109 protein-coding genes and 3 tRNA genes (2 of these 112 only partly in view) are annotated in these 113,190 nt (G+C 62.5%); 41 read left to right on the forward strand and 71 right to left on the reverse strand.

Annotated elements, in window-relative coordinates:
• Positions 1-445: the 5' portion of a glycosyltransferase family 2 protein gene (locus D8M36_RS03810; protein ID WP_161970198.1), read on the reverse strand. The gene continues 590 nt to the left of window position 1, outside the view; the window shows 445 of its 1,035 coding nt (coding positions 1-445); the start codon lies at positions 443-445; its stop codon lies beyond the left edge, outside the window.
• Between the two features lie 91 nt (positions 446-536).
• Here D8M36_RS03810 and D8M36_RS03815 point away from each other — a divergent pair, with 91 nt between their 5' ends.
• Entirely contained in the window at positions 537-1,721 is a 1,185-nt protein-coding gene (locus tag D8M36_RS03815) for a MalY/PatB family protein (protein WP_126846873.1), read from the forward strand.
• A gap of 84 nt (positions 1,722-1,805) precedes the next feature.
• Here the strand turns inward: D8M36_RS03815 and D8M36_RS03820 are convergent, their stop codons facing one another.
• Genes D8M36_RS03820 through D8M36_RS03830 form a run of 3 tightly spaced genes read right to left on the reverse strand, consistent with a single transcriptional unit; the run spans position 1,806 to position 4,045 of the window.
• Complete coding sequence (locus tag D8M36_RS03820; protein ID WP_126846875.1) at positions 1,806-3,422, reverse strand: 5-methyltetrahydropteroyltriglutamate--homocysteine methyltransferase; 1,617 nt, start codon at positions 3,420-3,422, stop codon at positions 1,806-1,808.
• A 22-nt stretch (positions 3,423-3,444) separates the two neighbouring features.
• Positions 3,445-3,804, reverse strand: coding sequence for a DsrE family protein (locus tag D8M36_RS03825; RefSeq protein WP_126846877.1), 360 nt, complete (start codon positions 3,802-3,804; stop codon positions 3,445-3,447).
• Between the two features lies 1 nt (position 3,805).
• Complete coding sequence (locus tag D8M36_RS03830) at positions 3,806-4,045, reverse strand: sulfurtransferase TusA family protein (RefSeq protein ID WP_126846879.1); 240 nt, start codon at positions 4,043-4,045, stop codon at positions 3,806-3,808.
• A 229-nt stretch (positions 4,046-4,274) separates the two neighbouring features.
• Here D8M36_RS03830 and D8M36_RS03835 point away from each other — a divergent pair, with 229 nt between their 5' ends.
• Entirely contained in the window at positions 4,275-5,216 is a 942-nt protein-coding gene (locus D8M36_RS03835) for an aldo/keto reductase (protein ID WP_126846880.1), read from the forward strand.
• Positions 5,217-5,303: 87 nt separating this feature from the next.
• Here the strand turns inward: D8M36_RS03835 and D8M36_RS03840 are convergent, their stop codons facing one another.
• Genes D8M36_RS03840 through D8M36_RS03850 form a run of 3 tightly spaced genes read right to left on the reverse strand, consistent with a single transcriptional unit; the run spans position 5,304 to position 7,952 of the window.
• Entirely contained in the window at positions 5,304-6,413 is a 1,110-nt protein-coding gene (locus tag D8M36_RS03840) for an SPFH domain-containing protein (protein WP_126846882.1), read from the reverse strand.
• A 22-nt stretch (positions 6,414-6,435) separates the two neighbouring features.
• Entirely contained in the window at positions 6,436-6,948 is a 513-nt protein-coding gene (locus tag D8M36_RS03845) for a glutathione peroxidase (RefSeq protein ID WP_126846884.1), read from the reverse strand.
• Between the two features lie 59 nt (positions 6,949-7,007).
• Complete coding sequence (locus tag D8M36_RS03850; protein WP_164497569.1) at positions 7,008-7,952, reverse strand: PfkB family carbohydrate kinase; 945 nt, start codon at positions 7,950-7,952, stop codon at positions 7,008-7,010.
• On the opposite strand from D8M36_RS03850, the gene D8M36_RS03855 reads away from it, so the two are divergent.
• Positions 7,951-8,826, forward strand: a complete 876-nt coding sequence (locus tag D8M36_RS03855) for an HAD family hydrolase (RefSeq protein WP_161970199.1) — start codon at positions 7,951-7,953, stop codon at positions 8,824-8,826. The two genes, D8M36_RS03850 and D8M36_RS03855, sit on opposite strands and share 2 nt — an antisense overlap.
• Positions 8,823-9,755: a sulfurtransferase gene (locus tag D8M36_RS03860; protein ID WP_126846887.1), complete on the forward strand. Its 933-nt coding sequence runs from the start codon at positions 8,823-8,825 to the stop codon at positions 9,753-9,755. The genes D8M36_RS03855 and D8M36_RS03860 overlap by 4 nt, the downstream gene beginning before the upstream one ends.
• Before the next feature lie 24 nt (positions 9,756-9,779).
• Here D8M36_RS03860 and D8M36_RS03865 read toward each other — a convergent pair whose 3' ends face one another.
• From D8M36_RS03865 to mtnN, 3 genes are all read right to left on the reverse strand, one after another.
• Complete coding sequence (locus D8M36_RS03865) at positions 9,780-9,968, reverse strand: CopG family transcriptional regulator (RefSeq protein WP_126846889.1); 189 nt, start codon at positions 9,966-9,968, stop codon at positions 9,780-9,782.
• 140 nt (positions 9,969-10,108) lie between these two features.
• The gene (locus tag D8M36_RS03870) at positions 10,109-11,905 is read right to left on the reverse strand and encodes a BCCT family transporter (RefSeq protein WP_126846891.1); all 1,797 of its coding nucleotides are present in this window, start codon (positions 11,903-11,905) and stop codon (positions 10,109-10,111) included.
• Between the two features lie 313 nt (positions 11,906-12,218).
• Entirely contained in the window at positions 12,219-13,004 is a 786-nt protein-coding gene (gene mtnN / locus D8M36_RS03875; RefSeq protein ID WP_126846893.1) for a 5'-methylthioadenosine/S-adenosylhomocysteine nucleosidase, read from the reverse strand.
• Positions 13,005-13,043: 39 nt separating this feature from the next.
• Here mtnN and D8M36_RS03880 point away from each other — a divergent pair, with 39 nt between their 5' ends.
• Positions 13,044-14,003 carry an alpha/beta hydrolase fold domain-containing protein gene (locus tag D8M36_RS03880; protein ID WP_238638374.1) on the forward strand — a complete coding sequence of 320 codons (960 nt, stop codon included), beginning with the start codon at positions 13,044-13,046 and terminating at the stop codon, positions 14,001-14,003.
• Between the two features lie 24 nt (positions 14,004-14,027).
• Here D8M36_RS03880 and argS read toward each other — a convergent pair whose 3' ends face one another.
• From argS to D8M36_RS03910, 6 genes are all read right to left on the reverse strand, one after another.
• Positions 14,028-15,785 carry an arginine--tRNA ligase gene (gene argS, locus D8M36_RS03885; RefSeq protein ID WP_126846897.1) on the reverse strand — a complete coding sequence of 586 codons (1,758 nt, stop codon included), beginning with the start codon at positions 15,783-15,785 and terminating at the stop codon, positions 14,028-14,030.
• Between the two features lie 192 nt (positions 15,786-15,977).
• Positions 15,978-18,242, reverse strand: a complete 2,265-nt coding sequence (locus D8M36_RS03890) for an exo-alpha-sialidase (protein ID WP_126846898.1) — start codon at positions 18,240-18,242, stop codon at positions 15,978-15,980.
• Positions 18,243-18,274: 32 nt separating this feature from the next.
• The gene (locus tag D8M36_RS03895; RefSeq protein ID WP_126846900.1) at positions 18,275-19,189 is read right to left on the reverse strand and encodes a DUF4862 family protein; all 915 of its coding nucleotides are present in this window, start codon (positions 19,187-19,189) and stop codon (positions 18,275-18,277) included.
• Entirely contained in the window at positions 19,186-19,881 is a 696-nt protein-coding gene (locus tag D8M36_RS03900; RefSeq protein WP_126846902.1) for an N-acetylmannosamine-6-phosphate 2-epimerase, read from the reverse strand. The genes D8M36_RS03895 and D8M36_RS03900 overlap by 4 nt, the downstream gene beginning before the upstream one ends.
• A 3-nt stretch (positions 19,882-19,884) precedes the next feature.
• The gene (locus tag D8M36_RS03905) at positions 19,885-20,859 is read right to left on the reverse strand and encodes an ROK family protein (RefSeq protein ID WP_126846904.1); all 975 of its coding nucleotides are present in this window, start codon (positions 20,857-20,859) and stop codon (positions 19,885-19,887) included.
• Between the two features lie 6 nt (positions 20,860-20,865).
• The gene (locus D8M36_RS03910) at positions 20,866-21,792 is read right to left on the reverse strand and encodes a dihydrodipicolinate synthase family protein (RefSeq protein ID WP_126846906.1); all 927 of its coding nucleotides are present in this window, start codon (positions 21,790-21,792) and stop codon (positions 20,866-20,868) included.
• A gap of 213 nt (positions 21,793-22,005) precedes the next feature.
• On the opposite strand from D8M36_RS03910, the gene D8M36_RS03915 reads away from it, so the two are divergent.
• Positions 22,006-24,243 carry a sialidase family protein gene (locus D8M36_RS03915; protein WP_126846908.1) on the forward strand — a complete coding sequence of 746 codons (2,238 nt, stop codon included), beginning with the start codon at positions 22,006-22,008 and terminating at the stop codon, positions 24,241-24,243.
• Between the two features lie 55 nt (positions 24,244-24,298).
• On the opposite strand, the gene D8M36_RS03920 is transcribed toward D8M36_RS03915, so the two are convergent.
• The 4 genes from D8M36_RS03920 to D8M36_RS03935 all read right to left on the reverse strand — a co-directional run bounded on the left by D8M36_RS03920 (position 24,299) and on the right by D8M36_RS03935 (position 29,870).
• Positions 24,299-25,138 carry an ABC transporter ATP-binding protein gene (locus D8M36_RS03920; protein ID WP_153246499.1) on the reverse strand — a complete coding sequence of 280 codons (840 nt, stop codon included), beginning with the start codon at positions 25,136-25,138 and terminating at the stop codon, positions 24,299-24,301.
• Positions 25,135-27,183, reverse strand: coding sequence for a dipeptide/oligopeptide/nickel ABC transporter permease/ATP-binding protein (locus D8M36_RS03925; protein ID WP_126846910.1), 2,049 nt, complete (start codon positions 27,181-27,183; stop codon positions 25,135-25,137). The genes D8M36_RS03920 and D8M36_RS03925 overlap by 4 nt, the downstream gene beginning before the upstream one ends.
• Entirely contained in the window at positions 27,183-28,148 is a 966-nt protein-coding gene (locus tag D8M36_RS03930; RefSeq protein WP_065248508.1) for an ABC transporter permease, read from the reverse strand. The genes D8M36_RS03925 and D8M36_RS03930 overlap by 1 nt, the downstream gene beginning before the upstream one ends.
• A gap of 102 nt (positions 28,149-28,250) precedes the next feature.
• The gene (locus D8M36_RS03935) at positions 28,251-29,870 is read right to left on the reverse strand and encodes an ABC transporter substrate-binding protein (protein WP_126846912.1); all 1,620 of its coding nucleotides are present in this window, start codon (positions 29,868-29,870) and stop codon (positions 28,251-28,253) included.
• 155 nt (positions 29,871-30,025) lie between these two features.
• On the opposite strand from D8M36_RS03935, the gene D8M36_RS03940 reads away from it, so the two are divergent.
• Positions 30,026-30,769 carry a FadR/GntR family transcriptional regulator gene (locus tag D8M36_RS03940; protein ID WP_238638376.1) on the forward strand — a complete coding sequence of 248 codons (744 nt, stop codon included), beginning with the start codon at positions 30,026-30,028 and terminating at the stop codon, positions 30,767-30,769.
• On the opposite strand, the gene D8M36_RS03945 is transcribed toward D8M36_RS03940, so the two are convergent.
• Positions 30,766-32,412 (reverse strand): ABC transporter substrate-binding protein, encoded by a 1,647-nt coding sequence (locus D8M36_RS03945; protein WP_126846914.1) that lies wholly within the window; start codon positions 32,410-32,412, stop codon positions 30,766-30,768. The genes D8M36_RS03940 and D8M36_RS03945 overlap by 4 nt on opposite strands.
• A 172-nt stretch (positions 32,413-32,584) precedes the next feature.
• Here D8M36_RS03945 and D8M36_RS03950 point away from each other — a divergent pair, with 172 nt between their 5' ends.
• From D8M36_RS03950 to D8M36_RS03975, 6 genes are all read left to right on the forward strand, one after another.
• Positions 32,585-33,073, forward strand: coding sequence for a flavin reductase family protein (locus D8M36_RS03950; protein WP_126846916.1), 489 nt, complete (start codon positions 32,585-32,587; stop codon positions 33,071-33,073).
• A gap of 161 nt (positions 33,074-33,234) precedes the next feature.
• Positions 33,235-34,980, forward strand: coding sequence for a DUF7937 domain-containing protein (locus tag D8M36_RS03955; protein WP_126846918.1), 1,746 nt, complete (start codon positions 33,235-33,237; stop codon positions 34,978-34,980).
• 27 nt (positions 34,981-35,007) lie between these two features.
• Complete coding sequence (locus tag D8M36_RS03960; protein ID WP_126846920.1) at positions 35,008-36,327, forward strand: uracil-xanthine permease family protein; 1,320 nt, start codon at positions 35,008-35,010, stop codon at positions 36,325-36,327.
• On the forward strand, positions 36,324-36,575 hold the full coding sequence (locus D8M36_RS03965; RefSeq protein WP_065248497.1) for a hypothetical protein: 252 nt from the start codon (positions 36,324-36,326) through the stop codon (positions 36,573-36,575). The genes D8M36_RS03960 and D8M36_RS03965 overlap by 4 nt, the downstream gene beginning before the upstream one ends.
• 9 nt (positions 36,576-36,584) lie before the next feature.
• Positions 36,585-37,409, forward strand: coding sequence for a DUF5926 family protein (locus tag D8M36_RS03970; RefSeq protein WP_065248496.1), 825 nt, complete (start codon positions 36,585-36,587; stop codon positions 37,407-37,409).
• Positions 37,406-38,374, forward strand: coding sequence for a glycosyltransferase (locus tag D8M36_RS03975; RefSeq protein ID WP_126846921.1), 969 nt, complete (start codon positions 37,406-37,408; stop codon positions 38,372-38,374). The genes D8M36_RS03970 and D8M36_RS03975 overlap by 4 nt, the downstream gene beginning before the upstream one ends.
• On the opposite strand, the gene D8M36_RS03980 is transcribed toward D8M36_RS03975, so the two are convergent.
• On the reverse strand, positions 38,313-40,355 hold the full coding sequence (locus tag D8M36_RS03980; RefSeq protein ID WP_126846923.1) for a hypothetical protein: 2,043 nt from the start codon (positions 40,353-40,355) through the stop codon (positions 38,313-38,315). The two genes, D8M36_RS03975 and D8M36_RS03980, sit on opposite strands and share 62 nt — an antisense overlap.
• Positions 40,356-40,373: 18 nt before the next feature.
• Here D8M36_RS03980 and pheA point away from each other — a divergent pair, with 18 nt between their 5' ends.
• Positions 40,374-41,342, forward strand: a complete 969-nt coding sequence (gene pheA / locus D8M36_RS03985) for a prephenate dehydratase (RefSeq protein WP_126846925.1) — start codon at positions 40,374-40,376, stop codon at positions 41,340-41,342.
• Between the two features lie 6 nt (positions 41,343-41,348).
• On the opposite strand, the gene D8M36_RS03990 is transcribed toward pheA, so the two are convergent.
• Entirely contained in the window at positions 41,349-42,290 is a 942-nt protein-coding gene (locus D8M36_RS03990; RefSeq protein WP_161970200.1) for a diacylglycerol/lipid kinase family protein, read from the reverse strand.
• Positions 42,291-42,334: 44 nt separating this feature from the next.
• Here D8M36_RS03990 and serS point away from each other — a divergent pair, with 44 nt between their 5' ends.
• The 12 genes from serS to ppc all read left to right on the forward strand — a co-directional run bounded on the left by serS (position 42,335) and on the right by ppc (position 53,579).
• Positions 42,335-43,594, forward strand: a complete 1,260-nt coding sequence (gene serS, locus D8M36_RS03995) for a serine--tRNA ligase (protein WP_126846929.1) — start codon at positions 42,335-42,337, stop codon at positions 43,592-43,594.
• Positions 43,591-44,484: an HAD family hydrolase gene (locus D8M36_RS04000; RefSeq protein ID WP_065248490.1), complete on the forward strand. Its 894-nt coding sequence runs from the start codon at positions 43,591-43,593 to the stop codon at positions 44,482-44,484. The genes serS and D8M36_RS04000 overlap by 4 nt, the downstream gene beginning before the upstream one ends.
• Positions 44,485-44,593: 109 nt before the next feature.
• Positions 44,594-44,681: transfer RNA gene (locus tag D8M36_RS04005), tRNA-Ser, on the forward strand.
• A 137-nt stretch (positions 44,682-44,818) separates the two neighbouring features.
• Positions 44,819-45,298, forward strand: a complete 480-nt coding sequence (locus D8M36_RS04010; RefSeq protein ID WP_126846930.1) for a peroxiredoxin — start codon at positions 44,819-44,821, stop codon at positions 45,296-45,298.
• A gap of 135 nt (positions 45,299-45,433) precedes the next feature.
• The gene (locus D8M36_RS04015; RefSeq protein WP_126846932.1) at positions 45,434-46,078 is read left to right on the forward strand and encodes a hypothetical protein; all 645 of its coding nucleotides are present in this window, start codon (positions 45,434-45,436) and stop codon (positions 46,076-46,078) included.
• A 266-nt stretch (positions 46,079-46,344) separates the two neighbouring features.
• Entirely contained in the window at positions 46,345-47,085 is a 741-nt protein-coding gene (locus tag D8M36_RS04020) for a hypothetical protein (protein WP_126846934.1), read from the forward strand.
• 28 nt (positions 47,086-47,113) lie between these two features.
• The gene (locus D8M36_RS04025) at positions 47,114-47,881 is read left to right on the forward strand and encodes a hypothetical protein (RefSeq protein WP_126846936.1); all 768 of its coding nucleotides are present in this window, start codon (positions 47,114-47,116) and stop codon (positions 47,879-47,881) included.
• 113 nt (positions 47,882-47,994) lie between these two features.
• Positions 47,995-48,726 (forward strand): hypothetical protein, encoded by a 732-nt coding sequence (locus tag D8M36_RS04030; protein ID WP_126846938.1) that lies wholly within the window; start codon positions 47,995-47,997, stop codon positions 48,724-48,726.
• Positions 48,727-48,826: 100 nt separating this feature from the next.
• Positions 48,827-49,567, forward strand: a complete 741-nt coding sequence (locus D8M36_RS04035) for a hypothetical protein (protein ID WP_126846940.1) — start codon at positions 48,827-48,829, stop codon at positions 49,565-49,567.
• A gap of 89 nt (positions 49,568-49,656) precedes the next feature.
• Positions 49,657-49,746, forward strand: a tRNA-Ser gene (locus tag D8M36_RS04040).
• A gap of 120 nt (positions 49,747-49,866) precedes the next feature.
• Complete coding sequence (locus D8M36_RS04045) at positions 49,867-50,583, forward strand: hypothetical protein (RefSeq protein ID WP_126846942.1); 717 nt, start codon at positions 49,867-49,869, stop codon at positions 50,581-50,583.
• A 194-nt stretch (positions 50,584-50,777) separates the two neighbouring features.
• Complete coding sequence (ppc, locus tag D8M36_RS04050) at positions 50,778-53,579, forward strand: phosphoenolpyruvate carboxylase (protein WP_164497570.1); 2,802 nt, start codon at positions 50,778-50,780, stop codon at positions 53,577-53,579.
• An 85-nt stretch (positions 53,580-53,664) separates the two neighbouring features.
• Here the strand turns inward: ppc and D8M36_RS04055 are convergent, their stop codons facing one another.
• Positions 53,665-54,570 carry a formate/nitrite transporter family protein gene (locus D8M36_RS04055; RefSeq protein WP_126846946.1) on the reverse strand — a complete coding sequence of 302 codons (906 nt, stop codon included), beginning with the start codon at positions 54,568-54,570 and terminating at the stop codon, positions 53,665-53,667.
• Positions 54,571-54,671: 101 nt separating this feature from the next.
• Positions 54,672-56,930, reverse strand: coding sequence for an HAD-IB family hydrolase (locus D8M36_RS04060; RefSeq protein ID WP_126846948.1), 2,259 nt, complete (start codon positions 56,928-56,930; stop codon positions 54,672-54,674).
• Between the two features lie 83 nt (positions 56,931-57,013).
• Here D8M36_RS04060 and D8M36_RS04065 point away from each other — a divergent pair, with 83 nt between their 5' ends.
• From D8M36_RS04065 to D8M36_RS04080, 4 genes are all read left to right on the forward strand, one after another.
• On the forward strand, positions 57,014-57,832 hold the full coding sequence (locus D8M36_RS04065) for an SDR family NAD(P)-dependent oxidoreductase (protein WP_065248482.1): 819 nt from the start codon (positions 57,014-57,016) through the stop codon (positions 57,830-57,832).
• Positions 57,829-58,539 carry a lysophospholipid acyltransferase family protein gene (locus D8M36_RS04070; protein ID WP_074298421.1) on the forward strand — a complete coding sequence of 237 codons (711 nt, stop codon included), beginning with the start codon at positions 57,829-57,831 and terminating at the stop codon, positions 58,537-58,539. The genes D8M36_RS04065 and D8M36_RS04070 overlap by 4 nt, the downstream gene beginning before the upstream one ends.
• Positions 58,536-60,239 carry an FAD-binding oxidoreductase gene (locus D8M36_RS04075; RefSeq protein ID WP_126846950.1) on the forward strand — a complete coding sequence of 568 codons (1,704 nt, stop codon included), beginning with the start codon at positions 58,536-58,538 and terminating at the stop codon, positions 60,237-60,239. The genes D8M36_RS04070 and D8M36_RS04075 overlap by 4 nt, the downstream gene beginning before the upstream one ends.
• Before the next feature lie 375 nt (positions 60,240-60,614).
• Positions 60,615-61,430 carry a tyrosine-type recombinase/integrase gene (locus D8M36_RS04080; RefSeq protein WP_193877125.1) on the forward strand — a complete coding sequence of 272 codons (816 nt, stop codon included), beginning with the start codon at positions 60,615-60,617 and terminating at the stop codon, positions 61,428-61,430.
• Here D8M36_RS04080 and D8M36_RS04085 read toward each other — a convergent pair.
• The 20 genes from D8M36_RS04085 to D8M36_RS10055 form a co-directional block, all read right to left on the reverse strand.
• Positions 61,427-61,684, reverse strand: a complete 258-nt coding sequence (locus D8M36_RS04085; protein WP_126846952.1) for a hypothetical protein — start codon at positions 61,682-61,684, stop codon at positions 61,427-61,429. The genes D8M36_RS04080 and D8M36_RS04085 overlap by 4 nt on opposite strands.
• Positions 61,681-62,058 carry a hypothetical protein gene (locus D8M36_RS04090; protein WP_126846954.1) on the reverse strand — a complete coding sequence of 126 codons (378 nt, stop codon included), beginning with the start codon at positions 62,056-62,058 and terminating at the stop codon, positions 61,681-61,683. The genes D8M36_RS04085 and D8M36_RS04090 overlap by 4 nt, the downstream gene beginning before the upstream one ends.
• Before the next feature lies 1 nt (position 62,059).
• Positions 62,060-62,863: a peptidoglycan recognition protein family protein gene (locus D8M36_RS10460; protein ID WP_202974867.1), complete on the reverse strand. Its 804-nt coding sequence runs from the start codon at positions 62,861-62,863 to the stop codon at positions 62,060-62,062.
• Between the two features lie 11 nt (positions 62,864-62,874).
• Positions 62,875-63,465 (reverse strand): hypothetical protein, encoded by a 591-nt coding sequence (locus D8M36_RS04100; protein WP_126846956.1) that lies wholly within the window; start codon positions 63,463-63,465, stop codon positions 62,875-62,877.
• On the reverse strand, positions 63,465-64,655 hold the full coding sequence (locus D8M36_RS04105; protein ID WP_126846958.1) for a hypothetical protein: 1,191 nt from the start codon (positions 64,653-64,655) through the stop codon (positions 63,465-63,467). The genes D8M36_RS04100 and D8M36_RS04105 overlap by 1 nt, the downstream gene beginning before the upstream one ends.
• 158 nt (positions 64,656-64,813) lie before the next feature.
• Positions 64,814-67,096: a phage tail protein gene (locus tag D8M36_RS04110; protein WP_153246500.1), complete on the reverse strand. Its 2,283-nt coding sequence runs from the start codon at positions 67,094-67,096 to the stop codon at positions 64,814-64,816.
• A gap of 148 nt (positions 67,097-67,244) precedes the next feature.
• A complete protein-coding gene (locus D8M36_RS04120) occupies positions 67,245-67,532 on the reverse strand; it encodes a hypothetical protein (protein ID WP_126846964.1) in 288 nt (95 codons plus the stop codon).
• 1 nt (position 67,533) lies between these two features.
• Positions 67,534-67,920, reverse strand: a complete 387-nt coding sequence (locus D8M36_RS04125; protein WP_126846966.1) for an HK97 gp10 family phage protein — start codon at positions 67,918-67,920, stop codon at positions 67,534-67,536.
• 2 nt (positions 67,921-67,922) lie between these two features.
• Positions 67,923-68,351, reverse strand: coding sequence for a hypothetical protein (locus D8M36_RS04130; RefSeq protein ID WP_126846968.1), 429 nt, complete (start codon positions 68,349-68,351; stop codon positions 67,923-67,925).
• Positions 68,352-68,370: 19 nt separating this feature from the next.
• Positions 68,371-68,745, reverse strand: a complete 375-nt coding sequence (locus tag D8M36_RS04135; protein WP_126846970.1) for a hypothetical protein — start codon at positions 68,743-68,745, stop codon at positions 68,371-68,373.
• Complete coding sequence (locus tag D8M36_RS04140; RefSeq protein WP_126846972.1) at positions 68,742-69,065, reverse strand: hypothetical protein; 324 nt, start codon at positions 69,063-69,065, stop codon at positions 68,742-68,744. The genes D8M36_RS04135 and D8M36_RS04140 overlap by 4 nt, the downstream gene beginning before the upstream one ends.
• Positions 69,065-70,645 (reverse strand): HK97 family phage prohead protease, encoded by a 1,581-nt coding sequence (locus tag D8M36_RS04145; RefSeq protein WP_126846974.1) that lies wholly within the window; start codon positions 70,643-70,645, stop codon positions 69,065-69,067. Before D8M36_RS04145 ends, D8M36_RS04140 begins: the two co-directional genes overlap by 1 nt.
• Positions 70,642-71,796, reverse strand: coding sequence for a phage portal protein (locus tag D8M36_RS04150; protein ID WP_161970201.1), 1,155 nt, complete (start codon positions 71,794-71,796; stop codon positions 70,642-70,644). The genes D8M36_RS04145 and D8M36_RS04150 overlap by 4 nt, the downstream gene beginning before the upstream one ends.
• Before the next feature lie 71 nt (positions 71,797-71,867).
• Entirely contained in the window at positions 71,868-73,340 is a 1,473-nt protein-coding gene (locus D8M36_RS04155; RefSeq protein ID WP_126846978.1) for a terminase large subunit, read from the reverse strand.
• The gene (locus D8M36_RS04160; protein WP_126846980.1) at positions 73,337-73,669 is read right to left on the reverse strand and encodes a hypothetical protein; all 333 of its coding nucleotides are present in this window, start codon (positions 73,667-73,669) and stop codon (positions 73,337-73,339) included. The genes D8M36_RS04155 and D8M36_RS04160 overlap by 4 nt, the downstream gene beginning before the upstream one ends.
• 164 nt (positions 73,670-73,833) lie before the next feature.
• A complete protein-coding gene (locus tag D8M36_RS04165) occupies positions 73,834-74,556 on the reverse strand; it encodes an AAA family ATPase (RefSeq protein ID WP_126846982.1) in 723 nt (240 codons plus the stop codon).
• On the reverse strand, positions 74,549-74,797 hold the full coding sequence (locus D8M36_RS04170; protein WP_126846984.1) for a helix-turn-helix domain-containing protein: 249 nt from the start codon (positions 74,795-74,797) through the stop codon (positions 74,549-74,551). The genes D8M36_RS04165 and D8M36_RS04170 overlap by 8 nt, the downstream gene beginning before the upstream one ends.
• Positions 74,794-75,036: a hypothetical protein gene (locus D8M36_RS04175; RefSeq protein ID WP_126846986.1), complete on the reverse strand. Its 243-nt coding sequence runs from the start codon at positions 75,034-75,036 to the stop codon at positions 74,794-74,796. The genes D8M36_RS04170 and D8M36_RS04175 overlap by 4 nt, the downstream gene beginning before the upstream one ends.
• Positions 75,037-75,754: 718 nt before the next feature.
• Positions 75,755-76,009: a hypothetical protein gene (locus D8M36_RS04180; RefSeq protein WP_126846988.1), complete on the reverse strand. Its 255-nt coding sequence runs from the start codon at positions 76,007-76,009 to the stop codon at positions 75,755-75,757.
• Between the two features lie 199 nt (positions 76,010-76,208).
• Positions 76,209-76,346 (reverse strand): hypothetical protein, encoded by a 138-nt coding sequence (locus D8M36_RS10055; protein WP_153246501.1) that lies wholly within the window; start codon positions 76,344-76,346, stop codon positions 76,209-76,211.
• Positions 76,347-76,404: 58 nt separating this feature from the next.
• Between D8M36_RS10055 and D8M36_RS04190 the strand changes: the two genes are divergently transcribed.
• Positions 76,405-76,815 carry a hypothetical protein gene (locus D8M36_RS04190; protein ID WP_148110240.1) on the forward strand — a complete coding sequence of 137 codons (411 nt, stop codon included), beginning with the start codon at positions 76,405-76,407 and terminating at the stop codon, positions 76,813-76,815.
• A gap of 5 nt (positions 76,816-76,820) precedes the next feature.
• On the opposite strand, the gene D8M36_RS04195 is transcribed toward D8M36_RS04190, so the two are convergent.
• Positions 76,821-77,009: a helix-turn-helix domain-containing protein gene (locus D8M36_RS04195; RefSeq protein WP_161970202.1), complete on the reverse strand. Its 189-nt coding sequence runs from the start codon at positions 77,007-77,009 to the stop codon at positions 76,821-76,823.
• Positions 77,010-77,122: 113 nt separating this feature from the next.
• Between D8M36_RS04195 and D8M36_RS10465 the strand changes: the two genes are divergently transcribed.
• Positions 77,123-77,419 carry a helix-turn-helix domain-containing protein gene (locus D8M36_RS10465; RefSeq protein ID WP_446717763.1) on the forward strand — a complete coding sequence of 99 codons (297 nt, stop codon included), beginning with the start codon at positions 77,123-77,125 and terminating at the stop codon, positions 77,417-77,419.
• Here D8M36_RS10465 and D8M36_RS04205 read toward each other — a convergent pair.
• The 5 genes from D8M36_RS04205 to D8M36_RS04225 all read right to left on the reverse strand — a co-directional run bounded on the left by D8M36_RS04205 (position 77,385) and on the right by D8M36_RS04225 (position 80,666).
• A tRNA-Arg gene (locus D8M36_RS04205) sits at positions 77,385-77,457 on the reverse strand. The genes D8M36_RS10465 and D8M36_RS04205 overlap by 35 nt on opposite strands.
• Before the next feature lie 123 nt (positions 77,458-77,580).
• Complete coding sequence (locus D8M36_RS04210; protein ID WP_126846997.1) at positions 77,581-78,531, reverse strand: hypothetical protein; 951 nt, start codon at positions 78,529-78,531, stop codon at positions 77,581-77,583.
• A gap of 56 nt (positions 78,532-78,587) precedes the next feature.
• Entirely contained in the window at positions 78,588-79,457 is an 870-nt protein-coding gene (locus D8M36_RS04215; protein ID WP_126846999.1) for a hypothetical protein, read from the reverse strand.
• 65 nt (positions 79,458-79,522) lie between these two features.
• Entirely contained in the window at positions 79,523-80,353 is an 831-nt protein-coding gene (locus D8M36_RS04220; protein WP_126847001.1) for an SGNH/GDSL hydrolase family protein, read from the reverse strand.
• Position 80,354: 1 nt separating this feature from the next.
• Positions 80,355-80,666, reverse strand: a complete 312-nt coding sequence (locus D8M36_RS04225) for a cell division protein CrgA (protein WP_016663349.1) — start codon at positions 80,664-80,666, stop codon at positions 80,355-80,357.
• A 186-nt stretch (positions 80,667-80,852) separates the two neighbouring features.
• On the opposite strand from D8M36_RS04225, the gene D8M36_RS04230 reads away from it, so the two are divergent.
• Both D8M36_RS04230 and D8M36_RS10135 read left to right on the forward strand, forming a co-directional pair.
• Positions 80,853-81,569 carry a class E sortase gene (locus tag D8M36_RS04230; RefSeq protein ID WP_238638377.1) on the forward strand — a complete coding sequence of 239 codons (717 nt, stop codon included), beginning with the start codon at positions 80,853-80,855 and terminating at the stop codon, positions 81,567-81,569.
• Positions 81,569-81,739: a hypothetical protein gene (locus tag D8M36_RS10135; RefSeq protein ID WP_164497571.1), complete on the forward strand. Its 171-nt coding sequence runs from the start codon at positions 81,569-81,571 to the stop codon at positions 81,737-81,739. The genes D8M36_RS04230 and D8M36_RS10135 overlap by 1 nt, the downstream gene beginning before the upstream one ends.
• Positions 81,740-81,799: 60 nt before the next feature.
• On the opposite strand, the gene D8M36_RS04235 is transcribed toward D8M36_RS10135, so the two are convergent.
• From D8M36_RS04235 to D8M36_RS04270, 8 genes are read right to left on the reverse strand one after another with little or no spacing between them, the layout of a single operon-like run.
• Positions 81,800-82,489: an anthranilate synthase component II gene (locus D8M36_RS04235; RefSeq protein ID WP_126847395.1), complete on the reverse strand. Its 690-nt coding sequence runs from the start codon at positions 82,487-82,489 to the stop codon at positions 81,800-81,802.
• On the reverse strand, positions 82,476-84,623 hold the full coding sequence (gene pknB / locus D8M36_RS04240; protein WP_126847397.1) for a Stk1 family PASTA domain-containing Ser/Thr kinase: 2,148 nt from the start codon (positions 84,621-84,623) through the stop codon (positions 82,476-82,478). The genes D8M36_RS04235 and pknB overlap by 14 nt, the downstream gene beginning before the upstream one ends.
• 11 nt (positions 84,624-84,634) lie before the next feature.
• Positions 84,635-85,963: a serine/threonine-protein kinase gene (locus D8M36_RS04245; protein ID WP_126847003.1), complete on the reverse strand. Its 1,329-nt coding sequence runs from the start codon at positions 85,961-85,963 to the stop codon at positions 84,635-84,637.
• Position 85,964: 1 nt separating this feature from the next.
• Complete coding sequence (locus D8M36_RS04250) at positions 85,965-87,410, reverse strand: peptidoglycan D,D-transpeptidase FtsI family protein (RefSeq protein WP_126847005.1); 1,446 nt, start codon at positions 87,408-87,410, stop codon at positions 85,965-85,967.
• Positions 87,407-88,807, reverse strand: a complete 1,401-nt coding sequence (locus D8M36_RS04255; RefSeq protein WP_238638378.1) for an FtsW/RodA/SpoVE family cell cycle protein — start codon at positions 88,805-88,807, stop codon at positions 87,407-87,409. The genes D8M36_RS04250 and D8M36_RS04255 overlap by 4 nt, the downstream gene beginning before the upstream one ends.
• An 8-nt stretch (positions 88,808-88,815) precedes the next feature.
• The gene (locus D8M36_RS04260; protein WP_126847007.1) at positions 88,816-90,102 is read right to left on the reverse strand and encodes a Stp1/IreP family PP2C-type Ser/Thr phosphatase; all 1,287 of its coding nucleotides are present in this window, start codon (positions 90,100-90,102) and stop codon (positions 88,816-88,818) included.
• On the reverse strand, positions 90,099-90,611 hold the full coding sequence (locus D8M36_RS04265) for an FHA domain-containing protein FhaB/FipA (protein ID WP_065248471.1): 513 nt from the start codon (positions 90,609-90,611) through the stop codon (positions 90,099-90,101). The genes D8M36_RS04260 and D8M36_RS04265 overlap by 4 nt, the downstream gene beginning before the upstream one ends.
• A 7-nt stretch (positions 90,612-90,618) precedes the next feature.
• A complete protein-coding gene (locus D8M36_RS04270; RefSeq protein ID WP_034370950.1) occupies positions 90,619-91,317 on the reverse strand; it encodes an FhaA domain-containing protein in 699 nt (232 codons plus the stop codon).
• 98 nt (positions 91,318-91,415) lie between these two features.
• Between D8M36_RS04270 and D8M36_RS04275 the strand changes: the two genes are divergently transcribed.
• From D8M36_RS04275 to D8M36_RS04285, 3 genes are all read left to right on the forward strand, one after another.
• Positions 91,416-92,291, forward strand: a complete 876-nt coding sequence (locus tag D8M36_RS04275; RefSeq protein WP_126847009.1) for a serine hydrolase domain-containing protein — start codon at positions 91,416-91,418, stop codon at positions 92,289-92,291.
• Positions 92,292-92,354: 63 nt separating this feature from the next.
• Entirely contained in the window at positions 92,355-93,542 is a 1,188-nt protein-coding gene (locus D8M36_RS04280) for an NAD-dependent epimerase/dehydratase family protein (RefSeq protein WP_126847011.1), read from the forward strand.
• A gap of 38 nt (positions 93,543-93,580) precedes the next feature.
• Positions 93,581-94,726 carry a glycosyltransferase gene (locus D8M36_RS04285; protein WP_238638379.1) on the forward strand — a complete coding sequence of 382 codons (1,146 nt, stop codon included), beginning with the start codon at positions 93,581-93,583 and terminating at the stop codon, positions 94,724-94,726.
• Positions 94,727-94,735: 9 nt separating this feature from the next.
• On the opposite strand, the gene D8M36_RS04290 is transcribed toward D8M36_RS04285, so the two are convergent.
• Genes D8M36_RS04290 through hemE form a run of 9 tightly spaced genes read right to left on the reverse strand, consistent with a single transcriptional unit; the run spans position 94,736 to position 103,650 of the window.
• Positions 94,736-95,275: a hypothetical protein gene (locus tag D8M36_RS04290; RefSeq protein WP_126847015.1), complete on the reverse strand. Its 540-nt coding sequence runs from the start codon at positions 95,273-95,275 to the stop codon at positions 94,736-94,738.
• 4 nt (positions 95,276-95,279) lie between these two features.
• Complete coding sequence (gene hemL / locus D8M36_RS04295; RefSeq protein ID WP_126847017.1) at positions 95,280-96,566, reverse strand: glutamate-1-semialdehyde 2,1-aminomutase; 1,287 nt, start codon at positions 96,564-96,566, stop codon at positions 95,280-95,282.
• Between the two features lie 23 nt (positions 96,567-96,589).
• A complete protein-coding gene (gene hemB / locus D8M36_RS04300) occupies positions 96,590-97,600 on the reverse strand; it encodes a porphobilinogen synthase (RefSeq protein ID WP_126847019.1) in 1,011 nt (336 codons plus the stop codon).
• Positions 97,600-98,355 carry a uroporphyrinogen-III synthase gene (locus tag D8M36_RS04305; protein ID WP_126847021.1) on the reverse strand — a complete coding sequence of 252 codons (756 nt, stop codon included), beginning with the start codon at positions 98,353-98,355 and terminating at the stop codon, positions 97,600-97,602. The genes hemB and D8M36_RS04305 overlap by 1 nt, the downstream gene beginning before the upstream one ends.
• Positions 98,352-99,296: a hydroxymethylbilane synthase gene (gene hemC / locus D8M36_RS04310; RefSeq protein WP_126847023.1), complete on the reverse strand. Its 945-nt coding sequence runs from the start codon at positions 99,294-99,296 to the stop codon at positions 98,352-98,354. The genes D8M36_RS04305 and hemC overlap by 4 nt, the downstream gene beginning before the upstream one ends.
• Positions 99,293-100,393: a ferrochelatase gene (locus D8M36_RS04315; protein WP_126847025.1), complete on the reverse strand. Its 1,101-nt coding sequence runs from the start codon at positions 100,391-100,393 to the stop codon at positions 99,293-99,295. The genes hemC and D8M36_RS04315 overlap by 4 nt, the downstream gene beginning before the upstream one ends.
• The gene (hemQ, locus tag D8M36_RS04320; RefSeq protein WP_126847027.1) at positions 100,390-101,085 is read right to left on the reverse strand and encodes a hydrogen peroxide-dependent heme synthase; all 696 of its coding nucleotides are present in this window, start codon (positions 101,083-101,085) and stop codon (positions 100,390-100,392) included. Before hemQ ends, D8M36_RS04315 begins: the two co-directional genes overlap by 4 nt.
• A 34-nt stretch (positions 101,086-101,119) precedes the next feature.
• A complete protein-coding gene (gene hemG, locus D8M36_RS04325; RefSeq protein WP_126847029.1) occupies positions 101,120-102,559 on the reverse strand; it encodes a protoporphyrinogen oxidase in 1,440 nt (479 codons plus the stop codon).
• An 11-nt stretch (positions 102,560-102,570) separates the two neighbouring features.
• Positions 102,571-103,650 carry a uroporphyrinogen decarboxylase gene (gene hemE / locus D8M36_RS04330; protein ID WP_126847031.1) on the reverse strand — a complete coding sequence of 360 codons (1,080 nt, stop codon included), beginning with the start codon at positions 103,648-103,650 and terminating at the stop codon, positions 102,571-102,573.
• A gap of 58 nt (positions 103,651-103,708) precedes the next feature.
• Between hemE and D8M36_RS04335 the strand changes: the two genes are divergently transcribed.
• Entirely contained in the window at positions 103,709-105,142 is a 1,434-nt protein-coding gene (locus tag D8M36_RS04335) for a glutamyl-tRNA reductase (RefSeq protein WP_126847033.1), read from the forward strand.
• Positions 105,135-105,455, forward strand: a complete 321-nt coding sequence (locus D8M36_RS04340) for a hypothetical protein (RefSeq protein ID WP_238638380.1) — start codon at positions 105,135-105,137, stop codon at positions 105,453-105,455. The genes D8M36_RS04335 and D8M36_RS04340 overlap by 8 nt, the downstream gene beginning before the upstream one ends.
• 97 nt (positions 105,456-105,552) lie before the next feature.
• Here D8M36_RS04340 and D8M36_RS04345 read toward each other — a convergent pair whose 3' ends face one another.
• The 3 genes from D8M36_RS04345 to D8M36_RS04355 form a co-directional block, all read right to left on the reverse strand.
• Positions 105,553-106,866 carry a M18 family aminopeptidase gene (locus tag D8M36_RS04345; RefSeq protein WP_126847035.1) on the reverse strand — a complete coding sequence of 438 codons (1,314 nt, stop codon included), beginning with the start codon at positions 106,864-106,866 and terminating at the stop codon, positions 105,553-105,555.
• Between the two features lie 51 nt (positions 106,867-106,917).
• Positions 106,918-109,005, reverse strand: coding sequence for a DUF6541 family protein (locus tag D8M36_RS04350; protein WP_342342898.1), 2,088 nt, complete (start codon positions 109,003-109,005; stop codon positions 106,918-106,920).
• Positions 109,006-109,124: 119 nt separating this feature from the next.
• Complete coding sequence (locus D8M36_RS04355) at positions 109,125-111,530, reverse strand: acyltransferase family protein (protein ID WP_126847039.1); 2,406 nt, start codon at positions 111,528-111,530, stop codon at positions 109,125-109,127.
• A 113-nt stretch (positions 111,531-111,643) separates the two neighbouring features.
• Here D8M36_RS04355 and tgt point away from each other — a divergent pair, with 113 nt between their 5' ends.
• Positions 111,644-112,903 carry a tRNA guanosine(34) transglycosylase Tgt gene (gene tgt, locus D8M36_RS04360; protein ID WP_126847041.1) on the forward strand — a complete coding sequence of 420 codons (1,260 nt, stop codon included), beginning with the start codon at positions 111,644-111,646 and terminating at the stop codon, positions 112,901-112,903.
• Positions 112,904-112,938: 35 nt separating this feature from the next.
• Positions 112,939-113,190, forward strand: partial view of a DUF3375 domain-containing protein gene (locus tag D8M36_RS04365; RefSeq protein ID WP_126847043.1) — the 5' end (the start) only. Its footprint extends 1,242 nt past the window's final position; 252 of the gene's 1,494 nt are visible here — the first part of the coding sequence; its start codon is at positions 112,939-112,941; its stop codon lies beyond the right edge, outside the window.

Here is a 113,190-nt window from a genome sequence, read left to right on the forward strand (position 1 = left end):
GCACGGTGCGTCGGTATCCGATCCGACGGTTCTTTTTGAGCGCGTGATTGTCGTACACGTAATCGGTGAGGACGACATCGGGGTGGTGATCCGGCGGAAAAGAGGCGACCGTGTCCAGGAGCGCGGTGAGAGCTCGCGCGTCGAGTCGATCGTCAGAATCGAGAACCTTGAGATACGTGCCCACTGCGATTCGCACACCCGCCATGACTGCCGCACCGTGCCCGCCGTTGGCTTGGGTCACGACCCGCACGATACTCGGATGCCGCTCCTCGTATTCGCGCGCGATCTGCTCCGTGGCATCCGTCGATCCGTCGTTCACGAGGATGATCTCGATGTGCTCTCGGGGCTTGTCGCCGTCAAGGAGGATCGAGTCAATACCCCTTCGCATGTACTCCGCTGAGTTATAGCACGGCACAACGAATGAGATCAGAGGGGCTTCACGCATAAGAATCATGGTACGACCACGAACCGAGAGTGAGCGCCGTACGATGGATGGTGCTAGCCGTTCAACGACGACAATATGAGAGGTATGAGCCGTGACTCCCGCGCCCGAATACGATTTTGAAACCCTCGTGGATCGCACGGATACGGGCTCGGTGAAGTGGGAGCTCATGCGCGAGCGTGGTGGGGACGTGCCGGCGGGCATCGCGCCGTTGTCGACTGCGGATCTTGATTTTCTGCCCGCGCCGGAGATTGTGCGCGGGCTCCATGAGCACCTCGAGAGTGCGGTCCTGGGGTACACGGGTCCGACGCCTGCACTGTTCTCGGCGATTCAAATGTGGCAAGCCGTGCGCCACCGCTGGGCGATTGACACGAGCTGGATTTCACTGATGCCTGGCGTCGTGACGGGACTGTTCGCCGGTGTGCGCGCAGCGAGCGAGGAAGGTGACGGAGTTGCGCTCTTGACGCCAGCGTATCCACCCATGGTCGAGGCAATCGAGAAAACGGGCAGGCGCGTGGTCCGCGTTCCCCTCGACGGGGAGGGCGGGCGCTACCGCATTGATTTCGCGGCCCTCGCCGAAGCCCTCTCGGGTGAGGATGTTTCGGTGCTGATCCTGTGTTCGCCGCACAACCCCACGGGCCGCGTGTGGACGTACACGGAGCTCGAGGAGATTGCGCACCTCGCATGGGCCAACGACGTGACGGTCATTGCCGACGAGATCCACGCGGATATCGTTCACGAGGGTTTCGAGCACATCCCTTTCGCGGCGATCAGCGAGGATGCAACGTCGCGGACGATCACCCTGTCGTCGGCGTCGAAGAGTTTCAATCTTGCCGGCGTGCAAACGAGCTGGGCGATCATCGAGAATGCCGAATTGCGCGCCGCCTACGAACGTGAACTCGAGGCGTGGGGCTTCCACTTCGTGAACTGTCTCGGGTATCGCGCGATTGAGATCGCCTACACGGAGGCGAGCGATTGGCTCGAGGGCCTCCTCGAGCTCGTGGCCCGCAATGATCGCGTCAGCAGAGAATTTTTCGCCGAGCACTTCCCGGAGGTGTCGATCGCGCCGCTCGAAGGGACGTTCCTCCAGTGGATCGATTTCCGCCAGCTGGGAATCGATGAGCGCGAGCTGACGCGCCTGCACGATCAAGAGGCGCACGTGTTCTTCGAGCATGGGCGAACCTTCGGTGCGCCCGGATTCGAGCGGCTCAACCTCGGCACTCCCACCCGGGTTCTCGAGGAGGCCCTGGTGCGCCTCGCTGAGGCGCACGGTCGTTAGTGCCGAGGTTCGGGCACGAGCGGCTGCCTGTGCCCCAGGGGGAAACCTGTACTGACGCGGGTGGGAGGCCGATGCAGAAATGCCCTAACGCAAGGCGTCGCGCACCCGCGCAAGCATCGACATCGCCGCTTCCGCCTCCTTGCCGGCCACGATGGGGTTATCGGCGAAGGTGGCGAAGCCGCAGTCAGTGCTCAGCAGCAGACGTTCTTTTCCGAACATGTTCACCGCGGTGCGCCCTCGCTCGAGTACGGCCTCGAAGGTTTCGTTCTGCGGTGCCTTCTGATTAAAGATGCCGATACCGATCCGCTGGTCGTCGCGAAGGCCGGTCAAGTGTTCCCAACCACCGGCACGCGGCGTGCATGTTTCGAGGATGACGTTGCCGATCGGCACGGATGACAGCAGTGGCAGTAGCGGCGCATAGTCTCCGGAAAGAGCCTTGGATTCGTCGGGCGTCCAGTTGCCGCGGCACACGTGAATGCCGAGGCGATCAGCGGGGAAACCATGGGCGACCCGCGTGATCAGATCGGTCGCGAACTCAAGTTCGGGCTGCACCGCTTTCCGTTCACCGAGCGCGCCGCACATGAAGGTGCGTCCACCGCCACCTTGGTGGCCGTACACCACCTCGCTGAGCACGGGCTCGTCGATCTCCACCAGGGCAACGCCTGCGGCGAGCAGTTCCGCGATTTCTTCTCGCAGGATGCGCACCACATCGGTCGCGAGGGTTTCTCGATCGGGGTAGGCGCGATCGGAGACGCATTCCATCCACATGGTGCGCGTGAGCAGGTAGGGTCCCGGGAGGTCGACCTTCACTGCACGATCGGTGATGGATTTCAGGTACGTCGCCTCGTGCACGGCGAGGGACTTATCGCGGCCGAGTGGCCCGAAGACCGCCGGGTGGCGCACTTCGCCAGCGGGCACGTCGAGGGCGCGCAGTTCGCGTTCGAACTGTACGGGATCATCCACGTACGGCAGGAGATCGGTGATGGGGATGAGCTGGCAGTTTTGTAGCAGTCCCCCCACGAAGCTGGAGTAGTTGTCGCGGCGCATTTCGCCGTCGGTGACCACGTCAACATCAGCGCGTTCCTGGGCCGCCACCACCAGTTGCACGGCGTCGTTGGCGGTAGCGTCAAACTCCGCATCAGGAAGTCGACCTTCAAGGTGTTCATGAAGCGCACGAATGAGCCATGAAGGCCGGGGCCAACTGCCCATGGTGTGCACCGACAGGGGTTCGAGAGCGGGCGCCGCAGCGGGTTCGGGAAGGCGGTCGGGGATGTGCGGTGTGACCACCTCCTGCGTAATCGCCATTTGGGGGCGTTTACGGGGCTTCTTTCTTGTGCCCGCTGCGGGCGCCGCGACAGTGGGTGCAGGCTCCTCGGCACGTGCATGTGCCGTGCCCGCATAGGCGCCCTTGCACACCAAAAACCGCCACTGCTTGAGTTCACGGCCCTGGAACTGCACGGTCGTGGTGAGGGTATCGACCAGGTCGTTTCCGGTCATGCTGCACCACGATGGCAAATCCACCTCCACCGTGGAATCCACGGAGGCGATCTCAAGGAACTTGCCGGGGTCGAGGGGGTCGAGGTGTTTGCGGATCAGCAGCAGGAGCCCGTTGCCGCAATCCAGATCTCCACCGTCGAAACTGGTGTGGCCCTTCAAACCGTTTGTGAAGGTGGCCGGTGTGAACCCGTGATTGTGTGTCATGGCGGTATCGATAGAGAACGGATCAGTAGCTCACGCAGCTTGCGCCTTGCGACATGTACTCCACAAGCTTGGCGCCGCCCACGATCGTGGCACCCTTGATGAGCTTTCCTTCATCGAGTCCGCGCTTCTTGTAGCAGGGGGAGCACACCCAGATGGTGCCGCCTGCCTCGGCGTAGTTGGTGATCAGTTCCTTGAGCGACGCGAAGCCCTCTTCGTGCATGTCGTCGGCGTAGCCCTCTTCGGCGAGGCGTGCGCCCTCGGAGGAAAGAAACACGACGGTTTCCTGGTCGGAGGCGATCGAGGCGTTGGCGATCACGAATGCGACGGTGGCCTTATCAACATTGTCTTTCGCGTGGGTGATGCTTACGCAGATCTTGGACATGTCAGGAATCCTTTCGTTGGATCAGGAATTGCGGCGGATGCGCCGCAGCCAGGGAATGCCCGGTGAGACTGCACCAGGCCGGGATATCAATGACCGCTCCTTCATCGGTAGCAATCAGTTCAAAGAGTTCTCCCGGTTGTAGAGCAAGCATTTGCGAGCGCAGTTGCATGACAAGTTCGCCGCAGCCCAAGTCTCCGGCGTCCCAGCGATCGGCGATCGTGAGGTCCGCAGAGTCACTCATGCGTATGCCTCCTCCTCCGTGGGGAACCATTGCGGTGATGTGGTCGAGCGCACACCGCCATAACCACCTTATCAGCGCCGGTCAGGGCCCTTTTTCACCGTTTGGCCCTGTGGAAACTCGGCGATTGGTGCCCGGGATAAATGCGCCCCTGCGGCGGGTGGTGGGGCTCGCCGCATGGCCTTCGCACACCTCGCTAACGTCCCCAATCATGACGACTAGGCTTGAGGGCATGACCACAGCAGACAGTGCAGTTACCCCATCCATCGCTTACCCCTTGCGCTCAATCGGGCGCCTGACGGTGACGCCACTCGGACTCGGAGCAATGCCGCTCTCATTCGAGGACAAAGCGGACGACACCCACAACGCGCGTGCCACCGTTGGCGCCGCGCTCGATGCTGGCATCACCCTTATTGATACCGCCGACATCTACGCCCCGGCGTGGAACAAGGTTGGCCACAATGAACGCCAGGTTGCCGACGCTCTCGAAGCCTACGCCGCCGCGCACCCTGACTTTGACCGGGCGAGCATCGCCGTTGCCACGAAGGGCGGCATTACGCGCGCCGAAGGTGAACAATGGGGCCGCGACAGCTCCGTTGGCCACTTCCGCACGGCGGTCGTGCGCTCGAAAAAGAACCTCGGCGTTGAGGCTATCGACCTCTACTACCTCCACCGCCCCGATCGCACGCGCCTATACTCCGAGGCCATCGAGACTCTCGCCGAACTCAAGGACGAGGGGCACGTGAAGAACATTGGCATTTCAAACGCGAGCGTCGAGGAAATCGAGATCGCGCTCGAGGTGCTTGGCGAGGGCAACCTTGCGGCCGTGCAAAACGAGTTCTCGCCGCGTTTTAACCACACGAGCTGGGATGAGCTGACGTTCTGCGGCGAGCACGGCATCACGTTCGTGCCGTGGTCGCCTCTTGGCGGCACGGGGGGTGGCGCCGCCGAAGTAGGAGAGCGCTTCCCCGCAATCGCCGATATCGCTCGCGGTCGCGAGGTAAGCCCACAGCAGGTTGTCCTCGCCTGGGAGATGTCGCTCGGTGAGCACGTGCTTCCGATTCCCGGAGCCTCACGCCCCGCCTCGATCGCGGATTCCGCGAAGGCCATGAGCCTCACGCTCGACGCGGGCGAAAAGGACGCACTCGACAAGGAACTCTTGCCGAAGCGCTAGAGACTTGGCGCCTTACGCGGAAACGGCGGGCCCGGATTTCTCCGGGCCCGCCGTTTCCCTAGCTTCGGTGTGTGCGAGACTCTTGCGTTACTCGCCGAAGTGCTCGCGGGCGCTCTGCGCGGCGCCCTCGGCGTTACGGCGCGCCTCTTCCCGCGCGCGGCGGGCACGTTCCTTGGCCTCCGCGCGGAGACGCTCAATGTGCTCGCGCGAATTGCCTTCCCCGTCAACGGGCTCGGCGGGGTTCACGGGAGTGGAATCGCCGTTGATCGTGTCGTTCGCCGCCTGTGCCTGCAGGAGAGCCGAACGGATTTCGTCCCCCATAGCCCCCACCGACGAAGGATTGGACGGGAGGAACAGCACGTTCGAGCGACCGTTGCGGGCCACGTCCTGCATCGTGTCGAAGTACTGGGTCATGAGCAGTAGTTCTTCAGCGGTGTTCTCGATGCCAACCTGCTTGAGCATCTCGTACTGTTCCGCAATGCCCATGGCGATCGCGCGGCGCTGAGCCGCGACACCCTCACCCTGGAGACGCTTCGACTCAGCCTCGGCTTCAGCCTGCGTCACGCGCTTGATCTTGTCAGCCTCGGCGAGCGACTGCGCAGCAACGCGGTCGCGCTGTGCGGCGTTAATCGAGTTCATCGAGTCGCGCACGCGCTGATCGGGCGAGATGTCCTGCACAAGGGTGTTGACGATGTGAAAACCGAACTCTTGCATGCGGGTCGAGAGGGTTGCCTCGACGCTGCGAGCGATGTCGTCTTTCGATTCGAAGGCTGCGTCGAGATCGAGGCCCGAAAGAGCCGAACGCACCGTGTCAAACACGTAGCTGCGGATCTGCGCCTCGGGGTTCGAAAGGCGGTAGTAGGCGTCCTGAACGGACTCTTCGCGGATCACGTACTGCACGGCGACCGGAACTGTCACGAACACGTTGTCTTTCGTTTTCGACTCGATATTGACCTCGAGCTGGCGGATGCGCAGCGAGATCGGTTTCGTGAGCGTGTCCATGAACGGAATCTTCGTATTCAGGCCGGGCTTCGCGACGCGCAGGAATTTGCCGAAGCGCTCGACGATCACGTTTTCTTGCGTTTTCACGGTGAAGAGGATCGAGGAGCGGAGGCCGCCGAAAAGCAGGGCGAGCAGAACGATGATGATGACGATTAAGACGCCGCCACCGGTGAGAATACCGACGAGAGCTTCCATGGGGGTCCTTTCTTCGTGGGGTTTAGGCCGCGAGGGCCCTGGTGATCGATGTGGCGATACGTGACGGAGGAATCGGTGGTGCAAAGCGGCGGATGACGAGCCCATCGCGGCCTACGAGGAATTTCGTGAAATTCCACGCGATGCGGCCGCCGAGCATCCCGCCGCGCTGCTCTTCGAGCCAGGTGAACAGCGGATCGGCATTCGTACCGTTGACGTCGACTTTGGCGAACACGGGAAAAGTCGTGCGGTAGCGGGTCTCGCAAAAATCGACGATGTCCTCCATCGTTCCTGGTTCCTGGTTGCCGAATTGATTGCACGGGAAGGCCAGAACGCTAAAACCGCGTTCCTCGAAGCGTTCTTGGAGTTCCTGGAGGCCTTCGTACTGGGGCGTAAATCCGCATTCGCTTGCGGTGTTCACGACGAGAGTGACTTTTTCCGTGAACTCGGAGAGATCCCGCGGCTCGCCGCTCGCACCTGTGACCGTAAAGTCGAACAGAGTTGTTGGAGCGGTGGCCTCAGTGTGCGCAGAGTTCACGAAGGGTCCTTCGATCGAGGGCAGAATGTGACGTGCGATACCAGAGTACCGTGCGCACCTCAGTGCACTTCAAGGGACGTGGCAGGACTCGACGCGAGAAAAGCGTCAATTTCGCCTCGCGTGGGTGCGGTGATGGGGCCTTTACGGGTCACCTTGAGTGCCGCCCCGGCATTCGCTCGTCGCGCGGCTTCGAGCCACGGTGTGCCCAGTGCCCTTTCGCCGAGCACAATTCCCGTGTGAGTGTCGCCCGCGCCGTTCGTGTCAATCGCCTTTTGCGGGTAGCCGGGAACGTAGTCGAGGTGGCCGCGCTCGAAAAGGTAGCAACCGTCGGAACCATCCCTCACGATCACCACCGCACCCTGCCCGAGAAGCCGGCCGAGGGCGGGCAGGGTTCCTCTCACGTCGTCGATGCCGGTGATCTCGCGTGCTTCATCGGCGTTCGACGTCCACACGTCAGTGCGCGCGAGAATCCGTTTCCGCAGGGCTCGCGGGAACGACGCGAACGGCGCGCCGGGGTCGAGAACCAGGTGGGCACCGCTGTCAAGCGTGTCGAGGAAGGTCAGGAGCGGATCGCGCGTGGGCTCGAAAAGGCTGTAGCCGCTCACGCACACGAGGTCGCCCTCTTCGGGTTGAAGCAGAGCGAGGGATTCGGCGGTGATGGCACGTTCGGCGCCGTAGCACGTCACGAACGTGCGCTCGGCGGAAGGCTCGACGAACACGTAGCAGCAGCCCGTGTCCGTGCCCTCGATGACGGGGCTCGAGAGGCCGATTCCGTTCTCCCGCAGTACCTCGCGGATGAGGTCGCCGTTCGGCCCTTCGCCGTGGGCACCTCCGTGTACGGCCTTTGCCCCCACTCGAGCCGCGGCGAGTGAAATAGTGACGGCTCCGCCTGCGTAGGATCTCGGGACACCAACCGCATTCACGTTGGAGCCCGTACTCGGAAGTGCGGGAACTTCGATCATGACATCGACAAGCGCCTGGGCGGTATGGAGAACTCGGGGCATGACTCGAGTGTACGGGCACTACGATGAGGCAATGCTCCCTCTTTCACCGCCCGCGCCCGCCCTTATTACCGCCGACATCGACGGCACGTTCGTGGACGACAAGGGTGCGATTCCCCCGAAGAACCTCGACGCGCTCCAGAGGGCACGCGACAATGGGCTCGATTTTTGCCTCGTGACGGCGCGCCCTCCGCGGTGGCTCACACGATTTCGGGGACTCAGCGCGGGCGCGATCTATGCCGCGAACGGCGCGTACGTTCTCGATGCCGCGACGGGCGCGATCCTTGAGGATCGTGGATTTTCGATAAGTGAGGTCCGCGCGGTCGCTCGTGTGCTTGCCCCCGTTTCGGGAATCGCCCTTTCAGCCGAAACCGCCGAAGGCTTCGTGCGGGAGCGAGCTTTCCCTTCGGCGCCGGCGGCAGGGGAGCGGGATCGAGAGTCCGACGCCACCTTCACCCTGTTGAGCGAGATTTCGTGCGGCGCCGGCAAGATCCTCGCGGTGTCGAGCCTTCTGGACACGGAGGAGTTTTATCGCGAGGTGCGCTCGCGTATCAAGGGCCTCGCCGAACTACACGTGTCCACGTCCGACGGTCTCGCTGAACTTAGCCCCCTCGGCATATCGAAGGCCACCGCGCTCGCTCACGCATGTCACGCACGCCGGATTGAGCCCGCCCAGGTGTGGGCCGTGGGAGACATGCCAAACGACCTTCCGATGCTGAACGCTGCAGGCGTCGGAATTGCTGTACGTAACGCTCACCCGGACCTCCACGCACACGCCGACGCCCTCGCCCCGGCAAATACCGACGCGGGTGTTGCCCACGTGATCGACGCGGCTCTGAGAGCGCGCGCACTCGCCCGCACTACGCTTGAGACATGAGCGAGTTTGACTGGCAGGACCTGCCGCCGTTCGTGAGTGCGGCGGCGCTCCTTGAACGCACGGGAGGGCGCGCGCCCGAGGCCGGGAGCGCGAACATTGGAAGTCTCGAGCCGGGCACGGGTGACCTCGTCATTGCCGACGTGCGCTGGAGCGTTGCGGAGGGTGCCATGCGCGATAGTTACCTGAAAGCGCATATTCCCGGGGCGATTTTTGTGGACCTCGAACAGGACCTCACGGGGGAGGGGGCGCCAGAGCGCGGCCGCCACCCGTTCCCCGACGACGACGAGCTCTCCGAGAAACTTAGTGCGCTCGGCATCAACTTCGAAGATACGGTGATCTGCTACGGCGCGGGCGACCCCATGGGCGCTGCTCGACTCGCGCTTATGCTGCGCTTCGTGGGCGTGAATGCTGCCGTTCTCGATGGCGGGCTCGAGGCTTACGTGCGCTGTGCGGGAGAGCACGCGCTTGACACTGGTGAGGTGCGTCGCGAGCCGAGCGACTTCCCGTGGCAGCCCTACGTGCGGCTCGTGAGCGAAGACGAAGTCCAGCACGCGATCCCCACCAAGGGTGCTCTCTTGATCGACGCGCGCCCGCCCGCGCGTTATCGCGGAGAATCCGAAACCCTCGACCCGCGGCCCGGGCACATCCCGACCGCGAAAAACGTTCCGTTTACGTCGCTTCTTGAGGCCGACGGTACTTTCCGCTCGCGCGAGGAGATTCGCGCCGCATTCGAGCGCGTGGGCGCGACAACGGAACGAATCACGTTCAATTATTGCGGCTCGGGCGTGAGCGCCGCGGTCAACACACTCGCGATGGATGAGGCCGGATTCGCCCACGTCTACCTCTACGCAGGCTCATACTCCGAATGGTCGCGCAACCCCGAACGCGCGGTGGAAACGGGTGAAGGGGAGGGGTCCGACGCTTCCTAAGCAAGCGTCGGACCTACAAAAGCCTTAGGCTGCGGCGGCGCCTTCGCTTGCGGTTTCGGCTCGCTCCTCGAGCGCGGAGCGAAGAAGCTGCTCGACAAACTCCGAGAGAGTCATCGACTCGTCGATCGACGCATGCTTGATTTGCGTGATGAGTTCGATCGGAAGCTGTACGTTGAACTGGCGCTTTGAATACGCCGAACCTGAGGTAGTCATGATTTAAACCTAACTACCTAGGAGCGAGAAAAGAGGGCCAAAGGGCCCAGGATCATAGGAAAAGGGTGCGGCGCGAGGCTCCGGTGAGCCCAGCGCCACACCCTTCGTGTGACGGATCAGTCCTTGCGCTTATGCGCGACCTAGTCGAGGGAACGGTGCGTGTGTGTGCCCTTGGCCGGTGCTGCCTTGGGAGCACTGATCGCACCGAGGTCGATCTGGCCCGTTTCCGTAGCCACGCGCTCGTAGACCTTGTCGGCGACCTGATCGGCGACCTGGTCCGAGACGTTTTCGGTCACGTGCTCGACGAGCTCGCGGCGGCGAATCTGCAGCTCAAGACGCTCGATCATGCGCACCTCGTGGCGCAGAGCCTTGAACATGGAGACGACCATGGCGATCATGACGACCGACCACGGGAGAGCGGCGATGAGCGCAAGCGCCTGTAGACCACTCATGCCCGAAGCGTCACCCGAGCCCGTGTAGGCGGCGATGCCGATGAGCGCGGCGGGGATTGCGCCGCTTGTGACGGCCCAGAAGATGCGGGTCGCGCGCGGCGGCTCCGGGTCGCCACGGTGCGCGATCATATCGACCACGAAGGCGCCCGAATCAGCCGAGGTGACGAAGAAGATCGTCACGAGGATGATCGCGAGGCCCGAAAGGAGACTGCTCGCGGGCATCGTCTCGAACACCTGGAAGAGGGCAAGATTCGTATCGATCTTGCCTTCGGCGTTGAGGAAGTTCGCGCCTTCAAACACGCTCTTGTAGATGGCCGTGCCACCCATGACCGTGAACCACAGGATCGTCACGAGGGTCGGCACGAGCATGACGCCCATGATGAACTCGCGAACGGTGCGGCCACGCGAAATGCGCGCGATGAACACGCCCACGAACGGCGACCACGAGATCCACCAGCCCCAGTAGAACGTCGTCCAGGCATTGAGCCAGGAGGCGCCATCATCGCCGTAGAACGGGAGGGTTTGGAAGCTCAGTGAAATGAAGTTTTGCAGGTAGTTGCCGATGCCCGAGACGAAATCGCGCAGCAGGAACAGGGTGGGCCCGAGGATGAGCATGACCACGAGCAGCACGCCCGCGAGGATGAGATTCGTGTTCGAGAGGAACTTGATGCCCTTCTCGAGGCCCGAGGCGACCGAGAGGGTCGCGAGGCCCGTGATGACGATGACCATGACGAAGCGCAGCCACGGGTTATCGGGCAGTAGGCCGAGGTGCACGAGGCCCGCGGAAATCTGGTTCACGCCGAAGCCGAGCGAGGTGGCCACGCCGAAGAGGGTGCCCACAACGGCGATCGTGTCAATGACGTTGCCGATCCACGTGTCGGTGTGGCGGCCAAGAATCGGTTCGAGTGCCCAGCGCACGGAGAGCGGGCGGCCGCGACGGTGCGTTGCGTACGCAACGGCGAGGCCTACGATGACGTAGATGCCCCACGCGTGCAGGCCCCAGTGAAGGAACACCTGCGCCATGGCTTTCGGTGCTCGGGCCGCATCGGGAAGCTCCGCGATATTCGGCGGCGGGTTTGAGGCGAAGAACGTCAGCGGCTCCGCGGCTCCCCAGAACACCAGCCCGATGCCCATGCCGGCCGCGAAAAGCATCGCGAACCACGACATGAGGCCGTACTGCGGCTCCTCATCATCCTTGCCGAGCTTGATCGAGCCGAGGCGCGAAAACGCCAGAACGGCTGCTGCGCCAACGAAGAACGTTGCCGCGAGGATGTAGTACCAGCCAACCCTTTCCACGATTGTCGTGTTGATCGTGCTCACGACTTGGCTGAACTGCTCTGGCAGAAGCACGGAGAACAGCATCGCGACGATGATGATCGCGGCCGAGGGGTAGAAGACCCCCTTTGCCATGCCGTAGTTGCGCGGCTCGTTCGTGCCGGGCGGGGTTTTGGTGCGCGTGGGTTTCGTGGCCGTTGCGCTCGTCAAGGCCAACCTCCTTCAGTGCGGATAAAGGGCAAGAAAAAGCAGCCCCGAGGGCTGCCTATGCTTCCCCACCGTACATGAAGTGCGGTTTCGCGCGCGTGGTTCGGTGAACGGCCTCACCTTCCCTGCCCCGCGCGCGGGCAGGCCCCACCTTCCCTGCCTCGCGCGCGGGCAGGTTCGGCGAGTGGTGAAAAACGGCGTGAGGGTTCGGCTTTTACACGTGAGGTGGCGATTTTTCACCACTTTCAGATAGGGGAGGGAGCCAGGGGCAGGGTAGGCGGGAGGGAGGGTAGGAGGAAAGGGGAGGGAGGGTGGCCTACCGCAAGGCAGGCAGTGCCTGCGCGAGGGCCTGGGCCGACGCCTCCGCCGCCACCTCGAGACCGATGTGGAACTCCTCGTTTGCTCGCGGGGAGCACAAATCGCTCACCGCACGTAGCGCGAGGAAAGGCACCTGCAACAGATTCGCCACGTGCGCGAACGCGCACGATTCCATATCCGCCGTGATCGCGCCCGGAAACTTCGCGCGCACCCCTTCGGCGATATCGGCCGTGACGAAGGCATCGCCCGAAAGCATGAGGCCCGAACGAGCACGAAGGCCCGCGGTCTCCACGGCCTCGAGAGCGCGACGTGCACGCGCCTCGCACTCCTCCCCACCAAACTGCGCGGGAGCGCCCGGCACTTGGCCCGTCTCGTAGCCAAATGCCGTGGCCTCCGCGATCGAATACGCATAGGACGAACCAAGGGCGACCGTGCCCACGGTGATGTCCTCAGCGAGGCCGCCGCAGCTGCCCACATTCACGATGAGACGCGGCGAAAACTGCCCGATAGCCCACGTCAGAACGGCACTCGCCGCGGCCGTGCCCACACCGGTCGTCACAAGCGCGATGGGAGCCTGGCAAGCGTCGGACCCTAGTGCCCCGGAGCCCGCGCACTCGAGCGTGCCCACCGATGCGCTTACCTCGCCGGACGCGCTCGCACCCACCCCCGTGCCGGCACCGCTAAACGGATGCGCGACGGAACGAAGGTCTTTGCTGAGGGACGAAACGGCGGCAGCCTCTTCAGCCATCGCCGCAACAACGAGAACATCAACGTGAGAAGTCATGGAGCCAGTATCTCGTAAGGTCGAAACACTAGCCTTAAGATGATTCGCGCATCGAGCCAGGAGGATCCCACCATGGGTCGCATCAAGCACTACGCCGCCATCGCGGGCCGCACACTCACGCGCACCCCGCTTCCCAACTTCGTGTACGAAATTGGGTTCGGCAAGGTGCGGATCGCCAAGCCACCCGCACCCGTGCAGAAGCGGCACGCGATCGACATCGAACTGCTCAACCGCACGCGAACCGTGTGGCTCGACAAGCACAAGGCCGACCGCGGCATCATCGTGTACCTCCACGGCGGCAGCTACATGGCGGGTCCGTTCGTGGGCGACTGGGAGTGGCTTAGCAAGCAAGTCGACGAGCGCGAGTGCGCGGGACTTCTCATCGACTACCGCTACGGCCCCGACTACATGCACCCCACCGCCCTCGAGGACACCTTCGAAGTCATCAAGGGGCTTTCTGACCAGGGCCTTATCACCCAGGGCAACTGGGCGGTCGCCGGCCACCAGAGCGGGGCAGGGCTTGCATTGTCGCTCGCCTCGCTCGTCAACACGAGAGTCGACGGCGGCCTCGCAAACGTCGAGGCGAAGCCTGCGGGCATCGTGCTCATGAACCCGCTGCTCGATCTCGAGTTCACAAATCTCGAACTGAGCGAAACGAACCAGCACGATCCCGTGCACGAGCGCCGCATCATGCAGCTCGCCGCGAAGAAATACGCCGGCCGCACCCCGCTCGATGACCCTGCGCTTTCGCCGCTCAACGGCGATCTTCAAGGCCTACCGCCCGTGCACCTCAGCGTCGGCACAAAGGACCTGTTCCTCACCGATTCGAGGATCGTTACGCACCAGTTCGAGCGTGAAGGAATCGACCTCACCTACCGCGAGATTCCCGGGAAGATTAGCGTCACCCCGAGGCTCCGCCGCGGCGCCGACATGGCCCGACTCCTCGAGGAGCAGGGGGAGTTTCTCGAGGCCAACCTCGCCGAGACGCCCGGGAAGTAAACTCCCGAGCAGCCTCGGCTGCGGTCACATCTGCGCGGGAGCCTGAACGCCGAGCAGGTCGAGACCCGCGACGAGCGTGCGCTCGGTGAGCTTCGCTAGAGCGAGTCGACCAAGCCGCACGTCTTCGCTCGCGTCCTTGAGGATCGGCGACTTCTCATAAAAGCTCATGAATGCCTGCGCGAGGTCGAAGAGGTACGCCGCGAGCTTGTGCGGCACGTACTGAGCGCCCACCTCGGCCACCGTAGGCGCAAACTGCAGGAGTTGAAGCGCGAGGGTGCGTTCGGGATCGTCGATCACGCGCGGGGCTGCCGCCTCTACCTGCTCGGCAGAGATCCCCTGATCCGCGGCCTTGCGCTGGATCGAGCGGATGCGCGCCACGGCGTACTGGAGATACGGCGCGGTATTGCCCTGGAGGGCGAGCATGCGGTCGAGATCGAACACGTAATCCGAATCGTGCGCGGTCGAAAGATCCGCGTACTTGATGCTGCCGATGCCAATCTGGCGTGCAATTTTTGCACGCTCTTCCTCGGGCAGGTCCGGGCGCAGCTCGTCGATCACCGAACGCGCCTTGACGACGCCCTCCTCGAGAAGCGCCATGAGGCGCAGCGACGAACCCGAACGCGTGCGAAGAATCTTGCCATCCTCGCCGAGAACCGAACCGATCTTCACATGCTCGGCATCGACGCTCTCGGGAAGCCAGCCGGCCTCGCGAGCCGTCGTGAACACCATCTGGAAGTGCAGCTCCTGCGAGGAACCCACAACGTAAGCGATGCGATCGGCATGGAGGTCACCCACGCGGTGGCGAATAGCCGCAAAATCGGTCGTCGCGTAGCCGTAGCCACCGTCGGACTTGCGAATGATGAGCGGGAGCGGCTGGTCGTCGCGGCCCGTGAAGCCGGCGGGGAACACGCACAGCGCGCCGTCCGACACGCGTGCGATTCCGGCCTGCTCAAGGTCGTCACACACGCCCGCGAGCGCGTCGTTGTAGGTCGATTCGCCCGCGAGATCCTCATCGGTGAGGGTCACGTCGAGCATGTCGTAAATGCGGTGGAAGTACTGCTTCGAAAGGCCCACGAGCTTGGTCCACATCGCGAGCGTTGCCTCATCACCCGACTGCAGGGTCGCGACGCGAGCGCGGGCCCGCTTCGCGAAATCGGTCTGCTCCGTATCCGCATCAAACTTCGCGCGCGCAGCCTGGTAGAACGCGTTTGGATCGGTCTCGAGGAGCTTTGCCTCCTCAGAATCCTCGCCGACCTCGAGCAGGTGCTCGATGAGCATCCCGAAGGGCGTTCCCCAGTCGCCGATGTGGTTCTGGCGCACGACCGTGTGGCCTTCGAACTCGAGCACACGTGCGAGCGCATCGCCCACGACTGTGGTGCGCAGATGCCCCACGTGCATTTCCTTCGCGACGTTCGGCGCCGAGTAGTCGATCACAATCGTTTCGGCCTTCTCGGGGCTGCCCACCCCGAGGCGATCATCGCCGTGCAGGCCAGCCGCCTGGGAGGCGACCCACTCGGTCTTGAGCGTGATGTTGAGGAAGCCCGGCCCGGCAATCTCGGGCGTCTCGGCAATGTCGTCCAGCCGTACTTTGTCGAGGATCTGCTGCGCAAGATCCCGCGGCTTCGCGCCGAGCTTCTTCGCGAGCCCCATCGCTGCGTTGCACTGGAAGTCCGAGAACTTTCCCGGCCTAATAATCGGGTCAGCGGTGCGGTACTCCTCGCCGAAAGCCTCGGCGAAGGCATCCTGGAAACGGGTCGTGAGGGCAAGTTCCGGTGCAGTCATAACCCAAGCCTACGGTGTTTTGCGGTGCTACGGCACGCCGGAAGGGGGCGCGGGGAGCGACGGTTTCGTCACGCCGGTCGGGCCGCGGTATCCGGGAGGGGTCGACGGTTGCTTGCCCAGTGGGGGCGGCCTTGCCCTATCGGCGAGGCCGCCCCGGGTCATCCGCGCGGTGCCGCGGAGCGGACGTTGAGCTTAGCGCTGTCGGCGCTGTCGTGCCCCGAGCGTCATCGCTATGCCCGCGGTGAGGACACCCGCCGCGGCAGCCGCCGTCAGCAACGCTGACGTTCCTGTGCGGGGGAGACTGCGGGAGGACATTGAGCTCTGCCCCGAACGCGGTACTACCGACTGTGACCTCCCGACATTCGCGTGCGGCTGCTGGGAACCGGCAGGCTGTGTGCCGTTAATGACCGGGTCTTTCGAAGGACGTTCGCTGGCATGGGGGTCGTTTGACTTGCCCGGCTCACTCTGGTCGCCATCCGAAGAGTTCGACGGTTCCTCGCCTGCCTCATCCGTTGGCGGTTCTACCGGGGCGCTGTTCGGTTCTTCCGCGGGTGGTACCACTGGATTCTCGATCGGAGCTACGAGCCAAACCTTCTCGCCCGTGACGGTCATCGCTACGGGGTCGAGTCCGGTTCCGGTAAGCTCCCACTGGCTTTCAGGGATGAAATAACCGCGCGCGAGATCCTCTTCCGTGACCGTGTAGCGGGGGGACGCGCACGTGTAACCGTCGCCGGCCTTGAGATGACGCCAGCGGCAATTGCCGGGGCCTTCCGGAACAAGCGGGGAGAGATTGCCGGACACCGGTGTGACGGTCTCGGTGACGTTCGCCGTTGAGTCAACGCGGAAGGTATAGGGCACCTCGTCGCCGACCTTGTATGGATTCTCGCTAAGATCCCGATCGGGATCTCCTGGTCGCCCCACGATCGTGGCGCCCAGCGTATTGGGTGCAGCATTTACGATGGTGAGGTCGAGATCGCCGCGGACCGTGGTGTCGCCAGCCTCGATGCGCACCTCACCGTGAACCTCGCCCTTGGACGCCCACGCGGGGGCCGAAACCGTGAGGGTGATCGTTGTGCTCTCGCCCGGTTTGAGGGTCGGGGTCGTCACGGCAGGTGCGTTCCAGCCCTTCGGGAGGTCAACGACTGCCGTGCCAGAGATGAGATCTCGAGTGTCGTCGTTGCGCAGCGTGAACGTCACTTCGCTCGTGCTTCCCGCATCGATGTCGGCTGTTGCCTCGCCGAAAGCCGCGCAGAACGGGTTCACAAAGTCCCGCGTGAATGAGCCGTAGCGCTGCTCACTATCGGCGCTCTCGTAAAACACACCGAAAGTGCCGTCCTGAAGCGCGACGAGATCCGAGTACGACGTTGGCCCAGCATTGAACGTCGTGATCGTCGGCCAGGTTTTACCCGAGTCGCACGAATAGCGGATGCTGCCGTTCTTACGGCCCTCGGAGGAATTGGCGTTCGAGAAGAGGAGTTCCCGTGCCTCGCGAGTCTCGGGAGCGGCCGCGGGGTTCATGCGGATGATCGAAGCGTTGTTACGGGGGTCGGTGAGCGTATGGTCGAGCGTAGGCTCACTCCACGTCTCGCCGCCATCCTTCGAATAGGCCACCCAGCGAGCCGTGTGCGTGTCGTGGGCACGCGAGTTCATCATGAGCGTGCCATCAGCGAGCTCAACGACCTTGTTCTCGTCCATTTTTGTGCCTACCGGCGTGCCCATATTCCACGTTGCGCCGTGGTCATCGGAGTAGACCGAATAGGCGCGAACGGTCCCATCGGTGAAGGCTCCCGCGTATTGCTGCACGAGACGACCTTTATGGGCACCGTTCTTGAGCTGAATACCGTGGCCACTCGTCGCAAACGTCGCGCGCACGCCCTCAGGCTTCACCGTCGCGGTGAGGGAACGAAGATCCCACGTCTTGCCGTTGTCTTTCGACACTGCGAGTGCGGCGCTCATGACCTTGCGGTCAGCGTCATCATGCCCTTCCTGACTATTCCAAAAGCCCGTGTCTTTGGAATGCACGAAGAACGCGAAAAGATCACCCGTTTCCTCGTCATACACGAAGCTCGGATCCGAGTAGCCATGAATGGGTGTGGACTTTTCACCAGCGGCGATCACCGTCTGTGGGCCAAAGGTTTTCCCGCCGTCGGTCGAACGCCGCATGAGGATCGAGTTTGGGCCGGGAGCATCGGTGCCCGTGGGGCGGCCGTCGTAGGCGAGAAGAACGTCGCCGTTGCGTAGCTGCATGACCGCCGGGATGCGGTAATTGCCAAAGCCGCCTTCGCCACCCATAGCGATGCGCTGCGAGGTAAAGCTCGACTCGGCAGCAGAGGCCTCGGCCGTTTCCGGTGTGTCAGAGGGGGCCGCGAGTGCGGAAAGCGGAGCGCCGAGCGTGAGCGCGACAGTGGCGCCAAAGGCGAGCACCTTTGCGTACGGGGAAAAGGGGGAATTCATCATTGGACTCCTATTTGGTGGGGGTGCCGCGCGGATTATCCCGTACGGCTGAAGACGGAGCGCATTGGCTCCGCGACGCGTGCGAGCACGCGAGACCGCTCGTAGGCCGTAAAGCCCCGAGGGGTCTGGATTTTGACACCGGTGTAGAGCAGGTTGCCCCCAGCGGCGGCGGCGCACGAGGAAAGTGCGTCGTCGGTCATCATTGACGAAGGTTCGTGATCCTTGTGGGGAAGGTGGGCGTCGGCCCATTCGGGCCCGTACACGGGGGTGCCAGCGCCGGCTCCAGATGCCATAAATGCCCGCAAAACTCCCGCTTGCGCTGCATGCTGGACGTGCTCGAGCGCTGTTGTGGGATTGCGTGTTTCGAGCGCGGAGCGACCCCAGTTGAGGGCGATACCCACGCCAGTTTCCTTCGCGAGGTGGACTTCCTCTTCGAGGGATAGGAAGCGCTTTTCGCCTGGGAACGGCATGCCAGCCGCATCGCAGTGCTCGATTACGAACTCGGGGTCACTCTCCGCGCGCTCCCTCATGAGCGTTTCGAGCGAGGCAGCAAAGGCGCTGGGATCGGCGCAGTCCGACGGAGCCGAGTGAATTTCGATCGCCATGACGGCGCCCTCGAGGTCGCGTGAGGCTCGCACGACTTCTCGAGTGAAGTTGAGAGCCGCCTTCCGACCCTCGTCGTTTCGCGAGGCAAGGCCGAAAGAGCAGTCCTTTGCAAGGCGCTGCATCGTCCCCGGAATCGCCGTGATGACGTGCCGCGTGAAAGGCGCGCCAGTCACGAGGGCGAGATCAGGCAGCGAAGAGCGATAGGGAAGCTCGAGGCCATCGAATGCACCAGGCTGTGCGAGAACAGCGTAAAGTTCACGCGCATCCCTTTCGGCGCGCTCCGCCGTCAAGCCGGGCTCGAGAGCGGCATACGCCCCCGCAATCCACGCCGGTGAACCGGTCATCCCCGGTCACCGACGCCGCGCACGGCGGCATTGAACCACGTGGTGATTGATGTGGGGTGCGTTATCGCGGTCCCCACCACGACCGCGAACGCGCCCGCCTCGCGGCACGCCATCGCTTGGGCAGGGCTATGCACGCGTCCCTCGGCAACCACTGCGCGACCGGGAAGTTTCTCCACTAGGCTCGCGAGAAGTTCAAGATCGGGACCGTCGGTCTTTCGTCGCATGCCCGTGTATCCCGCGAGGGTCGTGCCGATGATGTCGGCACCCGCCTCGGCTGCCGCGAGCGCAGATTCCTCGCTATCGCAATCGGCCATGATCGGTACGTCGCTACGTTCGCGAATTCGCGTAACTGTTTCCGCAAAGGTGAGGCCGTCCGGCCTCTCACGCAGTGTTCCATCGAGAGCGAGAATGTCCGCACCTGCATCCAATACGGCCTCGCAATGCTTGAGGGTCGGTGTGATGAACACGCCCTCGTTGCCGTCCTTCCAAATGCCGATTACGGGAATGCCGCTCACGGCCGCTTTCACCTGGCGAATATCCTCGAGCCCCTGCGCACGCACGGCACTTGCGCCGCCTTGCTCGACGGCAGCGGCGATCTGAGCCATCGTGCGGGGATCGCGCATGGGCTCGCCGGGGTATGCCTGGCACGAGACAATGAGGGAACCCTCGAGGGCTTTGACAACGGGGTGCATGATTCAGCCTTCCGTGGCGGGATCGGTCAATGCGAAATGCGCGGCACCGAGGAGCGCCGCGTGGTTACCCGCGCTCGCGGGCACAATGGGGGTGTTTCCAACGGCATCCATGGCGCTTTCGTGCACGCCTTCGCGAAGTGCAGCCCACCATTCCTCACCGGCGACACCGCTCGCGGAGGCGACGCCTCCCGTGACCGCAACGACCTGCGGATCGACAATGTTGAGCTGATCTCCAATTGCGCGGCCCGTGAGACGGCCTGCGTCGATGAGGGTGCCGAGCGCAATTCTCGAACCGTTGTTGGCGAGGTCCGCGACTTCGCGTGTCGAAGCTGCGGGAGTGCCGCGTCTCGTGAGTTCGGCCGCGATGCCGGGGCCTGAGGCGAAACCTTCGAGGTGCCCTCGTCGTCCGCACGAACACACGAGATCTTCGACTCCAGGAACACCGGCGGTGCGGACGTGCCCGATATGGCCAGCAGCGCCGCGAGAGCCCGTGAGTACCTGACCCCGGGTGATGAAGGCGCCACCGATCCCCGTGCCGACGGCGACCAGAAGGAGCGAATCGCATCCCTGACCGGCACCGAACATCGCCTCACCGAGGCCGTGCGCGTGCACGTCATTGAGAGCGCGGGTTCGCACCTCGAACTCGGTGTGGAACGCGCCGGAAAGATCCGTTCCCGGCCATCCCGGGAGTGCGTCGGTTGCGGCGGTTACCACGCCTCGAGCGCTGTCAATCACACCCGCCGAGGCAATCCCGATGGCGGCGAGAGGAGGTCCGTCACCATCGGTGCCCTGAAGGGCTTCGTGAGCGACGTTGACCGCTGCGGCTACCACAGCATTGGCGCCCTCGCGTGCCGGAGTGGGCGCCGTAGCCACGGGCCCGAGGTGCGGAGCACCTTCACCCTTGAGTTCCACGACGGCCGCGTTGATCTTGGTCCCGCCGAGGTCGACGGCGAGCACTCGCGTTAACTCAGCGGGCATGAGCGCCTACTTTCGGAGGCCGGTCGCCGTGAGAATCCCGCGAATCTTCTCGACCGCATCGCCTTCGATCGCCGTCATCGGCTCGCTCATGACGTTCGTCGAGAATATGCCGAGCTCGCGAAGCGCAGTCTTGAATGCGCCCACGCCAGCTGCGGGGCCGGTCTTGCCAACAGGCTGGAATACGATCTCGAAGAGCGCCGCAAGGCGATCCTGTTCTGTGCGGACTGTTTCCCAATCACCGGCAAGGTATGCCTTGTGCATGCGCGCGTAGCCCGCGGGATCAACGTTGCCAAGGCCTGGAACGGACCCATCAGCACCTGAAAGGTAGGCGCCGTCCACAACGACCTCGTGACCCGTGAGAACACTCAACGGATTGCCAGCCGCACGATTCATGGCGGTCAAACGGCGGAATGACACATCATCACCCGACGAGTCCTTGACCCCGGCGAGAAGCCCTTCGCTGCCAAGGCCCACGAGCATGTGGGGGTTCAACTTGACGTGCACGCAAACCGGGAGGTCATAGGCCCAGACGGGAACCTCGGACTGCTCGCCGAGAATACGGAAGTGTCGTTCAATTTCGGCGGGACCGGTAATCGCGTAGAAAGGTGCGGTTGCGACGACGCCTGCGACGCCGTACTTCTGGGCGACCTTCACGTGCTCGAGCACGCGGTTTGTTTCGGTATCGATCACGCCAGCGAGAACAGGGATGCGGCCGGCAACGATCCCCGTGACGGCTTCGAGAATGCGCTCGCGCATGCGATCGGTATGGAACACGATCTCGCTCGACGAACCCAAGGCAAAGATGCCATCGACGCCGCCGTCGATGAGGTGGTTGATGAGGCGCTCGAGCGATTCGACATCGAGTTCGCGCGACTCGGTAAGCGGAATAACGAGGGGCGGGATGACACCCGTGAGGCGTCCCTGGGAAGCCATAGCAACAATTTCCTTCTGTTCGAGGTTCCGCCGCGTCCTTGCCGGCGGACCAACTCATAAAACCAGACGTCGGATGTCTGATGTCTGACAACAGACTAGAGTGAGGGGAGTGCTCCGTCAAGAAGATCGGGGTCTTTGACCGCACTCGCCGTGAGATTCCCGCGATTTCATGGTGGATGGTGAGGAAGCTTGGAAAGAGGATGGAGAGGGATCATGGAAACGGCGTCTCGTTCAAAGGTGAAAGACGCGACGGTTGAGAGTGAAGCGAGCCTTCACATCACGTTTACTGCTCGTGGAAACGGCACGCTTATGTCTCGTAGTACGGAAGGGGCGCGATTACAAGTTGCCGTTGAAAATGGTCATCTTGTTGCGCACATTGAACGAGACGGTCACAAGCGCAGTCTCGACGCTGAAGATGCCGACCATGTAGATGATGGAGAAGTGCATTCCCTTGCTCTCACGAGAACGGCGTGTGGAACGACCCTGTATCTCGATGGATACGAGTCTTTCTGCTCGACCTCAACCCTCGCGTGGCCGACCTCAACCGACGCCGAGACCGTAGTTAACCAGCCCGGAGATCCCCAGGTGTACGAAGTTCAAGATGACAATCGAGAGCTCGATCCGAGAGAAATCCTCGCGAACGCCCCGGCTGTTTCACCGTACGTTGAATTTGCGGCATCGCACCTTTCTTCGCGTGACGCTAAATGCGTAGGAAAGCTCTCAAAAGGCACGATTCGTGCGCGATTCCGTGTGCGTGGAAAGCACCAAGCAGGAACAATTCTTGAAGCGCGCGGAGAAGATGGAAATCTCTCACTTTCAATCGAGCGTGGAACTATCGTATATCGTGTCATCGTCGCTGGCGAGAAGCTGTGCGAGCTTGAGGCACACGGACAATGGGACGACGGTCACTGGCACGACCTCGTCGTCACGACAGGCTATGGTGCGAGCACGCTTTACATCGACGGTTTCCAGGTCGCGCGAACCGCAGGAGTGTGCTTCTTCGGTGACGTCGCACATGTTGATCGCGTCTCGGTCGGGCAAGACCTCGACGGTGCTCGCCTTTTCGGAGAAGCGCAAAGTGCGATGATCTACGACCGCGTACTCTCCGATCGCCACGTCAAACGTCTCGCCGGTGTCGATCCTTTGACGACGCGCGCGATTGTCGACCTTGGCTACGACGGTGCCCAGAGCTACCGCATCCCCGCACTGCTCACGACCAGCAAGGGAACTCTTATCGCGGGCGCTGATCAGCGCACGAGCATCCCGAACGACAGCCCGAATCACATTAACTTTGTCATCCGACGCAGCACCGATGGTGGGCGCTCGTGGGGGCCACTTCAGACCGTCGTTCGCTCCGTGGGTAGTGGCTTGACGGGGGCCTCAGCAACCGACCCTGTTCTCGTCGAACATCGCGAGAGTGGGCGGATTATCGCGCTCGTTGATCATTTTCCGGGTGCGATCGGACAGCTCAACGCAGTGGCGGGTTCGGGCTTTACGGGCAACGGCGAGAGAGTTCTGCTCGACCGGGAAGGCCGAGAGTACGCTGTGGGGAGCGATGGCCGAGTCCGCACGGAGTCGGGGAAATTAACGGAGTTCGTGCTCGATCCCGACGGTAGCTTGCGCAACGGTGAAACTGAACTTGGGCACGTCGAAATGTTCCGGGGGGATCCGGCAGCACCACCACTCACCGCTGTCCCCACGAGTTATCTGTGGATGGTTGTCAGTGAGGATGACGGTGAGAGCTGGAGCGATCCCATCGATCTGAATCCTCAAGTAAAGGAGCCGTGGATGCCGTTCCTCGGCGCTTCGCCTGGCACGGGTGTGTGCATAGAAAACGGGCCGCATGCCGGGCGTCTTGTCATGCCCGTGTACTACAGCGATGAATCCGGCTCGTCATTCGCCTGTGCCGCACTCCTGAGCGATAACGCAGGAGGCACGTGGCGTCTCGGTGGTTCTCCTAATGACACACGCGAATGGCGCGGAAACCGCGAAGCGTCACTGTATGAGTCGAGCATCGTGGAGGTTGAAGGAGGCGATCTCGTGGTGTTCGCGCGTAACCAGCATGCTTCCGGGAGAGTCGCGGTTTCGCGAAGCACCGATGGGGGTGAGACGTGGTCGGCGGTTTCGTATGATCCGCAGCTCACCGAAATCTTTAGCCAACCCAATGCTGTGCGGATTGAGGTGGGAGGCGAAGCAGCGGTGGTTTTTGCCAACGCGAGCGAACTATTGCCTTTCCGCGGATGTGGCACGCTCCGGCTCAGCTTTGACGGTGCACGAACGTGGCCGCATAATCGCGTTTTCAACCCACGCCACTACGTGTACCAGTCGATGACCCAGCTGCAGAACGGCAATCTCGGGCTCCTGTGGGAGCGCGAATGGCACGGGCTCTTTTTTACGGAAATTCCGCTTGCATGGCTTACGGAGTCGCTTAGTACCCTCATCAAGGCTTAGGACAAAAAGGCGGGAGGCCTCGAGGCCTCCCGCCTTTTCGTGTACTTCACGACGGCTAAAGAAGTGCGGGGGCCGCCGCAAGCAGCGTTTGCGTGTACGGATCCGTGGCGTTTCGGAACACTTCTTCGCTCGGGCCCGATTCAACGACCTTGCCGCGATTCATGACAAGGAGCGTATCCGACACGAAACGTACCGTGTTGATGTCGTGAGAAATGAACACGAGGCCGAGTCCAAGCTCCTTCTTGAGGTCGGTCAAGAGGTTGAGAACCTGCGCCCGGACCGACACGTCAAGGGCGGAGGTCGGCTCATCGGCGATGACGATGTCGGGCTCGAGTGCGAGTGCACGCGCGATAGCGACACGCTGACGCTGGCCACCCGAGATCTGTCGCGGAAGAACCGAGAGCGCTGACTGCGGAAGGCCCACGAGGTGCATGAGTTCCTTGACCATCGCGAGCCGCTCACGGTCCGTGCCGATCCCATGCACGCGAAGGGGGTCCATGAGTGTGTCTTGGACGATCATGCGCGGGTTAAGAGCAGTAGATGGATCCTGGAACACGACCGAGATTGCCCGCCCCCGCTCGCGCCGAGCAGCGCGACTGCGGCGAAGATCGTTGCCCTTGAACAGCACCTTCCCGCTAGTTGGCTGTTGGAGGCCGAGCATGACGTTCGCGAGGGTAGATTTTCCCGACCCTGATTCGCCGACGATGCCGATCACTTCGCCCCGGCGTACCTGGACGCTGATCCCATCAACCGCGCGGATCGTGTCAGGCTTGAGAATCGATCCCGTGCGCAGGGTGTGCACGACGTGGATGTCCTGAAGATCGAGGACTGGCGGTTCGTGCAGGTCCGGCGCGAGGTAGCCGTTGTTTGTTCGTGATGTGACGCTGTGGCTCATGCCTGATCACCTTTGTGTGCGCTCGTGGCCGCATCCCGCGTGGAACGGGTGGCGACGATGGATTCGGGAAGTCCAACGGTTGAGGCGACTCGATGAGTGGTGCCGGGAACATCCCACAGGCGCGGCTTCTCCGCGAGTCCGATTTCTGGAGTTGAGGAGCGAGGCGCGAAGCGGTCCCCCGCAACGAACTCGCGGGGTGAGGGCACCGTGCCCTGAACCTGGTGGAGTCGATCAGCGCCCGCCTCGATGGAGAGAACAGAGCCGAGAAGGCCTTGCGTGTACTCGTGTCGAGGATCCGTAAGAACTTCCGTCGTGGTTCCCTGCTCGACGACCTGACCCGCATACATCACCGTGATCTTGTGGGCGAGTTGTGCAACCAGTGCGAGGTCGTGGCTCACGAAGAGCATGGCGAAGCCGAGTTCTTCTCGCAACTTGTTGAGGAGTTCCACTACCTGCTTCTGCACGGTGACATCGAGTGCGGTCGTCGGTTCATCAGCAATCACGAGCTTCGGATCTCGAGTCAGGGCCATAGCGATAAGGACGCGCTGACGCTGGCCTCCTGAAAGTTCGTGCGGGTAGCTCTTGAGCATGCGCTTTGGGTCGAGGCCCACGAGCTCGAGTAGTTCTTCTGCGCTTCGCGTGCCTCCGCGCTTGGTGAGCTGCGCCATCTGGCTCTTAATGAGCATTGACGGGTTGAGCGAACTGAGTGCGTCTTGATAGATCATCGCCATCTCGCGTCCGCGCATCTCATTGAGCTGGCGAGTGTTCATGTCGAGGAGGTTTTTTCCCTCGAGTGTCGCGGTTCCGCGCACTCGCGCGGTCTTTGGCAAAAGCCCCATGATTGCCATGGAGGTGACCGATTTACCCGAGCCCGATTCACCCACGAGCCCCATGGTCTCGCCCGGGCGAATCGTAAAGTTGACGCCGTCAACAATGTCGACATCGCCGTGGGCATTTGGGAACGAGACGCGTAAGTCGCGCACGTCGAGGAGTGGCTCCGCTTCAAGGTCACCCGCGTATACGAGACGGTCTTTGCGCGCGCTCTCCTTGACGTGGAGCTTATCGAGCGATTCGAGGAGGGTCGCGCGGGCCTGCTGGGGATCGATGAGCCCAAGCGTGTTGAGGCTCGCCTCCGGCGCGGCCTGGGCTTTCTTCTCGTCGGCGTCAACATCGACAACGGTTTTCACGCGAGGCGAGGCGAACGCGTCGGTCATCCCCTCAGAGAGGATGTTGAGACTCAGAACGGTAACGAGGATCATGAGGCCGGGGAAGAATGTGGGCCACCAGTAACCGGAAAGAAGTAGCTGCTTTCCTTGCGCGAGGATGTTGCCCCACGAAGGGTCCGGCGGCTGCACGCCCGCGTTGATGAAGCTCAGCGAGGCCTCGAGCACGATCGCGTCGGCAACGAGGACGGTGGCGAACACGAGGATTGGTGCGAGGCAGTTGCGTGCCACGTGCTTGATGAGGATCCAGGGAACCCCCGCGCCCATGACTTTCGAGGCGTTCACGTAGTCCTCGCCGAATTGCGAGAGGACATTCGCGCGCACGACTCGCGCGAGCTGAGGCACGTAGAGGAAGCCGATTGCCATGATCAGAACGGGAAGCGAGTTGCCAAATGCTGCGACGAACACAGCGGCAAGCGCGATGCCGGGGATCGACATGACCACGTCGAGGCACCGCATGAGAACTTCGGACGCCCATTTGTGAGCCGTCGCTGCGAACGAGCCGAGGACTGCCGCGACGAGAAGAGCGAGCGCTGTCGCGCTCAGACCGATAATGAGAGACGAGCGGGATCCGTAGATGACCCTTGCAAACACATCGCGCCCAATCTGGTCAGTGCCAAAGAGGTGCTCTCCACTTGGTGGCTGCACGGGCGTACCCGTCGCGAGTGGATCATGGTGTGCGATCACGGGGGCGAGAATCGCCGCGAGGATAAGGATCGCGAGAAACGCTGCCGCGAGCACGTTCATGGGCTTGAGGCCCTTGAGTGCTTTGAGGGTGCCGCCCGAAGAGCGGTGGAGTTTTGCGTCAAGATTCGGTCGCATCAGATGCTCCTAATCCGCGGGTTGATGAGCACGTAGAGGATGTCGACGAGCAGGTTGATAACGATGAACGCGATAGCCACGGTCAGAGTGACACCTTGCACGAGGTACACGTCGTTGCGCTGGATGCCGTCGAGAATGAGCTTGCCCATCGCCTGGATATTGAAGATGATTTCGATGATGACCGCGCCGCCCATGAGGTAACCCACGCGAAGACCAAGGACGGTCACTGGAGTGATGAGAGCGTTGCGGAGTACATTTCGAGAAATGACGATCGGGTAGGGGATGCCTGCGCCGATGGCGGTGCGTACGTAGTCGCGGTCCAGTTCTTCCACCATTGAGGTGCGCACAACGCGCGTGAGAGATCCTGCCACGGGAACGGCACCCGCGATTGCCGGGAGCGTCATGTTTAAGAGGTACTGCTGCGGATCGTCAGCGAATGATGTCCACCCGGAGACGAGCGCAGGGAAAAATCCCCAGCCTCCGGGGATGTCGCCGAGCCACTGGATGAGGAGGATTGCAAGCCAGAAGCTCGGGGTCGCGAGCGAAGCGATCGAGAGTACGCGGATGACCTGGTCAACGAAGGTATCGCGGTAGAGCGCGGCGAGCACACCGAGCGTGAAGGAAAGAATGACCGCGATGATGAGGCTGAGGAAAGTGAGCTCGAGGGTGCGCGGAAAGGCTTCAGCCACCATCTGTGTCACGGGGACGCCACCCGAGGACGTTCCGAGATCGCCAGTGACGAGTCCGCCAAGGAACGAGAAGAACCTCACGAGGAGCGGGTCGTTGAGGCCGTGTGCCTCGCGGTATTGCGCGAGGGCTTCCTGCGATGCTGCTTCGCCGAGTGCGAGACGAGCCGGGTCGACGTTTGAAAAGCTCATGACGATAAAAACGAGCAGTGCAACGCCGACAACCATGAAGGGCAGGGAAATGAGCCTTCGGCCAATGAGTCTTGCGAATTGAGCCATGCGACTTTGTCCTTAAGAGTGAGCGCCATCTTTGGCGTGGTGACCGGGAGGCGAGGGGCAGTGGAAACGCCTCGCCTCCCGGCGTTGAGGGAAGAACCTCGATTAGAGGGTCGTGCCGACGTCGATGAAGCTTAGGCCCGTGAGCGAAATGGGCTTGAAGTCGATGAGCGTGTCGGCGTTGTACGCGGTCGGGGTCTTGCGGTGGAACAGCGGATAGAGCGGAACCTCGTTCGAGATGAGATCAAATGCTGCATGCCACGCCTCGAGCTGGGCGGCTTCCTCAGTCGCCTGAATGCCCTGGTCGAGGAGCTCCTGAAGCTGCGTGTAAGCCTCGCTGCCCTTCCAATGCATGCGCGAATCCGTCCATGTGTCGCCTGCGTACCACCAGCGCATGAGGAGGTCAGCATCGGAGCCGAACACTGACGGGTCGCCGGGGGCGATCACCACGTCGAAGGCTCCAGGTTTGCCGTCGATCGACGTGTACACCTCCGCGGACTGCTTCTGCTCGAAGTGGACGGTGACGCCGGTCGCCTTGAGGGATTCTTGGATGATCGGCGTGACCTGCTGGACCCAGTCGTGATCGGTGCACAGCATGCGGAACTCGGTGAGGCCCGTTTCGCCGAAGAGCTGCTTAGCCTTGTCAACATCGTGCGTGTACACGGTCGCGGCTTCCTTGTAAGCCGGATTCTCCTTATCCACGAAGCATGTGGCTGCGGTTGCCTGCCCGGCAAGGCCGGTCTCGATGACTTTGTCCATGTCGATCGCGTAGAGGAAGGCCTGGCGGTTCTTGACGTCCGCGAAGGGGTTGCCTTCGGTGTTGTTGAACATCGCGAACAGGAGGCCGAAGCCCTGAACGGATTCGACGGTCGCGACGGAATTTAGGGCGTCGATCGAGAGGTAGGGTACCGAGTCAATTGCCTGAACGTCGCCCGACTGGAGCGAGTTGGTGCGAGTCGCGGCGTCGGGGATGACCTGCCACTCCATGGTCTTGGCGCGCGCGGGCTTTTGACCCGTGTAGTCGTCATTGCGCTCGAATTTTACGATCTTCGAAGCGGCGCCGTTATCGGTCATCTTCCATGCGCCGGTACCGATGGGATTGGCATCGAAACCTTTGGCATCTTTCTCGACGGCAGCCTTCGGAACGACTTTGACGACCGCGAGGCGCTCGGCAAGCGGGCCGACGGGGTGCTTGAGGGCGATACTCACGCCGTTGTCGCCGTTTTCTTTAACGGAGTCGATGAAGGAAATGAACTGCGAGTAGAGCGAGTTATTCGCGGGGTCGAGCACGCGCTCGAACGAGAACACGACGTCCGCGGGGGTCACGGGGGAGCCGTCATGGAACTTAGCGTCCTTGCGGAGTTCGATATCGACGGTGGTGTTGTCACCCTTCGGTAGCTCGGACGCGAGCGCGGGGTACACCTCGCCGGTCGCTGGATCGAGTTCTGTGAGGCCCTCGAGGGTGTGCCAGTTAGCCGCGATTGTGAGTGCCGAGGTCGTCGTCATCGGGTCGTAACCGTTGGTGCCGAGCTCGTAGGAAATCGAGGCCTTGATCGTGCCGTCTTCATTCGCTGAACCAGCGTTGCCACCTGCACCGCCGGAACCACCGGACTTTTTATCGGAGGGGGCGCATGCCGAAATGGCAGCGACGAGGCCCGCGGCGCCGGCCGAGAAAGCACCCGTCTTGAGGACTGTGCGGCGAGAGACAGTGCGTGAGTTACTCACTTTTGCTCCTTTGCAAAGGGGGATTAGGGGAACGCTCCCCACATGGAGACATCAGACGTCTGATGACTTGCTGTTAGCATAAGAGCACCGTCGAGACTTTGTCAATGTTGCCGAGGTGGCGATACTGGAAGCTCGGAGCATGAGAAAGGCAGATCGTGGCCGAAGAATCCATGGGGCTCGCGCCCGAGAATCGTGAACGGCTAAGCAAGCGCCGGACCGCGAGTAACGCAACGGTCGACGCGATCAAGGAGTACATCCTCGAACACCACCTACGCCCGGGGGATCCACTCCCGACGGAGGCATCGCTTCAGGGTACTTTGGGTGTTTCTCGCTCGAGCGTGCGCGAGGCCCTGCGCACGCTTCAGTCGCTCGATATTGTTTCTATTCAGCACGGACGTGGCATGAGCGTGGGTGAGCTGTCGTTCGCCCCCATGATTGAAGCCGTTCTTTTTCGTGCCCGCCTCAATGCGAAAGACGATCTGAGCACTTTGCGTGAAGTTGTGGAGGTGCGCATGGCTCTTGACCTTGCGCTCACCGATGAGCTCATTGAGGTATACCGCGGTTCCTCGCAGCCGAAGCTTCGAGAGCACGTGAAGAACATGCGCGAGTGTGTCGAGGCCGGTCGAGGCTTTGCCTCGTGTGACGAGGCGTTCCACTCCGATCTACTCGCGGCGACAAGCAATCACATGATGCAGCAGCTAGGCATGGCTTTCTGGCGGATTCACACGGTAGCTGTTCCTGCTGCTGGCTTGCCGCAAGCCAAGGACATCAGTGACACGGTGAACGCCCACGATGCAATCATTGATGCGCTCGTTGCTGGCGATGCGACCGCCTACCGCGCAGCGGTCATTGAGCATTACCGCCCGCTCAGGCGCCTTCTCGAGGTCGCCGCCAACTAGCGCTTCTTCTCCATCTGCGAGGGCGGTGTCGCCGTCGAAGCGATGAAGCCCAGGGAGCGAGTGTCGGGGAGGTCGGCGACCTTGGCGGTGTCGATTGCGCTGAGCGCGCGCAACCACATGAGTGGATACAGGGGAAGCTCGGTGGCAATTCGATTCATCAATTTTTGCCATGCGCGCTGGAGGTCGTCACCCACCAAGTCAAGGCGCGTACTTCGGTCGAGCACGTCGCGAATCTCGGCGAGAAGTTCACTCTCGCCGAGGCGCAGGCGGGAATCGGCCCAGAAAGGTGAAGCATAGAGGGAGCGCAGCAGCGTGTCGGGATGGAAGCCCGTAAACGCCGGATCGAGGAATACGAGGGAGGCGTCCCAGCCGTCGGAATCCTCCTCCATGCGCTTCACGGCATCCCACCAGGGGAGGATCTCGAGCTCGGTCTCGATCCCGGCCTCCTTGAGATTGCTCTTGAGGAACTCGGCGACGGCGCGGGTCCAGGGCTCGTTGCTCGCGAGCAAGCGAAGCGTGCTGATCTCCGCGCGCGCAAAGAGCTCGCGCGCTTCGTGGGGATCGTGTGTGTAGGCACGTGAGGCGGGCTTAAATTTTGGGGTCCCGGGGTACATGGGGCTCGTGACCGGATCGACGTGCTCGGCGAACACCTGCTTCGCGCATCCTTGAGAGTCGAAGGCCTTCATAAAGCCGCGTCGAGCTTCGACTGCAGAAAATGGCCGGCCCTCATCATGGTTGAACATCGCGTACACGGCGGCCTTGCTCGGTTGGGAGGCGAGGTGGAGCGTACCGTTTTTGACCCGGGGGCTTTTTGCAAGTTCGCGGTATTTCGTTGGGGGCACGGGAAGAGCCACCTGCATACTGCCGTCCATGACCGCGTCAGCAACCGCGGATTCGCTGTGTTCGACGTGCCAGGTCATGGTTTCGTAGAGCGCCGGGAACACTCCCGAGTACTGGTCAAATGCTTCAAAAGTGAGTGTTCGGCCCGCGGTGTCGTGCTTCTTGATGCGCCATGGGCCGGTGCCGTTGGGGGTCTCAAGAAGCGTGGAAGGGTCGGTGCCCTCGGGGATGATTTTGACGAGGGAGAGGCGCTCGTTGATCTCGGGCGTGGAGTACTTGAAGCGGAGCTGGACGATATTGTCGGCCACCTGGACGGCGTGGTCGAAGAAATCGAGAAGCTCACGGTGCGGAAAATGGTTGTTGTCGTCGAGTGCGGCCTCGAAAGAGTAGATCACGTCGGCGGGGGTTACGGGCATACCGTCGTGAAAGATGGCGCCGTCGCGAAGGAACACATCGATGACGACGTCGGCTGGGTCGAAAAGCTTTTGCGAAAGGCCCGGCTTTGTGGTGCCGGTCGTTGGGTCCATGATGGCGAGGCCCTCATACACGTGCCACAGCGCAGCGGTGTTCTGAAGGGAGCGCGTCGTGAACGGGCTGAGTCCGTCACTTCCAAGCGGCGCGCTGAGAATAACGTCGAGGTGCCCTGTGGGGACGGGGAGATTGAACTTCTCCGCGACCGAGAGGTGGTCCGGGTTAGGCGAGCTTTGGCAGCCCGCGGCGGTAGTCGCGAGGGCAAGAGCGCCGAGAGAGGCGCCTGCCGTAAGAAAGGCGCGCCGGCTGGTGGTGCGTGCGGGTCCGGTCATGGTCTCCAGAGTAATAGGTGTGCAGAGTCGGTGGTGGAGGTGCGGGTGTGGTGTGTGACGGGGGCGAGGCAGTCACGGGCACGTGGGAGCGCGGGCGCTACGCTCGCACGTAAGGGCAGGGTCCGACGCTTGCCTGCACACCATCGCGACGGAGAGGTATGAGGAGGAGGCCATGGACGGTAGCGGCGTGGATGTCGAGAAGTATCGCCGACTGAGTGAGGACATCGCCTCGGCGATCGCACTCGTGAGCATGCGCGTGGGGCGATGGGATCTCGTGACGCCGATCGATTCGTTCCTTGACGTGTCGTATGACCCGCCCACGATGGCGGTGAGCCTGTATTCGCTTTCGCGCGCCGCGGAGGCGCTTGACGAGACGGGAGTGTGCGCGCTGAGCGTGCTCGGCGCCGAGCAGCAGGGGCTCGCCGAGCGCTTTGGTGAGCCGGGCCTCCCACTTCAAGGGATGCTCGAAGGAGTCGCCCATCAGCGGGATGCGTGGGGCAACGCTCATATTGATGGATCGCTTGCGACCTTGAGTCTCGAGGTTGAATCTTCACACGAAGCCGCAACGCACACGCTTTTCGTGTGTCGCGTTCGTGAGGCGCGGCAGGGGCCGGCGCGCTCTGCGCTTGTACGGTTCTCGAGGCGCTACTCGGGCCTGTAAAAACGGTGCCCTGAAGAGATTCTCGACACGCGAGGCGAAACGGCCGCACCGAGCGCCCTTCTCGCCTCTACAATGTTCGCGATACGCGCGCGTTCCTGCCGTGCTTGCTTCGAAGGCGCTTCCCCGCATCGGCATGCCGCGCGACACAAACGAGGGAGCTCATGGCGAAGGATCAGGTACCGGAGAACCGTGATGATCGCGTCCAGGCGGGAGCAGATCCCGCCGAGGACTGGATCTTTGTTCCCGAACCGGGCACCCTCCCCACAGAAAAGCTTCCCGATAGCGATGATTTCGCGCGCCTGAGAATGCAGCGAGCGAACCTCGAGGGCGAGGCGGAGAATTACTTTGCTCCGGGCCTGGCGCCGAAGGAGCCAGTGACGGAGACAGCCGAAATCGCGGCGCCTTCGCCTCCTGAGGAGAGCGATTATGCGCGCTCGGGCGCCACGCCTCCGGCGGCGCCTCGGCAGCGCTCCGTGCAGCTTCCCCCGCAATTCAGCGACTTGAGCGGCTGGGACGCGCTGCGCGACATCATCGTTGTTCTCGCCTTCGGTTCGAGTTTCACGACCACCTACACGCACGCACCGGAGGCGCTTCCCGCGTGGATTCCGTCGGTCGCGGCGGGAATTGGCATCGCGACCATCCTCGCCGTGTATCTCCTGCGATGGGTCCCCGCCTATATGAAGGACGCGGAACCCAAAGGGCCCGAGCAGTTCGGCTACCTCGGGATCGTGCGCCGGATTGGCATGCTTCCCGCGTTTGTGGCCTCGATCGGTGCTCTCGGCTACGACCTCATTGCCTCGATTCCCGATCTCCTCGTGCCCCTGCCGAATGGGCCGCGCGTAGGCGTTGGCGTTTCGGTTGCACTCCTGCTCATGGGTGCGGTGATGGGGTCCGAGCGACGCGGTTTCGAAGGACACGTTCCGAGCGATGCCGCGAAGAGACGCGCCGCGCGATGGATCCTCCTCTTGCGCGTGCTGCTCATCGCGAGCTTCGTGTTCTCGCTCGTCATGATGGTGGGCAAGGCGATCAACGGTGACCCGGCGTTCGCGCTCGTCACCTTCTCCTACTCTCTTGGTTCTCTCGCTCTTGGCCTCTTTATTGCGAATCCGAAGCTCAATGAGCGCCCCTCGCACTACGTGTTCCTCGTGGGTGCGGCGGCAGCGATGGTTGTGGGCGCGGCTGCCGACAACTCTCTGCGCCTCGAATACGCGGCGCCGGGAAGCTTCTCCACCTCTTACGTGTGGCTCCCGTTTGCGCTCGCCGCCTTCGGACTTCTCATTTCACGCCCTTATGTGCGCTCGAGCACACTCAATTTCAAGCGCGTGGACTGGCTCATGTATGCCGCCCGCACGTTCGAGTTTTCCCGCACGATGCACATCGTGGCCTTCGCAGCCGTGCTCGTGTATTTCATCGCGGTTCTCGTGGGGTACGACGCGCGCGGGGGCTCGGGCCTCGTGATCCTTCAACTCATCCTCGTTGCTCTGCTCGCGCTCCTCTCACACTTTGGTCGCAAGGCCCTCGTGCGAAAGAGTGCCGTCAAGGCGCGTGGAAACGCGGTGTCCATCGGTGTGGCCCTCACGCTTATCGGTTTCCTCGGGGTCGTCGTGTTCTCGGTCGTCACGGGGGCTGCTGCCGGCCTGACAAACGGTGGACTCGGCCTCGTTGCGGGCATCACCGCTGCCTTGATGATTACGGTTCCCGCGCCCATGCGTGATGAGCACGGCGCGCCAGATCTCGAGCGCACCTTCGCTCAGTTCCGCGCCCGTATTAACGGCGTAGCTGACGCTACAGCTTTTCTTCCCGATGTGTCCGAAGCCCGGCGTCGGACGCACCGCTTCCCCGAGAACCTCGCCCCCGAGGCGCTTTCGCCCGCCGCCCCTGATCCCGACCCCGCCAAGGAGTCGTAACCCCTCTCCCCGAAAAGAAAGGCCGCCATGCCACTGTGGAAAATTCATGGAAATGGGCTCACCGTTGAGCCAGGGAAAGTCGTTCTTCCTTCCGAACGACTCGCATGGCCGGTCACGATTGGGATCGGCGCCCAGCACGTCATTGCGATGTTTGGCGCGACGTTCCTCGTTCCGCTCCTGACGGGATTCCCGCCGTCCACGACCCTTCTTTTCTCGGGCCTTGGCACGCTCCTCTTCCTCCTGATCACGGGCAATAAGGTCCCGAGCTACCTTGGCAGTTCGTTCGCCTTCATCGCGCCCATCGTTGCGGCAACGAAAGCGCACGACATGGGTACTGCGCTCGGCGCTGTTTTCCTCACGGGCCTCGCGCTGGCCGTCGTTGGCGTGATCGTGCAGTTCGTCGGCACACGGTGGATCGCCGCACTCATGCCGCCCGTCGTCATGGGTGCCATCGTTGCCCTGATCGGCTTCAACCTCGCTCCCACGGCCTACAAAAACTTCCAGCAATCGGCCCTTACCGCGACGGTGACGCTTTTCGCGATCGTCCTGTGCACGGCGCTCTTCAAGGGCATCCTCGGGCGCGTCTCCGTTCTCCTCGGCGTCCTTGTGGGCTACCTGTTCGCCCTCGCGCGCGGCGAAGTTGATCTCACTGCCTTCTATAAGGCGCCGTGGATCGGTCTTCCCGAGTTCCACCACCCGCACTTCGACCTCTCGGTTCTCCCGATGTTCCTGCCGGTGATCCTCGTGCTCATCGCTGAGAACGTGGGGCACGTGACGTCGGTGGGGTCGATGACCGGCGAGGATCTCGACCACATGGTGGGCCGCACCCTCTTCTCTGACGGCATCGCGACGGCTCTCTCGGCGACGTTCGGTGGTTCGCCCACCACCACCTACGGCGAGAACATCGGCGTCATGAGCGCAACTCGCGTCTACTCGACCGCTGCCTACTGGGTTGCCGGTATTGCCGCGATCGCCCTGTCGATGTCGCCGAAAATCGGCCGGCTCATCTTCTCGATCCCGGATGGGGTGCTCGGTGGCGTGACCTTCGTGCTCTACGGTCTCATCGGCATCGTGGGCGTGCGCATGTGGGTCGACGGACGGGTCGATTTCTCTCGGCCTCGCAACCAGATGACGGCGGGCGTCGCCCTCATCGTGGGCATCGCGAACGTGACATGGACGTTCGGCCCCAAGGATGCCGGCATCACCTTCAACGGCATCGCGCTCGGCACCCTTGCGGCGCTCGTGATCTACCACCTCATGACGGCAATTGGGAAGGTCGCGGGCACTGAGGTTGAGGAGAATTCCGACGCACGATCAGCGACAGCGGAAGCCACCTCTACGCGATGACTGCAGGGCAACCGTCCAAGAGAGTGCGTACGGGCTGGGCGCCGATCCTCACGCCGGGGACGCGCGTGACGGCCCGCTACGCGCTCGACCCGCGTACTCATGCAGGTCGAGAAAAGGTCGCGGACGCCCTCGGCTATGTTGTCGAAACCGACGAGGAAACGGTCACTATCCACACGAAACGTGGATACGCGAGGATTCCTCGCGTGTTGATCGTGGCCGTTCGGGAGGTTCCCCCGCCGCCTCGCTAGACTTGGGCCATGACTTCTAGCACTACTCTCGTTCGCCGTCCGTTTGAAGGCCTCATCGCCGAACACGATCTCGTGGCGATGCGCCAACTCATCCCGTCGGCGACCCTCGAGGCGAAGATTGCCCCCGAGTTTGGCGGTGGCGATGCCGTGATCGCCACGATCCTCCCCATGAACTGGGCTGCGATCAAGCGCGATAACGGCACCGTCATGCTCGGGATGCAGGCGAGCGTTCCCGGCAACGACACGTCGCGCGGTCTCGGTGCAGCGCTCAAGCAGGCGCTTGATTCGGAGCCCGGTACGGCAGTGACGACCGTGAAGGTTGCGGAGGATTCACCTCGGCTTCAGGACATCCTCGTCATTGAGGAGAACTACACGGTCGACGTGCACGACTCCTTCGAGTACTGGCTCGGCGCCGGTGCGGAGCGCACCGAGCAGATCGAGCAGGGCCTCGAGCAGGCCAACGAGGCGATCATGCCGACGGCGGCCGTGGGCGGATTGCCGCACGCGTATTGGGTCGATGCAGGCCCCAAGGAGCATCTGCGCTGGGTTCTCGACGAAAGCGAAGACCGCGTGATCGACGCGGTTGCGCGCCTGCACGCGAAGCGTCAGTCGGGTATCGGCGAGGGCACGCGCTACGTGGGCTCGTTCCGTGCTGATGGCCTCACGATTCCCGTATGGGACCTGCCGAAGGGCTTCGGCGTCGAGGGCGTGGAAAATGAGGTTCCCGAGTTCCTCAAGCGTTTCGAAGCAGCGCTTTCGAGCGAGGAGCCGCTTACGGCTCTCGAGCGTCGCGCGCGCGGCGGAATTGTCGCACGTGAGGTGACCCTGCGATGAGCAGCGTCGACGCCGCGACGTTCGGGGAAGCGCGGCCCACGCGAGCCGCTGTCGTGATCCCCGCGAAGGATGAGGCCGAACGTATCGAAAAGACCGTTGCCGCCTCGCTGACTATCCGCGGCGTCGACCTCGTTGTCGTTGTCGACGACGGTTCCTCGGATGCCACGGCGGCCTTGGCGAAGGGCGCCGGGGCGGTCGTGGTGCGCCACCGCAGCAATCGCGGCAAGGCCGCGGCTATGGCGACTGGCGCGCGCGTCGTGCACATGCGTGAGGAAACCGAGCACGCCGAGCAAAGGAACGAGGGCGGCGAGCCGTCGCCAATCGAAAAGTCGGCACGTGCGCTGCTGTTTATCGATGCTGACATGCAGGAATCCGCAAGCGGTGCGCAGCCGCTCGTGGATGCGGTGCTCGAGGGCAACGTGGACATGGCGATCGCGATCCTCCCCGCACAAGAAGGTGCCGCAGGCATGGGCCTCGTTGTGAAAACGGCGCGCAATGGCATCCGTAAGGCCACGGGCTTTGAGACCGTGCAGCCGCTGAGTGGCACGCGCTGCATTACGCGCGAAACGTGGGATGCGGTACAGCCCCTCGCCGACGGTTGGGGCGTGGAAACGGGCCTCACGATCGACGCCCTCCACAAGGGGTTCTGGGTGAAAGAAATCCCTGCCGAACTTACGCACCGTGCGACCGGCAAGGACCTTCGCTCGCAGCTTCACCGTGCGAGTCAGCTCAAAGACGTCATGCGTGCGCTCTCGAAGCGGCGGTCCCTTTCGCCGAATGATCCACTTGGCGAGGAGGGGCCGGTGCGCGCGCTCACGGGTGAGCGCCCCGAGGCGCCCGAGATCGTGGAGAAGCCGCCTGTGAAACATTTTGCGGTTCCCTCGATCGAGAAGAACGCGCAGGTCAGAGTTTCTGAGGAGTCGGTGGAGCCGGTGGACGAGCCTCGCGAGGAGTCCGAGCACTAAGTGCCGCGCGAGCCGTGAGGCTCAGTGCGAAGCCCACAACGTAGGCGAGACCCACGAGCACGAGGCCCGTGTCATTCGTGAGCGCTCCGATCCACGCGCCAGCCATGGCAGCGAGGCGAAGTCGATAGAGGTAGGGGAGTTCACGCGCGAGAAGACCCCTGCGTACCGCGCTGTAGGTGAGTGCGAGCGCAATGAGCACGGGCGGGACCATGAGAAGCGGCGAGTAGAGCGTGAGCGGTTCGAGCATGCGTGACGTGCGATCCGCGAACACTGCCCAGAACTGTGAAGCGGCGCCCGCGGGGGAGCCTTTCTCCACAAGCGTCGCCACGAATTCGCCCAGATGCGTGCGCGAGGAGGCGGGGCGCATGTAGTCGAGAGCGCCCGCGAGGGCAAACACCCCTGTGCCCGCCGCGAGCGCCGCGAGAACGTGCCACGGGCGAAGTCGAATGCCGCTGAGGGCGAGGCAGGCGACGAGTGTCACGGGAGCGTAGATGAGGGCGCTTCCGGCGTCGGCCCCCATCCCCGGGGCGATCGAACAGAACCCCACGAGTGCACCTGTGCCGCCCACGAACAGCACGCGCGCAAGGCCCGGCCGCCTGCCGGTGGTGAAGGCCGGAAGTGCGTGCATGAGCATGCCCACTCCAAGGGCCCATGCCGCGAGGGTAATGCCCGTGATGTGGTTGCTCAGGCCGTAGAAGCGGCCAGCATAGATGGGCTGATTGCCAAGCAGCGACGTGAAGCTCGCGTGAGAGCCGAGCGCGGCATCAAGCACAATCGCGGCCACGGTCATGAGCGCGGCGAGGCCGGCCGTGAGGAGCCGGCGACTGTGTTCGGGGAGCGCCGAGGCGAGTAGGCGTACGCCGAAAGTGAGGCCCGCGCCGAGCGCAGCTGTGCCGAAGATCGTCCACGCTGCGATCGCGAAAAGAGGATGAATGCCGAGGTTAACGAGGGTACTGAGCGGGAGAATGCTCGAGGTGTAGCCCACGGGGATCGCGAGGATACTGACGTTCGCGACATTCCGCGCCGCCGGGACACGCCGCGCGAGGGCACCCGAAATAAGAAGGATCGCGACGATCGCGCCGAGCAGTGGGGCGAGGGCATCCTCGGTGGTGCGGGAGGCGAAGGTGACTTCACGCGCGTGCGCGAGCTGTGTGCCTTTGCGAGTGGCGGTTCCGACGGCAGCTCGGCCCATGCCGACTTGCCCCGTGTCCGTGAGGCTCGCCGCGAGATCAAGGTTCATGACCACGCCAACCTGACGCGTCGAAGGGCTCGTGAGGAATGCCGGCCCCCAGCGTGAGTCGATGTAGACCTGCAGGTTGAGAGGGGTGGGGAGAGCATCGTAGCCACGCGTGTGCTCCACCTCGTAGGCCTGCTCGGGGGAGGGATTGAGGGAGCCGATGCTCGCGAGTGCCACCCCGCGCTCGCCACACTCGCCCGCGTGCTTCGCGAATGCCGCATCGATGTCGCGAACACTGCGTTCGTGCGCGAACCTGTTGACGTCCTTGCCCGTTGCCACATCGCCGAGATCGACGAGTGAAATGCCGGCTTCGGCGAGCGCGGAGGTGGCGTCGGACCATTCCTTCCCACCCGGACTGCCGCCCCTTCCCGCTGCATTTGTATCCCCGAGTGCCGGGGTGCGAGCGCCCGTCGCAAGGGTTTCGAGGCCCTGCCGCTTGGTGGGCATGACCGATTCGCTCGAAAGCGCGAGGCCCGCAGCGCCAGAATTTTCGGCGAAGCACCACAGGGCAGGAGTGTCCTCTTTCGTGATGTCTGCCCACGTGAGACCGCTCGTGACGTAGAGCGTGTGCACCCGGTCGACCGGTGGTGTCGCATCTTTGCGCAGACCGCCCCAGTGGAGGGACGGGGCAAGGATGAGCGCGGCGAGAAGCGCGAGGCAGGCGGCGATGAGGCCCGCGCCAGCAACGCGTGTACGCGCATGAGAGATCTCGTGCATGGACTCAAGCGTAGCGATCATGCGCATACCCGTACTCTTAGGGACATGCGATATGGATTCCTCGGCCCCGAGACGACCTTCACCCATCAGGCGCTTTTGCAGGCGCTCATGGGTCCACTGCCCGTGCGACCCGATGACGGAGAGCAGACCCTCGTGCCCTACCGCAGTGTTGCCGAAGCGATCGGCGACCTCGTCGCGGGCGAGGTCGACGCGATGATGGCCCCCATCGAGAACTCCGTTGAGGGCGGGGTTTCAGGCACCCTCGACGTGCTCGCCGCGACCGGCGGAATCACGATCGTCGCCGAGCAGATCGTTCCCATCACGTTTGTGCTCGCGACCCGTGTGCCGTCGAGCTTCGAGAATCTTGAAGCCGTGTACTCCCACCCGCACGCCCAAGCGCAGTGCCAGGGGTTCGTGCGCGACAACATTCCCGGCGCATCGCCGCAGCCCGCGCTCTCCACAGCAGCTGCGGCCCGCGAGATCGCGGAGCTTGACGACGCAGATCCGCGTGCCCGTACCGCCGCCGCGATCTGCTCGCCGCTCGCCGCCGAACATTTTGGACTGCACGTCGTCGCCGAGGGCATCGAGGACACGAAGGGCGCCGAAACCCGCTTTGTGCTCGTGGAACGCGACGGTCTCATCCCGGCGCGCACGGGCGCCGATAAAACGACGATCGTTGCCCACCTCGCCCACGATCGGTCCGGATCGCTACTCGAGATGCTCGAGGTTCTCAGCTCGAACGGCGTGAACCTCTCGCGCATCGAATCGCGCCCCATCGGTGACGCGCTCGGCCGCTACTCCTTCTCCCTCGACCTCGAGGGGCACCTCGAGGATCGTCGCGTGGCCTCCGCGCTGCGAGGCCTCCATCGCATCTGTTCGCGCCTCGTGTTCCTCGGCTCGTACGGTAGGGCCGACGGTTCCGTGCCCTACGTTGTGGACCACAATGCTGATACCGCTTACGAAGAGGCACGCGGTTTCGTCGCGGGCCTCGAGGCGCTCATCGCGCGAGAGTAACGCGGATCAGCGGGCCGAACGGATCACGAGAGCGCCTGCATCCACACGCGTCACGAGATGCGTGGCATCGCCGAGATAGTCGCCATCGACTTGAACGGGGAGAGCTTTCGAGGTGCTCACGACAGCCTCGCGGGCCTGGAACGTACGGTGATTCGAGATTTTTGCGAGGGTTTTCGGTGCGCCGGGAAGCACGAGCTGGCCGAGGATCTGGGAAAAGCCCGCCGCGCCCTTCCAATCAAGCGCAAGAATCTCAAGGGAACCATTCGAGCGATCCGCGCCCGGCATGAGCGTGATCCCGCCGGGAAGGCGCCCCACGTTGCCGATCATGACGGTTCGGGCCTCGAGAGACTTCGCGGCGCGGCCATCGAGCTCGAGTTCGACGCTTTGCCCGCGGCCCACGATCTTCTTTGCTCCCGCTACTACGTAAGCGAGCCAGCCCACGGTCTTTTTGAGGCGTGAATCGGTATTTTCCATGATGACCGCATCGAAGCCGAAACCCGCGATCACGAGGAACGGTTCTTCCTTCGCTTTGTTCGCACCCTCGAGGCTCTCACCGTGCTGGAGGTAGCCGAGGTCCGCCGTGAGGGCCTCACCCGTGAGGGCAACCCTGACCGCGCCGCGCAGATTATCGATCGGAATGTCGAGGTTGCGCGCAAAAAGGTTACCGGTGCCCATCGGGATGATGCCGAGCGCCACGCCAGTATGGGCGAGCCCCGCGGCGACGAGGCGCACCGTGCCATCGCCACCGGCCGCGAGGACAACCGAGCAGCCGTCAGACACCGCCTGCTGAGCCTGACCAAAGCCCGCATCCTCCACGGTTGTTTCGTAGAACGACACCTGCGCATCCGGGTCCACACTGAAGACGTGGCTCACGACCCGGCCGCGAAATTCGGCGACATCCTTGAGCTTTGACGGGTTGACGACGACCCCAACGTGTAGTTTTTCCACCGCTCCAGCATACGGGGGCGGCGTGGCACTGTACCCTGGAAAACATGATCGATCTGCGATTGCTCCGTGAGAACCCCGAACGCGTGCGAGAGGCCCAGAAAGCGCGCCGCCGCGACCCCAAAACTGTTGACGCCGTGCTCGAAGCCGACCAAGCCTGGCGTGAGGCCACGCAGTCGTTTGAGTCGCTGCGTGCTGAACAGAAATCCTTCGGTAAGAAAGTCGCCCAGGCCAAAGGTGAGGAAAAGCAGAAGCTCGTTGCCGAGGCGAAGGAGCTGAGCCAGAAGGTTAAGGACCTCGAACAGCGCGCAGGCGAAGCTGAGGAGGCGCGCGAGAAGGCGCTGCGTGTGATCCCCAACATCGCGGAAGGCGCCCCCGAAGGACTCGAAGAGGACTTCGAGGTCCGCGAGACCCACGGCGAGATCCCGAGCTTCGACTTCGAGGTGCGCGATCACCTCGACATCGCCGAGAAGCTCAAGGCGATCGACATGCAGCGTGGCGCGAAGGTTTCCGGATCGCGCTTTTACTTCCTGACCGGCGTGGGGGCGCAACTCGAGCTCGCGATCCTCAACGCCGCCCTCGACAAGGCGACGCGCGCGGGCTTCACGCCCGTCATCACGCCCACCCTCGTCCTACCTGAAACGATGGATGGCACCGGCTTCCTCGGTGAACACGCCGATGAGGTCTACCACCTCGACAAGGACGACGACCTCTACCTCGTCGGCACGAGCGAGGTCGCGCTCGCGGGCTATCACCGCGACGAAGTTCTCGACCTCGACAATGGGCCCCTGCGCTACGCCGGGTGGAGTGCGTGCTACCGCCGCGAAGCGGGAAGCTATGGCAAGGACACGCGCGGCATCATCCGCGTGCACCAGTTCCACAAGGTCGAGATGTTCTCGTACTGCAAGCTCGAGGACTCCTACGAGGAGCACGAGAGGCTCCTCGACATGGAGCGCGAGATGATGGACCTCATCGACGTGCCCTACCGCGTGATCGACACCGCCGCGGGCGACCTCGGCACATCCGCCGCCCGCAAGTTTGACTGCGAAGCATGGGTACCGAGCCAGAACACGTACCGCGAGCTCACCTCAACCTCGAACTGCACGCAGTTCCAGGCGCGCCGCCTCAATATTCGTGAGCGCGTCGATGGTGCGCTTCGCCCGGTGGCGACCCTCAACGGCACGCTCGGCACGACCCGCTTCATCGTCGCCCTTCTCGAGAACCACCAGCAGGCCGATGGCAGCGTCGTCGTTCCCGAAGGGCTGCGCCCCTACCTCGGCGGCCGCGAAGTCTTCGAGGTTCAATGAGCCCGGCGCGCAGCACCAGAGGATTCGACGAGGAACACTTGCGTTCCCTGCTCGAACCGCTTTCAGGGCATCGGGCCCTCGTTGGCCTCGACGTGGATGGCACGCTCGTGGACCACGCGGGTGTCATGGATCCGCGCGTGCGAAGCGCGCTTCATGCGGTTCGCGAGGCCGGCCACCACGTGGTGATTGCGACCGGGCGTTCGCTCAACACGACTCTCCCGATCGTGCGCTTGGCGGGCGTATCAGACGGTTGGTCGGTGAGCGCGAACGGGGCGGTCACTACGCGGATCACGGGGGCCTCCGACGCCGCCTACGAGATCGTTGAGACGGTGACGTTTGACCCCGAGCCTGCGCTACGCGCCATGTACCAAGCCGTGCCCACGGCCCGCTTCGCGATTGAACGGGTGAGCGGTGGTTTCATCGGGACCGAGAGCTTCGATGATCTTGACTTCGGTATTCAGGCGGCCCCGGCGAGCATTGAGGAGCTTTTCGAGGCGAAGGATGTTGTGCGTGTCGTGGTGACTGCGCCCGATATTCCCCTCGATGAATTTGCGCGCATCGTTGAGCGCGCGGGTGTGAGTGGTTGCGAGTATGCAGTGGGCTGGTCGAGCTGGCTCGACATGTCGGCCCCCGGGACGACGAAGGCGAGTGCGCTCGAGTCTCTGCGGAAGCGCCTTGGAGTGGATCCCGAGCACACCGTGACCGTTGGTGATGGTTCGAACGATGTCGAAATGCTCGATTGGGCAGCCGTGGGCGTGGCCATGGGGCAGGCGAGCGATCGTGTGAAGTCGTATGCCGATGCGGAAACGCTCGATATTGATGAGCACGGCGCGGAACTCGTGCTGCAATGCCTCCTTACCGGCGGTCCCGACTCCCGCTTCCTCCCTTGAGGGTGGGGAAAACGTCGAAAGGGCGTTGATGCGGGGGATGCCCGGCCTGTGTTCCTCCCCCTGATCGAGAGAGGGTAGGATGTACGGGCGCCTCGCTTCCGGGGCGCAGGGAGAGTTGACAGAGCGGCCGAATGTGGCGGTCTTGAAAACCGCTGTGCAGTAACCCTGCACCAAGGGTTCAAATCCCTTACTCTCCGCAAGAAGGCGCACGCCTCATCGTGCGTTCCACCCCGTTTCCGGCGTGCTTAATGCGCGTTCGGTGCGGGGTTTTGCTTTTCTCACCGTGGCCGTACGTACGATCAAGAGACTCAGTTCTGACATGAAGGAGAACCCCATGAACGTCAAACTTGCGCCGGGCGATAAGGCCCCAGACTTCGACCTCCCGCTCGCTGGTGGTGGTCGAATCACGCTCGCTGACCTTGCTGGCGAGCGCGCCCTTTTATGGTTCTACCCAGCAGCGGGAACTTCTCTGTGCACCCGTCAGGCACGCGACCTTCGCGATCATGCCGAAGAACTGACCGCGAATGGTGCGCGTATTCTCGGCATTTCTCCCGACCCGATTGAAAAGGTTGAGGAGTTCGTGGAAAAAGAAAATCTTCCTTTTGCGATGGCGGCAGACGAGGATCATGCCGTCATGGAGGCGTACGGCGCGTGGGGCGAAAAGAATATGTACGGCGTGAAAAAGATGGGCGTGATCCGCTCGAGCTTCGTGATCGATGCGCACGGCGTTCTCACCGCCGTGAAGTACCGCGTGGGCACGCCCAAGCATGTGGAATTCGTGCGCAAGGCCTTGAGCCTCGATACGCAAGAGTGACGGCGATCTCGAAAACCTGAGAGTGGCCGTCAGGGAGGGGTGTTAGGTTCGTCCGCGTTCCTTCTTGGACCGAAAGGACACGACGAAGGACGAGACTTGAGGGTTCCCAGCCCTTACCGATACGAAAGGTAAACGATGTCCGCTTTCATGCGCAAGACCCGTTCAATGTCCACCATCGCCGCCGCGGGCGTACTCGCTTTCGGCCTTGCCGGCTGTGGTGCCTCCAACGAAGCAAAGAAGGATGATTCTGCCTCGAAGGAGAGCACGACCGCTTCAGAAACCAAGGACGACTCGACGTCGAGCGAGAGCTCAGCCTCGGCCTCGGATGAGAGCTCGGATTCCGGTAGCGGCGAGGTCACGGGCGACGACTTGGGCTCGAGCGTGCACGGCACGCCCGTAGAGCTTGACGAGACCCCCTTCACGGACGAAGACAAGCAGAAGGGCGCACAGGTTGTGGCCGACTTCTTCACCAGCTCGCTCGATAAGAGGTTTGAGGATGCGTGCCCCAATATGGTGGTGAGGAACGGCGACGGTTACGAGCGTGCGGACACCGAAGAGATCCGCAAGCAGTGTGCTGCTCAGAACGAGAAAATTCTCTCCTCGCAGGGCATCTCTGAGGAACAGGCTGAGCAAATGAAGCAGATGTTGACGCCCGAAAACATTGAGATCGAGCCGAATGGCGACGGTACCGCCAAGGCGACGTTCCAGGGCCAGGATCTTGGCCTCTCGCTCGTCAAGGTGAAGGGTGAGGGCCCGCTCCTCGATTTGCGGAACTGGTGATGATCGCCTCCAAGGCTCGAATCGCTGGTCCGAGCTGAGGTGAGAGAAGAGTAAAGCCTGGGTGGCTCGGTAGTTCGTTCTACCGAGCCACCTTCGCCTTTTAACGGCGGCAGTTCGAGAGGTGCGGGTGGTCGTCGTCTTCGAGGAAAAGTTGCGCAGGCTGACAATATGGTGCGTTGTTCGAGGAATGTGCCAGGAACGCCCATTACGTTAGTTTTACGACACCACCCGGCGCGCCCCACGCCTCATTCATCTGAGAGGTTCCCATGACCACGACATTCCGTAGGACCCGATCGCTCTTTGCTGTCGCTGCCGCAGGACTCCTTGTTTTTGGAGCAGCCGGCTGTGGCGCCATCAACGAAACGAAGAAAGCTTCCGCTTCCGAATCGCCGTCCACAGGCGCGGCTTCGCCGACGCCCACGCCCTCGGCAAGTGAACTCCCTGACCCGACCGAAAGCCCGACAACCCAGGGGGGCACAGACCCGAACCCTGCATCGCCGAGTGACGGCGGCAGTGACGCCCCTGCGCCGGGCCCCGGTGGCTTGGGTAGCGGCGCCTTCCCCGCCGGTAGCGAGGTCGCGGAGCTTGACCCCACGCCTCTCACCGAACAGGAGAAGGAGCAGGGCAAGCAATTGATGTCCGACCTTCTCGTAAAGATCACGGTGAGCGGAGACTTCACGGTGTTTTGTGACACCGTGGTTTTCAAAAGCCCTGACGGAAAACGTTACCGCATGGACAGCTCGCCTGAAACGCGCGAGCAATGCGCCCAGCTCTACACGGGCCAGTTCCCCGGTGCTGGCGGCGCTGGTGGGGAAGGAGGCGCGGGCATTCCCGAGGAACAAGTGAAATCGGAGTTCGATCCCGCCAAATTTGAACTGAAGGATAACGGCGACGGCACCTACGCCCTCACCATGAGCGGCCAACCCCTCGGCTTCAATGTCCTCAAGATCAAGGACGGCGGCGTTCGACTCGAACCCTCCCAAATGGATCTCACTGGCCAGCCGTAAACCCGAACTAGGTCCTAGGAGAATCGAGATGACAGCGACAAAATACCTTGCCCGAGCTCTCACGGTGACCCTTGCAGCAGGTGCGCTCGTCACGAGTGCCGCATCGTGCGGCGCGCTGAACGAGAGCGGAAAGGATAAGGAAGCGACTTCGTCCTCGTCCTCGTCGGCCGCAACGCCAAGCACGCCTGCCGAAAGCCTTTCAGCGACACCAGCCAGCCCCTCGGTGTCCAACGGAGGTGAGAGCCCGGGTGGGAATGACCTCGGAGCCGCTACTCCCGGTGCTCAGCAGCCGCCTGCGGCTACGGGCGGGAACCAAACGCCGGCGGCACCCGGAGGGAACCAATCCCAACCGAGCCCCGGGGGTACCGGAGGTATCGACTCGTTCGAGGACATCCCCGAGAGTGCTAAGGCGAAATTGGATCCCACACCACTCACGCAGGAAGAGCTCAAGCGCGGACAACAATTGCCACAAGAATTCCTGTCAAAGGTCGTTTCGGGTGACAGTACAGGGGCCTGTGAACTCATGGTTATGGTGGCGGAAAACGGTGAGATTGTGCGCTTCGACGCCCCTGAGGTGAAAGATCTGTGCGCCGCGGATCTTCAACGCAGTGAGGCGGTCTCGTCTATGAGAAGCATGTCTCCTGAGCAGTTGAAGGAGGCGACCGACCCGAAGAAGTTCACGCTCCAGGACAACGGTGACGGTACCGCTACATACATGAGGGACGGCCAGATCAGCGGCACGAAACTCGTGCGGCTCGACGACGGCAACCTGCGTGTGATGACCGAAATCTCCTAACGCACGACTTCTATTTTTACCGTCGCCCCGGTGGCGCCGTACCACTCACCAAGCTTCTCGCCGAGCGTAGACAGCCAACAAGGCGATATACATCCCCTCATGAAAGGTTGACGATGTCTGCTCTTCCTCGCAAGATCCGTTCACTGTGCACGATTGCCGCCGCTGGCGCGCTAGTTTTTGGTCTTGCAGGCTGTGGCGATGCCAAGGAGCCGGGAGCGAGTGATCCAACCTCGGAAGCAACAACGTCTCCGGCCGAAACCACCGCAGAGACGACGCCCACGCATAATGATGCCGCCTCCGACGGGGGTGGCGCAGGTCCCACCACACTCGAGCGGAGCGACTCAACAACCGAGCCTGACGAGGACGAGTCGCCTGGGGGCGGTGAGGGACATCCGGACGATGAACAGCCAACGGGGGATGAAGTTGGACCTCTCGAGAACCTTCCCGCGAGCGCGAAGGTCACGGTTGATCCCACCCCCCTCACCGAGGATGAGCTAAAACGCGGTCGCGACCTTCCCACCGAGCTCGTGCATCGAGTCCTCGACGGCAAGTATGAAGAGGCTTGCGAGTTGCTCGTTGCGGAGGAAGGAGGCGAAATGGTGCGTCTTGATGCTCCAGAACTACAGAAGGCCTGCATACTGCCTTTCAAGGAAACCGTCGAGGGGCCTCAGGGTGACAGGGAAGGTGCGGAGGAGGCGCTTGAGGAAACCAGCCCAGAGCGTATGACTCTCCGCGACGGGGGCGACGGGACGGCCGAGTTCCTTTTGGATGGAAGTCCCACAGGTATGACGCTTGTGAGGCTCGACGACGGCAGCCTGCGCTTGGCTGCCAGGGGCCTGCTGTAACTCGCGTCGACTTTGCGCAATTCACGTGACCGGCCAATTGGCGGTGATGTTGAAGATCCGAAGTCCTCAAACCCCCCCACACCGCCACGGAGGCATATTCATGAATCTCATCCGCACACGACGCCCCCTTGCCGTTCTTTTCGCGGCGACTCTCACGGCAGCCAGTCTCGCCGGGTGCGGGGCCCTCACTTCCTCCAAAGATGGGGGCAACCCGTCGAATTCCGCAACCGCGTCAAGCGCGCAACCGTCGGACTCCGCGAGCCCCGCACCCACAACCGCGCCGGCGCCCGGTCCAACAACTTCGGCACCCGCGCCCGCGAACCCCGGCACGAGCGGTGGCCCGGCACCCCAGCCGGGGACTCCCACCACCGCTCCGCCTGCCCCGGAGCCGACCACAGCCCCTCCGAATCCCGCGCCCGCACCGGCGCCTGCCCCGGGACCACAGGATCCGAACGCGAGTGGGACACAAATACTCAAGCCCAGCCTCACTCCCTTCACTGAAGAGGAGAAACAGCAGGCAGTGAAGATCACCATCACGTATGCGCAAGCGCGCCTGGATTCGAACTGGACCGTCGCGTGTGAACTCGCAGCTGCCGAGTCCAACGGCGGCTATTTCGTGCTCGAAAACCAGGTCGAGAAAAACGCGTGCGTGAGAGCTGCGAGTCAGAATATTGCCCCCGTGGAGCCGAACAAGGCACAAGCAATGCGTGAGGCGCTCAACGGCGCCGCTTTCACGGTCGAGGAACGTGGCGACGGTACAGCCGCCGTCAAGAGCGAAGAACTCGGCATGGGCTTCAACGTCGTCAAGCTTGAAGGCAAGGGTATTTACATCAAACCTTGAGGATGACGCCCGCGCAATGTGGGACGCGCCGCGAATGATTTGAGCCGCTCGAGGAAGTTCGGTAGGCTGACTCAGCGCCATGCGCGCAAGGAGACGTGGCAGAGTGGCCGAATGCGCTCCCCTGCTAAGGGAGTAGGCGGTGTAGAGCCGCCTCGGAGGTTCAAATCCTCTCGTCTCCGCACTAGGCATCTCCCCCACTCGCCTTCGGCGGTGGGGGAGATGTTTTTCAATTCGGTCGTGTCAGTCGACTCAGAAAACGCCGTTAGGGTGGAGGCGTTGGCCGAAAGCTGCGGTCGCACTTGCCCAGCGCTGAGTACCCGGAGACCACCATGATGCCGCTCGTACGCACGATACGCCCCCTTTCAGTTCTTGCCACCGCCGGAGTTCTCACGCTTGGCGGCACCGGATGCGGAGCCGTAAGCGATGCTGACTCTCGAGCGTCGAACACCCCACATGCCCCGGTAACCGCAGCGGAGTCGAATTCGGCTGAGGCTGGTGCAGCGCAGTCGAGCCCGACCGAGTCCGCACCGGAGGATTTGGCTTCACAGGTACCTGCTCCCGGGAATGAAGGGGAAGGTTCCGACGCCACCTCCGCCCCCGCCGAGCCTCAGGACCCCGCAGCAGTCAGTACGGCGACCAACGTCGATGCCACACCCCTCAGCGAAGACGATCAACGTCACGCTAGTGAACTCGCCGCCCAAGCCATGGCCGATATGCTCAACGGCGACTATGAAAAGGCGTGCGACGCCTTCGTCTTCATCGATTTCGACTCCAAAAAGTACGGAACACCCTCGGAAATTGGCGCACTCGATATGTGCCTGCAAACGCTCGAAGCTTCCAAGGGGATTTTTGAGAGTGGCGATGGGGAATACGACGCAGCTTTGAAAGATCCTGCGAATCTCTCGGTCGAGAATGAACAGCCCGGTTTCGGACTCGTGAAATTCATGAACGGTAACATCGGGTGGCTCGCCGTCAAACTTTCCGACGGCCGCGTGAAACTTGCCGTGCAGAGGTAGATCGCGAGCGAGTGTCATGGAAAAGTGATTCCTCAGCAGGCGAGAGACGTATGGGAGTAGACTGGCCCCGGCTCATTCGGCGCTGATGGGGGACCGCGGGCGCCGCGCCGGTGTTTTCGGTTCGCCACGGGTGCCACCCGCTTCCAAACGAGAGGTTTCAGGTGCGCGAACAGCACGACGATAGCCTTCACAACGTGCCCACATTGACAGCGGAATTCCCGGTCGTGGGTGATGACCCGCTCATTGACGCGCCGCTTCGCGCGACTGTGCGTAGGCTTTCCACACTCCTCGGTGAAACGCTCGCCGATCAGCACGGCCAAGAACTCCTCGACTTGGTTGAGGAGGTGCGCCAACTTGCGAAGCAATCGAAGCAGTCGAAATCGGCCGAGGACACGATGCGCGTGCAGCGCCGCCTCGCGGAACTGCCCATCGAACAGGCGACGGAACTCACCCGCGCATTCACGCAGTACTTCTTGCTCGCGAATGCCGCCGAGCAAACCTATCGCGTGCGAGAACTGCAGGGGCAGAACGAAAACGATTCGTGGATCCCTCGCACGGTGCGGTCGATTGCAGAAGAAGCCGGGGCCGAGGAGCTTCAGCGCACGGTCGATGAACTCGATGTGCGCCTTGTCTTCACGGCCCACCCCACCGAAGCATCGCGCCGCGCGGTTCTCACGAAGCTGCGTCGCGTGTCCACCCTCCTCGAAACCGACACCGACGAAGGCACGCGTGCGCGTAAAAAGCAGGATCGCGACCTTGCAGAGACAATCGAGGCGCTCTGGCAGACTGACGAGCTGCGTCGCACCCAGCCAACGCCCCAAGATGAGGCGCGCAACGCCATCTTCTACTTGCGTTCTCTCTACCTCCACACTCTCCCCGAGGTCCTCGACGCTCTTCGCCACGAACTGCGCGACTACGGCGCGGATCTTCCCGTGAGGAAGGTGCCGCTGCGTTTCGGCTCCTGGATTGGCGGCGACCGCGACGGCAACCCGTACGTGACCGCCGATGTCACGCGCGAAGTCCTCAAACTTCAGGCCGATGCCGCGATCGATATCGCCCAAGCATTTCTCGATTCGCTCACGCTTGAGCTGTCGATGAGCTCAACCCTCATCGGCGAAGACCAGGAGTTCAACGAGAGTCTCAAGAAGGATCAAGAGGCCCTCGCGTTTGTCCCTGAGAAACAGTTCGAGCTCTTCGCCCACGAGCCGTACCGGCTCAAGCTGTTCTCGATGCGAGCGAAGCTCGCGGCAACGCGCAAGCGCATCCACAATGGCGAGGCGCACGAGCCCGGCGTCGACTATCTCACGGGTGCGGAGCTCCAGGACGACTTCGAAGAGCTGCGCGCATCACTTCGTACTCACCGCGGTGACCTCATGGCCGACGGTTCGGTAGCCCTCGCGCAGTCCGTTCTCGCTGGCAGCGGTCTCAACCTCGCCATCATGGACGTGCGTGAGCACGCCGAAAAACATCATGACCTGCTCGCGGAGATGTTCGACCGCGTGGGCGAACTCGACAAGGCCTACGAGGAGCTCACGCGCGAAGAGCGCACGAAGGTGCTCTCCTCCGAGCTTGCGTCGAAGCGACCACTCGCCAGCGCGCAGCTTCTCGGGGAGGAATCACCGCTCGATCCCTCGGTGCAGAACACGTTCAACGTGTTCCGCGAAATCCGCACGGCACAGCGTACGTACGGCCCCGATGTCATCCAGACCTATATCGTTTCGATGACCCGCGGCGCCGACGACATCCTTGCCGTGGCACTGCTCGCGCGCGAAGCCGGACTCGTGAACCTTGCGGGCGACGAACCCCGCGCGGACATCGGCTTTAGCCCTCTCCTCGAAACTGTCGAAGAGCTTCGCCACGCCGGCGAGATCCTCGACGAACTCCTCAGTGACCCGAGCTACCGCGAGATCGTGCGCCTTCGCGGCGATCGCCACGAGATTATGCTCGGCTATTCCGATTCGAACAAGGAATCGGGCGTCATCACGAGCCAATGGGAGATCCATCAGGCGCAGCGTCGCCTTCGCGATGTTGCCGCCAAACACAACGTGACCCTGCGCCTGTTCCACGGTCGCGGGGGAAGCGTCGGGCGCGGCGGCGGCCCCACGTACGATGCGATCCTGGCCCAGCCCTACGGTGTTCTCGAGGGTGAAATCAAGTTCACCGAACAGGGCGAGGTCATCTCCGATAAATACATGCTGCCCGTGCTCGCGCGCGAAAACCTCGACCTTTCGCTCGCGGCGGTCATGCAGGGCTCGGCCCTGCACCGAAAGCCCCGCACGAGCCCTGAAGATCTGGAGCGCTTCGGCACGGTGATGGAAAGTCTTTCCGACGCCTCCTTCGCGCGCTATCGCACCCTCATTGACGATCCCGACCTGCCCGAGTACTTCGTGGCGTCCACGCCTGTGGAGCAGCTTGGTGACTTGAAGATCGGCTCGCGCCCCTCTAAGCGAACGACGAGCGAAAAAGGCCTCGACGGTTTGCGCGCGATTCCGTGGGTATTCGGTTGGACGCAGTCCCGCCAGATCGTCCCCGGCTGGTTCGGTGCGGGCTCAGGCCTCAAGGCTGCGCGCGAGGCCGGCTACGAGGACGACCTCAAGGAGATGTACGAGAACTGGCATTTCTTCCGCACGGTCATTTCGAACGTGGAGATGACGCTTGCGAAAACCGACATGGGTATCGCTTCGCACTATGTGCACTCTCTTGTGCCCACGCGCCTGTGGCATCTGTTCGAGACGATCCGCGAGGAGTACGAGCTCGCGGTTGCCGAAATCGAGCGCCTTACGGGTGTGCTGAACCTTCTCGACAACTCGCCCGTGCTCAAGAGGACCCTCGAGGTGCGTGACCGCTACCTCGATCCGATTAGCTACATGCAGGTCGCGATGCTGCAGCGTGTGCGCGATTCGCACGAACGAGGCATCGAGATCACGGATGCGGAAAAGCGCGCTCTGCTGACGACCATCAACGGGGTTGCCGCTGGTATGAAGAACACCGGCTGATTCCCCGCAGCACGGTCAACGTGAAGGCCCAGCCCCTCGATGTGAGGGAGCCGGGCCTTTGACTGTTGGCGAGGAAGGTGCGCCGTTACTTGGCGGCGACAGCGGCTGCGCGCTCGGCCTTGATGGCATCCTTGCGGTAGGCCACCCAGAAGTAGCAGCCCACGCACAGGGCGCCACCGATGATGTTGCCGAGGGTCACGGGGAGGAGGTTGCCGAGGATGATCTTGTCCCAGCTGATCATGTCGAAGTCCGCGGCAGTGACACCAGCGTTCGTGACGGCTTCACCAGCCCAGAAGGCATCCGCGCCGAAGGTCTTGATGAGCCAGCCCATGGGAAGCATGAACATGTTCGCGACCGAGTGCTCGAAGCCGGTGGACACGAAGATCACGAGCGGTACGACGATGGCGAGGCCCTTATCGAGGAACGAGCGACCCGCGAAGGTCAACCACACGGCCATGCACACGAGGAAGTTACAGAGAATACCGAGCACGAAAGCATTGCCCCAGTCGAGCGAGAGCTTGCCCTTCGTGACGTTGAGGATGATGAGGCCCCACGCGCTCTTGTTGGTGGCTGGGGTGTTTGCGAGGAACACGAGGATCGCGATCGTCACCGAACCGATGAAGTTTGCGACGTAGGAAAGGCCCCAGTGGCGGAACAGTTGGCCGGCCGTGATGCGCTTCGACAGGAACGGCATGATGTTGAGGGTCGTGCCCGTGAAGAGATCCGAACCGGAGTTGATGACCATGATGAGGCCGGTCGCGAAGAGCGCGCCACCGATCATCTTTGTGATGCCGAGCGGCCATTCGCCGGGAGCACCCTGCTGGGTGGTCACGAACATGATGAAGCCGAAGGCGATGTAGGCACCGCCGGTGAGGCCGAGCCAGAAAATCTTCCACGCCGGCATCGTGGCCTTGGCGTACATGCCATCTTCGACAGCCTTCGCCATGGCCGGCGCAGGCGGGATATTAATCTTATTTGCGAGGTCGTCCATGGGACGTCTCCTTTAGGCGTAAGGGATAAAGGGAGCAGTAGCGCACTGTGCGCTGTGTCCCTAGCCTACGCCCTCGCCCGGTCATTAGTGGAAATCAGCGTCTATTTCCACTCGAGAATTGGCCAGCGATTCTTCTTTGCTTCGGCGTAAAGGCCCAGGTCGGGCGAGATCACCGTGGGGTGTCCGAGCACTCCGAGCCAGGCGGCGTCGGCATGCGAATCACCGTAACCGTAGGAATGAGCGAGATCGAAGTTACCGTTGTGCGCGTACTTCTTGAGCCAATTGGCGCGGGCTTCGCCGACCACCGGGGGAGTAGCAAGGTAGCCCGTGAGCACGCCGTCCTTTTCGTGCATGTGGGTTGCCACGACTTCGTCGAAGAGGTCAGCGAGCGGCTCCACGAGAATATCGAGGGCCCCCGTGATGAGGATCGTGCGGTGACCAGCAGCGCGGTGCTCCTCGAGGCGCTCGAGCGCCTGAGCCCTGATTTGGCCCCGCACCTTCTCGCCGAGCTCCCCCGCAAGAACTTCCTTGAGCTCCGCGACACTGAAGCCCTTGTAACGTCGCATGACGCTTCGAATGAACTCCGAGCGCGAGTGCTGCTCATTGCGCAGGTACTGGGGGAGCGCCCCCGCGAGCTTGACGACTTCCTTTGCGCCATCGACACTCGAGCGGGTTTCCTTCACGATCGCGAGGTACTGCTGCACAATGTTCTGCGCGATGACCGTGCCGTCGAGGTCGAACACTGCGAGAGTGTCGCTCGATGCCGTGAGCTCGCTTGGCTTGCGCTCAGCTTGCGCCTTGCGGGCGGCCTTCTGGCGTGAGTAGGCGTTGGTGAGCTCGGTGACGGCCGGCAGGTGGTGATCGCGGAAGTACGAAGTCCAGTCGAGATCCGTGATGTCGAAGTCGTACTTTTCGAGGAACTCCTTTGGGAGCGAGTCGCGCAGCGCACGCGTGTTGGCGTCGTCGAACACCATTTCGGTCTTCGTGTACGCCTTGTAGAGCCCCATGAATTTCTTGAGGGTGTCGAGGCCCGCGGAGTTCTTGTGGAGCTTGCCAGCCCAGGCGCGGGTAGTGCGAGTGCCGGGGAGGCGTCCGACGGCAACCTCGGCTGCCTTGACCGCTTTATTGGTTGCCCAGAACTTCGCCTCTACCAAATCGACGGAGGGGAAGGTCCACATAGGAACCGCGATCGGCTCGCCCTTGTCGTCCGTCAGAGGATTCTCCACGAAGTAGTCGTGGACGATGCTCACCATCTCGTGGAGGGGGAGCGGGTTCGAGTTACCCGAGGCAACCTGGTAGTACGCCTCATCACCCGTGCGCTCAACGTTCTGAGTTGCGAGGGCGAGGATCACGCCAACGATGTGGTCGACGGGGATGATGTCGAGAATCGAATCGGGCAGGCCCGGGAACTCCGAGAGCCGGCCCTTGCCGTAGGCCATGATGAGCGGGTCGGCGACCTTGTACCCGTCGATCCAGCCGGGGAAGGGGTGAGAGACAGCGGACTCGATGATCGCGGGGCGCACGAAGCTCAGGCGGTGGCCGGAATCGGCCCACATCTCTTCGCCGACGCGCTCGGCCATCGCTTTCGTAAAGGTGTAAATATCGGTCCAACCAAGCGAATTCGCGCGCTGGAGTCCGTAATCCTGCAGGCGGGAGCGCACCCACGCGCGGCGAGCATCCTCCGCGACCGAGGCGATTGCCTTCGGACCCATCTTGCCGCTCTTGAGTTCGGCGAGGCGCAGGTTCTTCCTGATTTGTTCTGGCGTGCGCGAGAGCGCATCGACCTCTCGAGCCGCGGCGAACGCGGCGTCGTACTCTTCGCGCCAGCTCACATCGTGCGTGAGGCGGCCTTCGCGGCACAGGCCCTTGGCGAGACCGCTCACGTACGAAGTGGACACGTGAATGACGTGGGGATCCTGGCCGCCCGGGAGGGTCTTTTGCGACTCGAGGAGTGCCTCGTAGAGGTTCTTGGCTCCACCCACATTCGTGGCGAAGGCTTCGTTAATGGGCGGGTCGAAGCTCACCGAGCTCGCCGAGTGCACAACGACATCGAAAGTGCGCTCGAGCGGGGGAAGATTCGTCAGGTCGCCCTCGATGACGTCGGTGCGTTCCTCGAAGGCTTTGCGCACGGCGTCCTCGCCTACGCGATCACTCCACGAGGTGAACGAAGGCTTGCGCAGCAAGGTGGCAAGACGCTTCTTCCCCGTGAGCGTCCCCTTCGGGCGCACAACCGCCGTCACGCGAACCTCGGGGAAATGCTCGAGGAAAGCTTGAAGAACAGCCTGGCCTAGAAAGCCTGTGGCCCCGGTAAGAAGAACTTCGCGATACTGAGTATTTGCGCTGGTAGAGGGCACAGACATGCGGATAAATCCTCGCGATCGAGCAATGGTGAAAGTATTGGGGCGCGCTCGTGGGCGCGCGGGCCTAGTGTATCGTAGGGGCCATGCATAGGGCCCTCATCACCGGCGGCACCTCTGGTATCGGGGCCGCTTTCGCGCGCGAATTCGCTAAGCGGCGTGTCGACCTCGTGCTGGTTGCTCGCAATGCCGATCGCCTCTCGCGTTTCGCTCAAGACCTCCGCACCCGCTACGGCATCGATGTCGAAGAAATGGTGTGCGACCTCGAAGTGGAAGCTGAGCGGGACCGCGTCGCAGCGCGTCTTACGCAAGAAAGCATCGAACACCCCGCCGTTGACATCCTCGTCAACAACGCGGGCTTCAGTGTGCGCAGCGACATTCTCGGCGATGACCTCTCGCTTCATGACTCGGGGATCGAGGTCATGATCAAGGCCGTGCTTCACCTCTCGAATGCGGCCGGTCGCGCGATGGCTCGGCGCGGCAAGGGGTGGATCATCAACGTGAACTCCGTTTCCGGGTATCTCCCGCAGAACAATTATTCGGCGATCAAATCGTGGGGCAACACCTATACCGAAGCCCTCGCGGTTCGTCTCGCGGGAAGCGGCGTGCACGTGACCTCGCTCCAGCCGGGCTGGGTGCGCACCGAATTCCACGAGCGCGCCGGCATCTCCGGCTCGTCGATCCCGGATTTCCTGTGGCTTTCTCCCGAGCGCCTCGTCAAGGAATGCCTCGATGATGTCGCACGCGGAAAGCTCATCTCCGTGCCCTCAAAGCGTTTCAAGGTGCTCGCTTTCCTCGCCCGCACCGCTCCCCGGAACATCATGCATTCGATTGCGGCATGGTTTACGAAGCGGCGCGATAAAGAAAAACCACTGTCGAAAGCCCCCAAGAAGGGAACCAAGTGAGCAAGTATCACGACCCTTCCCTCTATCGTTCGCCCTGGCGCGCCTACCTTCGCGCGCTGCTCGTGCGAATCGGCTTCAAGGGCGTCGTGAAAAGCGCCGTCACGCAAAAGATCATCGTCAACCCCGAAGTCAAAAAAGTCCGCGGCGCATTCCTGCTTGTGGCCAACCACTCGAGCCACCTCGATGCACCCATGCTTGCTCAAGGTCTCCCCTTTACCCAGGGAAAATACCTCTCCACGGGCGTCGCGCGAGAGTACTTTTTTGACATTTGGTACCGCCGCATCTTCGTGCGAGCGCTCTTCAACGCCTTCCCCATCGACCGCGACGGCTCCCGCAAGCACTCGGGCATCACGCGAACACTGCTCACCGCGGGCGTCCCCGTGCTCGTTTTCCCCGAAGGCACGCGTTCAAAAACCGGGAAGATGGCCGAGTTCAAACCCGGCGCGGCTTCCCTTGCCATCACTGAAAACATCCCTGTCATTCCCGCCGCGCTTATCGGCGCACACGAAGCGATGCCGAAAGGTCGAAGCTGGCCCAAACCGGGCAAGCCTCCCGTCGGTGTGGTGTTCGGTGCGCCCATGCGCGCGGAGGAGGGCGAAAGCGCCCTCAGTTTCAACGCGCGGATCCAGGAAGCCGTCGGAACTCTCAAAACCCAGAATTACCTAGCCATCATGGGAACCCAACCACCCGAGGAGCAAGCGTCATGAACAGCCCTATTTCGGCACGCGAGGTTAAGCGACACAAGTGGTGGGGGTGGGGTCTTGACGACATCACCTTCCGCTGGGACAACAAGCCCGCTTTCCCCGGCTTTGCCAAGTCCAAGATCGGCATGGACCTCGAGAAGCTCACGCCGGCGCCAGAGCCGCAGCTGAGCGACTATGAGGTTCCCGCGAGCCGCCTCGGTGCCGAGGACCGCGCCGCCCTCGCCGGCATTGTCGGGGAGGACAACCTTCTCGATGACGACGAGTACCGCGTCGTCCACTCCTTCGGCCGCTCCGTGATCGACCTGTTCCGCGCGCGCACCGGGGATTTTGCCCGCATCGTCGACGCCGTGATTTACCCGAAGAGTGACGACGAGGTCCAGCAAATCCTCGCCTACATCGTCGAGCACGATCTTGTGGCGATTCCCTACGGCGGCGGTTCCTCGATCTCCGGTTCCGTTACCCCGAACGTGAATGAAAAGCGCCCGATTATCACGATCAACCTGGGCCGCATGCGCGAGGTCATCTCGATCGACGACACCTCGGGCCTTGCACGCGTTGATGCCGGCGTGTACGGCCCCGACCTCGAAGAGCAGCTCAATGAGCTCGGCTGGACGATGGGGCACTTCCCCGACTCGTTCACGTACTCAACGCTCGGTGGCTGGGCTGCGACCCGCTCGACCGGCATGCAGTCCGATCGCTACGGCGACATCGAGGACATCGTGCGAGGACTCAAGGTGGTGCGCCCCGACGGCATTGTCGAGACGAAGCCGATCCCCGGCCGCGATTCCGGTTCGAGCATCCACGAAGTGATTCTCGGCTCCGAAGGCCGCCTCGGCGTCATCACGGAATGCACCGTGCGCGTGCATCGCATGGCGGAAAACCGCGTCGTCATCGCGTACATGTTCCCCGACTGGGAATCCGGCATCCGCGCCATGCACGCCATTGCCCGCAGCGAAGTCCACCCCGTGTTCACGCGCCTGAGCGACGGCCCCGAGACCGCCTTCAGCCTGTCGATGCTCAAAGAACCCAAGGACAAAAAGGGCGAGATCACACGCAAGGTCCAGGACACCCTTTTCGCGTATCTGCGCAAGAAGGGCTGGGACACCGAGAACGAGATGTGCATGAGCTACGTGTGCTTCGAGGGATCGAAGGCCCAGATCGGCCGCGAGCAGGCCGCCGTGAAGAAGATCGTCAAGAAGGCCGGCGGCATTACCCTCGGTGCGGGTCCCGGGGCGATCTATGACCAGAAGAAGTTCGATACCCCCTACCTTCGTGACTTCCTTCTTGGCCTCAACGTGTTCGGCGACGTTTCCGATACGGGCACCACGTGGGCACGGATCAACGAGATGCACTCGAAGGTGTATGACACGTTCTACGCGAAGCTCGAGGAGCTCGGGATTCCCGGCTTCTTCTTCTGCCACATGAGCCACAGCTATCACCAGGGTGCATGCCTGTACTTCACGTTCGCCGTTCCTTACGCGAACAACGCGGTCATGCTCGAGCAGTACACGGCGATCAAGCATGCGGTGCAAAGTGAGTTCCAGAAGCACGCCGGCACCCTCTCGCACCACCACGCGGTCGGAACCGAGCACCAGCCCTGGATTGAGGAAGAGGTGGGCCCGCTCGGCGTCAAGATGATGCGTGACCTCTACGAGACTCAGGACCCGGGCAAGAACCTCAACCCCGGCAAGATCGTCTCCTGACATTCGCCCAGGCCATCGAGGCCGAAGAGAACGCCGCACACTCGCCCATGCCAGGCGGGGTGCGGCGTTTCGCATCGGGGCGCTGTCTCCACGGGGCGCATTCTCTTTGGGGCAGGGTTTGGCGTTTTTCATGGGGGCGGGGCGACGCGCCTCTTGTGGGTACAGGTTCCCGCTCGGATCGATCTGGCCTAGTTGCCCGCATCAACGCTGAAGAACGCAAAAAACCCTCCACCGAAGTAGAGGGCCTTGCTGCTGGCGCGCCCGGAGGGATTCGAACCCCCAACCTTCTGTTTGGGGCCCACGTCCCGCGTGAGCAGGGCTAACGCTCAGATTCGCCGGTTGCCTCGCGCCGCGTAGGGGTAGAGAGTTGCATCCATGAATGATAAATGGATCACAACTATCGCCGCGTGGATCACTTACCTCGAAGCCGCGGGCACTTCGCCGAACACGATACGCACGCGCCGCGAGCATATGCAGCGCTTCGCCCGTACCGCGAGGGCCTCATCGCCGGGCGCGGTTACGGGCGAGGCGCTCGTGCGATGGTTCGCTAAGCAACAATGGGCGAGCGAGACGCGGCGATCGCATCGCAATACTCACCGCGCGTTTTGGGCTTGGGTGCTCGAGGCGGGGCACTGCGAGATGAACCCGGCCGAGGCGCTCCCCACGGTGAAGGCGGTCGAGGGGATCCCGCGGCCTATACCTGAGCACCTTTATCGCGAGGCGCTGCGCGAGGCCCCCGAGCGCGTGCGCCTCATTCTTCGACTCGCGGCCGAGGTAGGGCTACGTCGCGCCGAGATCGCTCAAGTGCACGAGCGTGACCTCGTGCGCGATCTGCAGGGGGTGAGTCTCATCGTGCACGGCAAGGGAGATCGCTCGAGGCTCATCCCGCTACCCCCGCGCCTAGGGATCGAGGTCGAGGCCGCTTGCAGCGCGCGAGGCTACTTATTGCCCGGGGAATATCGAGGCCACCTATCGCCGCGTTATGTCGGTAAGCTCGCGGCGAGAGCCCTCCCGAGGCCGTGGACACTACACACGTTGCGCCACCGATTCGCCACGCGCGCCTATTCGCTCGATCGTGACGTGTTCACCGTGCAGCAGCTACTAGGCCATGCTTCGCCCGCGACAACGCGCCGTTATGTCGCTCTCGACACGTCGAGGCTACGCGCGACGGTAGAAAAGATCGCGGCCTAGCCCTCGGAGTCATCGGGAGCCTCGAGGGGCTCGGCGCGGTGTGGGACGTTCACGCGGGCGAGGCCGAGGGCGGGGATCGCGAGCACGGCAACCGCGAGAGCATCGAGCCTATCCGCGATCCCTTGCTCAATAAGGCCGAGGGCGGTGAGCAGCGCGATAAGCGCCGCTACGACGGGGTAGGCCCATTTACGGAACTCGGGGGACGTGAGCTCGCGGCCGTACTTGGTCGCTGTGTTTTTGCGGTGTGTGTTCATGTTTCGTTTTCTCTGTTCGCACTTTCGAGGGTGTAGAGGCGTTTATAGATCTCTGAGAGGTTGCGATCTGCGTAGGCCCGGTTATCGGCGAGCTCGCGGTGAAGTTGCCGGTTATCTTCGCGAACTTCCAGTGCTAGGGCCTCGATTCGGTCTACTGCGTCACGGGTGGAACCCCCGGAATTGTTCGTGAGCTCGTGCGCGGCGCTGCGAGCTGCCTCGCGTGTCTCTGTTAGTAGGGGCTTGAGTTTTTTCGCCCATGCGGCATAGGCGATCGCGAGCGCGCCGAATAGGCCTACCGCGAACGTTGCGAGTAGGCCGAGCAGCGTCCCGAGCATCGCCGCTACTTCCTCGGGTGTATCGAGGGCGGGCGGCATGTTATTTCACTGGGAGCGCCCATGCGGCGCGCCACGTTGCGGGCCCGATCTTTCCATCGACCTTTAACCCTTTGTTTTTCTGGAACCTTTTGACTACGCGCGCCGTGTCGCGTCCGTAGCGCCCATCAGCTCCAGACTCACCGATATTCCATCCGCGCGCCTGCATTCGTGCCTGCCAGGTCGCGAGGCCTTTGGAGCGCCACCGTCCGTTTACCTCGATCACGTCACTCGGGACGCGGGAGTTACGGCCGCGGCCGCTAACAGACTGAATAGGGCCGCTCGGCGGGCCGTAGTAGTGGCCTCGGGGGAGGGGGAACGGGGGGACGCTCGGAGCGGCCGGGGCGGGCGCGGGCGGCGGGCACGCGGCCGAGCCGCCGCGCGCGAGACGATCCAGGCGCGCGAGATCGTATGTGCCGGGGCAAGTCGTGGACGACCCCTTCACATCGCGGTGGCGAACAAGGGGGATGTCTCCGTGGCGTCCGCGAATCTCGCGGATGAGCTCGGCCGCGGTCTCGTATGTCTCGTCCTGTTGCCTCGGGTCGCACTCGATGCCGATAGAGTCAGAACTACCGCCTCGAGCATGCCATGCGACCATCGACTCTGGCACGAGCCGGTACACCTTCCGACCTGACACGACATAATGCGCACTGACCTTGGACTTGGTGGTAGTTAGCCACGACAGTACGCCATCGAGGGAGGGCTTGCGCTTCGGGTCGTCCCAATGGTGAATAACGATACGACGAACCTTCGAGCGGCGTTTAGAACGGTTAGGGCTCGTGAGCTCTGTAATGTACTTGTACGACATGCTTACTCCTCCTATGCCGGAATTGGGTCGTCGGTTATCCAGCTCGCATAGAGATTTACAGCTGAAACGGTTGCGGAATGGTTCTTTACCATCAAATAAGTCTGGAACACTGTTAGGTAACCTCCAGAACTGCCCGCCAGAGAAAACAACGGATCGCCACCCTCGGGTGAGGGCCGGTAGCCGACCTTGGGAAACGCCGACGTTGAGATAGATTTCCACTTAGTGTTATCCAGGAACATAAAAACTGTGTTCCCAATGCGTCGATACCGCAATGTGCCCTGAGTGAACGGGCTAGAGTCGCTTTGCCAGCCTGAATCATACTGAGCCGCGGCCCCTGTACTGCCCTCACCTGGTGATGGGTTAGTGGCGGCCGTCTCGGCTTTGGCAAGTTTGTTTTCTAGGTCAGTTATTTTTGCTTCTAGACCTAGAATATCGCCAATGGGGTGTTTGTGTGCCTTAGGGTCGCGTTTGTCCGTTAGCCTAGAATCGTTGTCTCGGACGAATAGCCTCGCGATAGCAGTGGCAAGTGAGTAGCTAACGTTTGGGTAATCGGCGATTTTGTCCTCGGGAGCCACGTAGGGGAGTCCGCTTGTATATTTCATTAGATTACACTCCTACTGTTTTTAACTCGCCTCATATCTTGAAACGAGATACTAGCGTCGATGTTGCTGAATGTTACCGAATTATGCACGGCTTTCCAGATAATCGGAGTCTCGGGGGGTGTGACCCGTAAGGGCTCGGTATCGATCTCGAGGCGATTCCGTGAGGGGTCCCCCGAAAGTTCAAGCGAGCCGCCTACAATCAACTGATTAGCCTCGAGCCCGTTCCGCACACCGAGCAAAACGATGGCGTTTGCGAATCGATCTTCCATGTTCGTTAAGGCGTTCACGCTGTGACGGTAAGAATCATCAAGCCTGCTAAGTAGAATTGAAAGACGGTCTAGGCGCGGCATTGGTTTCGCGCCCGAGCTAACAATTTTTTCCGCCCACCCTCTCATTGTTTCGGGTGTACTCAGCTCTTCGAGCTTGAGTGCTTCGAGTTGCTCTTTAGTCGTGGCCGCGCTGTTGGCGACTCGGCAGAGTGTATCGATACGGATAGCTGTGCCGGGTGAGTTGGGATCTCCCCATGTGCGTGTAGCGGCGCGCGTTTCGTCGTCATTTTCGTCCCCGTTACCGTTCATAGTAGTCGCGAGCCATGAGATAGACACCGAGTTAATGGCCGAGTCATATGAAAGTGTCTTACCAACGTTTCTAATCGAACCTGAAGGAAGTTCTACCGCATTGGTTGGTCGTATCCGCGTGACCTTCGACGTTTCGCTATAGACGAGTTCCTCAGACATTGTGTAGGCATCAATTGCGGCGATGCCGGATCCTTTGGCAATGAGGTGCATTTGGTATGCGTTTAGATGCAGCTGTAGAACCTCAACCGGGTTGCGTGAGTCGATATCAAGGCGTGGCGCGGTCCACCAGTGCGCGTTAGGACCTGCATACGCTGAGGTTCTAATTTGCATGAGATTAGGGATAAGTTTCCTGAATCTCTCAAGTCGGTCGTTCATGCGTTCATGTGGCCACGGTTCTGCACCAACGCGGCGGCGAGATTCACGGCCGAGCGCATCGATTGCCTGAACCGTAATCACTTGCCATTTATCCGATGAGGTAACGGCTGAGTATTCGATTACATCAACGTACCCGGAAAATACTGTCGCCGGTTTATCTCTCTCCCAAAACACAACGACGCTCACGAGGTCATCGAGGGCCAGACGATTGAACTCCCGCGATGGGTTATGCAGCATTGTAAATGTGCATTCACTCGGCTCAGGGGGGAGTAATACTGAGGGGCGACTCCATTTCACTCGTACAGAATCAACTACGAGTGTTTGACGATGTTCGTATGCCCACGCCGATGAGGCGAGAGGCTCGGTTCCCTTTAGCACTTGAATGTTATGGGGTTTCATGCGTAGGCCACCCTTCCATCGATCCCGGTGCGCCCGGTGCGCCTAGCGCGCCGCTCGAGCAGTTCCTCAATGGCGCGTGCTGTGCCGTCTTTATCGATCGCGCCGTTAATCGTGATCGTGTAGTTGTATTGAGCGCCGCCGTTACCGCCGCGGCGAGCGGCCGCGACTGGGAACGTGGGAGCGGTCGGAACATCGATCAAAGACTCAACGGCGCGGTTAGCTTTGCCGCTCATCCCGGTGATGCCGTCGATGAAACCCTGACCGGTGAACTCACCAATGCGTGCGAAAACGCGGGAAGGGGAGTGGATACCGAGGAAGTTCTTTATACCGTCAACGGCTTTACCCGCGATTCGCTTCGCGGCATTGACTAACGCGCCCCCCATCGAGCCGATCCCGTTTATCATTCCCTGGATCATGTTGCGCCCCACGCCTCGGAGCAGGCCCGAGAGGTTGCCGAGCGCGCTACGGATACGCCCGGGAATCTGCCTCACGTTCGAGAGTAGACGGCTGATATACCCCACTACACCGCTCACTAGAGCGCTGAATCCGTTTCGGGCGAGGCTCGAGGCCGAGCGCGCGGCATTGCCGATCGTGCGAGAGATATTGCCAAAGATTGATCCAACCGAGCTAAGCAACCGTCGAATAAATCCGGTGACGGCATTGACCATGCCCGAGACTAGCGCCTTCGCCGTAGCGCCGCCGCGCCTGAAACTGTTGGTTATCGTGTCCCATAGGCCCGAGGTTAGGAACTTGATTCGACTCCAGCCCATAGTGATCCAGCGTGCCGCGGTCTCTGCGAGAGCTTTCACGATACCCGCGATCGTATTTCCCACGCCGGTAAGTAGCGACACGATAGCGTTCCAGATACCCGCGAAGATATTTTGCGCGCCTTGCCACACTGAAGTCCAGTCGCCCGAGATCATTCCGGCGATCACGGTGATTACGCCGCCAACGGCTTGGAGTAGGCCGTCGAGGATCCCCACCACGGCCCCGATTACCGTTTGCACAACGGGGAGAATTGCCTCAATAGCGGGGGTGAGAAACTTGATAATGGTTTGCGCGATCCTCGTGACGGGTTGAACGATAGCAATGATCCGCGGGGCGAGAGTTGTGAAGGCTGCAGTAACAGCGGGGATAATCGTTTGCGCGATCTGCGTGAAAATCGGGATTGCGGCCTCGAAAATCCCGATCACGGCCGGGAGCACGGTACCCGCGGCGTTAATCAAGATCGGCGCGATCGCCTTGAGGCCGTCAAGGATTAGCGGGAATATCGTCGCGCCTGCGTCGAGTAGTGTCTCACCCAGCGATAGCATTAGGTAGTAAACGGATTCCGAAACCGGTTCGATAGCGGAGAGGATTCCCGCGAAGGGTGAGGCCGCGCCCGCGGCCCCGCTGAATCCGCTCGCGAGGTCAGTGATGACCGGGCCGAGCCCGCTAATAGCCTCGGTGAGCACGGGGCCCACAACGTCCGCGAATTGCTGCAATGCGGGCATGATCGAGCCGGTGACGATACCTAGCAACGAGGTTAGCGCCGGTAGTAGCATCATCCCCACCTGTGCAACGAAGTTGCCCCACTGGGCGGTGAGGATCTGCACTTGCCCCGCGAACGTATCGGTTTCGCGCCCGAAGTTTCCCTGTGCCGCGGTCGATTGATCCATAATGAGCGCGAGAGTCGCGGCCTGTGATGCGTTGGTATCGAGCGCGCCACCCACCTTTTTGAAGCCGAGCTCGGCCGCTTTCGCGTCGATCGAGGCCTGCGTGAGGCTAATTCCGTAACGTTCGATCGGGTCGCGTTCGCCCTTGAGCGCGCTCGATAGCGCGTTTACCGCGTCCGTGGTTGATCCGCCATACATGGAGGCGAGGTCGGCTCCGAGGCCAATGAGATTATTTGTTTTTGCGCCTAGCTCCTCCATGCTCGTGCCGCCGTTTTTGAGCTGCGTCGCGATCACGGCCGCTAATTCGTTGTAGCTGTTTTCGGTGAGGCCGAGGGATGTTGCCGCGCCCGTAGCGTAATCGTGGATCACGCCCGCTTGATCCTTGAAAATAGTGTCGATCGCGCCGCGCGATTGCTCGAGGTCCCCGGCGGCTTTCACGCCTGCCACGCCGAGAGCGCCGAGCGCGCCCGCGCCCGCGAGAGCAACCCCGCCGAGAACTTTACCCATACCGCCGAGAACTCCCGAGAGCTTGCTCGCGCCTCCCTCGGCCTCAGCCATGGCAGAGCGCGCGCCCTTAGCATCGCCGAGAATGCGAACGGATAGGATCGCCGTTTTCCCTGCCATGACCTTTTGCCTTTCTAGTTTCGTTCGTTTAGTTCATTGAGCTCGAGTAGCGCGAACTCGAGGTGGAGGGGATCGCCTTGGAGCCATTGCTCGCACGGGATCCCCGTAAATATCGCGAGTTGGACTAGAAGCCGGGTGTTCCCGGCGTTTATTCCCCCGCGAGGCCCTCGGCGGTTTCGTTCGCGTCAGCGTCGAAACTGATATCTGCAACCCGCTCGAGGAAGGTTTCATAAGTGTCGGAGATTTCGCCCTCGCGGTTGAGTACGGCCCACGCTAGAAAGCCTTGGACGGTGATTTCATCGCGCGTAATGTCCCACTTGTTGTTTCGGGCGGCTTTTTCGAGGCGGATTTTATCGGCGAAAAGTACGCGCCGGTCGAGGTATCGGGTGCCGTCTTGAAGTTCGACGCTAATGAGCGTGCGCCTAATATCTGCCATTTTATTTTCCTTTCACTTGGTCGAGCGCGTGCTCGAGTGCTCTTTCATAGAGAGGGAGCCAGAGAGGTTCAGTGCGTTGTGCGCCCTCGGTGAGGAACGGTCTCGCGGGGATCCCGCGCTTAGGCCATCCCCAATGGATTACGCCCGCGTAGGGGATCCTTTTTTTACCGGCGCGAATAACTCCAGCGGTTTTTTGTCCACTTGAGCGCACCGAGGCGGCGAGCTTGCCCGAGCGGCGAGGCGCGAGAGCGGCCGCGGCCTCGGCCGCGATCTTCGCCGCTGCAGCGTGGGCGGCCTTGAGATCTTCGAGATCGTCCCCGGCCTCGCGAAGGGTGCGCCGTAGGCGCTTTGCTCCTTCAACCTCGATTAGCGGGCGGGCTTTAGCCATTGTTAGGCCTCAGCGTCCGCGCCGCTCATTTCGGGCATGCCACCCGAGATTTTCCACTCGAAACTAGCGGTGTTTGCCGTTTTCACGTCGCCGCCAACGGATACCGCGCGAACGATAACCTTGCCGCTAATCGTCATTTTTTCGTCATTGCGTGGGCGGAATACGAACGGCAATTCTTTGCCAGTATTTTCCCACGTCCACGCCACTAGCGACTCCATCGAGTATTCCTGAATGAACTCACCCGAGAGAGTGCCCTCGAAGCGGCCTTCATCGAAGAACTCGGAGCCGTCGAGAACGGGGATAGGATCTTCATCCTTCCACGATGGTTCAATCGTGCATTTCGTAACGTCGGTAGCCAGTTCTCGGGTTGAGCCGGTTTCGCCGAGCTTGAGGGAGCCGGGGCCGAGCTTACGGTTAGCAATTGCGGGCATTGTGGTTTCCTTTCGGGTGTTATTCGTGTGTGGTGAACTCGATTTCGTATCCGGGGAATAGGCCAGAATTGAGCTCGAGCGTGTAGGGGCGGGCGGTGGTGATCCAGAGTGTTTCGTCTGCGAGCTCGAGCAGTTTCTCGAGTGCCTCGAGCGCGGGAACGGGGTCGCGGCCGCTACCGGTGAGCGCCCACGCGGTCCACGTGTATTCGCGTTGCGTGATCGTGGTGAACTCGATCGACGGCCCGGCGGTTACGAGGATCGCGCGGGCCCCGGCGGCGAGGGCCGCGCCCGCGTCGTGCGGGTCAGCCGTCACCGTCACATCGAGGCCTCGGCCGCGGGTCGCGGTCTCGAGCTCAGTGACGATGGTCGAGAGCTGTTCAGTTAGCGTGCTCATGCGATCCCCGGGCCTAAGTAGGGGCGAAGGATCGCATAAGCGGGCGTGAGCGGATCGAGGGCGGGCCGGGCCGGGTTGCCGAGTAGCTCGGGATCCCCATACGAGGGGGTACCGATTGCGCTCATTCGGCGGCCGTAGAGGTTCGCGCCTACCTCGAGGGCCGCGGCTTGCTCGATCGCCTCGGGAACCTCGCGGCCGCCGATACGGTCGCGCACGAGCTGCAGCGCCTGCTGCGCGCACGATGTCACGAAACTGTGGTCGCGGGCATCGGCGCGGGTGTAGGCGATGAGCAGCGGCGCGAGGCTCTCAGCGGTGAGCATTACGCCGCCGCCGCGCCGAGGTTGATCGGCAAGATCGCCTGCGGGAACGGATCGATGACCGCCATGTAACCGTAGAGCGAAAATTGCTTCGAGAGGTTGATGATGTTGTCGTCCTGCAGCTGCGTGGGAGAGTTGCTGTTCTCGAGCGTCTTGATCGCCGCGGAGTCGTAGAACGTGGCGGTGCGCTCGGGGACTTCACCGAAAAGGCAATGCACGGGGACGGTCGCGAGATCGCCGTTAGCCTTAGGCAGGTTGAGAGTGCCGGTGAACTCATCCGCGGCATGCACCTTCATCGCAGGGACGCTCGCGTACTCGAGGCGCTGCAGCTTCTTGAAAACGTCCTTGGACACGAGCAGGCCTTCGAGCGCGAAGCCGTTTTCGGTGTAGTGCTCGCTCGCGTCGATAATCGCATCGCGCCACCCGTATACCTTGGTATCGGTGAGGGTGAGCGCGGAGCTCGCGCGATCGGCGATAACCTCGAGGATCTTCTCGCGAAGCGCGTCATTCGTTGCCTTCGCGTAGGCGAGGCCGAGGGCCTTCATAACGGTGTCGAGGTATGGGAGGTTAGAGCGTTCGATAACCTGCCGCGAGAGCTCAGTCCACCCGCCGTAGGTTTCGATCGGGGCGCTCTTCGTGGTGAGAGTGACCTTACCGGGGCCGGGGAGGTTTACGCCCTCGGCGCTTTGCTTACCTGCCTTGAGGGTATTGTCGGTGAGCTGTGCATAATCGACGCTCATGCCGCTTGCGGGGAGTGCACCACGGTCGAAAAGGTTTACGAGGCCGCGGCGCTCTTGCACCCACTTGATGAACTCTCCGAGGTAGGTCTCATTCTTGATAGCACCGTCGGAGGTCTGGCCGGTGAAGGCGCGGTGGAATTCGATCGCGTCCTCATCGCCTGCCGCGACGGCCTTGAGGTATGCGCCCATCGAGCGCCAGCGCGGTTCGGAGGGGGCGGAGCTCGTGTTGAGCTCGAGGCCCTTGAGCGAGCGCTCGAGGTCCTGGAGGTGTTCCTCGATCGGTTGAATATCGGCGCGAGTGAGCGCGGTTGCGTTGGTCATGGTTGCTCCTTTTTCGTTTCGGGGGTTGCTGTGTCGAACGGTGGTTATCTTTGCGTTGGAGTAGGCGGGGAACGGTACGAGGGAGAACTCGAGGGCACGCACTTTGGTGTGGACGATGGTCTCGGGGTCCGTCGGTTCGCCCTCGTGCTCGATGCGGTACTCTTCTGGTCTGAATCCGATACTCATGCGGGTAATCACGCCGTCCTTGAGCAGGGTCGCGGCCTCGCGGCCCCTCGGCGTGTCCGATAGGCGGCCCGTGATCTCGTAGCCCTCGGGCGTGTCTTTCCCGGCCGTAATAGTGCCGATCGGTTCATCGTGCCGCCATAGCACGAGCGTTGGAACGTCGTCGCGGTTGAGGTCGATTGCTCCCGGCTCGAACCTTTCACGCTCGCCCCAAAGATCGATAGTTTCGCCGTAGGGCACGCCGATCCCGGTGAACTCGCGGCCCTCGTCGCGGGCGCGGATTCGCACGTCGAGGGCGCGGTCGCTCTCGATCGTCGCGCGGGTAATGCTGTTGGTCATGCTGTGAGCTCCTCGATAGGTTTCGTGATGCCGAGCGGGGGGAGATTCTCGATAGCGCGCACCTCGTCAATGGTCATGAATCCCGCGCGGATCGCGGTCTCGTGCGCTTCGTAGCGTGAGCTCGTGTCAGCTCGGAGCAGTGTCTCGAAGTTGAACCGCACAGTTTGACCGCGGGGAGCGAGCTCGGTGAGCGCTTCCTCGATCTTTCGCGTGTAGCTCGAGAGGGTGAAGCGGATAAAGCCAAGCCACTCTTGTTCGACGTTCGAGTACGTCATCGAGTTACCGTCAATCGCAGTGAGCATCAGGCTCGAGGGCACGCCGAAAATGCGGGCAATGTCGAGCGTGTCGAAGGCTTGCGCCTCGATCCACATTGCATCCTTCGGGGTAATGAGGATCGGCTCGTAATGCAGGCCCTTGCCGAGTACGCGGATTCGAGAGGGGTTATCAGTCTGCGCGAGGGGGTTGCCGTCCTCGTCCAGTTGATTCCATAGATTTCGATATTGCCGAGCGTCATCAGGCGTGAGGCGGTCATCGCTTGAAAGCACGCCGGAGGGCTGTCCGGTCTCCCACCACTGTGCGCTGTAGGCGTTCATGTCGCGGGCGCTGCGCATAGTGTTTTGCGCGGCTTGGATTGGGCCGATTCCGCGGGTCATTCCGGGGAGCGCGAGAAACTTGAGGTGCTTGATCCGGTCGCTCGTGTAGGTGCGCCCGTCGTAGTCGAACCGTGTAGCGCCGTGCTTGTCGCGCCACACCGTGACCGCGTGCGGGTTGAGCGGCGTGAGCTGCGTGGTCTCGGTCGCGGTCGCCCCACCTTCGCGCATGATGAATGCGTTGCCGGTTGCTGCGAGGGAGGTCGCGACGTACCCGAGAAACTGCGATCGAGGCATGTCGAGGCAGGGGCGGCGAACGAGCGCGGGAACATCCGCGCCCGTGAGCGTGATGCCGCCGCGCTCAACGTCAATGGAAAGTTGCTCTACCGCTGCCTGAATGATCTGGAGCGCGCGGAAAACGGCGGGGATCGTCGCTGCCTCGGAGATCGATACGGGGAGCGACTCGCGCGCGGGGGGAATGATGCCCGCCGCGATGTTCGCCTCATGGCGGCGTTGGATCCCGCCGGTGAGGTTGTCGAGCATGCGCGTTAGCCAGTTCATGCCCATCATGCTCACGCGCGAGGCGCTCGAGGGCGTAGCGGGCGAGGCGCGGGAATACAGTTCGCTACAGGTTAGAACAGTTGTATGCGGTGCGCTTCGCTGTGTTTGTGTGTCGCGTGCCAGAGCGCGGCCGAGGCCGCGATAATCGCGGGCACGGGGCCGAGGGAGCGGTCGCGGTCAATGAGCTCGATGCCGTTGCGGGTGCGTAGCTGAGCCGAGGCTACAGCGGCCTGCAGAACTTTCGATCCGTCGTGCTTGAGGCGGCGCTCATCGCGAGCGGCCGCGAGTAGATCGAGGTCAGCGGTCGAGCGCTCGGCCATGCTGAGCCTTCTCACGCTGAGCGCGGGCTCGCTATCGCCCTTCAGCGGGTGAATATCGTCGGTGATGCGGCGAACGGGGCCGCCATCATCGGCCGCGATATCGCTAATGCCGTAAGTGTCGCGTAGGTGCACGAGGTAGGGCTCGAGCCATGCCGTGCCCGGGGCTTGGTGCAGCACGCGCACGACGGGGGAGCCGTCCGAGTCGATCCAAGCCGCCACTACCGCCGCGCATGCGTTGCCGGGTGCCACCTCGATGCCGATCCCACACTCGGAGAGCTCGGGCACGGTCTCGGGGTCGCGAGCGAGATCCTCCCATACCTCGAGCGGAATAATCGAGTCAGTTACGACGGTTATCAGGTTCATGTAGGCGCGGATCCGCTCGGACTCGCTAACGCCCGAGGCATACATCTCGGTCGCGAGGTCATCCTCGGTAATTGTGTTCCCTAACGCGGGGTGGAATTCCCACCATGAGGCGCGGTCATCCGGGTCGAGGCCCTCGGGGAGCTGCCACGCAAAATAAGCGAGAGAGGGGTCGGCGCCGGTCTCGCCCGCTTCAACGTAGCGGTTCATAAACGTCGATTGTGCTGTGCCCTTGGTCGAGATCATCCAGATCTGTGCCCGGTTGCCTAGCGTAATCATGCCAGGGGAAGCACCGCCGAGCAGGGCATCGCCGAGTTGCTCGGTGTATTTCCATACCTCATCGAAGTCCACGAAGTGAGGGGTTTCGCCGTGTAGCGCGCCGTTTACTGGGCTGAACCTGGTCACGCGTGAGCGGTTCGCGTGGACCTGGAGGCCCTCGGCGCCGTTCGAGCGTAGCGATTTACAGAGCGGGCCGAGCGGTGAAGTCTCAACGCGTTCAATCATTTTCATGATGCGCTCGCGCGCGGCCTTGCCAGTTTGCGCGGTAGAAAACGCATCGATGCCGGGGCGGGTGAGGATCCTGTGAAGCCTCACGGGTTGCATAAGCGTCGATTTACCGGACTGCCGAGGAACCGAAACGAAAACGGTCTTGTATTTGTAGACTCGCTCGCCGTTTTCGTCGAGCCGATACTCGGTACCAATCTCCGCCACTAAGCGCTGCCACGGCATGAGCTCGAGCCCGAGCAGCCTCGCGACTCGAGCAATTTCCGCGCCCTCGCTCTTGTACGACGGGTCGCGCTCGGGCGCGAACGTGGGGGCGGGCGCGTGCGTGAACCGGGGACGCGCGAGGGCGGGGGCGGTCATTCTTCCATTTCCATGATTGCTTCGAGTACGCGGTCAAGGTCGCTCGAGGGCGCTGCCTTTTCAGGTTGAGGCAAGTCCATAAGCATGCGGTGCACTACGTCGTGAAACTGAGCTCGCCCGCTGGGGCGGCCTACGCCTCGGGACTCATCGAGCTCGCGCGCCGCCGCGAGCAACTGAGCGATCTGTCCCGCGAATAGCGCCGCGTCGAGGATCCCGTCCGCGATCTTGCGGTCTATCTCGGTTTGGACGGCGAGCTCAACCGGGCCGGGGCCGCTCGAGGCCGCCGGGGCGGGGGCGTCGAAAAGTGCGCTAGTGTTCTTAGTGCTCATTCTTTCCCCTTTTGTTTATAACCGGGTCGAGTTTTGTGGATAGTGCGCTATTTCGGGTTTTTTCTGGGTGGTTCGGGGGGATTTTTCCGTGGGGGCGCGGGGTGGACGGGGGAGCCGTGGTCAAAAAAACGGCGAGCGAGAGCGCGGCGAGATCGAGAGCGAGTCTATTCCTCATGCCTTTTGAACCAATCTTCTAGCGCCGCTAATTGTGCCTTTATTGTTTGGTTAGTTTGTTTTCGTTCTTTTATTCTTTGCTTTAGTGTTTCCTTTGGCGCGATCAATGTCTCGATCTCTGTCGCGTCGATCGTTCGCGCGGCCTGCTCCCTCGCGTTGCGGGTAGCGCCCGAGACGATGACCGCGGCACGCGCTGTTTTGTCTCGGCCGATCTGTCGTAGTGCTGCCTTGAACTCTCGGCCGTGATGCCCGTTCCACTCGGCGTTATCGGCGTCATACACTTTGAGGCCGTGCTCGCGCTCGAGCTCATGGGCGCGGGTAGTCTTTCCAGCGCCCGGGGGGCCGGTAATCAGCACTACGCGACGGGGTACCCCTTCATTCGCGATGGGGGTGAGAGGTCGAGATTCGCGAGGGGGTACCCCTTTATCTGTGGGGGCATCAGGTCGCGTGAAGTAGCTCAGCCCGCTGTGAACCTCGGCCGCGATCCCCTCGGAGGTTCGATCTTGTAGGGAGTAGTTGCAGCGCTTATGCGCGGGGCGAGTGTTCTCAACCGTGGTCACTCCTCCCTTTGATCGCGGGGTTAGGTGCTGCAGCGATTCATCACCGCGAGCGATAGAGAGCCCACAGATACAACACACGTAACCGTGAAGCGCGAGCGACTGATCCAGCAGCGCCCGGCGCTGGGATCCGCTCAGCGTCATGTAGTCATCCATTGCGGCGGCCTCGCTTTCGTTTCGTCGGTTCCACCTCGTGCGCCTCGATCCACGTCGAGAGCTTCCCCCGGTGGTACCGGATTTGGTTACCGATCTTTAGATACGCGGGGCCGCGCCCGGTCGAGCGCCACTCTTGCAGCGAACGTGTCGAAACGTCGAGGCCCCACGAGCTCAGCAGCTCAGCAGCCTCGGCGGGTGAGAGTAGCGGGCGCGTGCGCTCGCTCGAACGGTAGGCGCTCATCGGTGCACCCCGATGCGATAGGGATCAAGTAGATCGCCCGCAATGGTCATGAGGTCGAGGGCCTCGAGCATTAGGCGGTAAGCGTCGGGGTTGATCGGTAGGCGGCTCGAGTCATCACGGATCGCGGCGGCGGCAACGTCGATCTCGATCGCGAGCTCGCTAACTTTCGCGGCGTGATCGTGCAGCTTGATGCGTGTCTCGGCGGTCGCGTGGTCGATCGAGCTCTCTCGCTGTGTCATCGTTGTTTACTCTCTTCTAGTTTCTTTCGGATCATCGCGCGGTGCTCGCGCCACATTGCCGCGGTCGCGGGACTCATCCGCGGGTGCCTCGGGCAATCGGCTGCCCTGCAAGCACCAAACTCGTTCAAGATCGAGCCGCACTCGCTGCAGTACTGCACGCCGGTTCGGGCGGGATCGATGAATCGAGAGCACGAGCGGTTACGGCACTTACCCTGCGAGCGGTTATGCCTGCAGCTAGGGCACGGATCACTACGCCCGTACAGTGGTTGAGTTTCCATCGTTTCGTTTCTTTCGTTGAAGCAAGGGTGAGTAGTTCCAGCGGGCTTGAGCCGGGTGAAGCGTTCAAACTCTTTGGGAGGGAGTGAGGGAGCTGAGGGAGGATAGAGAGGCCCCCCCGTTTTGGGGGGACTCTCTTCGGTCGGTCGGTCGGTCGATCGGTCGAACGTCGAGGCGCTACGGGTATTACTCGCATGCGCTCGGGGCGGCAATTGCGATCGATGCAGGATTACTCCCCTCACGCTCTGCACGTGAACCCCCGGCGGCCCGGCCTTTTAGTACTCGGGGGCGCTCGATCGCTCGGCTCAGGCTGTCCTCATTAGGGGCGCCTTCCCCCCTGGCCCCTTTAGCAGTCGGGCCGATGCGCGCCTCAGTGTTTCGCCCTGAGTAATCGCCGCGCCTCGCACGCGGTGGTGTATTCAGTTATCAATAGGCCGGTGGTCTAGGGCGGGAACCGCTCAGGGAGCTCAGCGAGCAGGCCGCGAAGATCCTGGAAGATGTACCCGAGGTGCTTATCGACGATGAGCAGCTCGCTCGCGATCGCGGTGCGCTCATCGATACTGAGCGCGGTGAATAGTGGCCGCTTGGTCGAGCTAATGTCCGTGTAGATTCGTCGGAGCTCGCGGCGATTTGTTCCGAGGCGCTTCGCGATAGTCGTGATCTCGGCACGTTTTTCGAGTAGGTCGCGGTTCACCACGGCGGGGCCTCGCTCTCTTCGCCTTTTTCGTATCCCTCGATTAGGCCGAGGCAATATGCCTCGAGCTTGTCGAGGGCGTGAAGGTACCCGCGGCACTCAGGAGTGAGCGAGCTCGTATCGCCGTGCAGCATCCCTGCAGCGATCGCGCTTTGCAGTGCCCTAATTTGATTCAGGATCGGAAAAATGTTGCTGACCTGCGTCACTTGAGCCCACCTGCCTCGAGTGCATCGAGCTCGGCATCACTAGGCGGCTCAGCCGTGAGCACGTAAGCGATCGCGAGAACCTGCGTGGTGAGAACTGCGACGGTGAAGGCGGTAATAGCGAGCGCGGAGATCATTTCAGGGCCTTTCGGGAAGTGCCCGCGTACACTCGCGAGCATGGGAATATTTGGAAAATTGAGAAAGATCGTCCCGTCGAGTGCAGAAACAGTGGACCGGGAAGCGTGGGCGAACGCGGTCCACGAGCACACGGGGGAGGTATGGACGGGTAATCCGATTGAGTTCGGTGCCCGGGTAGATTTGGCAGGCCTCGCGGCTCAGGTACCGCGGAACTCTGTTAAGCACTTTTGGGCGGCCTACTACCGCGGGCGCGTTTACGAGCTCAGCGGCGTTGAAAACGGACTCATTAAGCGAGGCGCGTGCCTCGGGTCCGTCGATCTCGATGACGAGATCAGGGCGGATATTCGCGGCGTAAACGTTTGTCTTTTGCGCCTCGCTGTTGAAGGTCGCGGGAAGCGTCAAACAATTGAAGGCGAAGCGATATTCGGGAGTGACTACCGATATCGGCCGCGCGCGATGTGGGACTGACATGGTCAATTCGCTTTGCTCGCGGTAGCCGCGGCGAGTGCGTCGATCTTTTCGCCGTCAAACAGATAAGCGCCGTTACGCCCGGGGAGTTTCTCAAGTGGGACTAGCTTGCCGTCGGCAACTTGGCGCGCGATCGTGCGCGGCGTTACACGTAGCAGCTCGGCGGCCTCGCGCGTAGTGATAAGTCTGTGCATGGACATATGTCTAGCTTTAGTCGAGGCGTAGACATATGTCAAGTTTTGGCGGTTGAGCTAATGGTCAGCGTTTGTATGTTTTGGGGGCTGTGTCTAAAGTTAGACACATGAGCATGCAACCTGCGGCCGGGGCCGTTCCTGAGATCACGCTCGCGCAACGCCTAAGAATTGCTAGGGAGTTCGCGGGGCTAGAGCAGACCGAACTATCCGAGAGGGCACAGATTAGCCGGGCAACGATATCGGCCTCGGAGCGCGGGCGAAGCGTCCCTTCGCGCTCTGTGCTTGCCCTTTGGGCATTCGCGTGTGGTGTCGATCGCGACTGGTTGAGAACTGGGCATAAAAATACCCCCTCACCTGATGGTGAGGGGGTTGAAGCGCGCCCGGAGGGATTCGAACCCCCAACCTTCTGATCCGTAGTCAGATGCTCTATCCGTTAAGCTACGGGCGCTTTTTGTCTGTTCTCTCGAACTGACCTGTATTACTTTACTCCGCTACGGCCCGAAGTGCGAGCCGAGGGCCCGTGAGTCTAGTCACGAGCCCTCGGCTGCGGTGCGCTCAGGGCGCGGAGGGGTTACTGCTTACCGAAGGTCTGGCCGGGGTTGTCCTGGGGGGCCTGATTGCCAGGGCCGCCGAACGGGTTCTCCTGGAATCCCTGGTGAGGCGGCTGCTGCCCCTGCTGCGGTGCTTCGTAGCTGCCCTGCTGGGGAGCCTGGTAGCTCGGCGGCTGGGGCGCGTTCGAGGTGCCCTGCGAGGGGTGCTGGCCGAAGCTCGGCTGGGCACCCGGCTGTGCATGCTGCCCCTGCGGCTGCGCGCCTCCGTGGGTCGAGCTCTGGAAGGATCCCTGCTGCTGGAAGTGTGCGTCGCCGGCACCGGACTTCTTCTTGCGCTTCATGAACACGAGGGCGCCGATGACAACCGCCGCAAGGACAAGGAGAAGAACAACAACGACCACGATGATGACGATGAGCCAGGGGAAGCTGCTGCCCTCGGCCTTGATGTTGATGTCTGAGAAGTATTCTTTCGTGTCGGTGATGTGGACCTTGTTGCCGTCGATCTTGCCGACGCTCGATTCGGTGACCTTGCCGGGGAAAACGAAGGTGAAATCGACCTTGAAGCCGGCAGCCGCCGCCTGGTCACCAAATGAACCCTTCGAGTCTTCGTGGTAGGTGTAGGTGTCCGATTCCTCGTCGTACTTCAAGGCATCGCCCATGGGGTTTTTTTCATCCTTTTGGCCAGAGAAAGTGCACACGACCTCGTCGTCTTTCTCCTCTAGCTTGAGATCCGGCTTGGTCTCACCAGTAAATTCCTTAAGAGCTTCATCGCCGCAGAACTGAGAGGGGGTCATGCCGATTTCCTCGAGCGAGGATTTCTTTATTGAGACGACACCCTCGAGGGTGATCTTTTCGGGGCTCTCGATGTTGATGGTCGCGTCAAGCTTGCCGCAACCCGCGAGGAGAAGCATGAACGGGATGGCGAGCAAGGCGGCGAATTTCTTGAGGGGGCGTGGCTGTGTGAGCGTCACGTGGAACCTTTCTTTCATGAAAACGCGGGTGTGTGCTGGTCGACAACGATGGCTGGTCAGTGGTTGGCAGAAGTGGGACCCTGGTCGCCGTAGAAGTTCTGGGGACCGTTGCCCTGATAAGGCTGGCTCTGCTGCGGCGCCTGGTTGTGCGGCTGCGACCATTGCGGCTGCTGGAACTGCTGAGCCTGCTGGGGGAAGGCGGGCGAGGGGTTCTGGCTAAAAGGAGGCTGGCCCTGCTGCTGGAAATTCTGGACGTTCGCGGCGGCCCCCTTCTTCTTTTTGCGCATCAGGAAGAAGAGTGCGGCTGCGGCTGCGACGACGACGAAGAGAAGCACAAGCACGACCACGACGATGATGACGATGAGCCAGGGGAAACCGGAGCCTTCGGACTTGATCTCGTACTCCGAGAGAAACTCCTTGATATCGGTGATGTGGACCTTGTTGCCGTCGATTGTGCCGACGCTCGACTCCGTGACCTTGCCGGGCATGACGATCGTGACGTCAGCCGTAAAACCGCCTCCGGCGAGCTGGTCGGCGATCCGCGGTAGGGGCAACATGCTTTTTAGCGTGTACGTGTTCGAATCTTCGTCGTAGGTGAGGATTTTCTTGATGTCCTTGGCGTCCTCGACCGTACTGGTGAACTCGCATTCGAAGGTGTCGCCGCTTTCCGTCAGTTTCACCTCGACCTTGCCTTGGGTCGTTTCTCCACCGTCATTGGTGGTGTCTTTCGCGGAGCATACGTCCGCGGGTTTCGCGCCGATCAGATCAAGTGAGGAGGTCTGCCCGGTCACGACTCCCTCCAACACGACCTTCTCGTCGCTCTCGACGGTGAGCGTTGCCTCCAGCTTGCCGCAACCGGCGACGAGGAGGACGAAGGGGATCATCAGGAGGGCTGCAATTTTTTTGAGTGCGCGTGGCTGAGTCATCGTCATGAGGATGCCTAGGGGTAGGAGGGTTGTGTCCGAGTGCACACTACCGCACAGGAGCGCCGCTAGTCTTCCGTTTCCCGGGAAGCTGAGCCCGGTGGCATGCCCTCGCCGAAGACGGGGGAGGCTTCGGGTCGTTTGGGATGCACGGCATCTCCCGAGCTTTCACCCCGGATGCGCCGCATCACCCAGGGGCCGAGGTGGTCGCGAGCCCACACGAGGTCCTTCTCGGCAGCCTGGCGCCACGTGCGCTGCGGCGGGTCGTGGGGCTTAAATTCGCGAAGCTCGTTCGGGACGTCGAGGGTGGCAAGGACTTCGCGCGCAATCGTGTGGTGGCCGAGTGGTGAAAAATGCAGGCGGTCCTCGGCCCACATGCCTTCGTGCACGAGCTGGCGGGTGGCCCAGAGGTCCACAACGAAAGTGTTATAGCGCTTCGCGATCGTGCGCATGTTTTCGTTATAGATCGCGGAACGCCCTCGGATGAGGTTCAGAACGGGAGTGTTGCCAACGTCGGGTCCGGTCCACAGGATGATGTCGGTGCCCGTTTCGGCGAGTTGAGCGACGGCGACCTCGATATCGGAGGCGATCGCGTCGGGATCGCCGCGACGGATCACATCGTTGCCGCCCGCGAAGAAGCTCACGAGGTCCGGCTTGAGATCGATCGCCGGTTCGAGCTGCTCCTCGATGATTTGTTTGTAGAGCCGGCCGCGGATCGCGAGGTTCGCGTACGCGAAATCGGGGCACGTGCGCCCGAGCTCTTCGGCGACACGATCTGCCCAACCGCGGACCCCGCCTGGAACGTTCGGATCGGGGTCGCCGATACCTTCCGTGAACGAGTCACCGATGGCGACAAAGCGCCGCCATGGGTGAAGGGGTGCGGTTTGTGTGTCGCTCATGCTACCTCCAGAAAGTCAGGAGTCCCCCGCCCGCGAGAAGGATGCCGATGCCGACGGCGAGGTTCCAATCGCCAATGGGGAGCGGATACTGCGCACTCGAAATGTAGTACACGACCATGTACAAAATGCCGAGGATGAGGAGTGTGACGGCGGTGGGCACGAGCCACGCGGGGCTCGGTTTGTAGGCCTCGGCGGCGCTTTCTTGTGCGCGACGTGAGCGGCGGGTTTCGGCCTCGGCGCGTGTCACTCGATCCCGTGCGGGTTGATTCTGCTGGGTGGGGATGGTCGAGGAACGCCGAACTTTCTTGGCCATGGGTAACGGTAACCTTTCACAACTGGAACGAGGGTGTCGGCCCCGGCCCGAGGGGTGGGAGCGGTGCCGGCAGCGGCATATATTAGGGTACAGTGCGTGAAGGAGTAGGTTCGTTTGATTCCGACGCCTGCCGATTAAACCCCCTTCCGAATCGGAGACATTGTGACCTCTTCCCGCCACAGGCGAGTGCCTGAGCGTAAACGCGGCATAGCCTCGAGCATTATCGGTGTGCTCGGCGAACTGTTGATTACCGTCGGAGCTTTCCTCCTCCTTTTTGTTGTGTGGCAGCTGTGGTGGACAGACGTCGTTGCCGACCGCGAGCACGCGGTGATTATTCAGGAGCTTCAGTCGAAGTGGGGCGGGCCTTCGCCTAAGAAGATTGCGCCGCCGGAAAAAGGTGAACCGCCGAAGATCGAGAATGTTAAAGAAAACGAGGTGTGGGGCGAGCTTCACGTGCCGAAGTTCGATAAGGCCACGTCGCCCATGGCCGAGGGCGTGAGCATGGAGAAGGTCCTCAACGTGATCGGCAACGGCCACTACCCCGACACGGCCCTTCCCGGCGAAGTGGGGAACTTTGCGTTCGCCGGTCACCGCTCGACGTATGGCCGGCCGCTGCACGATATCGCGCGGCTTGAACCCGGTGATCCGGTGATTGTTGAAGGTCCGAAGGCCTATTACGTGTATTACGTAACGGGATCGGAGATTGTGCAGCCGAACGACGTGCAGGTGATTGCCCCGGTTCCGAATAAACCGGGGGAGGAGCCCACGGAGCGGATGCTCACCATGACGGCGTGCCACCCCATGTATTCAGCCGCGCAACGTTACATCACGTACGCGAAGTACGACCACTGGGTTGATCGCAGCAAGGGCATCCCCAAAGAGCTTGCGGAGGTAAAGAAGTAATGTACGGCTGGCTCTACAGGATCATTCCGGGCCCATGGTGGGTCAAAGTGCTCGTGCTACTCATCCTCTTTGCGGCCCTCGTGGTGCTGCTGTTCGGGTGGGTGTTCCCCGTGATCGCACCGTATATGCCGTTCAACCAAGGCACAGTTTCGGCCCTCGCCGCTTACTAGCGCGTTCAGCGAGGCAAGCGGCGAAGGCGTGCCCCTCGACACGGAACCTTCGGTGCGTCCTCAGTGAGGGGTGACGGGCGTGAGGAGGGGTGCGAGCCCGCGGGCGCGGTCCTTTGCGCGTGAGCCATCGCGGCCCTCGGCAAGCTCAAGGAAGAAGGCGAGCATCGCATGCCCGTCTTTCGTGAGCACGCTCTCCGGGTGGAACTGCACGCTGTGAAGTGGAAGGCTTCTGTGAGACAGCCCCTGGATGCTGCCGTCGTCAGCGCGGGCCGTGATCTCAAGAATGTCCTCATCAACCGTATCGGGAACAACCGCGAGCGAGTGATACCTCGTCGCTTCAAAAGGTGTAGGAAGCGACGCGAAGGGGCCGCGACCATCATGATGGATGAGGCTCGTTTTGCCGTGCATGAGCTGCGGCGCGTGCGTCACGGTCGCACCGAAATAGTGGGCGAGCGATTGCAGACCCAGGCAGACTCCAAACATGGGAGTTGAGGTACGGGCACATTCGCCGATCACCTCGAGCGTGCAGCCCGCGGTGAGAGGGTTGCCGGGACCGGGGGAGATGAGCACCCCGTTGAACTCCGAAAGATCGGGGGTGCCGCCCGTGGATTCGGGGATGGCATCATTGCGCGCGACGACGCATTTGGCCCCCAACTGTTCGAGGTACCCGACGATCGTGTACACGAACGAGTCGTAATTATCGACAACGAGGATGCGGCACGGGGCGCTTGAGTGTTCAGTTGCCGCCATTGCCGCGGCCCCGACCGTTCCCTTTGCCATTGCCATTGCCATTGCCATTCCCGTTGCCGTTGCCATTCCCGTTGACTGGCGAAACCGTTGGTGCGGGGGTGGTCGTCTCCGGCGTAGGTTCAGGCGTTGGCGTGGGTTCCGGACCCTTCGACACGATGATCGTGACGCTCGAGCCCGACTTCACCTCGGAATTAACCTCGGGATCCGTGCGGATAACGCGCCCCTTCTCCACGGTGGCAGAGAACTCCTCTTGCACGTGAGTGCCAAGGTTGAGAGCTGGGTCGCTCAAGCGGGCACGAGCCTCTTCGAGAGTTTGGCCCACCACATTCGGGATCGTCACCGGTCCGGCCTCTGCAGCGACGACGAGACGCACGGTCGAGCCTTTTGCTGCTTTGCCTTCGGCGGGTGTTTGCTCGAGAACGGTGCCGATCGTTTCGCCGTCCTTCGCCTCGCGGCCGGCTACAGTCACCTCAAATCCGGCATCCTTGAGGGCCTGTTCGGCGTCGGACTGGGTGAACCCAACCACGCTGGGAACCTCCACCTGGCCACTCGAGACCCACACTTTTACGGCGCTGCCCTCCGGCGCGCTCGCGCCCTCGCTCGGCTCAGACCGGAGCACAACATCCTTCTCAAACTCGGCGGAGTCTTCCGTACCGGCAACGGACATGGAGAAGCCGGCCTCTTCGAGGGCCTGTTTCGCCTCGTCCTTAGTGAGGCCCTCGAGCTTCGGGACGGCAGCGGCATCGGGACCGCTCGAGACGACAACGTTGACGGTTGAACCCTTGACCACGTCGGTGTCGGCCTCTGGGTCGGTTGAGATAACGAGGCCTTCGTCGACTTCCGTGCTTGCTTCCTCGGAGAACTGTGGAGTCAGCCCCGCCTCGGTGAGGGTGTTTTTCGCATCGCTTTCCGCCATGCCCACGACCGAGGGAACACTCACCTGCTCAGGCTCGCGATTCTGCTGCGCAATGAACCACCACGCGGCCCCAGCCACGACGAGGAGGAGAACGATGAGCGCGGCAATCCACTTACCCGCATGGCTCTTTTTCTCCTCTTCCGGCGCGATCTCCTCAATAGCGCTGTGTGCCCCCCGAGGTGCGGGCGAAGCTGAACCTGCGGCGGGGGCATTCGAGGTGGCGAGTGGAGCCGTGTGCGCGGGGATGATCTGAGTTTCTTGGTCCTGGAACGAGTCCGGGTTCGAGAAATCCGAGGGGCTTAGGACCTGCGTTGCCGCTTCGGCGCTCGCGGGGCCAGCAGCGCCCGCGGCGGCCGCGCCGAGAATGCGCGGTTCACGGCCCGCCGCGGCATCGCGAATGTCCTTCGCGAAATCCGCGGCGCTCTGGTAGCGCACCTCGCGATCTTTCGCGAGGCCATGGAGCACGACGGCATCCATGTACTTACCGAGGTTCGGATTGTACGTCGAAGGGACAACTGGAGTCTCGCGAACGTGCTGGTAGGCGATCGATACGGGGGAGTCCCCCGTGAACGGCGGGCGGCCCGTGAGGAGCTCGTAAAGCACGACGGCAGCCGAGTACACGTCGCTGCGCGCATCCACCTGCTGGCCGCGCGCTTGCTCTGGCGAGAGGTACTGCGCCGTGCCCATCACCGCCTGGGTTTGCGTCATCGCCGCCGTGGACTCGGATACCGCGCGAGCGATACCGAAGTCCATGACCTTCACCTCGTTGTTCTTCGTGATCATGATGTTGCCGGGCTTGATATCCCGGTGAACAATGCCCGCGTTGTGCGAGTACTCAAGCGCGCTCAGCACGCCCTCCATGACCGCCGAAGCGCGTTGCTCGCTCATCGGGTTTTCTGCGGAGATGAACGAACGCAGAGTGTCACCCTCGACGTATTCCATGACGATGTACGGGATCGTCACTTCTTCGCCAGTGGGCTCCGTGCGGTGATCCTCGCCCGTGTCGTAGACGCCCACGATGGTGGGGTGGTTGAGGCCTGCAGCCGACTGCGCTTCGCGGCGGAAGCGCTCCTGGAAGTGCGGGTCACGAGCGAGATCCGAGCGCAGAACCTTGAGGGCGACCGTGCGGTGCAGGCGCGTGTCGCGCGCAAGATATACCTCAGCCATACCGCCGCGCCCGAGAAGGCGTCCGATTTCGTAGCGGTTGCTGAGCAACATGCGGTCTTCGCTCACAATGTCACCGTAGCCTTCCTCAAAAGTGCGCTGACGTCCGCGCCAGTCCAGTCTAATGAATCTGCACTCGCGCCAAGGGACACGACCCCCGTCCCCACGAGAATCGCCACAATCGCAGCGATCACGACCACCGCAATGACGATGATGAGCGGCAAGCTGACCTTACCTACGCTCTGCCCCGTGGATGTCCCGCGGCGAGCCGCCTCACTGTGCTCGCTGCTCGCGCTCGAAGCGGAGTTGGCGCTCGCGGCCGAACGCGCGCTTGGTGCCGAAGCCGCCGTGGACGACGAGCGGATCGTGACGGGTTTCGACCCGACGCCCGCAAGCGGCATCGCCGCAGTCCGCGTTCCCGTGGGGGAAATCGGATTTGCCGTGCGAGAGTTGGCCTTCGACGTGATTTTGCGGCTCGAGTGCGTGCCGTCGTTCTTCTTCGAGGTGGCACCCGCGTCTGAGCGTGCGCCCGGTGCACGAACGGCGCTCGTCCCGAAGCGCGGTTCTTCACCTCGTTCGATCGAGTCGAGTATGCGTGCAACAACGGCTGCCGAGCGTGGCCGGTTCGCGGGAGCCTTCGCAAGCATCATCATGACGAGGCGCCGCAGATCCGCGTTGATGCGCTCGGGAAGTTCCGGCGGTGCTTCCTTGACCTGGGCCATCGCGATCTCCACCTGGCTCGTGCCCGTGAAGGGGCGGGAGCCGGTGAGCATTTCGTAGGCGACGATGCCGAGAGCGTAGATATCGGAAAGGCTCGTGGCTTGCTTGCCCATTGCCTGTTCGGGTGAAAGGTACTGCGCGGTGCCCATCACGAGGCCCGTCTTCGTAAGTTTCGCCTGGTCATTTGACCGGGCGATGCCGAAGTCGGTGATCTTGAGCGCCCAGTCGTTCTTGTCGTCAACGAGAACGTTCTCGGGCTTGACATCGCGGTGCACGACGCCCTTCACATGCGCGGCGTCGAGTGCTTTCGAGAGCTCCTTGAGGATGGCGATGACGCGCTCTTCGCCGAGGCCATCGGGATTCTCCTCGATGATGTCGGAGAGCGGCCGGCCCTTGACGAGTTCCATCACGATATAGGCGCGGCCATCGAGCTCACCGTAGTCGTAGAGGCCAGCGATCGCTTCGTGTGCGAGGGCGGCGGTATGGCGTGCCTCTGCGCGGAAACGCTTGAGATAGCCCTCTTCGCCCGCGAATTCCTCGCGCAGAACCTTGACGGCAACGGGACGGTCGAGTTCCTTGTCCTTGCCTTCCCACACTTGGCCCATGCCACCCGTGGCGATAAGGCGAGTGAGTTCGTAGCGTCCTTCGAGAACGAGTCCTTTACGTGTTTTCATGCTATTCCTCGATCACTGCCTTCATGAGGTCTCGCGCGATGGGGGTGGCGGCGGTACTTCCGTAGCCGCCTTCCTCGACGACAACGGCCACCGCGACCTTTTTGTCGCCTTTAACGGCGTAGCCAACAAACCACGAGTGGGGTTTTTTCCCATTCGCCCACTGCGCAGTTCCCGTTTTTCCGCCCACGTCGGCACCGTCGATTTGCGCCCGCTTGGCGGTGCCGTCGGTGACCGTTGCCTCCATCATTTGCCGCATCTGCGCGGCATGCGCGGCGGAAAGTGGCTGACTCTTCTTGTGTGGCGTGAGCGTCGTGATTTCCTTGAGGTCACCCGTGCGCACCGACTTGATGAGCTGGGGCTCCATGACGATCCCGTCGTGGGCGAAAGATCCGGCCATCATCGCCATTTGGAGCGGGGTCACCTTGTCTTCGTACTGGCCGATGGAGCTCATGGCGAGCTGTGCGTCGTCCATATCGGAGGCGATCGACGAAGGCGTGACGGCGAGGGGAATCTCCATTTTCTCGCCGAAGCCATACTCGGCGGCCTTCTTCTTCAGAGAGTCTTCGCCAAGCTGCACGCCGAGCATCGCGAATGAGGTGTTGCAGCTTTGTTCGAGAGCCGATTGCAAGCTCGACACATCGTTCGGGCCGCATGGGGAGGTGTCGCCCCTCGGGTGGTTCGCCAGGGAGACTGACGAGTTCGGCAGCGGGTAGCTTCCGGGGCCGGGAATCTCCGATTCGGGAGTGTAGCTGCCGGAATCGAGCGCAGTTGCGGCCACGAGAAGCTTGAACGTTGAGCCCGGCGGGTACAGGTTCCCCGCGATTGCACGGTTGTGCATGGGCTTATTCGGGTCGTCGTTGAGCTGCTTCCACGCTTTTTGCACGTCTTTCGAGTTGTGCGAGGCAAGGGCATTCGGGTCGTAGCTCGGGGTTGAGACCATCGCGAGCACTGCGCCCGTGGTGGGGTCGATCGCCACGGCCGCTCCCCGGCGTTTGCCGAGGGCTTCGTAGGCAGTTTCCTGTGCTTGTGGGTCGATCGTGAGTTCGACCTGCGCGCCTTGCGGGTCGTGACCGGAAAGGACGGTCATGAGGCGGTCGTAGAAGAGGGAGTCGGCCTTGCCCGAGAGCTCTTCGTTCGCGGCTTTTTCCATGCCGCCGAACCCGTACACGACGCTGTTGTAGCCCGTGACGGGTGCGTACAGGGGGCCACGAGCGTATTCGCGCTTGAGGCCGTACCGGTTGTTGACCTTCGTACTCGAGGCGACTGCCACGCCGTCCACGACGATCGGCCCGCGTGGGCGGCCAAACTCGTTGTAAATCGTGCGGGCGTTGCGGCCATTGGAGTTGAGCTCTTCCGCTTTGATGACCTGGAAGTACGTGGTGGAGCCGAAGAGGAAGAGCAGGAGCACGGCGAGCACGAGGGAAACGTGGCGAAGTGGCTTATTCATGCGGTCACCTCCGCGTCCATGGTGCGTCGTGAGTGCTGCTCGACCGCGAGGGTCTTTTCAGTTTCGCCGAGGCTGCGCGCGGCGGGCCTTCGCGCGGCGTCGCTGAGCTTCATGAGCAGGCCCACGATGATCCAGTTCGCCACGAGGCTCGAGCCGCCCGCTGCCATAAACGGCAGCGTGAGACCCGTCAGAGGGATCACTCGCGTCACGCCGCCCACGACGATGAATACTTGAAGACCCAGTGTGAAAGAGAGCCCGGCCGCGATGAGCTTCCCGTAACCGTCGGAAATCCCCACCGCCGAGCGGAGTCCGCGCTGCACGAAAAGCGCGTAGAGCGCGAGGAGCGCGAACACGCCCACGAGGCCAATCTCTTCCGCGACCGAGGCGAAAATGAAGTCGGACTGCGCGAACGGGACCGTGTCTTGGCGGCCTTCACCGAACCCCGTGCCGAAGATTCCACCGTTCGCGATGCCGAAGATGCCGTTGTTGATTTGCCCGCAGTTACTGAAGTTCTCGCGGCTCATGGGGTCGAGCCAACACTCGAAGCGCCGCTGTACGTGCCCGAGCTTGAGCACGTAGTAGATCCCGGGAGGGGCAAACATGAGCGCGCCGATGATGAACCAGCTGAGGCGATCCGTGGCCGTGTAAAGCATCACGACGAACAGACCGAAGAACAGAAGCGAGGTGCCAAGGTCGTTTTGGAAAACGAGCACGGCGGTCGCGCCTGCCCACGCGAAAAGAAGCGGACCGAGATCGGACCAGCGGGGGAGCGTGATGCCAAGGATGCGCGGGCCCGCAAGAGCGAGGGTATCGCGCCTTGACACGAGGAAGCCCGCGAAGAACATGGCAAAGAGGATCTTCGCGACCTCGGCGGGCTGGAACGAGTAGCCCGCGATACGGATCCAAATGCGCGCACCGTAGTTTGCGGCACCGATACCGGGTGCGAGTGGGAGGAGCAGGAAGAGGAGTCCGACGGCTCCTGTGATCCAGGTGTAGCGACGTAGCTGGCGGTGATCCTTCATGAGCACCAGGACACCGATCACGCAGGCGAGGCCGAGTACGGTCCACATGATTTGGCGTGAGGCGAAACCGTGCCCCCAAGACGTGTATTTGGCGTAGACGAGGTCAACGCTCTTGATGGTGGCGAGGCCCACGAGGTTCACGAGGAAAGCGATCGGCAAGAGCAGCGGGTCGGCATAGGAGATCCGCAGCGACGCGACGATGTACGTGAGCAACGCTGCGACGCCGAGAGCACCGATCTGCCACCAGGTCGAGGAGGCGATTTGCTCGTTGCGGCCGAGATCCACGAGGACGTTAGCGCCGAGGCCGATCGCAAAAGCGGCAACGAGCAGAACAAGGTGCAAAATGCGCCTTGTTCGTGCCTGGTAGCTGATCACCGTTGCCACTATTGCCCACCGTCCGAGGGGGTACCGCTCGAGTCGCTCGCGCCGCCCTGATCGCTCGCGTCCGCGGAGGTGTCCTTCGAGAGGCTCCCTTCGGCTGCGAGCTGTGCAACGATGCGGTCGGCATCCTCGCGGTTCTTCGCGCTGATGGTGTTCGTGACCTGGGTTTGTGTCACGGGCTGCAAATCGTTCAGGGCAACGTCGGTGACTTCCTCTTCGTGGGAGAGGGAGAGCGGGCCGAGGTCCTGAGCGATGCCTTTGTAGACCACGACGTTTTCGCCGTCGCTGCCCACGTAATACTGGTCCTGCGTCCAGTCGTAAGCGAACCACACTCCGCCCACGAGAAGCGCACCGATGAGGGTGAAGAGGGCAATCACGGGCCACGTGGAGCGCCGGGGAGGTTCTTCTTCGTAGTCTTCGTCTTCGTAGGGTGCCTCTTCGCGGGTGAGGGCCGCGGCGCGCGCCGCGGGGCCCGTTGCAGCGGTGGGGCGGTGACGGTCGCGTGCGGCGGCGCCAACCACGACGCTCCCGCTCGAGGGGCCTGGATCGCCCTTGCGGAGAGTGTCAAGATCGATGACATCCGCGATGACGCACGTGATGTTATCTGGGCCGCCGGCCTTGAGGGCGAGTTCGACGAGGTGCTCGGCGCATTCCTCGGGGTCCTCGACCGTGGCGAGGACGTCGCTGATCGTCTCGAAAGATACGAGGCCCGAAAGGCCATCGGAGCACAGCATCCAGCGGTCACCCGGGACGGCGGGCTTGAGGCTCAGGTCGAGTTCTGGATCGGCGTCAACGTCGCCGAGTACGCGCATGATCATGGAGCGCTGCGGGTGGCGTTCGGCTTCTTCGGGCGTAAGGCGGCCCTCGTCGATGAGACGCTGCACGAACGTGTGATCCTTTGTGACCTGCGTGCACTGACCATCGCGTACGAGGTAGGCGCGTGAATCACCGATATGGACGAGCGCGAACTTATTGCCCGCGCGAAGGAGCGCGGTGACTGTCGTGCCGAGCCCCGCGAGCTGTGGTTCTTCGCGTGCGCGCCTCAGGATCGCGTCGTTGGCATCGAGAACCGCGCTTTCAAGAGCGGCGACGATGTCGGTTCCGGGAGCGTCGGTTTCGAGTTCGGCGAGTGTTCCCACCGCAACGGAACTCGCGACGTCACCGCCGGCGTGGCCGCCCATGCCGTCGGCGACGACGAGGAGGTGCGAGCCAGCGTAACCGGAGTCTTGGTTGTTCGAGCGTACGAGCCCGACGTCTGTTTTCGCGGCGTAGCGCAACGCGATGGTCATCGGGGGCCTCGCCTCAATTCAATTTGGGTGTTGCCGATCGTGATGGCGGCGCCCGGTTTGAAGGGCGCGGAGCCTTCGAGCGGCTTGCCGGCGAGCGTCGTGCCGTTAGTGGAGCCCAGGTCCTCGACATACCATTCGCCGTCGTGCGGGAATACCCGTGCGTGACGGTTGGAGGCGTACTCATCTGAGAGCACGAGTGTGCATTCGGGGGCCCGGCCAATAAGGATCGGCGAGGCTGCGAGGCGAATGGTGGTGCCGCGAAGCGGGCCGGCGGTCACAACAAGCTGAGTTTGCACGGCATTCGGGTCGGTGGTTTTCTGCCCCTGATGGAGCGCAGAAGGGTCGCTTACGGTGCGCCGCTCAGCCCCTGCCTTTCGGCCGCTCCCGCCGCGCGTAATGACCGTGGTTCCAAAGAGGTCGTTGCGCATAACGATGAGCGCAACGATGACGAAGAGCCACAGCGCGACGACGAAGCCGAAGCGCAGAACGATGAGGGTTAGCTCGCTCACGCAGACCTCACCACTCGGAGGGAGCGCCCGAGGGCAGAATGACGGTGAGGCGAGTGCGACCGATACGGATCGTGGCGCCATCGGGCAGACCGGTAGGGGTCGTGATGCGCTCGCCGTTGACAAACGTGCCGTTCGTGGAGCCGAGATCAGTCGCGGTCATAGCGGTGCCATCCACGCGCAATTCGAGGTGGTGGCGGCTCACGCCCGTGTCGTCGAGAATGATGTCGCTATCGCCCCCGCGGCCAATCACGGTCACGCGTCCCGTGAGCAGGTATTGCTGGCCGTCGATCTCAAGGATCGGCTGGAAGTTTTCGCCGCCGGTCGTGGCGGGTGCGAGCGAGGAGCGTTCGGTGCTCGATTCCGTTTCGAACCGGCCGGCCTTGACCTCGTCATCGCGCTTGAGGGCGACGGTCACGTTGCCCACGAACAGGTACTTTTGCTGATCGGCGTGGTCCACGAGGATTCGCTGCAGCTCTTCCACGAGGGTGTCTTCCCACGAGGCGAAGCGTTCGTAGTCCACGGAGTTGAGGTACACGGAGTACGTGTTGGGTGCAAGCGTGCGGGCGCGATCGAGGACCTGGATCTGGTCGTCGCATTCACGCTTGAGCCCCTGGGCGAGGTCAAGCGGCTTAATGCTGCCGCCGCGCGAGAACACGTTCGACACTCCGCGGTCGAGGCTGCGCTCGATTCGGTCGAGAAAACTCAACGTGGGTCTCCTTGGGTAAACGTCGTACGCCGCGAGTCTATCGCGTGCGCCGCATGCACGATTCGTTCAGATGTAAGGATGTGGTGGAGGATTGGTGTATGAGTGATGTGCACGCGAATCCCGCCCACGTTGATCCGGAGTCTCTTGAGTCGCTCCTCTCGCCCTTGAGCTTTGATTCGGCCGTTGGCCTCATCAGTTCCGACGGTCGCTTAATCACCGCGTACGGGGACCTTGACCGAGTGTTCCCGCTCGCGAGCGTCTCGAAGCTGATCGCGACATACGCCGCGCTCGTCGCGATTGATCGCGGAGCTCTTGCCCTCGATGATGCTGCGGGTGACGAGACTCCACAGGGCTGCACGGTCGAACACTTGCTTGCCCACGCCGCCGGTTATGCGTTCGAGGGCGGGGAGTTTCTTGCCGCGCCCGGAAAGCGCCGCATGTACACGAATGCGGGTATCGAGCAGCTCGGGCGCGTTGTTGCGCGCGCGGTCGGCACGGACTTTGAGCGGTGGGTGTGCGAGAGCGTGACGGAACCGCTGGGGATGGAGGGCGTCGAGGTAGCCGGCTCGCCAGCCAAGGACTACCGCGCAAGCATCGAGGATCTTCTTGTGCTTGGTCGTGAGTTCATGAGCCCCACGCTCATATCGTCTGAGCTTGCTGAATCCGCGCACCGCCCCCATTTCCCGGATCTTTCCGGTGTGCTTCCCGGTTACGGCCGCCAAAGCCCGAATGACTGGGGTCTGGGTGTGGAGATCAAGGGGAAGAAAAACCCGCATTGGACGGGCGCCCTTAACTCGGAGCGCACGTTTGGGCACTTCGGCCAGTCGGGGTCGTTTCTCTGGGTTGACCCGGAGGCGGTTCCGGGTGGGCTCAGCGCAGCATTTTTGTCGTCGAAGCCGTTTAGTGAGGAGCATGCCGGCGTGTGGCCCGCTCTCAACGACACCCTCGTTCGGGCGGCGCGAGCGCAATCCTGAACAACGATGCTGTTCACTAGGTCACTATTGTGGAGTAACGACACGAAGTGAGAGGAACGGGCAGTGCAGCAGGCTAGCGATCAGGGTACGAAACGTGGGCTCCGCATTATTGTCGCAGGCGGTGACGGTTTTTGCGGCTGGCCCACGGCGCTGCACCTCTCGAAGCAGGGACACGAGGTCACGATTATTGACTCCCTCGTGCGTCGCGACATCGATGACGAACTCGGCTCGAACTCAGTGACCCCGATTCTCCCTCTCGAGCAGCGCGTCGCCGCATGGAAGGAAATCTCGGGATCGAGTATCGACGTACGGATCGGCGATCTTGGCGACTACGACTTCTTGAGCGCAGTCGTCACCGAGGTGCAACCCGAGGCCTTCGTGCACTTCGCCGAGCAGCGCAGCGCTCCCTATTCGATGATCAACCGTGAGCACGCCATTTACACGCAGCGCACCAACGTCGAGGGGACGCTCAACGTTCTGTGGGCGATCCGCGACTTCGCTCCAGAATGTCATCTCGTGAAGCTCGGAACGATGGGCGAGTACGGCCAGCCCAATATCGACATTGAGGAAGGCTTCATCGAGATCGAACACCGCGGCCGCAAGGACCGCCTGCCGTTTCCGAAGCAGCCGGGTAGCTTCTACCACCTCTCGAAGGTGCACGATAGCGACAACATCATGTTCGCGTGCAAGATCTGGAATATCGCCGCGACCGACCTCAACCAGGGCATCGTTTATGGGCTCCACACGAATGAGACCCGCATGGATCCTCGCCTCGTGAATCGCTTCGACTACGACGCGGTGTACGGTACAGCGCTCAATCGCTTCCTCATTCAGGCCGCGGTCGGCCACCCCCTCACGGTGTACGGGGAGGGCTCCCAAACTCGTGCGTACCTCAATATCGAGGACACCGTGCGGTGTATCGAACTCGCGTGCTCGAACCCCGCGGCGCCCGGTGAGTTCCGCGTGTTCAACCAGTTCACGGAGTCCTTCAGCGTTGAGGAACTCGCCGTCAAGGTCGTCTCGGCAGCCGCGCAACTCGGCATTGATGCACGGATCGACCACCTCGAGAACCCGCGCGTGGAAAAATACCACCACTACTTCAACGCGGTGAATACGCGCCTTATCGATCTTGGCCTCGAACCGCACCTTCTTACCGAGAGCGTGCTCGTGGAGATCCTCGAGTCAGCCCGCGCTCACACCGACCGCGTGAAGAACGAGTTGATCCTCCCGGGCGTCACGTGGCGCAAGTAAACCTCCGGGCTGGCGAGGCGCCACTCAAGGTTCTCCTCGTGACCGAGACGTTCGTGCCGAGCGTCGACGGGGTCGTCACGCGCCTGAGCCACCTCGTTGATCACCTCCTCACCGAGGGACACGAGGTGGAGATCATCGCGCCGGGGCTTGGCGTCGAGAAATACCAGGTGGCGTCGGAATCCACGAAGCTGCGCCGGGGCCTGAGCGCTCCCATTCACGGTGCCCGAACCGTGCACGTGCCGTTCTACCCGAGCCGGCCCTGGTCGCTCCCCACCCCTTCCGCACACCGCCTCACCGAGCGGGTCGTGCGGGAGTTTCGCCCCGACGTTATCCATGCCGCGCAGCCGATCCTGCTCGGCCAGACAGCCGTCCGCGCGGCGCGGCGGTACCGGATTCCGCTTGTCGCGAGCTACCACACGAATCTTCCTGCATATCTTTCCCGATATCGCGCGTGGGCGTGGAGCGCGCCGATCATCGCACAGGCAACTCGGCGCCTCCACCGCGGTGCCGCCGTCAACGCCGTCACGAGCGAAGCGATGCGCAAGGAAGCTCGTTCGATGGGGCTTGAGCACGTCGAGGTCGTGCGCAGGGCCGTGGACACGCGGCTTTTTCATCCGGCGGAGAGTCCGACGCCAGCCCCGCCACATGGCGACAGACAAGGCAGATTGAGGCTGCTTTTCGTGGGGCGTCTCGCCGCCGAGAAAGATCTGATTCGACTCGTGCCCCTCATGCGTCGCCGCGATGATCTTGAATTGACGATCGTGGGTGAGGGGCCGCAGCGCGCCACCCTCGAGCGTGAGTTCCGCGGCACCCGCACGCAGTTCGCAGGACTTCTCCGCGGCGAGGCTCTCGCGCAAACCTACCGCGCGCACGACCTCTTCGTGTTTCCCTCCGTGACCGAGACGCTTGGCCTCGTGCTACTTGAGGCGATGGCTTCGGGCCTTCCGCCCCTCGCGGCTCGCTCCGGCCCCACGAAGGAGCAAATCGTTGACGGTGAAACGGGTTTCCTCTTCGGCAGCGAAACTGAACTCGAGCAGAGGCTCAATGTACTCGCGGGAAAAAGGGGCGTGGAGCTAAGAGCTTCCGTGGCAGCCGCAGCGCGGCGCGAGGCTGAAAAGCACTCGTGGGTAGCCGCGAGCGAGGACTTCGTGGATCTTTACCGCCGCGCGATCGCGGGTCGATAGCGGCGTGGATTACCTCTTGGCGCCGTAGAGCAGCCAGGACGTGCGCGTTGAGGCGATCCACCGCATCCCTGCGATCGCGAGGATCGACACGATGGCGAGGAGGATCGCGGGGGTGAAGTTCGCGGAAGTCGCGGCTTCAGCTGCCGCGGCGTTCGCGCCGGGTCGCAAGGCGAAGGCGAGCGCCGTGGCAATTCCGACGGTGACGACGCCGAGCACGATGCCAACGACCATAAAGGTGCGCGCGAAGGTGCGAAGCCATGCCTCTCCATCCGCGGGATACCCCACTCCCGCGCGATGTTTCTTTGAGGCGACACCGGCGATGCACCCTGCCGCGACCACGCCAATCACCCACGTGAGGAAAAGCCCAAGCGAAAGCCACCACGTGATTTGTGAGGCGGCAAGACCAGCCAGAACGCCCGCGAGTGCGCCGAGAAGCCCAAGGCGCGCAAGGAAGGCCGCGGCGGCGGCGTCGGTGTTAAGGTTCGGCGGGAACTCCGCGAACGCTTCGTCGCCGTAGCCGTGGGCGTTCCAATCCTGGGTTTCGCTCATGAGGTCATTCCTTGGGTGAGGCCGCGGCTTTTGCTGCGGCGGGCAGTGCGGTAATGATGCGATCAAGGATATCGGGCGTGTGAGCCTTCGAAACGAAACACGCCTCGAAAGCGCTCGGCGGAAGGTAAATACCCTGGCTTAGCATCGAGTGGAAGAAGCGCGCAAAAGCGTTGGTGTCCTGGCTCTTCGCCTCCTCGTAAGAGCGCACCTCGCGATCCGTGAAAAACACCGAGAAAAGGGTGCCGAAGCGATTGATCGTATGCGGCACGCCTTCGGCGCTCAGTGCGTCGTCGAATGCAGAGATAAGGGTGGTGACCGACTCGTTGAGCTGGGCGTAAAGCGCGTCATCGAGCTGGCTCAACGTCGCGATGCCCGCGGCGGTGGCGAGTGGATTTCCCGAGAGCGTGCCCGCCTGGTACACGGGGCCAAGGGGTGAGAGGCGCTCCATGATGTCGGCTCGGCCGCCAAAGGCTCCCACGGGCATGCCGCCGCCGATGACCTTGCCGAAGGTCACGAGGTCCGGGACCACGCCGTCGAGGCCGTGAGCGCCGGTAGCGCTCGCACGAAAGCCCGTGAGAACCTCGTCGACGATGAGGAGTGCGCCTGCCGCATGCGCTTTTTCGAGAAGGAAAGCGTTGAAATCTCCCGGATCGATCACACCCATGTTGCACGGTGCACCCTCGGTGATCACCGCGGCAATTCTCTCGCCGTGCTCGGTGAACGCTTCGTGCACAGCCTCGCGGTCACCGTAGGGGAGCACGAGGGTTTCGGCGGCCGTCGGATCCGTGACCCCCGCCGAGCCCGGCAGCGAAAACGTGGCCACCCCCGAACCTGCCTCCGCGAGGAGCGAATCGACGTGGCCGTGGTAGCAGCCCGCGAATTTCACGATGAGATCGCGCCCCGTGAAACCGCGCGCGAGTCGAAGCGCGCTCATGGTTGCCTCTGTGCCCGAGTTGACCATGCGGATCTTGTCGACCGCGGGGATGCGGTCGATCACGAGTTCGGCGAGGCGAATTTCGCCCTCGTGGGGAGCGCCGAAGCTGAGGGAATGAGAGGCGGCGTCGGTCACGGCGTTGACGACGGTCTCGTCGGCGTGGCCGAGAATCATGGGCCCCCACGAGCCCACGAGGTCCACGTACTCCGTGCCTTCGACATCAGTGAGAAGCGCACCCTTCCCGTTCACGAGATACGGGGGAGTGCCGCCAACGCTCCCGAAGGCGCGCACAGGGGAGTTCACACCTCCGGGGATCGAGTGCTGGGCACGGGCGAAGAGCTCGGCGTTCGTGGACATGGAAACCTCCTGAGGGGTGGGGATCAGGCGAATTCGCGAAGGTGCGGGGGCAGATCGGCGAGGAGCTTCGCCGCATACGGTGCGTAATACGTGAGCACGTGAGAGGCGCCCGCGCGCTTGAAGGCGAGGAGCGACTCGAGCACGGCGCGCTCGCGGTCGAGCCAGCCGTTCTGGCAAGCGGCCTCGATCATCGCGTATTCGCCAGAGACCTGATAGGTGCCCACGGGCACGGGGCTCGCGGCGGCAACCTCGGCGATCACGTCGAGGTAGGCAAGGCCGGGCTTGACCATGATCATGTCGGCGCCCTCAGCAAGGTCCAATTCAAGCTCGCGAAGCGCCTCTCGACCATTCGCCGGATCCTGCTGGTAAGTTTTGCGGTCGCCCTTGAGGGAAGAATCGACGGCTTCACGGAAGGGGCCGTAGAACGCCGAGGCATACTTCGCGGTGTAGGCGTAGATCGCGACGTCCGTGAAGCCCTCCGAGTCGAGCGCGTCGCGGATCGCGGCGATCTGGCCGTCCATCATGCCCGAGGGGGCCACAACGTGTGCGCCCGCGCGGGCCTGGGCGAGCGCCATCTCGCGATACACCTCGAGGGTCGCGTCATTATCCACGCCACCATTGTGGTCGAGGAGCCCGCAGTGGCCGTGATCCGTGAATTCATCGAGACACAGATCGGCCATCACCAGAAGCGAATCGCCAAGCTCCTCGCGAAGGCGCGCGAGAGCGACGTTCAGGATCCCGTTCGGGTCGGTGGCGCCGGATCCGACGGCATCCTTCTTCTCGGGGATGCCAAACAGCATGATGCCGCCAAGCCCGAGCTCAGCTGCTTCTCGAGCGGCCTCGACGAGAGAGTCGAGCGAGTGCTGCATGACCCCGGGCATCGAGGCGATTTCGCGGGGTTCGCTCGCGCCTTCGCGCACGAAAGCCGGAAGAATGAAATCGGCGCTGCGAAGGGTCACTTCGCGATTGAGGCGGCGCATCGCGTCGCTCGCACGAAGGCGGCGGGGGCGATGGAAGGGGTGCTTCACGGTCATTACTTGGTGTCCTTTCCCAGTACTTCGGCAACGGCTTCAGCGAGCGCGCGATCGCTTGGATCCTTCGCGACCGCGGCAACCGGGAGATTGACGCTGATTGCCGCTTCCTCGCTCGGTTTGCCGATCACGACGAGTTTCGTGCTCTCGTGGATCGCGAGCTTCGAGAGCGCGCGCACGATCATGGGGCTCGTGGCAACGACGGCGCTGAAGCCACCCGCGGCGAGATTATCGACGACGTCGCGCGGTTGGGGGATGGTTTTGGGGCGGTACGCGGTCTCTCGCTGAACCTCGTAGCCCGCCATGCGGAGTGCGAGCTCGAGCTGCGGTGCAGCGGCGGAGCTGACGGGGTAGAAGATGCGCTGGGCGAGTCCGTCCCCACCCTGCTGATTGACGGGAAAGACGTCGATAAGAGAAGCGGCGCTTCCCTGTGCGATGGTCTCGACCTCGAGGCCGGCCTCGCGCGCGGCCTTCGCCGTGGCCTCACCGACCGCGGCGGCTTTGAACTCCTGGACCGCGGGAAGTTCCGACCATTCGGGCAACGCTCGAAGCGCTTTGACGGTCGTGACCGACGTGAGAAGGAGCCAATCGAATTCGCCGTGGGCAAGGTCGCTCAGGGCATCGCGCAGGTCCGCGTCGGTTTCGAACGTGAACTCCGTGAACGGCGAGTGCACGGCCTCAAAACCGCGGCTTTTGAGTTCCGCGACGAGACCATCGCCGCGCCCTTCGGGGCGTGTGACGAGAACGGGTGCTGTCATGCTAGCCACTCCTCAGCAAGTAGATCGCGGGCGCCGGCGGCGAGCATGTCCTCCGCAAGCGCCCTGCCCGTGGCCTCCGCAGAGGCGACCGTCACCGTTTCATCGGTGTGGATATCGCGAACAATTGTCGTGTTTCGACCGTATACCCCGGCCTTGAGAATGAGTCGATCATCGCCGGTGACCTCGGCGAATGTCGCAACGGGCGCCGAGCATCCGGCCTCGAGTGCGCGTAGAAGCGCGCGTTCGGCTGCCACGGCGAAGCGCGTCGGTGCGTGATCGAGCGCCGAGAGCGCAAGGGCGAGAGGGCTTTCGGGATCCAGATCCTCACGAACCTCGACCGCGAGTGCTCCCTGCGCGGGCGCGGGCAGGAACTGCCACGGGTGAAAAACCTCGGCGATGCGGTCGTTGAGCCCCAGCCGCAGAAGGCCCGCCGCGGCGAGCACAACGGCGTCGAGTTCACCGCGTTCGGCGAAAGCCATGCGCGTCTCGATATTGCCTCGGATTGGCACGATCTCGAGGTCCGGGCGCGCGAGCATGAGCTGCGCCGCACGCCGCGGGCTACCCGTGCCCACACGACCTCCGATGGGGATCGAGTTGAGGCCCGTGAGACCTTCGCGTGCCACCAGGGCATCGGCGGGGTTTTCTCGCACGGGGATCGCGGCGAGGCGAATGCCCTCGGCGGGCGTAGTGGGCAAATCCTTGAGCGAATGCACGACGACGTCCACCTCGCCGGCGAGGAGCGCCTCGCGCACGGCGGAGACGAACACGCCTGTGCCGCCGATGCGTGTGAGCGGGCTCGTGCGATCGCGATCTCCGTGAGTGGACACGTTGACGAGCTGGAAACCGTCGGAAACTCCTTCCCCGCCCGGTACCAGCTGACGTGCCACCCACGCGGACTGGGTGCGCGCGAGTGTGGAGGCGCGGGTACCGAGGCGCATCATGCGAAGGTGCCTTCCGGGGTGCGCACGAGGCAGCACTCGAGTCCGCACGCTCCCGTGCTCCCTTCGTTCTCGAGCGCGCCCGGAACGTCGATCGCTGCGCGCCGTTCGAAGCCGGGTGTGACGGCCTCTTCGACGAGGTCGGCGAGTGTCCCGATGTAGCGGTCATCGCTTCCCGAGGTTGGCACTCGGATAAACGCGAGCCCTTTGTTTTCGGCAGATTCCTTAGCCTCGGTGTCGAGGTCCCACACGACCTCCACGTGGTCGGTCACGAACCCGATCGGCACGACGATGAGCGCGGAACGGCCTTCGAGGTCCTCGATCACGTCATTGATGTCTGGCTCAAGCCACGGCACGTGCGGTGCGCCCGAGCGCGATTGATAAACGAGCTGGTAGTTTTCGGGAGTGTGCTCGGCCCCGAGATCCTCACGCACGCGGCGCATGACGTACTCGATCGCCGCTTCGTGCTGAGCGACGTACCATCCGCCAGAACCCTTCTCCCACGTGCTTTTCGGGCCCGACACATCCGCCATCGTCGTCGGAATCGAGTGCGTCGAGAAGAGAATCTCGATGGCACCAGCCTCGTGACCGTTCGTGCGGTGTGCCTCCAGGGCATTCTTCACGCCGTCCACGACGGGTTCGAGGAATCCCGGATGGTTGTAGTACACGCGGGCCTTATCGATCTCGACCGTGCCTTTCAGTCCAGTCTCGTCGAGGGCCTTGCGGAAGTCCTCGTGGTACTGGTGGCAGCTCGAATAGCTCGAATACGCGCTCGTTACGAGGCCCACAACCTTCGTATGGCCGTCTTCGTGGATCCGTCGAACCGTGTCGGCAACGTACGGCTCCCAGTTGCGGTTGCCCCAATACACCGGAAGGTCGATGCCCCGGCGCTTCAGCTCGGCTTCGAGCCGGGCGATGAGGTCGCGGTTTTGTTCGTTGATCGGGCTCTTGCCGCCGAGTGCCCGATAGTGGGTTGCCACCTCTTCGAGGCGCTCATCAGGAATGCCGCGCCCGCGCGTCACATTGCGCAGGAAGGGAATCACGTCCTCCTGTTTTTCCGGCCCGCCGAACGAAGAGAACAGGATCGCCGTGTGGGTCACAGAAGCACCTCCACGACCTCGTCGAGCTCTGCGATGCGATGGCCCGTGTGGAAGGGGAGTTCCTCGCGTACGTGAAGGCGGGCCTTTGTGTAGCGCAGGTGGCGCATCATGTCGACAAGCTCCGGGAGGGTGTCGGCCTCGAAACTCAGGAGCCACTCGTAGTCGCCGAGCGCAAACGCGGCGGTCGTATTGCCCCACACGTTCGGGTATTCGCGACCGTAAATGCCGTGCTCCTTCATCATCTCCCGGCGTTCACCTTCGTCAAGGAGGTACCAGTCGTAGCTGCGCACAAACGGGTACACGGTGATCCAGTCCTTGCGCTCTTTATCGGCCTCCATGAAGGCAGGCTTGTGGCTGCGCGAGAACTCGTGACCGCGGTGCACGCCCATGGCCTGCCACTCCTTCTCGAGGTAGGTGCCGGCGATCGAGTTTTCGAACAGGCGCAGGGCCTCCTGGATCGCCTCGGGGCGCTCGCTCGCGAGCCAGATCATGAGGTCGGCCTCGGCACGGAAACCGGAGACATCGTAAAAGCCGAGCACCTCGACGTCCGCGCTCGCGAGCGACGCGATGGTCCGTTCGAGATCCTCGAGAACCTGCTCGGGGCTCACGATGCCTTCATCGTTGAGTCCGCCGATCTTGCGGTAGACGGAATAGGCGGTAAAACGGATTTCTTCCTTGGCATCCTCGCTCATGGGAGCGTCCTTTCTTCGTGTGGTGCGTGAAGTGTTAGCGCGAGGCGAGCTCGCGTGTGAAGCGGGTAATGGCCTCGAGCCCGTTGCCGGCGCGCCAGGCGCCCGTGAGTTCGAGGTGGGGGAGGGAAGCGTCGGCCCCGCGGGTCTGCGTTTCGAGTGCGCGCGCGAGGGTCTCGAGGGCCGCCGTATGGCCCGGACCGGATTGACGCATGGTGCCGGTCCAGTCGGTGAGGGCCCAGTTCGCGACGTTCAGGTCCGACGCTTTCATGCCAAAAATCGCGGCAGCATCGTCGATCGCGAGCCACGGGAACTGTTCGGGCTCGGGCAGGTCTCCTTCGGGGTCGGGGCTATAGGAGAGGCGAACGACGTTCCGCCCGGGCTTCGAGGCTTCCGCGGCGCGGTGAATATGCTCCCACTTGGCACTCGCGTGGGTCATGGCTTTCGCGCGGATCGTGGTCGAGGCCGGGTCAACGAGAACGCCGTTGCCTCGTGGTTTCGCGTTCAGCTCGGGGTTGTCGAGAACGAGCGTCGCAAGCCGTACGGGCGTTGCGGGGGCAACGGGGATGAGGTTCGCAATGGCGGGTGCCGGTGCGCTCAGAAGGTGACGCGCGAACTCGGGTCCCGTGGCGATCACGAGGTTGCGGGCCTTGAACTCGCGCGTGAAGGCCGCTGCCCGGGTCGCGGCGGTGATGGTCCACGTTCGATCCTCGCTTGAGGCGCGCAACCCGAGCACGGGGGTGTGAGTGAAGATCCTTCCGCCGTGGGCCTCGATGTCGCGCGCGAGGGCTTTTGGCAGTTCCGCCATTGACGGCGTGAGCGAATGCACCGCGGATCCGGAGCTCGAGCGCACCCCTCGACGTTCGAGGATTTCTTCGACCGCTCTGCGAGCGCTCCCGAGCTCTCGCACGCGCTCAGCGAGCTGCGGCATGACAGCGCGCAATTCGAGTTTGTCAGGATCGGCCGAGTGCACGCCCCGGATGATCGGGGCCACGAGCCTTTCGAGCACGGCTTTTCCGTAGCGTGCGCGCACAAACTCGGCAACGGTCACACTCTCGCCCGTTGCCCGCTTCGCTGGCACGAAGCGTTCGCGCCAGGCTCGCACGGCACCCCAAAAGCCGAGGGCGTCGCGCACGTCCTTCGCGAGGGGCTTCGCGGGCATACCGAGCACAGCGTTGCGCGGCGAGGCATAAGCGCGTTCGTCGCCGACGATGAAACTCGAGCCGGTCGCGGGTGCCACCACGCGATCCTCAAGGCCAAGGTCTTTGACGAGGTCAAGCACGGCGCCGCGCCCGATCGCGAAAGCTTCCGCCCCGGTGTTGGCTTCAATTCCTTCGAGGGTGTGTGACCACACTGCCCCGCCCACGTGAGCGTTCGCTTCGAGCACGAGAACTTGCTCGCCTCGCAGGGCGCGTTCACGCGCAAAAATAAGACCGGAGATCCCGCCGCCGATCACGACGGTATCGATCGTACGCATGTCCAGTGCTCCTACTGTTCGTGAATGAATGCCACGAGGTCGGTGAGGACCTGCGGGTCCGTGTCGGGTGGTACCCCGTGGCCGAGATTGACGACGTGCCCGGCGGCAGCGCGGCCTTCGCGTACGATACGCGCGGCCTCTGCCAGACGGGCTTTTTCTGAGGAGAAAAGGAGGGCGGGGTCGAGGTTGCCTTGGAGGGCCGTGCCGGCCGGGAGAGTGGCAATGGCGGTGGGGATGGGGGTGCGGTGGTCGAGCCCGACGGTTGTTGCGCCGGCCTCGTGGATGGCGTGGAGCATGTGCCCTGTGCCAACGCCGAAGTGGATGCGCGGAACATCGAGGCCGTCAAGGTGCGTGAAGACGCGCGACGAGAACTCAAGCACGTGAGCGCGATACGTCGCTTCGGCGAGCGAGCCTGCCCACGAGTCAAAAAGCTGCACGGCGCTCGCGCCCGCCTCAACCTGCGCGCGAAGAAATTCACCCGAGAGGTCCGCCACCCACGTGGCCAGACGCCCCCACAGCTCGGGCTCGGCAGTCATGAGAGCGCGCGTGCGAAGATGATCGCGGCTTGGGCGCCCCTCGACCATGTAGCTCGCGACGGTGAACGGCGCCCCGCAAAAACCAATGAGAGGCGTCGCTGCGAGCTCACGGGTCGCGAGACGCACGGCTTCTCGGATGGGCTCGAGTGAAGCGCGGTAGACGTCGTCGACCGGCGGCAGAGCATCGATGTCGGCCTTGGAACGGATCGGGTGGGCGAGCACGGGGCCGATGCCCGGTTCGATGCTCACGTCGATGCCCGCGAGTTTGAGCGGGACCATGATGTCGGAGAAGAAGATGCCCGCATCGACCTTGTGCCGACGCACTGGCTGGAGTGTAATTTCCGCGACGAGCTCGGGCATGAGGCAGCTCTCGAGCATGCTCGTACCCTCGCGAGCTTTGCGATACTCGGGCAACGAGCGACCCGCCTGGCGCATGAACCACACGCTCGGTGGTGCGGAGGCGACTTCGGCGCCTCGGCCAGCGAGCCGCGTGACAAGGGCGGTATTGGATGCGGTGGAAGGAACAGCTGGCGTGGGAGAGTGTGGCGTGGTCATCGCCTCTATTGTGCCCGATCTCGATGAGAAAGACGTCCCGGCGCCGTAGGCTTGCGCCATGCTCATTGCGCTGCGTGCCACACACGACAACCTAGGACTCGAGGGTCTCGAGCGCATCACCCGCGGCTCCGAAAACCTTGATGCGCGCCTCGCCGCGCTGAACGAGGCCCACCCGGAGCAGCCCCTTACGGGCTGGGTATGCCTCGCGACGTGCAACCGTCTCGAAGTGTACGCCGATGTTGACCGCTTTCACGATGCCATCGACCTCGTCACGCGAGCCGTGATCGATACGAGCAACCTTCCCTCGGAGGAAGTCGCCCGAATGCTGGTCGTTGATGCCGGCAGCATTTCCGCACGCCACATGTACGAAGTTGCCGCAGGCATGAACTCCCAGGTGCTCGGCGAGGCCGAGATCACCGGTCAAGTGCGGGCAAGCTTCACGAATGCCCTCGCCGCCGGACACACCACCACGCTCCTCAACGACCTGTTTCAGGGGGCACTGCGCACCGCAAAGCAGGTCACCTCGAAGACCAAGGTTGGAGCCGCGGGGCGAAGCTCCGTTGCGGTCGCCCTCGACTCCGCGCACCTTTTCCGGACTGAGCTCGAGGGGCGCGACGCTCTCCTGATCGGCACCGGTGCCATGGCCCGCGTGGCGAGCGCCGAACTGCACCTGAGGGGAATCGGCGGCCTTCACGTGTTTTCCCCGAGCGGCCGCGCCGAACAGTTTGCCGATTCGCACGGCGCGCTGCCGGTAGCGCCAGAGAATCTCGAAGCGGCACTCGCGAAGGCCACCGTCGTCATTGCCGCCTCCGGCGGAGGCACGTACGCGATCGACACCCCCATGCTGACCCGCGCCCTTGAACAGCGGGCGACGAGCGAAGACCTCGTGATGTTGGATCTCGCGCTTCACAGCGATATTGAGCCCGCAGCGGCAACACTCCCGGGCGTGCGCGTCATCCCGCTCGAGTCGATCAGAGCTGGTGAAAGCGGCCACGGCGAGATCGCGCGCGCACGGGAACTGATCGACACCGGCGTTGTGCGATTCGAAGAACGCCAGCAGATCCGCGCCGTTGACCCCGCCGTGAGCGCTCTGCGCCGAAGCGTCAAGGACATGATCGTTCTCGAAGTGGACGAGGTGCGCCGAAGCTCCGGCGAAGCCGCCGCCGAACAGGTGCAACGCTCGCTGGGGCGCGTCTACAACAAGCTTCTTCATTCCCCGATGGTGCGCGCGCAAGAGCTTGCCAAGACCGGCCAGGCTCATCAGTTCCTCGAAGCCGTCCACACCATTTTCGGGGTGGACGTCTCGGGAACATTGAGCGTCGATGGTGCCCGGTCAGCGTCGGAATCAGCCGCTCCCACGCGCGAGGGGCTTGAGCGGCCGCCCATGAGCGTCGCGAAAATGGAACAAATGCGCCGCGATCTGGAAGCCGCCCAGGCGCGCGAAGAAGAGCAGGCTGCGCACACCGAGCACGGGGGAGAACGCGATGTTTGATGACCGCGTTGAGATTGGCGAAAGTGCCGAGGCGCGCCTTCGAGCGCTTCTCAGCGAAGGGGCTCCCGCGTCAAGTGCGGGTGCGTTCGCTTCTCTTCCCGCGCTGCTGGTCGATGGGGATGACACCCCCGAGGCGATCCACGCACGCATCGATCTCGCTCTCTTGTGCGCGGCCGAGGGCCTTCTCGACAGCGCCCTCTACCAGATCGACGAGCTCACCAAGGATGCCCGCCGCGTGCGTGACACGTCCGGTGACGACACGATCGTCGAGCGCGCCGACGCGGCGCGGGACGCGATCGAATCAGCGCAATAAAAGCTTGTGCGCTCGTGTATTCCATGCCTTTACCAGCAGGAACGAAGGTCGTGTTCATGACCGCTGTTCGGAAAGAAGCAGGCGAAACCGCTCGAGGCTATGAAATTGAGGGAACCTCGGGTGAGAAGACTGCCGTGGCGGCAAGGTAGAGATCATACGGGTCGGAGACCGCCGTCAGCTCGCGGCATGAGTGCATGGAGAGGATGGGCACGCCCACATCGACAGTCGTCATGCCGAGGCGAGTCGCGGTAATCGGGCCGATTGTGGAACCGCACGGCATTGCGTTATTCGACACGAACTCCTGGTACTCGATGCCGGCATGGGCGCATGCACGAGCCCAGAATGCGGCCCCGCGGGCGTCGGTCGCGTAGCGCTGGTCGGCGTTAATCTTCAGGATAGGGCCCCTGCCAGCTACCGGCTGGTTGGCGGGGTCGTGGCGCTCGGGGTAGTTCGGGTGGACCGAGTGGCCGACGTCTGACGACACTACGATCGAGCGGTTAAATGCGCGTCGCCGTTCTTCATCGCTCGCGCCGAGTGCGGAGTAAAGCCGCGTGAGAACATCCTCGAGGAATGGGCCGGCCGCCCCGGAACGGCTTGCCGAGCCGACTTCTTCGTGGTCGTTCGCGACGAAGAGGGAAATGTGGTCGTGTGCGGATGCGTCTTGGGCCTTAATCGCCTCGAGCCCTGCAAAGGTGGAGAGGAGATTATCAAGCCGTGCGCTCGCGAGAAACTCTTGCCGGGCACCAATGAGTTGGGGCTCCTGGGCATCGACAGTCACGATGTCGTAGCCCGCGATGTGCTGCGGGTTGATCCCCGCGATCGCGGCGAGATCGGCGAGGACGTCATGCTCGCCACCCTCTGCAAGTCCCGTGATCGGCTGGAGGTGCTTTTGAGCATCGAGCGTGAGCCCATCGCGATTCACAGCGCGGTCCAGATGGACCGCCAGTTGCGGAACCCTCAGGTACGGTCCCGTGTGCACGAGAACTTCCTCGCCGTCCATGAGGACGATGCGACCGGCAAGTTTCAGGTCGCGGTCGAGGAAAGAATTAAACAGCGCACCGCCATAGACCTCGACGCCAACTTGGTTGAAGCCGTGCGAGGTGATCGAGCTTTTGGGCTTGAGTTTCAGCGCTGGTGAATCCGTGTGCGCTCCGAAGATACGAAGTGCGGTGGTCGAAACGGCTGTATCTGGAACGACGAACGCGATGACGGAGCCATCGCGCGTGACGACGTAGCGGCCACCGGCAGTGACGCTGGCCCAGGCTTCGGCTTCATCGAGCTCGATGAAGCCTTGTTCGATGAGGGATGCCTTGACGGTCGCGGCGGCATGGAACGAGCTTGGCGACTGAGAAACAAAACGCCCTAGTTCCTGGGCAAAAGCTTGGGCGGCTGCAGTGTCAGAGCGGTTCACGTGAAGGTCCCTTCGCTGGAGAGTAGCGTCACAAGCTTACGCGACTACGAGTCATTGGGCGCTAGGTAGACGTGTGCTGCCTGGTGAAAAACCGCAGTCATCAACGCGATACAGGAAGGCGTTTCCTCGCCGGTACACGACCGTGAGGCCCTTTGTTTTTTGGAGGTGCGTCAAACCCGGGTGCTGCACGCCCGCAGAGTTGACATTATGACCCTCGAAGTGGACGACGTAGGGAGTGCCAACGTCGCGAAGAGCCTCGCAGACCTCGGGATTGGTGTCGATCTCGTTGAGGTGGTCCCTCACGTAGATGGAGGAGGGGTCTGAGCCGTAACTGCCCATGTGGCGACCCGTCACGTTAATTCCGGTGAAAGCGTAGATAAGACCCTCACCGTGCCAAGAGTCTGTCCAGACCACGGCATCCTCCGGGAGATAACGCGGGAGAGCTTCGATAAAGAGCATCTCCTGGGTGTTAACGGTGTTGGAGGTACTCGTCACTGAGTAGAAACGCTCCATCCCGTCGATCTTGGCGTCCATGGCCGGGGTTGCTTGCGTCGCGAACACTGTTCCGAGAGCCACGAGCGCTGAAGCTAACGCCGCCACGAGATGCGAATAGCGGACCCTCCCGCGGAGTCGGTAAACGAGGGTGCCGGCAAGGGAGGCGAGATACCCGAGCCCCGCTATGGCGAGAGGCACTGTCGTGAGACCAAGCAGTCCGTAGAGTCGCTCGGGATCGGAGTACCACACCCCGACGAGCGCGGTTCTCAAGGGACCACGAGTGAATGATGCAGCAACGACATAGAGAGCTGCGCTGATCCCCCAGAAGGCGATGAGTGGGTAAATCGAGCGACGGACAGCAGCCCAGAGGCCGGTGAGCACAAGAAAGCCCACCGCCCACTGCGTCACACCGTAAATAGGGTGGTGGATGATCGTCGTGCCAATCGCTTGCGTCACCGTGAGATCCGGGGCCCACGTATCCGCTGAAGAGCCGGAGGGGCGGAGCCGAGCCCACGCCGCTACCGTTGCTGAACAGAGCGCAAGAGCCATCACCGCCCGAAAAGCAACGCTGGACCATTGCCGTGTGACGAGTGCGCGCAGGAGTTCCAGCAGAACGAAGGCTGAGCAAAAGAGCATGACAACGAGGGCCGCAGTTGGGTGAGCCAACGCCGTACCGGCCGAGCCTGCGACGGCCGATACGACGATAAAAGGCCAGCTTAGATTGCGGCGGAGAGGTCCGCGCACGACCATCATGAAAAGCGCGACCAGGGAAGGTGCAAGGCAATATCCCAAGAAATTGGGGTAGAGAACTCCAAAGTCGAGAAAGTGGAAGGGGAAAGCGGGAAATGCTGCGAGTGCGACACCGCCGGGGAGAATGGCGTACTTCCACAGATCGCGGGGGAGCGAAACCTTGAGAAGAGCAATGATCGATGCAGGCCAAACGATCAAAAGAGCGGCGATGATCGTGGCGTTCGTACCAATTGCGACTTGCATGGACTGCACAGACGCAAGGGTGAGAGAGGCGATGTCGTGCCAAGCGCCAGGGTAGAAATGCGAGGTTGACACCGGCTGGATGTGTTCCTGCAGTGTCAGGCTTGAAGCTCGACCGGTTTCGACGATCCCTCTAATAGCATTGAGATGAAAAACGTTGTCATATTGCTGACCGAAGGCGTAGGGAGTTTGGAGAAAATTCCGAACGTGGCGCAGCATGAGAACCCAGTAGCCCAGGACGGCCACCACGAGCATCGCGGGCATGCATGTGAGTGCATGGCCGATTCTTGAGAGAGTTAATTTTGCGTTCGCGTCAGCGTTGGCTGGCACGGCGCGCCGACGGGAAACCATGTCTGCGCGGTGAGAGTGGTGGCCCCTTCCGCGACGACCGCCCCTGTAATGACGAATCAACCAGGGCGTCCATGAAATCGCGCACAGCACCACCGTTGTCAAAAGGACAGGGAGCGGGCCCCACTTTATCCCGATGCTCTGGGCCCCGATCGCGGTAAGAACGATGATGCCCACGGACACGAGTGGTGCAAAAAGAACTTTCGATACCCAATCCGAACGCCACCCCGAAATGGCGAGAATGCCCGGCACGGTCACCCACAAGCACGCGAAAACCGCGGGGAGGATGAGAGGTTGCCAGGTCATGTGCCACCTTGAAGTGAAAGCTGAGCGCTATGGGTGAAAGAAGTACCTCACGAGAGTACATGGAAAACGGTGCGCTTTGCCTGGCGCTGGGTTTTCGTGCCAATTATGGCAGTAAACGCCTAGGTCCCTTCGCCGTCGGACCCCGCCTTGCCCGCGCCCTTGCCGAGCGGAATCTCGAGCTCTTCGAGGCGGGCTGTCACGTCCTTCGCGATCCCGCTCGTAAACGTGCGGGTGAGATGGTTGTCATCCATGTACACGTACGCGTTGCCTTGGATCGGGGCGCAGCGTCCGTCTGGGCAAATGAGGTCGTTGAGGTCAAGGCGGTAGAGCTTCGCGCCACCCTCCCCGGTCATGCCGGCCAAAGCCGTGCTCGGGTCGGTCGCCGCAAGTTTTGAACTGAGGTCGGCGCCGCACTCCTTGTTGGCGAGCGCGGGGTCGCCCCCGGCATCGATGACGGCTTCGGCGCACGTGTACAGGCTCGTCGGCCAGCGCGGAGCATCGCGAAGGGCGAGCACGTTGACGCCCCTATCGAGAACTGCCTGGATGCCCTCGCGCGTACCTGGAGGCAAAGTCTCATCTGTCCCGGTTGACGTTGCCGCGGTCGACGTCATGAGTACGAGATCGGGGTGGTGGGCGTCGATAGCGTTCATGACCTGGTCGAAGTAGCCCTTGCAGTACTCGCCGTCCTGAAGGCTCGAATCTTCGCGGAACGTGCACGCGTTCTTGGTGAAGTTGATGATCTGCCAGTTGTGCGCTTGGGCCTCGGCGAGGAGGGTGGGGATGAACTGGCGTGAGTGGGAGGAGCCCACGACGAGGACGGTCGCGTTGGTTTTCGCGTCAAGAGGCCGAAGGGTTTCGCAGGGAATATCTTTCGTGGCGACGAGAACGCCGCTCGGGTCGTCACACAGATGGGGAAGGCTTGGCCACTGGTCGTCCAGCTCGAAGCCCTTCGGGCTGAGGGTGTCGGGGTTGAAGGGTTCGGTGAGAACGCGTGAGCTCTCGGGCGAGTCGGCGGTGATGGGGTCCGACGTTTGCTGGCTCGCGAGGTAGCCACGGAGTCCCAGCGCCCCGCCGAGAACGAGGGCGAGGCACGTGCCGATGACCGTGAGGGAGCGCCACCAGGGCGCGCTTTTCCACGAGGGCTTACGGAAACGCGAATCGACGATTGTGGAGAGAATCCACGCAAGGGCCATGCTCCCCGCGATGACGAGGAGGCCGTCGAGGGCGCCTGCGCGCTTTTGCCCGGAGTGGGCGAGCCACAGGATCAGGATCGGCCAGTGCACGAGGTAGAGGCTGTACGAGCTCGACGCGAGAGCGCGAGGGAGCTTCATGGTGAGCACGCGGTCGAAGCCCCACGACGTACCGGAGTATCCCGCAACGATGATGAGGCCAGCTCCCGTGAGGGGCCACAGGGCGATCCAGCCGGGGAAGAGGCCTTGAACGTTGAGCACGATGCCGAGAGACACGAGCAGGGCAAAGCCCACCCAGCCGGCGAGGGCGCGCAGTGTGCGGTGGCGCGGCGCGGTGGGGGAGCCGGGGCGGGCCGAACCGAGAAGACGATCGAGGGTGGGGAGGCTCAGGGCGAGAAGAGTGCCGCACGCGACTTCCCATGCGCGCGCGGGCGTGGAGAAATAGGCGGACGATTGATGCGTGGCCGTGTAGTAGATCGAGAATGCGAATGACGCGGCCGCGATCACGGCAAAGAATCCGAAGGCGACGCGGCGAGGGTGCGCGCTTTTCCTCGCGGCATACTTCGCCGCGATGAAGAGCAGCGGCCATGTGAGGAACACCTGGCCCTGGAGCGAGAGTGACCAGAAGTGTTGGAGCGGGGAGGCGGTTGAGGCGTCGAGCGCGTAGTAATCCACGCTCGTGATCGACAGCCAAATGTTTTGGATGTACGTGGCGGAGGCGATCGCGTGGGAAATCACCGTTTGCCACGAGGATTCGGGCAGGATCAGGTAGCTGCCAAGGAGGGTGCCAAGGATCGCGATGGTCGCGGGAGGCATGAGCCTCGTGAAGGTGCGCAGCCAGTACCGCACGGGCCCGAACGGTTTGCGCGCATCGAGGCGCCGCGCAAACGAGGAGCCGAGCAGGAACGCTGAGATGAACAGGAAGACGTCGACGCCGCCCGAGACGCGCCCGAGCCACACGTGGTAGACGACGATCATGAACACGCTTACGGCGCGAAGCCCTTCGATCTCGGGGCGGAAGTGGGAGGGCTGCGCCTTCGGTGCTGGGGCGCTAGGGGTCGGTGCTGCGGGGGTGTTGTGCCCGGGTGCGGAGGAGTCCGACGGCTGCTCGGCGACCTGCGGTTCCTGGTACCACACGAACGGCTCGCCCGTGTCTTCGGCGGCGCCCCACGCGGCGATGTCTTCGCTTTCGCGTTCCTCGGCCTCTTGCACCCACGAGAAGTCGTCGAGATTCTCGAGTGCGGGTTCTTGCGCGTCCTGAACGAAATCCTCGAGCGCAAAGTTCGGCGCGCCCTCGCTCGTTGAAGGGGCACGGTGCCCGCGTGCGTTCGCCATGTGCCCTTCCGATGATGTGAACGTGGAACGATACAGAACTTTACAGGCCGCGAGCCCGAGCGCACCCCTTATGGGCGTCGACGGTGTGCGCTCTCTCGTGGGAAAATGGCCCAATGAGCACGAGCGAAAAAGAAGGCGCGGGTTTTGATATTGCCGCGCACCACGGTGACAAGGCCCGCGCGGGCGTGATTCACACGCCACACGGCGATATTCAGACCCCGGCGTTTATTCCGGTGGGCACGAAGGCGACCGTGAAATCGGTCCTACCGGAGTCGATGAAAGAGCTCGGCGCGCAAGCGATCCTGGCGAACGCCTACCACCTTTATTTGCAGCCGGGTCACGAGCTCGTTGACGAGGCGGGTGGTTTCGGGGCGTTCATGAACTGGAGTGGCCCCACCTACACCGATTCGGGCGGTTTTCAGGTCATGAGCCTCGGCGCCGGTTTCCAGAAGGTGCTCTCCGAGTCCTTCGCGGGCAGTGATCGCGCGAGCACGCCCGACGGCACGGATCTTGCGACGAAGAAGGGCAAGGAACGCCTCGCGCACGTGGACGATGACGGCGTGAACTTCCGCAGCTTCATCGACGGTTCCGAGCATCGTTTTACGCCGGAGTTTTCAATGCAGATCCAGCATTCGCTCGGAGCGGATGTCATGTTTGCTTTCGATGAACTCACGACTCTCATGAACTCGCGCGGCTACCAGGAAAAAGCACTTGAACGCACGCGGCTGTGGGCCGAGCGCTGTATCGCCGAACATCAACGTCTCACCAAAGCGCGCGAGGGGAAGCCCTACCAGATGCTGTGGGGCGTCATTCAAGGTGCGCAATACGAGGATCTGCGGCGCAAGGCCTCGCGTGATCTTGGTGCGATGACCGTGGAGGGCTGGCAGTTCGATGGCTTCGGCATCGGCGGTGCCCTCGAGAAGGAAAACCTCTCGACGATCGTTGGCTGGGTGACGGACGAGCTTCCCGACGAGAAACCGCGCCACCTTCTTGGTCTTTCCGAAATGGACGACCTGTTCGCGGGCATCGCGGCGGGTGCCGACACATTCGATTGCGTCTCGCCGTCGCGCGTCGCGCGCAACAGCGCCGTGTACACGGCACGTGGCAGGGTGAACCTCACGGGCGCGAAGTACCGCACGCAATTTGCACCGATTGATGAGAGCTGCGACTGCTACACGTGCACCCACTACACAGCCGCGTACATCCATCACCTTTTCAAGGCAAAGGAGATGCTCTCCTCGACTCTGTGCACGATCCACAACGAGCGCTTCGTTGTGCGCCTCGTCGAGGAAATTCGCGCGGCGATCCTGAGCGGCGACTTTGAGGCGCTTCGCGAGGAGCGCACGGGTGCCTACTACGGTGAGTACCGCTAAGCCGTGCGCGGCTTCGATAGTGTTGAGGCGTGAGTGTGAGCGATCTTCAAACCTTCGGCGGCCATAGTGCGAACGAGCGTGCAGAGGCCTACGAGCGGCTTCGTCGCATGTCCACGTGGAGGCTGCTCTCCGCAACGAAGGCACCCGCAACCCTCGCGATTTTGCAGACCGTGTTCCCCGCCGGTGATCGCAGACTCGATCGCTCCGAATTGGTCGCGCGTGTGGCAAGCCACCTGGACCTCTTGCGCGGCGATGAGGATGTTCAGCGTGGGGCTTCGGAGTATGTA

The organism is Dermabacter sp. HSID17554 (genome assembly GCF_003989295.1).
GTDB lineage: Bacteria > Actinomycetota > Actinomycetes > Actinomycetales > Dermabacteraceae > Dermabacter > Dermabacter vaginalis.

Bases quoted from the DNA above. Each gene is read 5' to 3' on its own strand.
- D8M36_RS04195 (WP_161970202.1), bottom strand. From the start codon at position 77,009: ATGCACAGACTTATCACTACGCGCGAGGCCGCCGAGCTGCTACGTGTA.
- D8M36_RS03860 (WP_126846887.1), top strand. From the start codon at position 8,823: ATGAGCGAGTTTGACTGGCAGGACCTGCCGCCGTTCGTGAGTGCGGCG.
- D8M36_RS03880 (WP_238638374.1), top strand. From the start codon at position 13,044: ATGATTCGCGCATCGAGCCAGGAGGATCCCACCATGGGTCGCATCAAG.
- D8M36_RS04020 (WP_126846934.1), top strand. From the start codon at position 46,345: ATGACCACGACATTCCGTAGGACCCGATCGCTCTTTGCTGTCGCTGCC.
- D8M36_RS03830 (WP_126846879.1), bottom strand. From the start codon at position 4,045: ATGAGTGACTCTGCGGACCTCACGATCGCCGATCGCTGGGACGCCGGA.
- D8M36_RS04055 (WP_126846946.1), bottom strand. From the start codon at position 54,570: ATGGACGACCTCGCAAATAAGATTAATATCCCGCCTGCGCCGGCCATG.
- pknB (WP_126847397.1), bottom strand. From the start codon at position 84,623: ATGTTGCTCAGCAACCGCTACGAAATCGGACGCCTTCTCGGGCGCGGC.
- D8M36_RS04010 (WP_126846930.1), top strand. From the start codon at position 44,819: ATGAACGTCAAACTTGCGCCGGGCGATAAGGCCCCAGACTTCGACCTC.
- D8M36_RS04075 (WP_126846950.1), top strand. From the start codon at position 58,536: ATGAACAGCCCTATTTCGGCACGCGAGGTTAAGCGACACAAGTGGTGG.
- D8M36_RS04220 (WP_126847001.1), bottom strand. From the start codon at position 80,353: ATGAGCGACACACAAACCGCACCCCTTCACCCATGGCGGCGCTTTGTC.
- serS (WP_126846929.1), top strand. From the start codon at position 42,335: ATGATCGATCTGCGATTGCTCCGTGAGAACCCCGAACGCGTGCGAGAG.
- D8M36_RS04250 (WP_126847005.1), bottom strand. From the start codon at position 87,410: ATGAATAAGCCACTTCGCCACGTTTCCCTCGTGCTCGCCGTGCTCCTG.
- D8M36_RS10465 (WP_446717763.1), top strand. From the start codon at position 77,123: ATGCAACCTGCGGCCGGGGCCGTTCCTGAGATCACGCTCGCGCAACGC.
- D8M36_RS04065 (WP_065248482.1), top strand. From the start codon at position 57,014: ATGCATAGGGCCCTCATCACCGGCGGCACCTCTGGTATCGGGGCCGCT.
- D8M36_RS04335 (WP_126847033.1), top strand. From the start codon at position 103,709: ATGCTCATTGCGCTGCGTGCCACACACGACAACCTAGGACTCGAGGGT.
- D8M36_RS03855 (WP_161970199.1), top strand. From the start codon at position 7,951: ATGACTCGAGTGTACGGGCACTACGATGAGGCAATGCTCCCTCTTTCA.
- D8M36_RS04090 (WP_126846954.1), bottom strand. From the start codon at position 62,058: ATGCCGCCCGCCCTCGATACACCCGAGGAAGTAGCGGCGATGCTCGGG.
- D8M36_RS04135 (WP_126846970.1), bottom strand. From the start codon at position 68,745: ATGAGCACGCTAACTGAACAGCTCTCGACCATCGTCACTGAGCTCGAG.
- hemQ (WP_126847027.1), bottom strand. From the start codon at position 101,085: ATGAGCGAGGATGCCAAGGAAGAAATCCGTTTTACCGCCTATTCCGTC.
- D8M36_RS04275 (WP_126847009.1), top strand. From the start codon at position 91,416: ATGAGTGATGTGCACGCGAATCCCGCCCACGTTGATCCGGAGTCTCTT.
- D8M36_RS04085 (WP_126846952.1), bottom strand. From the start codon at position 61,684: ATGAACACACACCGCAAAAACACAGCGACCAAGTACGGCCGCGAGCTC.
- D8M36_RS03915 (WP_126846908.1), top strand. From the start codon at position 22,006: ATGGAAACGGCGTCTCGTTCAAAGGTGAAAGACGCGACGGTTGAGAGT.
- D8M36_RS03980 (WP_126846923.1), bottom strand. From the start codon at position 40,355: ATGCGCATGATCGCTACGCTTGAGTCCATGCACGAGATCTCTCATGCG.
- D8M36_RS04290 (WP_126847015.1), bottom strand. From the start codon at position 95,275: ATGAGCGAAACCCAGGATTGGAACGCCCACGGCTACGGCGACGAAGCG.
- D8M36_RS03920 (WP_153246499.1), bottom strand. From the start codon at position 25,138: ATGAGCCACAGCGTCACATCACGAACAAACAACGGCTACCTCGCGCCG.
- D8M36_RS03895 (WP_126846900.1), bottom strand. From the start codon at position 19,189: ATGACCGGTTCACCGGCGTGGATTGCGGGGGCGTATGCCGCTCTCGAG.
- D8M36_RS04260 (WP_126847007.1), bottom strand. From the start codon at position 90,102: ATGACCATCGCGTTGCGCTACGCCGCGAAAACAGACGTCGGGCTCGTA.
- tgt (WP_126847041.1), top strand. From the start codon at position 111,644: ATGAGCACGAGCGAAAAAGAAGGCGCGGGTTTTGATATTGCCGCGCAC.
- hemL (WP_126847017.1), bottom strand. From the start codon at position 96,566: ATGTCCACGAACGCCGAGCTCTTCGCCCGTGCCCAGCACTCGATCCCC.
- D8M36_RS04305 (WP_126847021.1), bottom strand. From the start codon at position 98,355: ATGACAGCACCCGTTCTCGTCACACGCCCCGAAGGGCGCGGCGATGGT.
- D8M36_RS04145 (WP_126846974.1), bottom strand. From the start codon at position 70,645: ATGACCAACAGCATTACCCGCGCGACGATCGAGAGCGACCGCGCCCTC.
- hemC (WP_126847023.1), bottom strand. From the start codon at position 99,296: ATGATGCGCCTCGGTACCCGCGCCTCCACACTCGCGCGCACCCAGTCC.
- D8M36_RS04170 (WP_126846984.1), bottom strand. From the start codon at position 74,797: ATGAGCGCCTACCGTTCGAGCGAGCGCACGCGCCCGCTACTCTCACCC.
- D8M36_RS04225 (WP_016663349.1), bottom strand. From the start codon at position 80,666: ATGGCCAAGAAAGTTCGGCGTTCCTCGACCATCCCCACCCAGCAGAAT.
- D8M36_RS04000 (WP_065248490.1), top strand. From the start codon at position 43,591: ATGAGCCCGGCGCGCAGCACCAGAGGATTCGACGAGGAACACTTGCGT.
- D8M36_RS04340 (WP_238638380.1), top strand. From the start codon at position 105,135: ATGTTTGATGACCGCGTTGAGATTGGCGAAAGTGCCGAGGCGCGCCTT.
- D8M36_RS04165 (WP_126846982.1), bottom strand. From the start codon at position 74,556: ATGGATGACTACATGACGCTGAGCGGATCCCAGCGCCGGGCGCTGCTG.
- D8M36_RS04130 (WP_126846968.1), bottom strand. From the start codon at position 68,351: ATGCCCGCAATTGCTAACCGTAAGCTCGGCCCCGGCTCCCTCAAGCTC.
- D8M36_RS04235 (WP_126847395.1), bottom strand. From the start codon at position 82,489: ATGGCGGCAACTGAACACTCAAGCGCCCCGTGCCGCATCCTCGTTGTC.
- D8M36_RS03820 (WP_126846875.1), bottom strand. From the start codon at position 3,422: ATGACACACAATCACGGGTTCACACCGGCCACCTTCACAAACGGTTTG.
- D8M36_RS04215 (WP_126846999.1), bottom strand. From the start codon at position 79,457: ATGACTCAGCCACGCGCACTCAAAAAAATTGCAGCCCTCCTGATGATC.
- D8M36_RS04120 (WP_126846964.1), bottom strand. From the start codon at position 67,532: ATGGCAGATATTAGGCGCACGCTCATTAGCGTCGAACTTCAAGACGGC.
- D8M36_RS04100 (WP_126846956.1), bottom strand. From the start codon at position 63,465: ATGAAATATACAAGCGGACTCCCCTACGTGGCTCCCGAGGACAAAATC.
- D8M36_RS04175 (WP_126846986.1), bottom strand. From the start codon at position 75,036: ATGACACAGCGAGAGAGCTCGATCGACCACGCGACCGCCGAGACACGC.
- D8M36_RS03840 (WP_126846882.1), bottom strand. From the start codon at position 6,413: ATGGAAGCTCTCGTCGGTATTCTCACCGGTGGCGGCGTCTTAATCGTC.
- D8M36_RS03950 (WP_126846916.1), top strand. From the start codon at position 32,585: ATGGACGGTAGCGGCGTGGATGTCGAGAAGTATCGCCGACTGAGTGAG.
- D8M36_RS04355 (WP_126847039.1), bottom strand. From the start codon at position 111,530: ATGGCGAACGCACGCGGGCACCGTGCCCCTTCAACGAGCGAGGGCGCG.
- D8M36_RS04350 (WP_342342898.1), bottom strand. From the start codon at position 109,005: ATGACCTGGCAACCTCTCATCCTCCCCGCGGTTTTCGCGTGCTTGTGG.
- hemG (WP_126847029.1), bottom strand. From the start codon at position 102,559: ATGCGTACGATCGATACCGTCGTGATCGGCGGCGGGATCTCCGGTCTT.
- D8M36_RS03965 (WP_065248497.1), top strand. From the start codon at position 36,324: ATGACTGCAGGGCAACCGTCCAAGAGAGTGCGTACGGGCTGGGCGCCG.
- D8M36_RS03835 (WP_126846880.1), top strand. From the start codon at position 4,275: ATGACCACAGCAGACAGTGCAGTTACCCCATCCATCGCTTACCCCTTG.
- D8M36_RS03850 (WP_164497569.1), bottom strand. From the start codon at position 7,952: ATGCCCCGAGTTCTCCATACCGCCCAGGCGCTTGTCGATGTCATGATC.
- D8M36_RS03825 (WP_126846877.1), bottom strand. From the start codon at position 3,804: ATGTCCAAGATCTGCGTAAGCATCACCCACGCGAAAGACAATGTTGAT.
- D8M36_RS04160 (WP_126846980.1), bottom strand. From the start codon at position 73,669: ATGAGCACTAAGAACACTAGCGCACTTTTCGACGCCCCCGCCCCGGCG.
- D8M36_RS03900 (WP_126846902.1), bottom strand. From the start codon at position 19,881: ATGCACCCCGTTGTCAAAGCCCTCGAGGGTTCCCTCATTGTCTCGTGC.
- D8M36_RS10055 (WP_153246501.1), bottom strand. From the start codon at position 76,346: ATGATCTCCGCGCTCGCTATTACCGCCTTCACCGTCGCAGTTCTCACC.
- D8M36_RS03865 (WP_126846889.1), bottom strand. From the start codon at position 9,968: ATGACTACCTCAGGTTCGGCGTATTCAAAGCGCCAGTTCAACGTACAG.
- D8M36_RS03945 (WP_126846914.1), bottom strand. From the start codon at position 32,412: ATGACCGGACCCGCACGCACCACCAGCCGGCGCGCCTTTCTTACGGCA.
- D8M36_RS04080 (WP_193877125.1), top strand. From the start codon at position 60,615: ATGAATGATAAATGGATCACAACTATCGCCGCGTGGATCACTTACCTC.
- D8M36_RS04015 (WP_126846932.1), top strand. From the start codon at position 45,434: ATGTCCGCTTTCATGCGCAAGACCCGTTCAATGTCCACCATCGCCGCC.
- D8M36_RS04060 (WP_126846948.1), bottom strand. From the start codon at position 56,930: ATGTCTGTGCCCTCTACCAGCGCAAATACTCAGTATCGCGAAGTTCTT.
- mtnN (WP_126846893.1), bottom strand. From the start codon at position 13,004: ATGACTTCTCACGTTGATGTTCTCGTTGTTGCGGCGATGGCTGAAGAG.
- D8M36_RS03975 (WP_126846921.1), top strand. From the start codon at position 37,406: ATGAGCAGCGTCGACGCCGCGACGTTCGGGGAAGCGCGGCCCACGCGA.
- D8M36_RS04150 (WP_161970201.1), bottom strand. From the start codon at position 71,796: ATGAACTGGCTAACGCGCATGCTCGACAACCTCACCGGCGGGATCCAA.
- D8M36_RS04155 (WP_126846978.1), bottom strand. From the start codon at position 73,340: ATGACCGCCCCCGCCCTCGCGCGTCCCCGGTTCACGCACGCGCCCGCC.
- D8M36_RS04125 (WP_126846966.1), bottom strand. From the start codon at position 67,920: ATGGCTAAAGCCCGCCCGCTAATCGAGGTTGAAGGAGCAAAGCGCCTA.
- D8M36_RS04025 (WP_126846936.1), top strand. From the start codon at position 47,114: ATGACAGCGACAAAATACCTTGCCCGAGCTCTCACGGTGACCCTTGCA.
- D8M36_RS03890 (WP_126846898.1), bottom strand. From the start codon at position 18,242: ATGATGAATTCCCCCTTTTCCCCGTACGCAAAGGTGCTCGCCTTTGGC.
- D8M36_RS03970 (WP_065248496.1), top strand. From the start codon at position 36,585: ATGACTTCTAGCACTACTCTCGTTCGCCGTCCGTTTGAAGGCCTCATC.
- D8M36_RS03960 (WP_126846920.1), top strand. From the start codon at position 35,008: ATGCCACTGTGGAAAATTCATGGAAATGGGCTCACCGTTGAGCCAGGG.
- D8M36_RS03930 (WP_065248508.1), bottom strand. From the start codon at position 28,148: ATGGCTCAATTCGCAAGACTCATTGGCCGAAGGCTCATTTCCCTGCCC.
- hemE (WP_126847031.1), bottom strand. From the start codon at position 103,650: ATGACCACGCCACACTCTCCCACGCCAGCTGTTCCTTCCACCGCATCC.
- D8M36_RS03955 (WP_126846918.1), top strand. From the start codon at position 33,235: ATGGCGAAGGATCAGGTACCGGAGAACCGTGATGATCGCGTCCAGGCG.
- D8M36_RS10460 (WP_202974867.1), bottom strand. From the start codon at position 62,863: ATGTCGTACAAGTACATTACAGAGCTCACGAGCCCTAACCGTTCTAAA.
- D8M36_RS03910 (WP_126846906.1), bottom strand. From the start codon at position 21,792: ATGGCTTCCCAGGGACGCCTCACGGGTGTCATCCCGCCCCTCGTTATT.
- argS (WP_126846897.1), bottom strand. From the start codon at position 15,785: ATGACTGCACCGGAACTTGCCCTCACGACCCGTTTCCAGGATGCCTTC.
- D8M36_RS04105 (WP_126846958.1), bottom strand. From the start codon at position 64,655: ATGCTGCATAACCCATCGCGGGAGTTCAATCGTCTGGCCCTCGATGAC.
- D8M36_RS04110 (WP_153246500.1), bottom strand. From the start codon at position 67,096: ATGGCAGGGAAAACGGCGATCCTATCCGTTCGCATTCTCGGCGATGCT.
- D8M36_RS04140 (WP_126846972.1), bottom strand. From the start codon at position 69,065: ATGCTCACCGCTGAGAGCCTCGCGCCGCTGCTCATCGCCTACACCCGC.
- D8M36_RS04245 (WP_126847003.1), bottom strand. From the start codon at position 85,963: ATGAAAACACGTAAAGGACTCGTTCTCGAAGGACGCTACGAACTCACT.
- D8M36_RS03925 (WP_126846910.1), bottom strand. From the start codon at position 27,183: ATGCGACCGAATCTTGACGCAAAACTCCACCGCTCTTCGGGCGGCACC.
- hemB (WP_126847019.1), bottom strand. From the start codon at position 97,600: ATGACCGTGAAGCACCCCTTCCATCGCCCCCGCCGCCTTCGTGCGAGC.
- pheA (WP_126846925.1), top strand. From the start codon at position 40,374: ATGCGATATGGATTCCTCGGCCCCGAGACGACCTTCACCCATCAGGCG.
- D8M36_RS03905 (WP_126846904.1), bottom strand. From the start codon at position 20,859: ATGCCCGCTGAGTTAACGCGAGTGCTCGCCGTCGACCTCGGCGGGACC.
- D8M36_RS04030 (WP_126846938.1), top strand. From the start codon at position 47,995: ATGTCTGCTCTTCCTCGCAAGATCCGTTCACTGTGCACGATTGCCGCC.
- D8M36_RS04035 (WP_126846940.1), top strand. From the start codon at position 48,827: ATGAATCTCATCCGCACACGACGCCCCCTTGCCGTTCTTTTCGCGGCG.
- D8M36_RS10135 (WP_164497571.1), top strand. From the start codon at position 81,569: ATGTACGGCTGGCTCTACAGGATCATTCCGGGCCCATGGTGGGTCAAA.